The 115,343-nt window shown below is 61.4% G+C and carries 89 protein-coding genes and 1 pseudogene (2 of these 90 cut by a window edge); 40 read left to right on the forward strand and 50 right to left on the reverse strand.

Going from position 1 to position 115,343, the window contains the following annotated elements; genetic code table 11:
* The 4 genes from waaA to U5768_RS11825 all read right to left on the reverse strand — a co-directional run.
* Nucleotides 1-812, reverse strand: the 5' portion of a protein-coding gene (gene waaA, locus U5768_RS11810; RefSeq protein WP_322030578.1) for a lipid IV(A) 3-deoxy-D-manno-octulosonic acid transferase. The gene continues 496 nt to the left of window position 1, outside the view; only the first 812 of its 1,308 coding nucleotides appear in the window; it begins with the start codon at nt 810-812; its stop codon lies beyond the left edge, outside the window.
* 97 nt (nt 813-909) lie between these two features.
* The gene (locus U5768_RS11815) at nt 910-1,794 is read right to left on the reverse strand and encodes a Kdo hydroxylase family protein (RefSeq protein WP_322030579.1); all 885 of its coding nucleotides are present in this window, start codon (nt 1,792-1,794) and stop codon (nt 910-912) included.
* 180 nt (nt 1,795-1,974) lie between these two features.
* A complete protein-coding gene (gene waaC / locus U5768_RS11820) occupies nt 1,975-2,970 on the reverse strand; it encodes a lipopolysaccharide heptosyltransferase I (protein ID WP_322030580.1) in 996 nt (331 codons plus the stop codon).
* A gap of 187 nt (nt 2,971-3,157) precedes the next feature.
* Entirely contained in the window at nt 3,158-4,552 is a 1,395-nt protein-coding gene (locus tag U5768_RS11825) for a phosphomannomutase/phosphoglucomutase (RefSeq protein ID WP_322030838.1), read from the reverse strand.
* A gap of 249 nt (nt 4,553-4,801) precedes the next feature.
* Here U5768_RS11825 and U5768_RS11830 point away from each other — a divergent pair, with 249 nt between their 5' ends.
* The 3 genes from U5768_RS11830 to U5768_RS11840 all read left to right on the forward strand — a co-directional run bounded on the left by U5768_RS11830 (nt 4,802) and on the right by U5768_RS11840 (nt 8,297).
* Entirely contained in the window at nt 4,802-6,064 is a 1,263-nt protein-coding gene (locus U5768_RS11830; protein ID WP_322030581.1) for an oligosaccharide flippase family protein, read from the forward strand.
* A complete protein-coding gene (locus U5768_RS11835; RefSeq protein WP_322030582.1) occupies nt 6,061-6,906 on the forward strand; it encodes a glycosyltransferase in 846 nt (281 codons plus the stop codon). The genes U5768_RS11830 and U5768_RS11835 overlap by 4 nt, the downstream gene beginning before the upstream one ends.
* Nucleotides 6,907-6,989: 83 nt before the next feature.
* Nucleotides 6,990-8,297: a chloride channel protein gene (locus U5768_RS11840; protein WP_322030583.1), complete on the forward strand. Its 1,308-nt coding sequence runs from the start codon at nt 6,990-6,992 to the stop codon at nt 8,295-8,297.
* A gap of 33 nt (nt 8,298-8,330) precedes the next feature.
* Here the strand turns inward: U5768_RS11840 and U5768_RS11845 are convergent, their stop codons facing one another.
* The gene (locus tag U5768_RS11845; protein WP_322030584.1) at nt 8,331-8,972 is read right to left on the reverse strand and encodes a DUF1109 domain-containing protein; all 642 of its coding nucleotides are present in this window, start codon (nt 8,970-8,972) and stop codon (nt 8,331-8,333) included.
* Entirely contained in the window at nt 8,969-9,541 is a 573-nt protein-coding gene (locus U5768_RS11850) for a sigma-70 family RNA polymerase sigma factor (RefSeq protein WP_322030585.1), read from the reverse strand. The genes U5768_RS11845 and U5768_RS11850 overlap by 4 nt, the downstream gene beginning before the upstream one ends.
* A 236-nt stretch (nt 9,542-9,777) precedes the next feature.
* Here U5768_RS11850 and U5768_RS11855 point away from each other — a divergent pair, with 236 nt between their 5' ends.
* The 3 genes from U5768_RS11855 (at nt 9,778) to U5768_RS11865 (ending at nt 11,543) form a co-directional block, all read left to right on the forward strand.
* Nucleotides 9,778-10,017: a pentapeptide MXKDX repeat protein gene (locus U5768_RS11855; protein ID WP_322030586.1), complete on the forward strand. Its 240-nt coding sequence runs from the start codon at nt 9,778-9,780 to the stop codon at nt 10,015-10,017.
* 107 nt (nt 10,018-10,124) lie between these two features.
* Complete coding sequence (locus U5768_RS11860; RefSeq protein WP_322030587.1) at nt 10,125-10,751, forward strand: cytochrome b/b6 domain-containing protein; 627 nt, start codon at nt 10,125-10,127, stop codon at nt 10,749-10,751.
* Between the two features lie 15 nt (nt 10,752-10,766).
* The gene (locus U5768_RS11865; protein ID WP_322030588.1) at nt 10,767-11,543 is read left to right on the forward strand and encodes a molybdopterin-dependent oxidoreductase; all 777 of its coding nucleotides are present in this window, start codon (nt 10,767-10,769) and stop codon (nt 11,541-11,543) included.
* Nucleotides 11,544-11,632: 89 nt separating this feature from the next.
* Here U5768_RS11865 and bla read toward each other — a convergent pair whose 3' ends face one another.
* Together bla and U5768_RS11875 are read right to left on the reverse strand one after the other, a co-directional pair.
* A complete protein-coding gene (gene bla, locus U5768_RS11870) occupies nt 11,633-12,505 on the reverse strand; it encodes a class A beta-lactamase (RefSeq protein ID WP_322030589.1) in 873 nt (290 codons plus the stop codon).
* A 148-nt stretch (nt 12,506-12,653) separates the two neighbouring features.
* Entirely contained in the window at nt 12,654-13,817 is a 1,164-nt protein-coding gene (locus U5768_RS11875) for an endo-1,4-beta-xylanase (protein WP_322030590.1), read from the reverse strand.
* A gap of 399 nt (nt 13,818-14,216) precedes the next feature.
* Between U5768_RS11875 and U5768_RS11880 the strand changes: the two genes are divergently transcribed.
* Nucleotides 14,217-14,639 (forward strand): SRPBCC family protein, encoded by a 423-nt coding sequence (locus U5768_RS11880; RefSeq protein ID WP_322030591.1) that lies wholly within the window; start codon nt 14,217-14,219, stop codon nt 14,637-14,639.
* 372 nt (nt 14,640-15,011) lie between these two features.
* Nucleotides 15,012-16,322, forward strand: a complete 1,311-nt coding sequence (locus U5768_RS11885) for an O-antigen ligase (protein WP_322030592.1) — start codon at nt 15,012-15,014, stop codon at nt 16,320-16,322.
* Here the strand turns inward: U5768_RS11885 and U5768_RS11890 are convergent.
* On the reverse strand, nt 16,270-17,013 hold the full coding sequence (locus U5768_RS11890) for an LrgB family protein (protein ID WP_322030593.1): 744 nt from the start codon (nt 17,011-17,013) through the stop codon (nt 16,270-16,272). The genes U5768_RS11885 and U5768_RS11890 overlap by 53 nt on opposite strands.
* Nucleotides 17,010-17,381, reverse strand: coding sequence for a CidA/LrgA family protein (locus U5768_RS11895; RefSeq protein WP_322030594.1), 372 nt, complete (start codon nt 17,379-17,381; stop codon nt 17,010-17,012). Before U5768_RS11895 ends, U5768_RS11890 begins: the two co-directional genes overlap by 4 nt.
* A gap of 203 nt (nt 17,382-17,584) precedes the next feature.
* Between U5768_RS11895 and U5768_RS11900 the strand changes: the two genes are divergently transcribed.
* The 9 genes from U5768_RS11900 (at nt 17,585) to U5768_RS11940 (ending at nt 29,443) form a co-directional block, all read left to right on the forward strand.
* Nucleotides 17,585-18,745 (forward strand): glycosyltransferase family 4 protein, encoded by a 1,161-nt coding sequence (locus tag U5768_RS11900; protein ID WP_415913886.1) that lies wholly within the window; start codon nt 17,585-17,587, stop codon nt 18,743-18,745.
* Nucleotides 18,746-18,776: 31 nt separating this feature from the next.
* Nucleotides 18,777-19,808, forward strand: a complete 1,032-nt coding sequence (galE, locus tag U5768_RS11905; RefSeq protein WP_322030596.1) for a UDP-glucose 4-epimerase GalE — start codon at nt 18,777-18,779, stop codon at nt 19,806-19,808.
* Nucleotides 19,809-19,938: 130 nt separating this feature from the next.
* A complete protein-coding gene (cysC, locus tag U5768_RS11910) occupies nt 19,939-20,544 on the forward strand; it encodes an adenylyl-sulfate kinase (protein WP_322030597.1) in 606 nt (201 codons plus the stop codon).
* Between the two features lie 472 nt (nt 20,545-21,016).
* Nucleotides 21,017-24,223 (forward strand): rhamnan synthesis F family protein, encoded by a 3,207-nt coding sequence (locus tag U5768_RS11915; RefSeq protein WP_322030598.1) that lies wholly within the window; start codon nt 21,017-21,019, stop codon nt 24,221-24,223.
* Between the two features lie 15 nt (nt 24,224-24,238).
* Nucleotides 24,239-25,180: an NAD-dependent epimerase/dehydratase family protein gene (locus U5768_RS11920; RefSeq protein ID WP_322030599.1), complete on the forward strand. Its 942-nt coding sequence runs from the start codon at nt 24,239-24,241 to the stop codon at nt 25,178-25,180.
* Nucleotides 25,181-25,375: 195 nt separating this feature from the next.
* Nucleotides 25,376-26,914, forward strand: a complete 1,539-nt coding sequence (locus U5768_RS11925; RefSeq protein WP_322030600.1) for a hypothetical protein — start codon at nt 25,376-25,378, stop codon at nt 26,912-26,914.
* 68 nt (nt 26,915-26,982) lie between these two features.
* Nucleotides 26,983-27,738, forward strand: a complete 756-nt coding sequence (locus U5768_RS11930) for a class I SAM-dependent methyltransferase (RefSeq protein ID WP_322030601.1) — start codon at nt 26,983-26,985, stop codon at nt 27,736-27,738.
* Between the two features lie 7 nt (nt 27,739-27,745).
* Nucleotides 27,746-28,420, forward strand: coding sequence for an acetyltransferase (locus U5768_RS11935; RefSeq protein ID WP_322030602.1), 675 nt, complete (start codon nt 27,746-27,748; stop codon nt 28,418-28,420).
* Between the two features lie 84 nt (nt 28,421-28,504).
* Complete coding sequence (locus U5768_RS11940; RefSeq protein ID WP_322030603.1) at nt 28,505-29,443, forward strand: GNAT family N-acetyltransferase; 939 nt, start codon at nt 28,505-28,507, stop codon at nt 29,441-29,443.
* A 37-nt stretch (nt 29,444-29,480) separates the two neighbouring features.
* On the opposite strand, the gene U5768_RS11945 is transcribed toward U5768_RS11940, so the two are convergent.
* The 9 genes and pseudogenes from U5768_RS11945 to U5768_RS11985 form a co-directional block, all read right to left on the reverse strand.
* Nucleotides 29,481-30,593 carry a DegT/DnrJ/EryC1/StrS family aminotransferase gene (locus U5768_RS11945; RefSeq protein WP_322030604.1) on the reverse strand — a complete coding sequence of 371 codons (1,113 nt, stop codon included), beginning with the start codon at nt 30,591-30,593 and terminating at the stop codon, nt 29,481-29,483.
* 2 nt (nt 30,594-30,595) lie between these two features.
* The gene (locus U5768_RS11950) at nt 30,596-31,006 is read right to left on the reverse strand and encodes an FdtA/QdtA family cupin domain-containing protein (protein WP_322030605.1); all 411 of its coding nucleotides are present in this window, start codon (nt 31,004-31,006) and stop codon (nt 30,596-30,598) included.
* Between the two features lie 134 nt (nt 31,007-31,140).
* Nucleotides 31,141-31,563 (reverse strand): FdtA/QdtA family cupin domain-containing protein, encoded by a 423-nt coding sequence (locus tag U5768_RS11955; protein WP_322030606.1) that lies wholly within the window; start codon nt 31,561-31,563, stop codon nt 31,141-31,143.
* A gap of 8 nt (nt 31,564-31,571) precedes the next feature.
* Nucleotides 31,572-32,510, reverse strand: coding sequence for a hypothetical protein (locus U5768_RS11960; RefSeq protein WP_322030607.1), 939 nt, complete (start codon nt 32,508-32,510; stop codon nt 31,572-31,574).
* A 93-nt stretch (nt 32,511-32,603) separates the two neighbouring features.
* A complete protein-coding gene (locus tag U5768_RS11965; protein WP_322030608.1) occupies nt 32,604-33,497 on the reverse strand; it encodes a sulfotransferase in 894 nt (297 codons plus the stop codon).
* Nucleotides 33,498-35,396, reverse strand: coding sequence for a nucleoside-diphosphate sugar epimerase/dehydratase (locus U5768_RS11970; RefSeq protein WP_322030609.1), 1,899 nt, complete (start codon nt 35,394-35,396; stop codon nt 33,498-33,500).
* Entirely contained in the window at nt 35,383-36,420 is a 1,038-nt protein-coding gene (locus tag U5768_RS11975) for a glycosyltransferase family 4 protein (protein WP_322030610.1), read from the reverse strand. Before U5768_RS11975 ends, U5768_RS11970 begins: the two co-directional genes overlap by 14 nt.
* A gap of 2 nt (nt 36,421-36,422) precedes the next feature.
* A pseudogene (locus U5768_RS11980) lies at nt 36,423-37,403 on the reverse strand (NAD-dependent epimerase/dehydratase family protein).
* On the reverse strand, nt 37,400-38,221 hold the full coding sequence (locus U5768_RS11985) for a glycosyltransferase family 2 protein (protein WP_322030611.1): 822 nt from the start codon (nt 38,219-38,221) through the stop codon (nt 37,400-37,402). The pseudogene U5768_RS11980 and the gene U5768_RS11985 overlap by 4 nt, the downstream one beginning before the upstream one ends.
* Nucleotides 38,222-38,563: 342 nt before the next feature.
* Here U5768_RS11985 and U5768_RS11990 point away from each other — a divergent pair, with 342 nt between their 5' ends.
* From U5768_RS11990 to U5768_RS12025, 8 genes are all read left to right on the forward strand, one after another.
* Complete coding sequence (locus tag U5768_RS11990) at nt 38,564-40,273, forward strand: hypothetical protein (RefSeq protein ID WP_322030612.1); 1,710 nt, start codon at nt 38,564-38,566, stop codon at nt 40,271-40,273.
* A 128-nt stretch (nt 40,274-40,401) separates the two neighbouring features.
* Nucleotides 40,402-41,826 (forward strand): UbiA family prenyltransferase, encoded by a 1,425-nt coding sequence (locus U5768_RS11995; RefSeq protein ID WP_322030613.1) that lies wholly within the window; start codon nt 40,402-40,404, stop codon nt 41,824-41,826.
* A gap of 3 nt (nt 41,827-41,829) precedes the next feature.
* Nucleotides 41,830-43,146 (forward strand): FAD-binding oxidoreductase, encoded by a 1,317-nt coding sequence (locus tag U5768_RS12000; protein WP_322030614.1) that lies wholly within the window; start codon nt 41,830-41,832, stop codon nt 43,144-43,146.
* The gene (locus tag U5768_RS12005) at nt 43,143-43,883 is read left to right on the forward strand and encodes an SDR family oxidoreductase (RefSeq protein WP_322030615.1); all 741 of its coding nucleotides are present in this window, start codon (nt 43,143-43,145) and stop codon (nt 43,881-43,883) included. Before U5768_RS12000 ends, U5768_RS12005 begins: the two co-directional genes overlap by 4 nt.
* A 51-nt stretch (nt 43,884-43,934) precedes the next feature.
* Complete coding sequence (locus U5768_RS12010; RefSeq protein ID WP_322030616.1) at nt 43,935-44,873, forward strand: NAD(P)-dependent oxidoreductase; 939 nt, start codon at nt 43,935-43,937, stop codon at nt 44,871-44,873.
* Nucleotides 44,874-44,879: 6 nt separating this feature from the next.
* Nucleotides 44,880-46,163, forward strand: coding sequence for an NAD(P)/FAD-dependent oxidoreductase (locus U5768_RS12015; protein WP_322030617.1), 1,284 nt, complete (start codon nt 44,880-44,882; stop codon nt 46,161-46,163).
* On the forward strand, nt 46,160-46,585 hold the full coding sequence (locus tag U5768_RS12020; protein ID WP_322030618.1) for a GtrA family protein: 426 nt from the start codon (nt 46,160-46,162) through the stop codon (nt 46,583-46,585). Before U5768_RS12015 ends, U5768_RS12020 begins: the two co-directional genes overlap by 4 nt.
* Before the next feature lie 486 nt (nt 46,586-47,071).
* Nucleotides 47,072-48,382 carry an acyltransferase gene (locus tag U5768_RS12025; RefSeq protein WP_322030619.1) on the forward strand — a complete coding sequence of 437 codons (1,311 nt, stop codon included), beginning with the start codon at nt 47,072-47,074 and terminating at the stop codon, nt 48,380-48,382.
* Nucleotides 48,383-48,623: 241 nt separating this feature from the next.
* Here U5768_RS12025 and U5768_RS12030 read toward each other — a convergent pair whose 3' ends face one another.
* Nucleotides 48,624-50,996, reverse strand: a complete 2,373-nt coding sequence (locus U5768_RS12030; RefSeq protein ID WP_322030620.1) for a hypothetical protein — start codon at nt 50,994-50,996, stop codon at nt 48,624-48,626.
* Between the two features lie 703 nt (nt 50,997-51,699).
* Between U5768_RS12030 and U5768_RS12035 the strand changes: the two genes are divergently transcribed.
* Complete coding sequence (locus U5768_RS12035) at nt 51,700-53,307, forward strand: hypothetical protein (RefSeq protein WP_322030621.1); 1,608 nt, start codon at nt 51,700-51,702, stop codon at nt 53,305-53,307.
* Between the two features lie 26 nt (nt 53,308-53,333).
* Here the strand turns inward: U5768_RS12035 and U5768_RS12040 are convergent, their stop codons facing one another.
* The 11 genes from U5768_RS12040 to rfbB form a co-directional block, all read right to left on the reverse strand.
* Nucleotides 53,334-55,616, reverse strand: a complete 2,283-nt coding sequence (locus tag U5768_RS12040; RefSeq protein ID WP_322030622.1) for a glycosyltransferase family 2 protein — start codon at nt 55,614-55,616, stop codon at nt 53,334-53,336.
* 25 nt (nt 55,617-55,641) lie between these two features.
* Nucleotides 55,642-58,947 carry a class I SAM-dependent methyltransferase gene (locus U5768_RS12045; protein WP_322030623.1) on the reverse strand — a complete coding sequence of 1,102 codons (3,306 nt, stop codon included), beginning with the start codon at nt 58,945-58,947 and terminating at the stop codon, nt 55,642-55,644.
* A gap of 161 nt (nt 58,948-59,108) precedes the next feature.
* Nucleotides 59,109-60,542, reverse strand: a complete 1,434-nt coding sequence (locus tag U5768_RS12050; RefSeq protein WP_322030624.1) for a mannose-1-phosphate guanylyltransferase/mannose-6-phosphate isomerase — start codon at nt 60,540-60,542, stop codon at nt 59,109-59,111.
* 91 nt (nt 60,543-60,633) lie between these two features.
* On the reverse strand, nt 60,634-62,511 hold the full coding sequence (locus U5768_RS12055) for a glycosyltransferase family 2 protein (protein WP_322030625.1): 1,878 nt from the start codon (nt 62,509-62,511) through the stop codon (nt 60,634-60,636).
* A 17-nt stretch (nt 62,512-62,528) separates the two neighbouring features.
* The gene (locus tag U5768_RS12060; RefSeq protein ID WP_322030626.1) at nt 62,529-63,278 is read right to left on the reverse strand and encodes an ABC transporter ATP-binding protein; all 750 of its coding nucleotides are present in this window, start codon (nt 63,276-63,278) and stop codon (nt 62,529-62,531) included.
* Between the two features lie 9 nt (nt 63,279-63,287).
* A complete protein-coding gene (locus U5768_RS12065; RefSeq protein ID WP_322030627.1) occupies nt 63,288-64,070 on the reverse strand; it encodes an ABC transporter permease in 783 nt (260 codons plus the stop codon).
* A 47-nt stretch (nt 64,071-64,117) separates the two neighbouring features.
* Nucleotides 64,118-65,017, reverse strand: a complete 900-nt coding sequence (locus tag U5768_RS12070; protein WP_322030628.1) for a glycosyltransferase family 2 protein — start codon at nt 65,015-65,017, stop codon at nt 64,118-64,120.
* Nucleotides 65,017-65,898, reverse strand: a complete 882-nt coding sequence (rfbD, locus tag U5768_RS12075) for a dTDP-4-dehydrorhamnose reductase (protein ID WP_322030839.1) — start codon at nt 65,896-65,898, stop codon at nt 65,017-65,019. The genes U5768_RS12070 and rfbD overlap by 1 nt, the downstream gene beginning before the upstream one ends.
* 7 nt (nt 65,899-65,905) lie before the next feature.
* Nucleotides 65,906-66,457 (reverse strand): dTDP-4-dehydrorhamnose 3,5-epimerase, encoded by a 552-nt coding sequence (gene rfbC, locus U5768_RS12080; protein ID WP_322030629.1) that lies wholly within the window; start codon nt 66,455-66,457, stop codon nt 65,906-65,908.
* Nucleotides 66,442-67,335, reverse strand: coding sequence for a glucose-1-phosphate thymidylyltransferase RfbA (rfbA, locus tag U5768_RS12085; protein WP_322030630.1), 894 nt, complete (start codon nt 67,333-67,335; stop codon nt 66,442-66,444). The genes rfbC and rfbA overlap by 16 nt, the downstream gene beginning before the upstream one ends.
* An 11-nt stretch (nt 67,336-67,346) precedes the next feature.
* Nucleotides 67,347-68,408 carry a dTDP-glucose 4,6-dehydratase gene (rfbB, locus tag U5768_RS12090; RefSeq protein ID WP_322030631.1) on the reverse strand — a complete coding sequence of 354 codons (1,062 nt, stop codon included), beginning with the start codon at nt 68,406-68,408 and terminating at the stop codon, nt 67,347-67,349.
* Nucleotides 68,409-68,794: 386 nt separating this feature from the next.
* On the opposite strand from rfbB, the gene U5768_RS12095 reads away from it, so the two are divergent.
* Entirely contained in the window at nt 68,795-69,646 is an 852-nt protein-coding gene (locus tag U5768_RS12095; protein WP_322030632.1) for a symmetrical bis(5'-nucleosyl)-tetraphosphatase, read from the forward strand.
* 21 nt (nt 69,647-69,667) lie between these two features.
* Here the strand turns inward: U5768_RS12095 and U5768_RS12100 are convergent, their stop codons facing one another.
* The 9 genes from U5768_RS12100 to U5768_RS12140 all read right to left on the reverse strand — a co-directional run bounded on the left by U5768_RS12100 (nt 69,668) and on the right by U5768_RS12140 (nt 77,456).
* Nucleotides 69,668-70,483, reverse strand: coding sequence for a 2OG-Fe(II) oxygenase (locus U5768_RS12100; protein ID WP_322030633.1), 816 nt, complete (start codon nt 70,481-70,483; stop codon nt 69,668-69,670).
* 49 nt (nt 70,484-70,532) lie between these two features.
* Complete coding sequence (locus tag U5768_RS12105) at nt 70,533-71,312, reverse strand: lysophospholipid acyltransferase family protein (protein ID WP_322030634.1); 780 nt, start codon at nt 71,310-71,312, stop codon at nt 70,533-70,535.
* A 72-nt stretch (nt 71,313-71,384) separates the two neighbouring features.
* Nucleotides 71,385-72,668 (reverse strand): dihydroorotase, encoded by a 1,284-nt coding sequence (locus tag U5768_RS12110; protein ID WP_322030635.1) that lies wholly within the window; start codon nt 72,666-72,668, stop codon nt 71,385-71,387.
* 11 nt (nt 72,669-72,679) lie between these two features.
* A complete protein-coding gene (locus U5768_RS12115; RefSeq protein ID WP_322030636.1) occupies nt 72,680-73,699 on the reverse strand; it encodes an aspartate carbamoyltransferase catalytic subunit in 1,020 nt (339 codons plus the stop codon).
* Nucleotides 73,700-73,791: 92 nt separating this feature from the next.
* A complete protein-coding gene (gene pyrR, locus U5768_RS12120; RefSeq protein WP_322030637.1) occupies nt 73,792-74,313 on the reverse strand; it encodes a bifunctional pyr operon transcriptional regulator/uracil phosphoribosyltransferase PyrR in 522 nt (173 codons plus the stop codon).
* 33 nt (nt 74,314-74,346) lie between these two features.
* Nucleotides 74,347-74,781 carry a Holliday junction resolvase RuvX gene (gene ruvX / locus U5768_RS12125; RefSeq protein ID WP_322030638.1) on the reverse strand — a complete coding sequence of 145 codons (435 nt, stop codon included), beginning with the start codon at nt 74,779-74,781 and terminating at the stop codon, nt 74,347-74,349.
* Nucleotides 74,778-75,356: a YqgE/AlgH family protein gene (locus U5768_RS12130; protein WP_322030639.1), complete on the reverse strand. Its 579-nt coding sequence runs from the start codon at nt 75,354-75,356 to the stop codon at nt 74,778-74,780. Before U5768_RS12130 ends, ruvX begins: the two co-directional genes overlap by 4 nt.
* A 234-nt stretch (nt 75,357-75,590) precedes the next feature.
* Nucleotides 75,591-77,096 carry a hypothetical protein gene (locus tag U5768_RS12135; protein WP_322030640.1) on the reverse strand — a complete coding sequence of 502 codons (1,506 nt, stop codon included), beginning with the start codon at nt 77,094-77,096 and terminating at the stop codon, nt 75,591-75,593.
* A gap of 189 nt (nt 77,097-77,285) precedes the next feature.
* Entirely contained in the window at nt 77,286-77,456 is a 171-nt protein-coding gene (locus tag U5768_RS12140; RefSeq protein ID WP_008342674.1) for a rubredoxin, read from the reverse strand.
* A gap of 281 nt (nt 77,457-77,737) precedes the next feature.
* Here U5768_RS12140 and U5768_RS12145 point away from each other — a divergent pair, with 281 nt between their 5' ends.
* Nucleotides 77,738-78,577 (forward strand): hydroxymethylpyrimidine/phosphomethylpyrimidine kinase, encoded by an 840-nt coding sequence (locus U5768_RS12145; RefSeq protein WP_322030641.1) that lies wholly within the window; start codon nt 77,738-77,740, stop codon nt 78,575-78,577.
* A 146-nt stretch (nt 78,578-78,723) separates the two neighbouring features.
* Here the strand turns inward: U5768_RS12145 and groL are convergent, their stop codons facing one another.
* Both groL and groES read right to left on the reverse strand, forming a co-directional pair.
* Nucleotides 78,724-80,364, reverse strand: coding sequence for a chaperonin GroEL (gene groL / locus U5768_RS12150; protein ID WP_322030642.1), 1,641 nt, complete (start codon nt 80,362-80,364; stop codon nt 78,724-78,726).
* A gap of 44 nt (nt 80,365-80,408) precedes the next feature.
* The gene (groES, locus tag U5768_RS12155; protein WP_110857043.1) at nt 80,409-80,699 is read right to left on the reverse strand and encodes a co-chaperone GroES; all 291 of its coding nucleotides are present in this window, start codon (nt 80,697-80,699) and stop codon (nt 80,409-80,411) included.
* Nucleotides 80,700-81,346: 647 nt separating this feature from the next.
* On the opposite strand from groES, the gene U5768_RS12160 reads away from it, so the two are divergent.
* The 4 genes from U5768_RS12160 to U5768_RS12175 all read left to right on the forward strand — a co-directional run bounded on the left by U5768_RS12160 (nt 81,347) and on the right by U5768_RS12175 (nt 85,914).
* Entirely contained in the window at nt 81,347-82,486 is a 1,140-nt protein-coding gene (locus U5768_RS12160; protein ID WP_322030643.1) for a hypothetical protein, read from the forward strand.
* 60 nt (nt 82,487-82,546) lie between these two features.
* Nucleotides 82,547-83,632 carry a TAXI family TRAP transporter solute-binding subunit gene (locus U5768_RS12165; RefSeq protein WP_322030644.1) on the forward strand — a complete coding sequence of 362 codons (1,086 nt, stop codon included), beginning with the start codon at nt 82,547-82,549 and terminating at the stop codon, nt 83,630-83,632.
* A 581-nt stretch (nt 83,633-84,213) separates the two neighbouring features.
* Nucleotides 84,214-84,639 (forward strand): GtrA family protein, encoded by a 426-nt coding sequence (locus U5768_RS12170; RefSeq protein ID WP_322030645.1) that lies wholly within the window; start codon nt 84,214-84,216, stop codon nt 84,637-84,639.
* Between the two features lie 99 nt (nt 84,640-84,738).
* A complete protein-coding gene (locus tag U5768_RS12175; protein ID WP_322030646.1) occupies nt 84,739-85,914 on the forward strand; it encodes a hypothetical protein in 1,176 nt (391 codons plus the stop codon).
* Nucleotides 85,915-86,007: 93 nt separating this feature from the next.
* Here the strand turns inward: U5768_RS12175 and U5768_RS12180 are convergent, their stop codons facing one another.
* From U5768_RS12180 to U5768_RS12190, 3 genes are all read right to left on the reverse strand, one after another.
* Nucleotides 86,008-87,204 (reverse strand): acyltransferase, encoded by a 1,197-nt coding sequence (locus U5768_RS12180; protein WP_322030647.1) that lies wholly within the window; start codon nt 87,202-87,204, stop codon nt 86,008-86,010.
* Between the two features lie 155 nt (nt 87,205-87,359).
* The gene (locus U5768_RS12185; protein WP_322030648.1) at nt 87,360-89,231 is read right to left on the reverse strand and encodes an HAD-IIIC family phosphatase; all 1,872 of its coding nucleotides are present in this window, start codon (nt 89,229-89,231) and stop codon (nt 87,360-87,362) included.
* A gap of 263 nt (nt 89,232-89,494) precedes the next feature.
* Nucleotides 89,495-90,433, reverse strand: coding sequence for a glycosyltransferase family 2 protein (locus tag U5768_RS12190; RefSeq protein ID WP_322030649.1), 939 nt, complete (start codon nt 90,431-90,433; stop codon nt 89,495-89,497).
* 549 nt (nt 90,434-90,982) lie between these two features.
* On the opposite strand from U5768_RS12190, the gene U5768_RS12195 reads away from it, so the two are divergent.
* The 8 genes from U5768_RS12195 (at nt 90,983) to U5768_RS12230 (ending at nt 110,671) form a co-directional block, all read left to right on the forward strand.
* Nucleotides 90,983-91,693, forward strand: a complete 711-nt coding sequence (locus U5768_RS12195; protein ID WP_322030650.1) for a 4'-phosphopantetheinyl transferase family protein — start codon at nt 90,983-90,985, stop codon at nt 91,691-91,693.
* Between the two features lie 347 nt (nt 91,694-92,040).
* Nucleotides 92,041-101,961 carry a non-ribosomal peptide synthetase/type I polyketide synthase gene (locus tag U5768_RS12200; RefSeq protein ID WP_322030651.1) on the forward strand — a complete coding sequence of 3,307 codons (9,921 nt, stop codon included), beginning with the start codon at nt 92,041-92,043 and terminating at the stop codon, nt 101,959-101,961.
* A gap of 3 nt (nt 101,962-101,964) precedes the next feature.
* Nucleotides 101,965-104,274, forward strand: coding sequence for a condensation domain-containing protein (locus U5768_RS12205; protein ID WP_322030652.1), 2,310 nt, complete (start codon nt 101,965-101,967; stop codon nt 104,272-104,274).
* 51 nt (nt 104,275-104,325) lie between these two features.
* Nucleotides 104,326-105,537 (forward strand): SGNH/GDSL hydrolase family protein, encoded by a 1,212-nt coding sequence (locus U5768_RS12210; RefSeq protein ID WP_322030653.1) that lies wholly within the window; start codon nt 104,326-104,328, stop codon nt 105,535-105,537.
* A 48-nt stretch (nt 105,538-105,585) separates the two neighbouring features.
* Complete coding sequence (locus U5768_RS12215; protein WP_322030654.1) at nt 105,586-106,572, forward strand: cupin-like domain-containing protein; 987 nt, start codon at nt 105,586-105,588, stop codon at nt 106,570-106,572.
* 143 nt (nt 106,573-106,715) lie between these two features.
* Nucleotides 106,716-107,714 (forward strand): glycosyltransferase family 2 protein, encoded by a 999-nt coding sequence (locus U5768_RS12220; RefSeq protein WP_415913887.1) that lies wholly within the window; start codon nt 106,716-106,718, stop codon nt 107,712-107,714.
* A complete protein-coding gene (locus U5768_RS12225; RefSeq protein ID WP_322030655.1) occupies nt 107,707-108,165 on the forward strand; it encodes a GtrA family protein in 459 nt (152 codons plus the stop codon). Before U5768_RS12220 ends, U5768_RS12225 begins: the two co-directional genes overlap by 8 nt.
* Nucleotides 108,166-108,916: 751 nt before the next feature.
* Nucleotides 108,917-110,671 carry a hypothetical protein gene (locus U5768_RS12230; protein WP_322030656.1) on the forward strand — a complete coding sequence of 585 codons (1,755 nt, stop codon included), beginning with the start codon at nt 108,917-108,919 and terminating at the stop codon, nt 110,669-110,671.
* 90 nt (nt 110,672-110,761) lie between these two features.
* Here the strand turns inward: U5768_RS12230 and U5768_RS12235 are convergent, their stop codons facing one another.
* The 5 genes from U5768_RS12235 to U5768_RS12255 form a co-directional block, all read right to left on the reverse strand.
* Nucleotides 110,762-111,838 (reverse strand): glycosyltransferase, encoded by a 1,077-nt coding sequence (locus tag U5768_RS12235; protein WP_322030657.1) that lies wholly within the window; start codon nt 111,836-111,838, stop codon nt 110,762-110,764.
* A 33-nt stretch (nt 111,839-111,871) separates the two neighbouring features.
* Nucleotides 111,872-112,978 carry a glycosyltransferase family 1 protein gene (locus U5768_RS12240; RefSeq protein WP_322030658.1) on the reverse strand — a complete coding sequence of 369 codons (1,107 nt, stop codon included), beginning with the start codon at nt 112,976-112,978 and terminating at the stop codon, nt 111,872-111,874.
* Between the two features lie 130 nt (nt 112,979-113,108).
* Nucleotides 113,109-114,179: an acyltransferase gene (locus tag U5768_RS12245; RefSeq protein ID WP_322030841.1), complete on the reverse strand. Its 1,071-nt coding sequence runs from the start codon at nt 114,177-114,179 to the stop codon at nt 113,109-113,111.
* Between the two features lie 43 nt (nt 114,180-114,222).
* Nucleotides 114,223-115,119, reverse strand: a complete 897-nt coding sequence (locus tag U5768_RS12250) for a glycosyltransferase family 2 protein (protein WP_322030659.1) — start codon at nt 115,117-115,119, stop codon at nt 114,223-114,225.
* A 136-nt stretch (nt 115,120-115,255) separates the two neighbouring features.
* On the reverse strand, nt 115,256-115,343 hold the end of the coding sequence (locus U5768_RS12255; RefSeq protein ID WP_322030660.1) for an oligosaccharide flippase family protein. The gene runs 1,211 nt beyond the window's last position; only the last 88 of its 1,299 coding nucleotides appear in the window; its start codon lies off the right edge, out of view; it ends in the stop codon at nt 115,256-115,258.

Genomic DNA, 115,343 nt, shown 5'->3' on the forward strand with positions numbered 1-115,343 from the left:
CGCTGCGGATGGCGCGGCACGAGGATCAGAAGCGCATCGGGAACATCGAGCGCGGCGAAGGCCTGCAGCACGAGTTCCTCCTCGCCTTCGCGCGTGCTGGCCGCCACCCACACCGGCCGCTCGCCTATCGCGCGCCGCCAGTCGCGGCCACGCGCGATCAGCGCCGGTGGGCTCGCCATGTCGAACTTGAGGTTGCCGAGCACCGCCACGTTGCGCGCGCCGAGCGCGGTCAGGCGCTCCGCGTCCGAGGGGCTTTGCGCGAGCACGCGCGTGAAACCGCCGAACACCTCGCGCGCGCCCGCGCCGAACTTCGCCGCGCGCTTGTACGAGCGCGCCGACATGCGCGCGTTGGTGAGCACGAGCGGCACGTCGGCGTGCTTGCATTCGTCGATGAGCGTGGGCCAGACCTCGGTTTCCATCACGAGGCCGAGCGAAGGGCGCCATGCGCGCAGAAAGCGCCGTACCGCGTGGGGCATGTCGTACGGCACGTAACAGCGCAGCACGCGGTCGCCGAAGAGTTGCTCGCCGGTGGCGCGGCCGCCCGGCGTCATGTGCGTGAGCAGAATACGCGCGTCGGGACGCGCCGCCAGCAGCGCTTCGACGAGCGGCTGCGCCGCGCGGGTCTCGCCCACCGAAACGGCATGCACCCAGATGAGCGGCGCGTCGTCCTCGGGCAAGCGCCCTGCGCTATAGCCGAAACGCTCGCCGATATGCTCGCGATAGCCACGTTCGCGACGCGAGCGGATGAAAAGCCGCAGCACCGCGAGCGGCGCGATGAGCCACCAGGCCGCGCGATAGATCGCTCTCAGCATCGCGCCTCCGCAACGGCCGGGGTCATGCGAAGCGCCGCGGCCGCGCGGCAGGTGGCGTCGGTTGACACGTCAGTCGGCAGGCTCATCGCGCGTGGATTCAAACCAGTTCCTTGCCCTTGAGGCGTTCGAGGATGCCGAGCGGCGCCCATTCGGGATGCACCATGTCCTTCGCCGGCAGGAAGAAGGTCTGCTCCATCATGAACTGGCCGGACATCACCGCATGCGACGTGTGATCGGAGAAGCACACCCACACGCTGCCCGGCGGAAAGCCGATGGTCTCCTGCGGGCTCGTCTTCTGATAGCCGAGATCGGCCTTCATGCCGTCGTGGAGGTTGAGCATCAGGTGGTCGTACTCGCTGCGCGGCGACTTCGTGATGTGCAGCAGGTTCTGCAGCCACGCCGAGCCCGGCAACTGCGGCTTGATGTTCGGCAGGAAGCGCTTCGCCATGTCCTCGAACGGCTCGCCCACGCGCCACACGCGCGGCACGCCGTTCGGGTTGACATTGGTGAACACGCGCAGGATGCGCTCGCCGTAGTTCGGGCGCGACGGAAACGCATCCACGTGCAGGCGCGAATCGTCCTTGCGCCACGAAGTCTGGCGCGTTTCCACCTGGTGCAGGCGCAGGCTCGTGGGCGCCACGCGCAGCTTGCCGGTGTACTCGGGAAAGAGGCCGTCCACCAGCGTGCGGGCGCAGGTCTGGTAACGCGCGATCAACGCACGCACGGCCGACTGCGTGACGGCGTCGCCGAGCACGCCGTGCAGCGCGCCGCCGTTCGGGTCGAGACTGATGTTCTTGCGCTTGGGATCCGCGATTGCGGGGTCGAGCAGCGCGCGCTCGCCGCCTTCGATCGCAAAGGCCAGGTGGGGAAAATACAGCACCTTGCCCTGCTCGACGGCGTCGAGCAGCGTCTCGCGCGGTTGCGAAAGCTGCTGGCCGTGCCAGTCGGCGGAAGTGATTTCGATGATCTGGGATTCGTTCATGGTCGCCCCTGGAAGCGATGGATCTGATTGCCTGCCGGCGTCGGCCCCTGCCGGCCAGGCCCTGGCGCGCCCGTGCACGTTCGTGCACCCTCGCGCGCGCCGATTCTTATACCCGCGGCCTCAGTGGTACGCCTTGACGCGCCGCAGTCAGTCCAGCGCGCGCGCTGCGGCGGCGCGCCGCTACAGCAACCCGAAGCCTGCCAGCGCGCCCTTCACCTGCGCGAGCGTTGGCGGCTGGCCTGCCGTGCCCAGATTGACGACGTTCGGCGACCAGTAGCCGCCCGTGCGCCAGGCGGTCGCGAAATTGTACAACTCGACGCTCGGGCGCTTCAGCGCCGCCGCGATGTGCACGAGCCCCGTGTCCACACCCACCGTGGCCGCCGCGCCGTCGATCAGACCCACCACGGCGGGCAGCGAGAGTTTGGGCGGCACGATCGCCGCTTCGCCGAATTCGCGCGCGAGGCGCTCGCTCGTGGCGCGCTCGGCTTCGCTGCCCCAGGGCAGCACGAGCGACGCGCCGCGCCGCACGAGCGCCTGGCCCAGCTCGATCCAGTGCTGGTCCGGCCACTGCTTATCGGCGCGCGACGTCGCGTGCACGAACACCACATAGGGCACCGGCAGATTCAGCCCCACGCCCGCGAGCGCCTGCGCGGCGCGGTAGGTGTCGAGGCCGAAGTCGATATCGTCGGTGGGCGACGGCGGCGCGAGATCGAGCGCGCCCGCAACCAGTTGGCGCGTGCGCTCGACCACGTGGGTGCGCGGCTCGATGCGAATCGACCGGTCGTAGAAGAAGCGCACGGGCCATTCGTAGCCCGCGCCATCGGTGCGATTTCCCAGACCGACGAGCGGCCCGCGCGCCCAGCTCGCGACCCAGGCCGTCTTGATGAGCCCCTGGCAGTCGATCACGAGGTCGTACTTCTCGGCCACGAGCGCGCGCCGGAACGCGCCGATTTCGCGCCAGTTGGCGGCGGAGAAGAGGCCCTTGCGCCAGCGGCGCAGCGAAAACGGAATCGCGCGGCGCACGCCATTCACAAGCTCGACGAGCGACTGGAAGCTCTCTTCGACGAGCCAGTCGATCTGCGCGTCGGGATACCGTCGCCGGATATCGGCAATGACGGGCATGTTATGGACGACGTCGCCAAGCGACGACACGCGCACGATGAGGATCTTTTGCACGCTCAAGGCTCTTGGGCCGGACAGATTAAAAAGGTGCGCAATTTTAGCGCGCCGCACGCAAATGCGAAGAAAAACCGGGGAAATGCGCGGAAAGGAACGCAAACGGCGCCGCGCCGTGACTGGCGCGGCGCCGTTGGGCGCGTCATGAAGCCGCAAGCAGCCGCACGGGACGCGGCGGCCGCGAGGCTTAGAACGGCAGCGCCGCGTCCGGCTTCTCGGCGAGAATCACGCGCTTGAAGTCGGCCTGGATGCGCGCGAGCGCGGCGTCGTTGTCGGCCTCGAAACGCATCACCACCACAGGCGTGGTGTTCGACGAGCGGGCAAGACCGAAGCCGTCCGGGTATTCCACGCGCAGGCCGTCGATGGTGATGACCTCGTCGGCGCCCGTGAACTTTGCGTTCTTCTGCAGTTTCGCGATCAGCTCGAAGTTTTCGCCTTCCTCGAGCTTCAGTTGCAGTTCGGGCGTGGCATGCGAGTTCGGCAGGTCGTTGAGCAGCTTGCTCGGATCGGCCACGCGCGAGAGGATTTCGAGCAGACGCGCGCCCGTGTACAGGCCGTCGTCAAAACCGTACCAACGGTCCTTGAAGAACACGTGGCCGCTCATTTCGCCCGCGAGCGGCGCGCCGGTTTCACGCAGCTTCGCCTTCACGAGCGAGTGGCCCGTCTTCCACATGAGCGGCTCGCCGCCCTTCGATTTCACCCACTTCGCGAGATTGCGCGTGCACTTCACGTCGTAAATGATCTGCTTGCCCGGATTGCGCGAGAGCACTTCCTCGGCGAACAGCATGAGCTGGCGATCGGGGTAGATGATCTGGCCGTCCTTCGTCACGACGCCTAGACGGTCGCCGTCGCCGTCGAACGCGAAGCCGATTTCGGCGTCCGTCTCCTTGAGCGCGCGGATCACGTCCTGCAGATTCTCGGGGTGCGCCGGGTCCGGATGGTGGTTCGGGAAATTGCCGTCCACCTCGGTGAAGAGTTCGACCAGTTCGCAGCCCATCGCCTTGAACAGACGCGGTGCGAGACCGCCCGCCACGCCGTTGCCGGTGTCGACCACGATCTTGATCGGGCGCGCGAGCTTCACGTCGCTCAGGATGCGGTCGACATAGGCGTCGGCGATGTCGTACTTCGTGTAGCTGCCCTCGCCCGCGTCGAAACGGTCCGCAACGATGCGGTCGTAAAGCGCGAGGATCTGGTCGCCGTAAATCGCCTTGCCGCGCAGGACCATCTTGAAGCCGTTGTAGTCCGGCGGGTTGTGGCTGCCCGTTACGACGATGCACGAGTCCACGTTGCGCTCGCCGCCCACCAGCTTGAGCGGCACGCTCGCGGCGAAGTAGCCCACGGGCGTGGGCACCATGCCGACGTCCACCACGTCCACGCCGGCTTCGCACAGGCCGTCGGCCAGCGCGCGGGAGAGATCGGGACCCGAGAGCCGGCCGTCGCGCGCGATCACCACGGCGTCACCGCCCTGCGCGCGCACTTCGCTGCCGAAGGCGCGGCCGATGGCGCGCGCGGTATCGGTGTCGAGCGTCTTGCCGATCACGCCGCGAATGTCATATGCCTTGAAAATCGATTTGGAAATCATGTTGAGGCTCACGTCCAGATGGGAATTCGGGTCCATTCGTAACACAGACAAGTTCGCCGACAAGCTCTGCGGTTACGAAAAGTGGGATCCGTTACAAACTATAATTGCCGTTTTTCGGCAGTGGTATGCACCCATTTTAATGCTTCGCCGTTTCCTTTTATCGCCAAAATATTCGTCAAAAATGGCGGAGAGATTGCGCATGCCGCGTGCCTGCCCTTTTTTTAGCGCTTCCCGCCGTGGCGAAGCGCGATGCTGAGCCTCAAGCGCTTCGGCAACCCCGACGTCGCCCGCGCGTTTGCGAACATCGTGTGGCTCGGCTTGGAGCGCGTCACGCAGATCGCGGTGGCCATCGTCATCAGCGGCGTGCTCGCGCGCTATTTCGGCCCTGACGTATTCGGCAAGTGGCAGTACGCCAACACGCTGTTGCTCGTGCTCGCGCCGATAACCTGGGTGTGCGGGGCCGAGATTCTCGTGCCCACCATCGTGAACAAACCTCCCGGGCAGCTCGGCACCGTGCTCGGGAGCGCGTTCGCGCTGCGCATCGGCGTGTCGGCGGCGGCGCTGCTCGTGACCTGGGCGGCCATCGCGCTTGGCGCGACCGATCCCCTCGTGGGCGCGATGCTCGCCGGGCTCGCCGTGACGATGCTGTTTCGCGAGCCGTTCGTGGGCGTGATCAACGCCTGGCTGCAGAGCATGACGTACAGCAAGCCGCAATTGCTCGCGAGCATGACGACGGCCGTGATCAAGGCGCTGCTCGTGTATCTGCTCGCGCGCGCGGCGTTCGCGCCCGCGACCTTCGGCTGGCTGTGGGCGCTCGAATCGGCGGCGATCGGCGCGGCGCTCGTGCTCTACTTCCGGCGCCGCCACGGCGGCAAGCTCGGCTGGCACGTGGACCGCACGCTCTTCAAGCATTTCGCAAGCGCGGGGACGGTGTTCTGGCTTGGCCTCATCTGCATGTACCTGTTCCTGAAGCTCGACCGCCTGATGCTCGAGCGCACGATCTCGTTCGCCGATCTCGGCCGCTACTCGGCTGCGCAGCAGCTCAACGAGAACTGGATCACGCTCGCGCTCATGCTCTCGCAGACGATTGCGCCCGCGTTCGTCTACCGCGTGCAGCAGACCGCGCAACTGCGCCGCAACCTCGTGCGCCTTTTCGCAATGACGGCCGTGCTGATGGTGGCTGGCGCGCTCGTGCTCGACGCGCTCGCGGGATTCATCATCGGCCGCGTGTTCGGGCCGGACTATGAAGGCGCAACCGGCATCTTCCGCTGGGCCGTCTGGCTTTCGGTGCCGGCGGGGCTCGAAGCCATCGGCAACCTCGTCGTGCTCAAATATCAGGCGAAATTCGTGCTGCTCGCCAAATGGCTGCTCGCGCTCGGCGTGGCGTTCGCGGTCAATCTCGTCGCGATCCCGCGGCTTGGCCCGTATGGCGCGCTTTGTGGCCTCGCGGCGGGCTATCTCGCGGCCGCCTGCGTGAATCTCTACTACATCCGCTTCAAACTCGTTTCATGACGAATTCCGCCGCGCTCCCCACGAGCGATACACGCGAAGGCGCGCTCGCCGACGTCGCCGTGCTCATGCCCGCGTACAACGGCCAGGGCGACGTTGCGCGCACGCTCGCTTCGTTCGATGAGGACGCAACCATTTACGCGCTCGTGGTCGATGATGGCAGCACGCCGCCCATCGTCGCGCCCGAGGTGCCGGGCATGTGCGTGGAAGTCCTTCGCATGGCGAAGAACGGCGGCATTGAGCGCGCGTTGCAGGTGGGTGTCGAGGCGCTCGCCGCGCGGGGGTTTCGTTATGCGGCGCGTATCGACGCGGGAGACCTCGCCGCGCCTGAGCGCCTCGCGAAGCAGCGCGCGCGCATGGAAGCGGAACCCGCGCTCGCGGCGCTTGGCACGTGGACTCAGGTGGTCAGCCGCGCGGGCGAGCCGCTTTTCATGCTGCGCCCGAGCGCGGATGCGCGTGCGCTGCGCCGCACGCGCCTGTTGCGCTCGCCGCTCGTGCATCCCTCGGTGATGCTGCGCGTCGACGCCGTGCTGGCTGTGGGCAACTATCGTGTGATGTATCCGGCGGCCGAAGATCTCGATCTGTTTCTGCGACTGATGGAGCGCTACGAGTGCGCGAACCTGCCGGAACTCGGGCTCTACTACGAACTGAACGAAGGCGGCATCAGCGCGACGAAGCGGCGGCGGCAGATCGTTTCGACGGTGCGGCTGCAATTGCGCTATCTCGACCCGACTAACTGGCGCGACTGGTTGGGACTCGCGAAGAACGTCCTCCATTTCGTCACGCCTTATCGGATGCTGCGCCGGTTGAAGACCGCCCTCGCGGGAAAGTCGCGGGGATATTGACGGATAGCACCCGCCATATCCGGCTGGCCGCCTGGGCGACTTATGTCACAATGTGCGTTAAACCGCATTTTCCCGGCGCTCCCATGCGATTTTCCACTCTTATCGACCGTCGAAAGATTCTGCGCGGTCAGCGGCGCTGGCTGTACTTCGGCGTGTTCTGGCTCGGCGCTGTCGCAACGGGGCTCGTCGCAGTCGTGTACGCGCGGCTCATCGACTTCGGCTACGAGGTCTTTTTACGGATGACCGCCCAAAGCTGGTGGTTGCCGCTTCTCATTACGCCGGCGATCGCCGCGTTCAGTGTCTGGGCCACGCGCCGCTGGTTTCCCGGTTCGGAAGGCAGCGGCATCCCGCAGGTCATCGCGACGCTGCACGACGTACGCAAATTCGGCCCGCGTCTGCTGACGTGGCGCATTCTGGTCGGCAAGATCGCGCTGTCGTTCCTTGCCATCCTCGGCGGATTCACGATCGGCCGCGAAGGGCCGACGATTCACGTGGGCGCCGCGCTGATGTTCAGCCTGCGGCGCTTCTATCCGGAACGGCTGCGCAGTATGTACGGCGTCGGTCTCGAGCACCGGCTCGCCCTCGCGGGCGCGGCCGCCGGTCTTTCGGCGGCATTCAATGCGCCGCTCGCGGGCGTCGTCTTCGCCATCGAGGAACTCACGCGCAGTTTCGAAGCGCGAACCAGCGGGGTCATCATCACGGCGATCATTTTTGCCGGTGTCGTTTCTCTCGCGCTTCAGGGCAACTATGTGTATTTCGGCACGATTGCGATTGACGGCAATCTACCCGATCTGCTGGTCGTCGCGGTCGTTCTGGTTGGCGTGATCACAGGCCTCGCGGGCGGCGTGTTCTGCTGGCTGCTGCTGAACACCGCGCGATGGATGCCCGCCCGGCTATTCGCACTGCGCAACGAACGTCCCGTGGTGTTCGGCGCGGCGTGCGGGCTGTTCATCGCCGTGATCGGCGTGGCGAGCGCGGGGCATCTGTTCGGCAGCGGCTATGTCGAAGCGCGCAGCATGCTCGAAGGCCATTCGCAACTCGGCGCCGCGTATCCGCTGCTGAAAATGGCGTCGATGGTGGGCTCGTATCTCCCTGGAACGCCGGGCGGCCTGTTCGCGCCGTCACTGGCAATCGGTGCCGGCATCGGCAATGCGCTGCACATGATGTTCGGGCAGATGCAGTTGCCGATGCTGATCGCGCTCGGCATGGTCGGCTATCTGGCCGCCGTCACGCAGAGCCCGATCACGGCGTTTGTCATCGTGATCGAGATGATCAATGGGCACGCGCTCGTGATTTCCTTGATGGCCACCGCGCTGATTTCGAGCCAGGTGTCGAAGCTGTTTGCGCCGCCGCTATATGAGGCGCTGGCTCGTCGATATCTGCATCACTGAGCACCCGATGCCGCACAAGGCGGTCGCTGCCTGCTACCACCGCAGCAGCCGCGGACCGAGCAACGCACCGATCGCCGTGGGCACGAGCATCCCCAGCACGTACCATGCGCCCCAGAACGGGATGGCCATTTCCGGGCAATGCAGGCAATAAGCGAGCGTAGCGGTCGAGCCCGCGAGCAAGCCGCCCGCCGCGCCCGATACCGCGAGCCGCGTCGGCGCCAATCCTCTGAGCGCCCAAAACACGGCGACAAAGCCCGGCGCGGACAACATCGCGATCAGCAACGGACACACGCGCCACGTCGAGCCGAGCACGAGTGCGAGCCGTGCGCCGCTCGGCGCGGCGATCAACACCCAGGCCGCGGCCAGCCACACCGCCGCGACCGGCGCGGCGATCAGCCAGCCGCTGCCACCCGCGCGCAAGCCTGGCCGCGCGAGCCTCGTCGACATCCACAGCGAACCGATCAGCAAACATAAGGGCAGCGCGATCTTGGCCCAGAAGATCGGAGTCAGCGCGACTTCGCCGAGGTCGCGGCGGATGCCGAGCAGCGCCGCCATGATCAGCGTCGCGCTCGTGGCGCCGATCAGCACGGCGGCGGAAAAACGTTTCGCCGGCGCGTGCCGGTCCACCGGCGCGACGCCGGTCGCAAGCAGGGAAATAAAGTCGTCCGTTTTCATCGTGTTCCTCGAATCCTCGCAGCCAGCGCCTTGAGCCCACGATGCACGCCAACCTTGACCGCCGACTCCGACATGCCCGTCAACTTCGCGGTCTCCGTCACGGATAACCCTTCGAGTTTGACGTGCACGATCGGCAGGCGCTGGCGATCGGGTAGCTGCTCCAGCAGCCGGGCAACATCGCGCTTCGCCTGCGCCGGTTCGAGATCGGGGGCGGCGAGCAGTTCGAACGCGTCGTCGAGCGGATCGTTCAGTGCGTCGTGGCGGGAGCGCGCGCGGAAATAATCGGCCAGCTTGTAGCGTGCGATCGCGTGGACCCACGCGGTCAGCGGCTCATCCGCACGATACGTGTGTCTTGCGTTGTGAACGGCCAGCAATATTTCCTGCACGAGGTCCTCGACATCCGCCGCACGATCGTAAAGCCGTCGCCGCAGGAAGCCTCGCAGGTGCGCGCCCAGGTCCGCGAGAAATTGCCGGTATCCGGCGCTATCGCCATCCAGGCCGCGCAGGAACAGGGCGCGCAGATGCGACTCCTTCGCCTGCGCTGCGGAGATATCGGTAGTTCGGTTCATCGGGGCTGCCGGTTACAGGTAACAGGAGTTTATTCCATCGCCGCCTGCGCCGGCGTTCCAGGCCGGCTCGCGCCCCTCCCTTTTTCCGTGGAAGCAAAAAAACTTCGCCGGCCTGTAACCGCGCCGGAACAGAGGGCGAACTACCTCACAGATGCGGATTAACGACGCATCGGTAGTTGCTGGACAGCGGATCTCCGATCCACACGGGTCCGATTAACAACATTCAAGGAGTTGCCATGAAACGCATTGCAGTCGCAGCAGTTGCCGCGGTTATGCTCGTCGGCGCGGGTTCGGCGTTCGCACAAGCGAGCGGGGCCATGTCAAACGATTCGATGTCGAAAGACTCGATGAGCAAGGACTCGATGTCCAACGACTCGATGGGCAAAGGTGACGCGATGTCCAAACACTCGATGAAAAAGGACAGCGGCAAGATGAAATCCGACGCGATGAAAAAAGACGACTCGATGAGCCAGTAAGCCCCCCGGGTGCGTCCACGGCAAATCACCGCGAACGCACCCGGCGGACGCGACCCGGCGCATCACCTCGGGCGCACGTCAGTCCGACGACTCCCACGGAGACTCGTATGAACGCGATTTCCCGGCCCGCCGCGCCGCCCCGCGCGACGCGCCCCATCCAGCCTGTGTGGGTCCGCATCGCGCACTGGCTCAACGCGCTGGCAGCGGTGCTGATGATGCTCTCGGGATGGCGCATCTACGATGCGTCGCCCGTCTTCCGGAGTTTCGAGATTCCCACCGGCATCACGCTGGGCGGCTGGCTCGGCGGGGCGCTGCAATGGCACTTCGCAGCAATGTGGCTGCTGTTGTTCAACGCGCTCTTTTATCTGGCGATGAATATCGTCACCGGCCGTATCCGGTCGAAATTCTTCCCGCTATCGCCGCGCGCGATTTTTCATGATCTGGGCGAGGCGCTGAAAGGCCGCCTCTCTCACGCGGACCCGAGCCGCTACAACGCGGTGCAAAAGTTCGCATACCTGTTCGTGATGGCCGACATTGCGGTGCTGATCTTGTCGGGTCTCGTCATCTGGAAGTCGGTGCAGTTTCCGTTGCTGCGCGAGCTGATGGGCGGATACGACCGCGCGCGCGTCGTTCACTTCTGCGCGATGGCGCTGCTTGCGGGGTTCATCGTCGTTCATCTGGCGATGGTCGCGCTCGTGCCGCGTTCGCTGCTGACGATGATTCGTGGCCGGTAACGAAGGAGATCCGTTGTGAAACCAGTCAAACCTTTGCCGCCGGCTATCGATCGCGCATCGTTGAGCATCGACGTGCGTCGCCAGCTCGATATGCCCTCACGGCGTTTGTTCGGCAAACGCATCCTGACGCTCGGCGGCCTCGCGATGCTGACCGGCTGCAGCCTGTCGGACGATAAATCGGTCGAGACGTTTCTGGCGCGCGTGTCGAGAATGAACGACCGCGTGCAGGCGTGGCTATTCGATCCGAACCGTCTTGCTCCGACCTACACGGAAGCCGAGATTACGCGCCCGTTTCCGTTCAACGCGTACTACGGCATCGAGGATGTGCCGCACGTGGACGGCAGCGATTTTCGCCTGAAAGTAAGCGGTCTGGTTCAGAACAGGAAGGACTGGACGCTCACCGACCTCTACGCACTACCGAAGGCCGAACAGATCACACGGCATATCTGCGTAGAAGGCTGGAGCGCGATTGGCAGATGGGGCGGCACGCCGTTCTCTGAATTCCTGAAGCGCGTGGGCGCGGACCTCTCGGCGAAATACGTGGGTTTCAAATGCGCGGACGACTACTATGAAAGCATCGATATGCCCACCGCGCTACATCCCCAGACGCTGCTGACCTTTACTTACGACGGTAAGCAATTGCCTGAAAAATATGGTTATCCGATGAAGCTCAGGATGCCTACGAAACTCGGCTACAAGAATCCCAAGCATATTATGGAGATTTTCGTGACCAACACGTTCCCCGGCGGGTATTGGGTCGATCAGGGTTACAACTGGTTTGGCGGGTCGTAATGCACAGGGTGGGCATGATGCCTGGCAGGCCAAGTCAGCGTGTTCGACGCCGGCTTGCTTTCGCTCGCGGTTTCGCGTACCGGCGACAGTCATGTCGCGCTCGTGGCCCACTGCACGAACGCCGTGCCCGCTTCGCGCAAGACGGCCTCGCGTACTTCCATGCCCACGCCCGGCGCATCGTAGTAGACGGCGACTAGCAACGGCGCGCGCCCGGGCGGACGCACAATTGCGTAGTCGTTGGTCTCGCTCTCGACGCTGGTTCCGGGCCGGTCGGCGGCCTGCCAACCGGCGGGCAACACGGCGCGAATCCGGTTGAGGCCTGGCTTGCAGTCGGTCATGCCGCGCTCCAGCTGCGCGCGCGAACCGGCGCTCAGGACATCGCCGAGCAGAAGGTGCCGCGCCGTGGTGGCGATGGCCTTCGGCGTTGTGGTATCGAGCACGCCGGCATAGCGGTTCGAATCCGGCTCGTAGCGGTCCGAGCGCGTGACCGTATCGCCGAGGCCGCGAACGAACCGGGTCAGCGCTGCGGGACCGCCTGCGCTGCGCATCAGCAGGATCGCGGCCGTGTTGTCGCTCTCCACCAGAACCGCCCGGCAGAGCACGTCGATCGACATCGCGCCGCGCGCGACGTTGGCCCTGGTAACGGGCGACGTGAAAATGAGGTCCTTTTCTGTGTAGTGCACGAGGCGGTCGAGCCGCTCCGCGCCACTGTCGATGCGTGCCAGTATCTGCGCCGCGAGCAGGCCCTTGAACGTGCTGCACATCAGGAAGCGCTCCTCGGCGCGATAGCTGAGCGTGCGTCCCGAACCGGTGTCGATGGCGAACACGCCGAGGCGGCCGCCATGCCGGCGCTCGATATCGGCAAGCGGCGATTCGGCAGCGCGCAGCGCAGGAACGACGCCCAGGCCGGCGATGAGCGGCAGTCCAATCAACAGCTTTCGACGCGTGATCGAGTGAGTCACGATTGAGTCCAAGTTAGCGCAAGCATGAAACGGCGGACGGTCAGCCCGACGACTTCGAGGCCGATCTGAACGCGCTCGAGGCGCCTACAACGAGCCTATGGCCCGCATACTACCAGCGGTCATCTGCTTTCCGGTTTGAAGTGCGACGTTACGGCTGATAAGACGAATCGACGATAGCCCACAGCGCGGCTTTCGGCTTCAGGTTCGCATCGAAGGGCAACGGCAGGTTGTTGCGCGGCACCGGCGTCGACGTCAGCCACGTATGCTTGTCCGAATAGCCCCAGAACGTCACCGCCCTGATGCTCGGCTCCTGCTCGAACAGGGCGAACACCGCACGATATCGCTCGGCTTGCGCGCGCATGATGTCGTTCGGCACAGGATGGCCGAGGTCCGGCAGACATGCATGCGGATTGCTCCAGCATTCGCCCGGGTCGGTATAAAGACTCACGTCGAGTTCGGTTACCTGGTTTTCGAGGCCGAGCGCGGCGACGTCGTCGAACGCCTGCTTGATGTTGGGCAGCGGCGGCCAGTTCACGCTGATATGCATCTGATGCCCTACCCCGTCGATCGGCACGCCCTGAGCGCGCAGATCGCGGATCACGGCGAGCAGCTTCGCGCGCTTGCCCGGATCGTCAGTGTTGTACTCGTTGATATAGAGCTTCACGTTCGGATCCGCCGCGCGCGCCGCGCGCAAAGCGATCGCAATGTAGTCCTTGCCGAGCGCGCGATACCACGGACTGTCTTCGCGATACACCTGATGCGGGTCGTCGCTGATCACTTCGTTGACCACGTCCCACGCATAGACCTTGCCGCGGAAGTGTGTGACGACGTCTGTTACATATCGATCGAGCCGCTTCGCCACGATATCGTGATAGTGAGGGTCTGCTGGATCGCCGGCAAAAAACCAGGCCGGCGCCTCGGTCCAGTCGCCCGCCTTGAAGTGCCAAACGAGCGTATGGCCGCGCACCGCGATGCCGTGCGCCTGAGCAAACGCGACGATCTGGTCGGCCGGCGCGAAGTTGTACTGGCCTTCCGCGACGCCGATCGTGCCCGGCTTCATCTTGTTCTCGGCGGTGAGGCTCGAGAACTGTGCGGCGATGAGCGCCGCGTCGGCGGGACTGGCGATCGAATCGGGTTCGATGGCCGCGCCGACCTTGAAGTGCGCGGCCATCACACTGCGCAGCGGCGGCAGCGCTTCGGCGGGCGCCGCGGCGAGCGGCGGCCCGTCGTGGGTAGCCATCGTCTGGTTGTTCGCGCAGCCCACGGTCCACGCGAGCGTACAAACGGCCACGGCTGCGCAGAGCCTACGCATCGAAGTCCTCAAAGGACGCATTGCTGGTCTCCTTGTGATGTGACGCTCGTCCGGGTACATTCCAACGCCCGTAACGTTATCGGTAACAACGCGGATGGTAGGCAGCGCCCCACGGAGCGGCTATGAGGGATTTACCTGAGATGAATGAGCGTCGAGTCGATCGATTTGACTCAGCGCGATTTGACAGCGCTTTCAAATGGCGTTGCACCGACCTGGTCGCAGGCGCCGCAACGGAAATGAATGCGGCGATTGACGTTGTTGTTAGTGAATCGGTATTGCCGCCACATGCATTCACGCACGGCGACTTTATATTTAATTCGCAATCCTGATCATTGATGTTGACGGCGTTGCTTTCCAAAGAATAGTATGCGCGAATACTATTCTTTGGACGGAGCTGACATGTGGTCAGTTGAGGTCACGGGTGAATGTACTGCGACACCCGCACGGGTTTTTGGCGTCCTCGCGGAACCGGAGAAGTGGTCGGAATGGAACAAAGGTGTCCTTAGAATCGAAATGCATGGACCGTTCCAGCCTGGCACGACTGCGGTGATGGTTCTGCCAGACCTCACGAGGTTGCCGTTCCGCTTTGGGTGGGTCGAGGCTGACAAGGGTTTCGAGGACATAACTGAAGTACCCGACGCTGGCGTGGTCGTTCGCGTTCTTCACGAGCTTTCGCCCACGGAACGCGGCACCCGGATCACGTATCGCTGCGAGGTCGATGGCCCCGAGCCAGTAGCCCGCGAGGTGGGCGCGCTTGTTACCTCTGATTTCGCCGATGTCATCGCCGCCCTTGGTTTGCGGGCAGAGCAACTGGGGGAGTGACTCGCTTCAGCCTGGCGAGAGTACTGGGCTTCTAATATGGCGGGCGATGCCTGCCGGGGCCGGCGCATTACTGCTGTCAAGAGGACGGACGAACCTCCTTTCCAAAAATCAAATCCAGGTAGCCGGCTAGAACGCAATGGCGTCGCGCTATCAGATCGGCGAATGCTCCCCAATTTGGTGCACGGATTTTTGGGACGCAGTCTCGAACCCGATGGATGTATGCGTACAATGGTGGGTTTTCTCGTCATGCTCCGCACCCACAAAGCTGTGTAGCGAGGACCTAACACGGGGACGTAGTGCAAACAACCCGCCCTTACAGACAACAGCAGTGTAGCGATGCCGACAGCAGTTACGATTGATTCCCGACGCACCGTGCCCGGCGACTGGCTGACCGCGGCTTTTCTGCTCGCTTTTCCCTCCATCGCCATGCTCGTGCAAGGCGCCTCGAGCGCCGTATCGATCGGCGCGGGCGTGATCTCACTGGCGGCACTGTGCTCAAGGCCGGCGGGCGCGCCCTACGGTTATGCGCCGCTCCAGCGTCACGGAGTCGCGCTGTGCATCGCGCTGTGCGGCCCTCTGGCTGCCGTTGCGCTCAGTACGATCTCGCACGGACATCCTTTGTTCCGGACATGGGATTCGCCGTCCCGGTTCCTGCTCGCGATTCCGATTTTTCTCGCGCTGCGGCGCGCCCCGCCGCGCATTTTCGTCTGGGCAGACCTCTCTTTCACGCTGGGGGCCCTGTCCGCGTTGGCGCTCGCCCTTTTTATGCCGCGCGATTGGGGCGACGGGCGCATCGGCAGTACGTTCCTGAATCCGATCCATTTTGGCGATCTGGCACTTGCGCTGGGCGTGCTCTCGGCGATCGCGCTCAACTGGTGGCGCAAAGATTCGGCGCTCTGGCGCGCCCTCAAGGTCGCTGGCCTGTTTGCAGGCCTCGCCGCTTCGCTGTTGTCAGGTGCACGCGGGGGCTGGGCTGCGATTCCGCTCGTTGCCCTGCTGATCGTCTGGGAGCTGGGCCGCAACAAACCGCTCCACTGGAAAGTGCTCATGCCGGTGGCTGTCGCGCTGCTGCTTGGGCTCGTCTACGGGCTTTCGGGAACGGTGCGCGACCGCGTGAACGACGTATCGTCCGATCTGACGCAGTACGCGCAAGGTCATCGCGATACGTCGGTGGGCATCCGTCTGCAGCTTTATGAGGCAGCTTCGACGCTGATCGCCGAACATCCGGTGCTGGGCCTCGGCGGCGACGGGTTCCGGGACAAGATGACCTCGATGGCGAAGCAAGGCGCGCTTACCCCGACGGCGGCGGCGTTCGGCGAGGGCGAAGTGCACAACCAGTTGCTCGCCTACATGGCCAACTACGGCATGGTGGGCGGCCTCGCGCTGCTTGCGATCTACATCGTGCCGGCGGTTTTTTTCGCAGCAAAACTCAAGTCGGCATCGAGGACGACGCGGCGCACAGCGCTGATGGGGCTGTCCTTCGCGCTGATGTTTTTCATCTTCGGGCTGACGGTCGAGACCTTCGACCTGAAAAGCACCGTTTCTTTCTACGCGACCATGCTGGCCGTTCTCGCGGCGATCACGGAACGCGCGGAGGTCGAATCCGACCTGCCGCACGCCTCCAACCGCTCTACAGCCACCGCAAAAGCACTGGCAGCAAAACCGGCACGACGAACGCCGTGAACACGCCGTTCAGACCCATGCCGAGCCCCGAAAACGCGCCCATCTCCTCGCTCACCTGAAACGCCCGCGCGGTGCCGATGCCGTGCGAGGCCACGCCAATCGCGAAGCCGCGCACCTCGGTTTCGCGCACGCGAATGACGTTGAGAATCCAGCGCGCGGTCACCGCGCCGAACACCCCCGTCGATATCACGAGCACGGCGGTGAGCGACGGGATGCCGCCGATCTTCTCGGCAACGGCCATGGCGATTGGCGTGGTGACCGACTTCGGCGCGAGCGAGGCGATGGTTTGATGCGAGGCGCCGAAGAGCTTCGCGATGCCGACCGCCGAAACAATCGCTGTGAGCGAGCCCGCGACGAGCCCACCGAGCAATGGCAGCGCGCCTCGCTTTAGCTTGTCCCACTGACGATAGAGCGGCAGCGCGAGCGCGACCGTGGCGGGGCCGAGCAGAAAGTGCACGAACTGGGCGCCTTCGAAATACGTGCGATACGGGGTATCCGTGATCTTGAGCGCCGCCACGACGAGAGCCACGGCGATCAGCACGGGGTTCGCGAGCGGATTGTGCTTCGCGCGCGCGTAAATGTTGATGGCGATGAGATAGGCGACGAGCGTCACCGTCAGGCCGAGCAGCGGCGTGGCGGCGAGATAGACCCAGATGGCGTCGAGCTTCGTGATCGGCAAGTGGCTGTTCACGATGCGCCCTCCCCGGCCGGCGTGTTGCGCCGCTGACGACGCAGCAACGCGCGCGTGACGAGCGCCGTCACCGCGATGCCAAGCGTCGTGCTCACGACGAGACTCGCGATCACGGCGAGAGCTTCTCCGCGCACGGCTTGCGCGGACACCATGATGCCCACGCCGGCCGGAATGAATAGCAGCGAGAGATGGCGGAGCAATTCGAGTGCGGTCGGCTCGATGGCCTCGGCGGCGGCGGGCCGCATCAGCGCGAAAGCGAACAGGAGCAGCATGCCGATCACAGGACCGGGCACGGGCAGCGAGAACACGTAGGACACGCTCTCGCCGAGGCACTGGAAGATCAGGAGGGCGGCTAGGGAACGAAGCATGATTCAGGGTGGCGTGAGGCCGGACGGCGGGGATGGGTGCGCGCGACTCACGCGCGTCATGGCGCGGAAGTTTACCGGAACCTGACGTGGACGGCAGCGCGAACACGGACAGACGTCGTCTTAGTTCGCGCGTGCTTTCCCGGTAAACTATCGCCTTCTTCGGGACTCCCGCCGGCCTCGTCAGATCCGGCATGCAAGCTTTCGTGAAATCCAACGACAACAAGGCCGCCTCGCGCGCCCGCACGCTGCACGTCGCCCTCGTCTGCAACACGGCCTGGGCGATTTATACGTACCGGCGCGGCTTGTTGCGCGCGCTCACAGAGGCGGGCGCGCAAGTCACGGTGATCGCGCCGCGAGACCGCACATTCGAACCTCTCGCCGCCATGGGCTGCCGCTGCGTCGAACTGCCGGTCGCCTCGAAGGGCACGAATCCGCTCGACGATCTGCGCACGCTCCTCGCGCTCTATCGCCACTATCGCGCGCTGAAGCCAGACGTCGTGTTCCACTACACGATCAAGCCGAACATCTACGGATCGATTGCCGCGTGGCTCGCGCGCACGCCCTCGGTGGCCGTGACGACGGGCCTCGGCTACGTGTTCATCCAGAAGAGCCGAGCGGCGCAGGTCGCCAGGCGTTTGTATCGCTTCGCCTTCCGCTTCCCGCGCGAGGTGTGGTTCCTGAATCGCGACGACCAGGCCGCGTTCAAGGACGGCAATCTCCTCGCGCATCCCGAACGCGCAAGACTGCTGCACGGCGAAGGCGTCGATCTCGAAGATTTCCCTTTCACACCGCTGCCCGAACGCGCAGAGTTTGCCTTCGTTCTGATTGGCCGGTTGCTTTGGGACAAGGGCGTGGGCGAGTACGTCGAAGCCGCGCGCACGCTGCGCGCACGCTATCCGCACGCGCGTTTCCGTTTGCTTGGCCCGGTAGGCGTGGACAACCCGAGCGCGATCTCGCGCGAGGAAGTGGCAGCCTGGGAGCGCGAAGGCGTGATCGAATATCTGGGCGAAACGGCCGATGTGCGCCCCTTTATCGCCGATGCGGACTGCGTCGTGCTGCCCTCGTACCGCGAGGGCGTACCACGCACGCTGATGGAAGCGAGCGCGATGGGCCGCCCGATCGTGGCCACCGACGTGCCCGGCTGTCGCGAAGTCGTTGCCGACGGCGTGAACGGGCTGCTGTGCGAAGCGCGCGACGCCGCCTCGCTTGCCGCCGGCCTCGCGCGCATACTCGATCTCGACGTGCCAGCACGCGCCGCCATGGCCGCGCGGGGCCGGAAAAAAATCGAGAAAGAATTCGATGAGCGCGTTGTGGTACAACGCTACCGGGAACTGATCCGGGAAATCACCGGGTCGACATTTTGATCGAGTCTGGATTTCACGGAACGAATACGGCATGACTGCGACGAACTCAAAGGGCACCATCCTCGTCACCGGCGGCGCGGGCTACATTGGCTCGCATACCTGCGTCGAACTGCTCAATGGCGGCTATGAGGTGGTCGCCATCGACAATCTCGTGAACAGCAGCAGCGAATCGCTCAAGCGCGTCGAGCGGATCACGGGCAAGCAGGTGGCGTTCTACGAAGCCGACGTGCGCGACGCCGCGGCGGTTGCGCGCGTTTTCGATGCGCATCGCATCACGGGTGTGATCCATTTTGCGGCCCTCAAGGCCGTGGGCGAGTCGGTGGCGAAGCCTATCGAGTATTACCGCAACAATGTCGACGGGCTGCTCGTGGTGCTCGATGTGATGCGCCAGCACGGCGTGAAGCAGTTCGTGTTCAGTTCTTCGGCCACGGTGTACGGCATGCCCGAAAGTTCGCCGATCGACGAATCGTTTCCGCTTTCGGCAACGAATCCGTACGGCCAGTCGAAGCTCATCGCCGAGCAGATTCTGCACGACGTCACGATCTCCGACCCGGAATGGCGCATTGCCGTGCTGCGCTATTTCAATCCGGTGGGCGCGCATGAAAGCGGGCTGATCGGGGAGGATCCGGCTGGAATTCCGAATAACCTCATGCCTTATGTCGCGCAGGTGGCGGTGGGCAAGCTTGAAAAACTGCGCGTGTTTGGGGGCGATTATCCGACCTCGGACGGCACCGGCGTGCGCGACTATATTCACGTGGTCGATCTTGCGAAGGGCCACCTCAAGGCGCTCGACGCGCTCGCCTCGCGCGGCGAAGGCTTTGTCGTGAATCTCGGCACGGGGCGCGGTTATAGCGTGCTGGAGGTCGTGAAGGCGTTCGAGCAGGCATCGGCGCGCGCCGTGCCCTACGAGATTGTGGCGCGCCGGCCGGGTGATATCGCTGAATGCTATGCGAATCCGGTCGCGGCGGAAAAACTCATCGGCTGGAAGGCGGAGTTTGGGATCGAGCGCATGTGTGTCGATCACTGGCGGTGGCAGGAGAGGAATCCGCGGGGGTTTGCGTAGAAGAAAAACGGCTGTGTCACATTAAATTATTTCCCTCCAAAATTTGTTGCGGTTTATTACACTGACGTTACAACATCCGGTCCGACGTTACAATTGCTCATGATTCGCATTGGACTCGGAGTAACGCGAAGTGGATACAACGTCGACGGGAGTCGTCATCTGGCTGACCGGCATGTCTGGCGCGGGTAAGTCAACCATTGCATCTGCTTTGGTCAGTCGGCTGCAAACGTGTGGACTTCGAGCGACGATGCTCGACGGTGATGTATTGCGCACAGGGCTTAATGCGGATCTAGGGTTCAGCAAAGCGGAGCGCACGGAAAACCTTCGCCGCGTCGCCCACGTGGCAGCGCTTTTTTGCAAGGAAGGTTTTGTTGCCGTCACGGCAACGATTTCCCCTGAGCCCGAGCATCGTGAAAATGCACGGCGTATCGTAGGCGATGCTGATTTTGTCGAGGTGTTTGTCGACACGCCACTCGATGTCTGTGAACAACGCGATCCCAAGGGGCTTTATCGTCGCGCGCGGCGCGGTGAAATTCCGCAATTCACCGGCATCGATTCCCCCTATCATCCGCCTCTCCATCCCCATCTCACTTTGCGTACGCAGGGCAACAGCGTCGAAAAATCCGTCGACGAAATTGTTGGTTACCTGGTGCGTCTGCGCGGCCGAGATGTCACTCATGCCCCCCAGTGCGCGCCCGAATTGGCCGGTCTTCGCCCGGCCATTAACTCCAAATAGACAAATGGATAGCGGACGGTTTGGTCCGACACCGCCGTCTCGAGGGACGTGCATCCGCCGGCCTCGCGTGATCACCGTCGGCGTCGCTTTGCACCCTACGACTCGTCTCGTCAAGGCCACGGCGCAAACTTGGCCGCCGCACACGGCGAGCGCGAAGCGGCAACCGCCGACCTGAGCTTACAAGTGTCGCAGCAGGATTCGCACTATCGACTTTGCGGCTCCTGCATCTCTATTACCGGTCTGCGCCCCTTCAGCTATTACAATAACAATAGGTGCCATCTCCGGCCGGCGTCCGCGCGCGCTCTCACTATTGAGAAGCATTTGATGCGCCGCTCCTACATGGACATGTGCAAATTGCAATATGTGCCGCTGCCGAAGCATTTGGACGTAAATATTACTGATAGCGCTAGTGTGAAAATCCTCTCGGAAGGACCCCGAGAGCGCAAACTGTATGCCGATAAACAGGGTAAAAATGATCCATACCGAGGAAGTGGTGGGCACCAAAGGGGAACAAGTGCAAAGCAGCGTCGATAGCCTTCGGCACGCGCTTCAAACCGAGACTAACAGAGCGGCACAAGCCGATCTTGAAGTCGCGAGCCTACGGCAGGAGATGTCGCAATGGCGACAGCACGCGGCAAACCTGGAGTCTCGCATAGAGGGTCAGGACAATGCCATACGTGACCTCGCTGTCCGGAATGCGCATTTGGCAAAAGAAAAACACGACAGTCAAACCGCTCTCGAAGCCAACATACAGGCGAATCCGGACGATAACCCGCAGCAAGATGACAGCGCCCTGCTAGAGCAAATCGCTGCATTGACAGCGCAGAATAACGAGCGCTTTGAAACCTTGACGGGCCTGCTCGACGATCGCGGAGCACGCATCACGGCTTTGCAGCGCGACCTGTCCGAAGTGGAGCGTGAGAGCGAATCCCTGCAAACCAAACTGGAATCGAGCGAAGGCCACGTCGACAAACTCCTCCGGCAAGTCACCGAAATTCGTGCGAAGAGCACCGAGCACGATTCACACAACGCAATAGAGGTAAGACGCCGGGATGCACAAATTGAGATGCTCGAGGGCGAAATCGCGCACCGCGACCGCTTGATTGCGGCGCTCCTCGATTCGACCTCCTGGCGCGTGACTGCACCGCTACGCGCCGCCAAACGGATGATCTCAGGAGTCGAAGCTCCGGTTTCACTGTCTGGTCCTCTCCACGCTGCGTCGATGCCGGAGTCCGTGCCGTCGGTGATGGCCGAGGTTGCCACACCATCCTCCGGTGCGCCTGAAACGATTGTGCCGCCAGTGGAATTGAGCACGCACGATGCAAGCATCGAGCAAGGCAGCGACGACGACTTTGACGCGGAGTATTACGTCAATCTCTATCCGGATGTGAAGAAGGCTCAACTTGATCCATACCGTCACTTCATCGACTACGGTCGTGCAGAAGGGAGATCGGGACGACCAGCCCGGCTGAAGCTGCGCACCAATGCTCAAGGCCTGCATCCCGGGCGTGATTGCGTGCTTGTCGTGAGCCACGAAGCAACGCGGACCGGTGCACCCGTCCTCGCATGGAACATTTGCCGCGAGTTACGCAGCCAATTCAACGTGATTGCGCTTTTGCTCGGGGATGGCGAACTGGAAGATCATTTTGTGGCGGATAGCGATGTGGTCGTTGGCCCCTACAATCCCGGCGAGCGCGATCCACGAGCCCTCACCCCGGTCATCGAAGAATTGCGTCGGCGTTACCCGATCCGCACTGCGATTGTGAATAGTCTCGCGTCGCGCGCGGTGCTGGAGCCACTGGCAAAGTGCCGCATCCCTTCGGTACTTCTGATCCACGAATTTTTCAAGTTTCACTGTTCGCCCGACGAGCTGGTAGACGCGATGGCGTGGGCCGGCACCACTGTGTTTTCCGCCGAGGTTGTACGCGCGAACGCCGCGATCGAGCGCACGCGCCCGGCTGCGGATGCCGCTTACATCATTGCGCAAGGCAAGTCGGTGATTCCGCGCAATCCCAAGCTCGGCGGCACTGTGCAACGGAAGAACGAAATTGCCGACGTGATTGCCCGGCGCGGCCGCAAGCCCTTCATCGTGCTTGGCGCGGGCACTGTCGAATATCGCAAGGGAGTCGACCTGTTCATGGCAACTGCCGCGGAGATTCAGCGCCTGGATCCCGACGCCGACATCCTGATGGTCTGGGTCGGGCGGATCGTGGATGCCTATCGGCAATATGCGAACTACATCGAGGAGCAGATCCAGCAGTCCGATTTGATGGATCGCGTCTTGCTGGCCGAAGCCACGCCTGACCTCGAAGAGATTTACCAGCTTGCCGACGCCTGCTTCATCTCCTCGCGACTCGATCCTCTGCCAAATATCGCAATCGACGCGATGGCCGCTGGATTGCCGGTACTCTGTTTCGACAAAGCTTCAGGCGTTGCGGAGAATCTCGTCGGCGACGAATTGACGCGCCAGTGCGTACTCCCCTTCCTGAACACTGAAGAAGCAGCTCGCCGTATCGTCGAACTCTATCGGGAGCCGGATTTGCGGACCGGGCTTTCGGATAGCATGCGCAAGCTGGCAAAAGACCGATTCGACATGTCCCGTTATGTTGAGCAACTAGTCGATCTCGGGCGCACCACGCGTGAGCGATACACGCAACAGGAAATCGATATCCAGACGCTTAACGACGGTCGCGACTTCATTGCCGGGTTCTATCTGCCTCCGGAGTCACACACCAGTCGAGCAGATGCGATCGCCGCGTACGTCAAGTCGAACCAGTCGGGGATTTATGCGAGAAAGGCAACGCCCGGATTCTATCCGCACGTGTATGCGGAACATCATGGACTGACCGAGATCGGCGCCAACCCGCTCGCCCACTTCGTGCGTGCAGGCAAGCCGTCCGGCCCATGGCAACTCAAGGTTATCGACGTGTCGGCTGTACGTGCAGACACGCGGTCAAAACAACGTGTGGCCGTCCATATTCACGCCTTCTACCCCGACATGCTCGCGGATATCGTGAAGCGGCTCGAATTCAACGATCTGCGTTGCGATCTGTTCGTCAGTGCGCCGAATGAGGAAGCCGCCCGCGCCGCGCGGCACGTGCTCCAGGATTACGCGCGTGGCACATTCGACGTTCGCGTCGTCACAAACCGCGGGCGCGACATCGGTCCGATGGTGACCGAATTTGCGAAAGACTTGCAGGCTTACGACGTTATTGGGCACTTCCACACGAAGAAGAGCCTGCACGTGGCGGGTTCTCCCCTCGTACGGTATTGGATCGATTTCCTCATGGAAAGCCTGCTCGGCACGAAGTATGCGGCGGCCCGAAACATACTCGCCGCGTTCGCTACCGATCCGAAGGTCGGCTTGATTTTTGCCGACGATCCGAACATGATCGGGTGGGACAAGAATTTTCAGTACGCGGAAAAGCTGGCAGCAGAAATGGATATCCACGATTTGCCGAGCCAGTTTTTCCCCTTTCCGGTCGGGACGATGTTCTGGGCTCGCCCCGCAGCGCTGAAACCGCTCTTCGATGTGGGGCTCGACTGGGACGACTACCCGGCAGAGCCGCTACCCATAGACGGAACGATGCTACACGCACTCGAGCGCATGCTGCCTACGATTGCTCGGCGCGCGGGTTTCGAGAGTCAGGTCAGCTACGCCCCTGGCATTTCCCGGTAAGCGACGGAGCAACAGATGATTCAAGCAGTATCCGGAGCGAAAGTTCTCGTTCTTGGCGGCTTCGGCTTTCTCGGCAGGCATCTTGTCGATGGTCTTCTGCGCGCGGGCGCCAAAGTACGCGTGTTTGAACGGAACATGCATGGCGACGCGCAATACGTCCGTGACGTCCAGGTCGTTCTCGGCAATTTCGTGACGGGAGAAGGCTTCGACGAGGCACTGCGCGATATCGATGTCGTCTATCACCTGATCAGCACGACAGTGCCCAGCACGTCGAACGACGACCCCGTCGCCGACGTGCAAAGCAATCTCGTGGGAACGCTGCAGTTGCTGCGGCGCATGCAGGCTGCAAACGTCAAGCGGATCGTGTATGTCTCGTCGGGCGGTACGGTCTACGGCAATCCTGTGACATTGCCCGTGCCGGAAGCACATCCCCTCAAGCCGTTGTGCTCCTATGGGATCGTCAAGGTCGCCGTCGAGAACTACCTTGCAATGTATTCCCAGTTGTATGGTTTGAGCGCAACCGTGCTGCGCGTCGCCAATCCCTATGGTATGCATCAGCATCGTATCGGCGTACAAGGTGTCATTCCCACGTTCATCGGCAAGATGATGCGTGGCGAACCGATCGAAATCTGGGGCAACGGCTCTGTCGTTCGTGACTACATCTATGTTGATGATGTCGTCTCCGCCCTGCTCGCCGCTCTGGGCGACCGGTCATCGGGCACGTTCAATATCGGTAGCGGCGTCGGGCACCGCATCATCGACGTGCTGGAAGTCGTGGGCCGGATCACCGGACTCGAAGGGGAGATCCGTCATTTGCCGGGGCGAGATTTCGATGTGGAGCAAATCTACCTCGACATCCGGCACGCTCGTGATCAATTGAACTGGACGCCTAAGTATTCGCTCGAGACCGGCTGTGCGCATTACTGGCGCCTCATCCAGGCAAAAGGCGAAATCTGAAGCGTCTCACCGTGGTCGAAACGGCATCCATGCACCGATCCGGATTCGCCGCCAGCACATTTACGAGGGAAGCCGTTCCTTCGATACGCTTCTAGAAACGCTTCGAGGAAATTTTGAGACCGGAATGATTGAAACCAGCGTAACGTGTGAAGCCCCGCACGGAGAGTTTGAAGCGGAGGCGTTATTATGAGTAGCATGAACCCAGCCGCGAGACGGTTTTATCCGAGCATCGAAGCACTGATCAGCGAACTCAATGACGCGTGGCAATCCGACGGTCCAAACGCCGCGCTCTCGGGCATCAATCAATTCGTGCAGGCATGTATTCTTGATCGGCGCAGCCTCGCGAAGGTCTTCGCAGAGCCTGCGCTCGACACGTTTTGTCAGCAGATCGGGGAAGCCGTTGCGCGCGAACTCAATATCGCACGGGAACGTGATTCCACACACGAGAAAGCCGACTGCGTCATCCTCGCTACCCAGTTGTATCGTGCGGGTGGCCATACTGCCGTTATCGAAGATCTATTGAAGACAGGCAAGTTCGGTGCTCGTCCGCGGCTGATCCTGACCGATGCGCTCAGTCTGGCTGATCCTTCGATCATCGATGAGAGGTTTGGCGAATTAGTGACAGGCGAGATTGCGCCGGACGGTAGCATGGCTTCGAAGCTGCAGTGGCTACTCCAGCGACTCGATGCGCTCCGCCCGCACACGCTGATCTTGATGAATCATCATCAGGACCCCGTTGCCATCGCTGCAGCACTACCATACCTCGCCGACAGAACCGTGTTTTATCACCACGGCGATCATCAATTGTGCCTTGGCGTCACGCTCCGACATGCCATGCACATCGATCCACACCCAATGGGGTTTTGCAACTGTCGGGACGCCGTGGGCATCGCTCGCCCGATCTATTGGCCGCTGATCGCAACCGACCAGGGCCCGCGCGGCGACCTGCCATTCATGACGCGTGGCACCCTGCGTACGGCCTCGTCGGGTTCGCAGAACAAGTTCGACGTGCCTTACAAGTATTCGTACTTCGCCGTCCTCCCCCGTGTCATGAAGGCGACTGGCGGCTCGCATGTACATATCGGACCACTCGCCGCTGAGGCTTTGGATCGGATATACGCTGGACTTGACTCTTACGGTGTCTCGCGCGACCAGTTCATTCACGTGCCATGGGTGCGTAGCGTATGGAAAGCGCTGCATTCGCACAATGTCGATCTGTACCTCGCGTCCTTTCCGCTAGGCGGCGGCAAGGTGGCAATCGAGGCAATGGGAGCCGGTATCCCGATCGCTGGCCACGACAGCTACATCTCGCGCTTCCTCGGCGGTTGCGACATGTTTTACCGAGAGGCGTTTCTATGGTCGCGACCGGAGGATCTGATCGAGCATCTCGGGACAATCACGCCCGACTTGCTGACTACCGAATCGCGCCGCGCGCGCGCGCATTACGAGCGGCACCACACGCAGCGTGCTCTGGAGTGCGCGATCGACGCGGGTCTCGAAGCCGAACCGCCTCCGCCGTTAAGACGCCACGTGATCAACCAGATGCAGTCGTTTCTCGACGATGTTCACTACGCACCGGACGACTATTTGACCGCTGCCGAGATCGCGCCTACCCTGAATCGGATCCAGACGTTGATCGCGGAACACACCGCCGAACTCGAAGCCCTACGCCGCGGACACGATCTCGAAGTGGAGGAACTGCTGCGTTTGACCACCGGACAGGCTACGCCATAGGCCACGCAATGACACGTCTTGAAGATTTCGCTGCAGGCGAATGTTCGGAAGACTTGGGAGTAGTTGATATGAGTGAACATCAATACGCACGGTTCGCGAACCTCGGGTTCGACGATTTCCGCGCGCTCGCGCAGGACGATTCACTCTCGGCAAACGAAAAGATCGGCTTCCCCGAAAGCTACCGGGCAGGCAAGGAATCCGCCATCCTGGTCGATCTCATCGCCAAGCTGCCGGCGCTTGCGCAGCACAAGCGCATAGTGCTGGACATTGGTCCGGGGTGCGGTGATCTGGCGCGCGCCTTCATTGCGCATTGCGAGCGGCAGGACCACGAACTCGTGCTCATCGATTCGGGGGAGATGCTCTCGCACCTGCCAGACAGCCCCGGTGCGCGCAAGGTGTCTGCCTACTATCCCCAGTGCCCTGAGATCCTTGCCGAATACGCCGGCAGGGTCGACGCCATCGTCGTGTACTCCGTTTTCCAGTACGTATTTGCAGAAGGCAACGTCTGGGATTTCGTGGATCGTTCCCTCGCCCTGCTAGCGCCCGGAGGTGGACTGCTCATCGGCGATGTACCCAATATCTCCAAACGAAAGCGTTTTTTTGCCAGCGAAACGGGCGTGCGCTTTCATCAGGCTTATACCGGAACGAATGAGATCCCGGCAGCTGCTTTCAATACCCCTGAGACCGGGCAAATCGACGACGCCGTGGTCATGTCGATCCTCAATCGCGCGCGCGCGGCCGGATTCGACGCCTATGTCATGCCCCAGGCGCCCGACTTGCCGATGGCCAATCGAAGGGAAGATATCCTGATTATTCGTCCGTGAGCGCGCGATGCAAAAGACAAAAAAAGTTGTGATTCTTGGAGACTCGGCATTCGCCGAGATTGCGTACGAGTACTTCACTCACGACTCTCCTTACGAAGTTGCGGGATTTGCCGTCGAACAGACCTTCCTGAAGCGGACCGATTTGTTCGGCCTGCCCGTCGTACCATTCGAGTCTATCGAAGTGCACTTCGAACCACAAACCCATGACTTCTTCGCGGCCGTCACCTACGGGCAACTCAACCGGCTTCGGACACGTCTCTACGCCGAGGCGAAATCAAGAGGGTATCGCCCGGCCTCGTACATCAGCAGCCAGGCGTTCGTGTGGCGCAACGTCGAAATGGGAGAGCACTGCTTCATCTTCGAGAACAATGTTGTGCAGCCGTTTTCCAAACTCGGCAATAACGTCGTGCTATGGAGCGGAAATCACATTGGCCATCATTCGGTCATCGGCGACAACTGCTTCGTAGCCTCTCACGCAGTGGTTTCCGGATTTGTGGAGATTGGTGCAAACTGTTTTATTGGAGTCAACGCGACGTTCGCGAACAACATTCGGGTAGGGGCCGACTGCGTGATTGGCGCTGGCGCTTTGGTCGCCAGTGATGTCGAAGAGGACAAAGTGATGCGCGGCACGGCCGGCGAACCGGTCGGCAGCGCGCGCCGGCTCAATCGCATCCGGACCTGAGCCTCGCCACGACGAACACCACGACGCGAGCCACAACGCTCACCGGCCATCGCGATGTCGTATGAAAACACCAGGGATCAGGCAGTGATCAAGATTACCCGCTACATGAGGGAGGACAAAGCGCGCTGGGACCAGTTTGTTAGCGAGTCCCGAAACGCAACATTTCTGCTGTCGCGGGACTACATGGACTATCACAGCGAGCGCTTCGTCGATCACTCCCTCCTTATACGTGACGCCAAAGGGGCGTTGCTGGCGCTCTTGCCGGCAAATCAGCACGACGGCACGCTGCAGAGCCACGGTGGGCTAACCTATGGCGGGGTCATATCCTCGATATCCATGACCACCCCCACCATGCTCGAAGTATTTGACGCCGTAGTGGGGTATCTGCGTGAACAAGGTTTCAAGCGGCTCGCGTACAAGACGATACCGTCGATCTACCACCGCTACCCCGCGGAAGAAGACCGCTATGCGTTGTTCAGGCTTGATGCACGGCTGACACGACGCGATGTGCTGTCGGTCATTGCGCAAGAACCACGCATACCGTTTCAGAAGCGCCGCCAGCGCAAGATCACGCAGGCCGGCAAGCTCGCGCTCGAAATCAGGACATCAAACGAATATGGGCCGTTCTGGGCCATCCTTGAAGAGAACCTCGCCGCCGCGCACGGTGTGAAGCCAGTTCATACACTCGACGAAATCCAGATGCTGGCGCAACGCTTTCCGCAGAATATCCGCCTCCATGTCTGCCTCGAAGAGGGCAAGGTGGTCGCGGGCGTTGTAGTGTTCGATACGGGCCGCGTTGCGCACATGCAGTACATCTCCACCAGCCTGCGCGGTCGCGAAACCGGTGCACTCGATCTACTGTTTGCAACCCTGATCGAACGCGACTATGCGCAACGCGCCTTTTTCGATTTCGGCATTTCAAACGAAGACAACGGCAGATATCTGAATGTCGGCCTGATTGAGCAGAAAGAAGGATTCGGCGCCAGGGCGGTCGTCCACGACTTCTACGAACTGGCGCTCTGAAGACGGCGCTCTCAATGGTGCACGGGGCGACGGGTCGTTATTCAGGGGACCCTATCGCTTCCCGCAGCAACTCGCACACGCTATCGACCTGCGCCGCGGAAAGATGCGGGCCAATGGGAAGACTCAACACATCCTCGCTCAGTGCGTCGGCAATGGCGCATGGCTCCATGGTCCGAGCGTGCCCCTGATACGCACCGCTGCGCATCGGAGGAATCGGGTAATGAATCTGTACCCCAACGCCGGCTTCATGCAGATGGCGCATCGCGCGCGCGCGCTCCCGCACGCGAACAACGAAGAGATGCCAAACCGGCAACGCCTTGTTGATGACGACCGGCAAGCCAATGGCTTCATCGCGAAGCCGGGCAACGTAGCGATCCGCTAATATCCGGCGGTGCGCGTTCCATTCGTCGAGGTAAGGCAACTTGACGCGCAGGAATGCCGCCTGCAATTCGTCGAGTCGCGAGTTATAACCGCTGACGTCGTGAACATATTTCACTTTCGAGCCATAGTTAGCCAGCGTCCTGACTCGCTCCGCAAGCGCCTCGTCACGCGTGACTACCGCACCGCCATCACCAAGCGCGCCGAGGTTCTTCCCCGGATAGAAGCTGAACGCAGAGGCGTCGCCAAGCGAACCGGCGCGCTGTCCATCGTAGAGTGCGCCGTGCGCCTGAGCCGCATCCTCAACGACCTTCAGGCCCCGGCGACGCGCGATTTCGCAAATCGGCGCCATGTCCGCCGGTTGGCCGTACAGATGCACAGGAATGATCGCGCGGGTACGAGACGTTATCGCTCGCTCGATCGCCTCGGGGTCAATATTGTGGGTGCTGGCTAGCGGCTCGACCGGTATCGGCGTGGCGCCGGTCTGAGACACGGCTAGCCATGTCGCGATGTAGGTGTTCGACGGCACGAGCACTTCGTCGCCCGGCCCGATACCGAGCGCGCGAAGCACGAGATGGATCGCATCAAGCCCGTTGCCGACACCGATGCATTGGCTAACGCCACAGTACTTCGCGAACTCTTGCTCGAAGGCGGCCACTTCGTCGCCGAGAATAAATCGTGACGAGTGCATGACCCGGTGATACGCCGCGTCGAGTTCCTCGCGAATCGAATCATGCGTGACGGAGAGATCGAGAAAAGGGATAGTGTTCATGCTCACTCCGGTACCGCAAGCAGAAAGTCGTCATAGTTGCGGTAGTAGTCCGCTTCGTCATAAAGGAGCGAAGCGAGTGACACACACACGGCGCCCGACGAAAAGTCGTGGATTTCCCGCCATATCATGCGTGGGATATACAAGCCCTCCTGCGGCTGACTCATACGCACGATGCGCTTTTCGCGGCCGTCGTCGAGATGAACCTCGAAGGAACCCGACATGGCTATGAGTACCTGCTGGAGGTTTTTGTGGCTATGCCCCGCGCGAGATGCGCCCTGTGAGATGTCGTAAAGGTAGTAGACGCGCTGGATTTCGAACGGAACGTGGCGCAAGTTCTCGATCGGCGTAAGCGTGCCCGAAGAAGAGTGGATCTGCGGGAATCGCAGAATTCGGCAATCATGTACGCTGGCCATAAAGGTTCGTTCGGGGACAGGCGCCCTTAGACAATCGTCGCGCACGCGTGTCCCAGAGGCATCATCAGGGAAGGCCAATTATATGACGCTCCGCTACGGCTACCGAAGTAGGAGGGGCGAGCGTCTTGCCCGCGTCACCCTGAGCTTTGAACACTTGCTGCACGCTGAAAGGCAGCGTACTCGCGATAATAGTCGCCCTCATCGTAAAAGTCGGATGCTAGCGTCAGGCACATAGAACCGGACGCGAAACTGTCGATCCGGCGCCAGATCATCGGGGGAATATAGAGCCCGGTATGCGAATACTGCAGCGTGACTTCACGCCGGTTTACGCCATCGTCCAGATGGACCACGCAGCGGCCGGAAATCGCGATCAGCACTTGCTGGAGCGTTTTGTATGCGTGCCCCTCTCGCTCGACGCCTGCAGGCACATCGTAGAGATAGAAAACACGACGGATGGCAAACGGGATGTCTTTTCCACTCTCGACTGGCGTAAGCGACCCGCGTTCGTCATGAATTTGCCGAAAGTCGAGCAGAATGCAGTCGGAAACGTTTGCCATGGATTTTTTTAAGCGCTGGTCTGACCGTCGGTCAAACGGGCGACGGCAAAGCCGTCCCGTCCGAAGTCGTTGCCATTGTAGAAACAATATGTCTGCCCATGCGCAGTGATGACGGCAGAGTACATGATCGCGTCGGAGTCGAATGACCCCGGCGTGACGTCGAGCCCCATTTCGTCGTCTTTCCTCAGCCAATGTATGCCGTCGTCCGATTCGGCGTAGCCGAGTCGGTAAGCGCGCAGGGAACGACGGCGGATCGAGTAGTAGAGCTGGTACTTTCCGTCCGCAGTCTTTTTGATCCAAGGGCGACCGAAGCCGTGTTCGTCGCTGCCCGTGAGGTCCATTACAGTACGACCTTCCTTGGGCCAGTGCACACCGTCGCTGGATTCGACGTATTTGAGCACGTAGACCGGCATGGGTTTCCCGTCGATTACTTCCCAGCCGGAGCCAGCCACGTACCAGAGCTTGAACACGCCGTCCTCGCGAAGCACGAAGGGGCCGCCCCGGAATGTCATCTCGTTTTCGCTGCGCTCGAGCACGGGTGTTTGTTGTACGCGCTCAAAAGTCTCCCCATCGTCGCCGCTGACCGCGAGTCCGGTGAAAAGTTTGTACCGCACCTTAACTCCGAGTTCGAAGCCGGCGTAATACATGAAGATCCTGCCGTCGGCGAGCCGGGTGACGCTACACGTGAGCACGCCATTGTCGTCGAAGGCAGAGGGTACCCCAATGTCAATGAGGGGTCGCGATGCCACGCGGAGAATCTTTCTGGGGTCACGCGCATCGACATCCACAAACGCGGGGCGACCGACGAAATTGCTATCGCAAAGCGTGACGAAAACACGAATCGTATCGTCGTTTAGACGAAATGGCGTAGGTACCATTGCATGGGACGCGGCCCAAGGGGTGCGTTCATCCGGTGCGTAGACGATTCCCAGTTTTTCCCAGTGCACATTCTCTCCTTGAGCGTACCTTGCGGTCAGTGTCGTTCGAACAGCGTCCTGTCCACGGCTAGTTTCACGCGGAAACCATTTGGCCACTATCGTTTAGATCGCACCAAGCTCGCGTGCGATCGGGCCGCACATATCCATGATGCGCTGCTCAACGGCGAGACTCAGATGCTGCCGGAACCGCTCGACGGAATCCAGCGACGGTTGTCGGCCGTGGAGGTCCGTTGCCCATACGTCGCCGGCGTATTCGCGCGGATTGCTGATCGGCTCCGCCCAGATTCTCTCGCTGTCCAGCGTGCCGAGGCCGAAGGCGGTCAGTTGATCGAGCGCCCGCCCGCCCGCCACATCACGATAATCGACGAGGCACAGGCGCTCACCAAGCATCGCTCGCGCATTGGCGATCATGCCGTACATGTGGACGTACTCGCGACAGAACGCCTCGACCTGCTGGTCCGTCACGGCTACGCCCGGATGCTCGCGCTCCGTTACCTCGATGCGCGACGAAATCGTCGCGCGAGGATCGCGAACGGACACCACGAATTTGGCGTACGACAACGTTTCACCGAGAAGCGGAAACAACGGCGTGAGCATCGGATCTTTCAGCGCGAGAATTTCCGGTTTGCCGGTGCGCACCCAGATCTTGCCAAGCTCCGATTCGAGAATACCCGCGTGATTGCGAATTAATGCCTCTCGCGAGTCGAAATAATGCCGCGTATGCGCCTCGAACGTATTGAGGCCGATCTGAAGCGGGTGCATGAACGCCGTAAAATAGCTGCACTCGTTAATGAAACCATTCGACTTGTCCGAGGAGCAGATCATCGCGTGCAGGATGGTCGTTCCGGACCGCGGAGGACCGCCTACAAACACGGGAAGGAAAGGCAGTTGCGAGTCTGCGGGAACTGCGGGTTTTTTGAAAAGACTTAATTTCATCAGTGTTCGAGGTTCGAGAAGTTCCGGCTTTGTATCTAACGAGCAGGATGGTTGTCGCACTCAAGCACGATTGCTCATCTCTCTGCTATGGGCCGACAGCGTTCCCACACTCTGCAACGTCGGCGCGACCGCAGGCTGATACTCCGGCACCCAGCGCCGCAAGTCACGACGCACTTCGTCATCGCCCGGCACACGGTGCTGCATGAGCCACGGCAGCAATTCGTCCAGCAGATTATCCGGTACTTCGCGCGCCTTCGCCGTACGCAACTTCGCGTGCGGCGTGCGCGTGGTGGTCTCATCGTCAGCAAGCAGTTCTTCGTAGAGTTTCTCACCGGGTCGCAGACCCGTGAACACCACCCGAATCTGTTCATCCGAGTAGCCATAAAGACGAATCAGGTCTTTCGCCAGATTAACGATCTTGACCGGCTCGCCCATATCGAGAATGAAAATCTCCCCGCCACGTCCCATACTCGAGGCTTGGAGCACAAGTTGCGACGCCTCGGGAATCGTCATAAAAAAGCGCGTGACTTCCGGGTGCGTGACCGTCACCGGACCGCCCTTCGCGATCTGCTGCTGGAACTTGGGAATCACGCTGCCCGCGCTGCCCAGCACGTTGCCAAATCGCACGGTTTCGAACTGGGTTCGTTCGCTCGACTGCTGCAGCGCCTGACAAGCCATCTCCGCGAGGCGCTTGCTCGCGCCCATCACGTTAGTGGGATTGACCGCCTTGTCGGTCGAAATGAGCACGAAGTGCCTCACCTGGTGCTTGATCGCAGCGCGCGCCACGCGGTACGTGCCCAGCACGTTGTTACGGATCGCCTGCCACGCGTTGAGTTCTTCCATCAACGGAACATGCTTGTACGCGGCAGCGTGGAAGACGATATGAGGCGTGTAGCGCGCCATCACCTGGTCGAGCAGTAGCGCATCCTTCGCGTCGCCCACAATAGGCACCACGGATAGCTCGGGAAAGCGTTCACGGATTTCCTCCGTGAGCCGGTACATCGCGTATTCGGACACATCCAGCGCGACAAGTTGCGCGGGCGCGAAACGAAGAATCTGCCGACACAGTTCGGAACCGATCGAGCCACCCGCGCCCGTCACCATCACCACCCGGCGGCTCAACAGCGCCTCGACGTGCGGTGTGTCGATGTTGACCGCGTCGCGGCCGAGCAGATCTTCGAGGTCGATGTTGCGAACCTGGGAAAGAAAGCCCCGACCAGGCAAGAGGTCCGTCAATGAAGGCAGCATCAGCGCTTTCACGCCTGCACGAACGCATTGGGTGGCGACACGCCGCTGTACTTCAGCCGACGCCGACGGAATGGCAATAATGGCGAATTCGCAGCGTGACGCTTGCGCCCAATGTGCTATGTCGTCGATCGGACCCAAAACCTTGTAGCCATAGATTTCGCGCCGTTGCTTCGCAGCATCGTCGTCGAGCAGGCCAACGAGGCGCCACTCCGGGGAACGCGACAATTCGCGCGCGAGACTCGCACCCGCCCCGCCAGCGCCAATGACGATCACGGGCTTGCCCTGCGCGACGAGACCACCATAGAGATAAAACTCCTTGGTCGCACGATAGAGCGCCCGCGAACCGCCCATGACGAAGAATACCAGGAGCGGCGAAACGATCAACACAGAACGCGGAATGATCGGCGTGGGCTGCAGCATGACCGAGCCAATCATGACGATCAACGCGGCCGAAATAATCGCTTTCGAGATACGCATGAGATCCGGCAGGCTAGCGAAGACCCACATGCCCCGATACAGGCCGAATATACGGAACATCACAGCATAGACAGGCAACACCCAGACCAGCGTGTTCACGGCGCCATGCCAAAACTCAGGCGGAACAGTCGCGTTAAAGCGCAGGAGATAGGCCGTCAGCCAGGCAGCGGTCACCGCGCCGATATCGAACAGAAAGGCGCTGAACGAGAGCCAGGAGGCTTTATTGCGAAGCATCAGCGTCGACCTCTGGTTTTCTGCTTAGATTTTGAAAACTGCGCCAGCGCGCATCGATTGCCCCACCCATAGCGACGAGTACGGCGGCCCAGCCTGCGACAATCCCCCACTGCAGAGCCTCGGAGCGATTCAAGGCATACACCGCAAGTATCGTGCCCGAAAACATTACCAGATACCACGTGAGAGCTGTCGCTAAGTGACCCGTCCCCGAGCGCACCATGCGCTGATAGTAATGCTCGCGGTGCGCTTGCCAGAACTTTTCGCCGCGTAAAAGTCGCCGGAGCAGCGTGACGGAAGCGTCCGCGATAAACGGCGAGAACACGAGTGCCGGAAACCAGACAGGCCAAGTGCCTCTACACCATCCCCAGTAGCCTAGCGCGCCAGCGAGAAAGCCGGCGGGTATTGACCCGGCATCACCCAGAAAAATCTTCGCCGGATGGAAATTAAACAGCAGAAATCCCGCCGCAGCGCCGGCGACTGCGGCACAAGCCCAGCCTAGTTCGGGCATCGGAGCGGGTCCAATGAGCGCCGCGACCGCATACGCGCCAAAACCAAACAGCGCCATTCCACCAGCCAGGCCGTCGGCGCCATCCATGAAATTGTACAAATTCACAAGCCACAACAGCAAAAACGCGAGACCCGCCAGGCACCACCAGGGAACCGCAGCCGGATAAACGACGATCAAAACCACCACTGCAAGAAAATGCGCAGCAAAGCGTACGCGCGCGGGGAGGCCGCGACGGTCGTCGATCTGGGAAACGGCGGCAAGAAGTGCCGCACCAAGTGCGATCAACCGTAGCGCAGGCGCCAAAGCCAGAATAGCCAGTACCGAAACCGGCACCAGGCCCCAACCTCCCACTCGCGGCGTGGGGCGGACATGAAGCGACCGCTCGTTGGGAATATCCGTAGCAAGCCGCCATGCAAGACCGCTTTTAAGCAGAAACGCGAGGATGGCAGCGCACAGCACGCCGCTAGCCAGGGCAATCCACACAGCGCTCAACGGTGACGAAATCGGTAAATGCATGATCAACTTGTGCGGTCTCCGCGAATTCCATGCGTCGCACGATACCAGCGTGCCGTCGCTTCCAGCCCCTCCTCTACGGAAAACGGCGGTTGCCAGCCAAGTCGTTCGTGAATCAGTGACGTATCGACTTGCAGGCTGGAGGTCAGACGCTCCAGTTGGGCGGCGCGGCCCGTTAGCGCCCCGGCGGCGCGCAGCAGCCTCGTCGGAACGGGAATCAGGCGCGCCGGCTTCGAGAGATGGCGGCCGAGACCGCACAGCAACTGGGCAACCGAAAGATCGTCGGCATCGGCAACGTGGAAGCAGCCGTTGGCGGCGCGCGGGTCGGTAGCGCAATGCATGAGCGCATCGGCCAGGTTTTCGGTGTACACGAGACTGCGCCGCGCATTCACCGAACCGAGCGGTAGCGGCACGCCACGTCAAAGCGCGTCCATCATCTGCAAAAAGTTGGCGCCGACTCCGGGGCCATAAACGAGCGGCGGCCGCACGACCACGATTTCCAACCCTGTTTCCTCACCCAGGCGCCCGAGCGCTTCCTCCGCCGCTCGCTTCGAAAGTCCGTACGGGTCGAGCGGCGCGGGTGGCACGGATTCCGCCAGCGCAACGCCGCCGTCCCCTTCCGCCACAGCTTTGATACTGCTTACGAAAACCATGCGCCGGGCTCCCCGGGCCAGTGCCGCGCGTGCAACGCGCAGCGTGCCTTCAACATTCGTGGCATAGAACGCCGCCAACGGATCGGGAGCGTCGTCACGCATCACGTGAACCCGCGCAGCCAGATGCACGACGCAATCGGGAGACAAATCGCTCGGCCATGCCTCTTGCAGTCCCAGGAAGTCCGCCGCCTCGTGTTGCCACTCGCGCCCCACGTCAAGCCCGGCGTTGCCGCGCCGCAGTAACGCAGTCACATCATGGCCATGTCGGGAGAGCGCCGCGCACAACGCTCTGCCGACGAACCCATTCGCACCGGTTACAAGAACGCTGCTCAAAGCCACTTCCACCCGAAGCGGTTATAAAACTTGAACGCCGACGCGAGGAACATCCGGATGTGCGCCCATCCCTTGCGCGAGGCGCCCCCACCATGGTGCAGCACCCGCACCGACGGCGCATAGACGACACGCGCAATATCGTGAGCACGAAGACTGAGGTCGTAGTCCTCGAAGTAGAGGAAATAGCGCGCATCGAAGCCCGCCAGTTTTTTGAGCACGTTCGTGCGAAACAGCATGAAGCAACCGCTTACGATCGGTGGATCCCAAATGACGTCACGCTCGTTGATCTGCGCGCGCATCTCGTAGCGGGCGAGCCGGGACTCGAAGGGCCGGCGCGCGGCGCGCGGCAGGAAGCCGCGAACGAACAGATCGACGAGGGTCGGATACTGGCGGCAAAGGTACTGAAGCTGGCCGGCGTCGTCGACGATTGCCGGCGTAAGCAGACCCGCTTCGGGATGCGCCTCCAGGAACGTCACCGCCTCGGCCAACGCACTGGAATCGATGTCCACGTCCGGATTGAGCACGAGGTGATAGCGGCTCGACGCGCGTTCAATCGCCAGATTGTGACCGCGCCCGTATCCGACGTTCCCCTGCCCGGCGATCACTGTGCAGGCGATGCCTGCTTGCGACAGCGCGGCCAGACTGGCACCCATCTCGGGCATGCCGCCGTTGTCGACGAGATACAGGTGAATCGACACTCCCGGAGCAGCCTGGGCCAACGCGACGCCAGCCTGCGCGAGACTGGCAAACGTCCGCGCCAGCAACTGCTGGTCTGGGTGAAAGACGACCACCGATACGGACACCACGCCGTGATCCATGCTGGATACCGCACTCACTATCATCTGGAAACGCGACGATTCGGCACCATTTGGGGCCGTCCGACTAAACGGGGTCGATTGAAAACACCTAGTTTGCTGAAAATGGCCGTTTCAGGCAACCGGCTTTTCTATTTGTTACGCAGGTAAGGCAACGCAAGGAGAATTAATGTCGCCGCCGCCAGGTTGCCTGCGGCTGCCCGCGAATAGTACAGTAGCGGCCGTGCGGGGCCGCCTGACCCGCAAAGGTGCCGATGGGCATTCCGTGTAATTGCCAGAGTTCTTTGTGGATTTGCCCCGTTCACCAGACTTTGGAAACAAAATGAAAACTCTGCCGGATCCTGTTTGAAACCTCTGACAAAAAACCGCATTTTCTGGCCGGCAGTTGTACTCTTGCTCGGCACCACGATCTTCGCGACGACCTTGGTCGGAGTTGTTTTCCACTTTTCCCCGGTTCCCTACGGAGACCAGTGGGACGGCACGCTCGGTTTCTACCTCGACGCACTCGAACATCCTTGGGCGGCGTTTTTTGGTCTGCACAACGAGCATCGCCTGTTCTTTTCAAGGCTTATCTTCTTCGCGGACGTGCGCTACCTCGGCGGGCGTAACCTGCTCGACCTCGCCGCCAACATAGTCCTGGCGAGGTTGATCGCCCTCTCGCTTTATCGGATAACGAGCCGAAATCTGAGACATACGCGCGCGTCACGAATGATTGCGGCCGGCGGCGTGCTTGCCTTTGCATTCGCCTGGATGCAGGCGGAGAACTTTACGTGGGGTTTCCAGAACCAGTGGTTCGCCGTCTACCTGTTCGGGCTTTGCGCATTCGACGCCCTCGATCTCAGTGAAAGCGCCCGCTTGCGCGGCGCCGGCGCGTCTTCGGCCGGATGGTTCGCGCTTGCGATCGGTGGCGCGGTCATGGCGGCGCTGTCGATGGTGAGCGGCGTCCTCGTCGCGCCGGTGCTCGCCGTTCAGGCTGCATACCTCCGCACCACGCGCGTGCGTCTTCTGGTGATGGCACTAGCGACGTTGACCATCTGGCTAACCTACTTCACCGGTTGGCATTCGAATTCGCCCAGCGGGGGACTGCGCGACGCAATGGACCACCATCCTCTCGGCGTTGTGCTCTACGTACTGCTCCAACTTGGCTCGCCGGCGATCTGGGGCTGCCTGGGCATGTCGCTGACTGCCGTTTGGGGCGCAGTCGTACTGGCGAGCCTGATTTATGCGCTATGGATCGCCCGGCGACGCCGTGCAGTCATCGGCTCGGCCCTGCTGGCCATGGGCCTGTTCATCGGCGCAAGCGCATTCGTCACCGCTGTCGGGCGAATTGGCTTTGGCGTCGACACCGCAACGTTGTCGCGCTACACGACCGGGCCATTGCTGATGACCGCATCACTCCTCGCTTTTCTTTGGCTTAATGAGACCCGGCCTGAAAGGCGGCGCTGGATCATCGGCGGCTTCGCGTTCATGCTCGTCATGATTATGGTTGCGCAGCGCATGGTCTTCCACTCGACTCAGCGCGAACTATACGCAAAGCGCGTGGCGGGACTGGCGGTGCGCGCAAACGTCTACGACGCTTCCTATACCGCCGTCATCTACCCCAACCCCGCGGCATTACAGGCGGTTGCCACGCGCGCGCAGGCTGCGGGGCTCTCCATATTCGCCGCGGACCAGCCCGACTATGCGGTGCCGCCAGAGGATGTCTCCGCGAGCGCCCATTGCATCGGTAAGATTGACAGCATTAGAGCGACCGCCAACCCCGACCGGTTCGCCGCCACCGGATGGCTTTACGACCCGGCCGGCAAGCGATACGTCTCGTCAATCGTAATTGCCGATCGGTCCGGGAAGGTACTGGGTACGGGCATCACCGGCGCACGACGCCCGGATCTCGCACCTGTTACCGGGTCCAAAGAAGGCTACGGCGGCTGGACAGGTTTTTTCAGGCGCCCGACGGATAGCGAAATTCGGCTATTTGGCAGGCTCGATACCGGTCGATACTGCGACGTACCCAATGTGGGAGCCTTAGACGCCGTCAAGACCTTACCACCTGCATGAATACTGCCTGTAACGGGGTCGCAAGTTCCGGGTAAAATTCCTGGCTTGAAAACGGCGCGGGATTCGAATGGATCGAGGCGCGCTCAATAAACCAAATTCTACAAACCCATTGCCAACTGGCCGACTGTATGCGCAGCAGACCACTCGTTGTTGACCTGGATGGCACATTGATTCGATCGGATGTGCTGATCGAATCGGGATTCGCGTACCTCAAATCCGCGCCACTACGGTTTTACCGCCCGCTCATGTGGCTCGCGCGCGGCGGCAAACCCGCGCTGAAGGCCGGTCTCGCCGAAAACACCAATGTCGACGTCACGGTCCTGCCCTACGACGCTCAGGTGCTCGACTGGCTGAAGGAGGAGCGCGAAGCCGGGCGCCCGCTCGTGCTCGCGACCGCCAGCCACGAGCGCTACGCCCACGCCATCGCAGACCATCTGGGCCTCTTCGAACAGACCTTCGCAACCGCAGACGGCGTCAATCTCTCCGCCCAGCGCAAACGCGACAAACTCGTGGCCGAATACGGCGAAAAGAACTTCGACTACGCCGGCAATTCGCACGACGACATCGCGGTCTGGCAGTCCGCCGCGCGCGCGTATGTCGTGAATCCGTCAAGCGGTGTCGAGCGCGCCGCCCGCAAGATCGGCAATGTCGAGCGCGTCATCGAGTCGCGGCCGCCGGCGCTGAAGACCTGGACGAAGTCGTTGCGCCTGCATCAATGGTTGAAGAACCTGCTCATCTTCGTGCCGCTGCTTGCCGCGCACAAGCTCGGCTATGTCGACCTCATCGTTGCAGCGCTGATCGCTTTCTTCGCTTTCGGGCTTTGTGCGTCGAGTGTGTACCTGCTCAACGACATGCTCGATCTCGAAGACGACCGGCACCATCCGACCAAGCGCAAGCGCCCGCTGGCATCGGGCGCGCTGCCGCTCACCTGGGGGATAGCACTCTTTCCCGTCCTGCTCGCAGGCGCCTTCGTGCTGACCGCGCTCTTCCTGCCATGGCGCTTTGCCGCCGTCCTGCTCGCCTACTACGCGCTCACGCTCGCCTACTCGATCTACCTTAAGCGCCAGGTGATGGTGGACGTCGTCGTGCTGGCGATGCTCTATACCACTCGCATCGTCGCAGGAACAGCCGCCATCGGCGGGCACCTCACGTTCTGGCTGCTCGCGTTCTCGATGTTCATCTTCCTGAGCCTCGCGCTCGTGAAACGCTACGCCGAGCTTTATTCGATGCAGGCGCGCGGGCTCGCCAAGACGCGCGGCCGCGGCTATCTCGCGAGCGACCTGTCGCTCATCTCGTCGCTCGGTACTGCGTCCGGCTATCTCTCTGTGCTCGTGCTCGCGATGTATATCCAGGACGGCAACACGGCGCATCTTTACCGGCATCCGCAAATCATCTGGCTCGCGTGTCCGCTGCTGCTTTACTGGGTGAGCCGCACCTGGATCATTGCGCACCGTGGGCAGATGCACGACGACCCGATCGTCTTCGCCGCGCGCGACCGCGTAAGCCTTGCGGTACTGGCGCTGTGCTGCCTCGTGTTCTGGGCGGCGACCTGAGCGATGGATACGGTGCAGTCCTGGGGCCGCTATCCGGCCCATCCGCAACAGGCACACGCAATCGGTTGGCGTGACCGCGCGGCCGCGACCTGGCGCGAGGTGATCGAAGCCAACGGCAACGCGCTCGCATTCGGCAACGGACGCAGCTACGGCGACAGTTGCCTCGCCGCCTCCGACCACGTGCTGCAGACCCTGCCGCTAGACCGCCTGATCGCGGCCGACTGGACAACCGGCGTCTTGCGCGCCGAGCCGGGCGTCACGCTCGAGCAGATCCTCGACGTCGCCATCCCGCGTGGCTGGATGTTGCCGGTTACCCCCGGCACCAAATACGCCACGCTGGGCGGCGCGATCGCCAACGACGTCCACGGTAAAAATCATCACGTGCGCGGAACCTTCGGCCGCCATGTGCGCCGCTTTGGACTGGCCCGCAGCGATGGCGCGCTGCTCGAATGCGCACCCGACGCGAATGCGGAGTTGTACGCGGCTACGATCGGCGGACTCGGTCTCACGGGGCTGATCCTTTGGGCGGAAATCCAGCTCATGCCGATCCGTTCCAGCCTGATCGACGTGACGAACATCCGCTTTTCGAACCTCGACGAATTCTTCGCGCTTTCAGAACGCCTCGACCCGCTGCACGAGTACAGCGTGGCATGGGTGGACTGTCAGAGCCGCGGTTCGACGCTTGGGCGCGGCATCTTCATGGTCGGCGACCACGCGAGAGGCGGACCGCTCGAAGTCGACCGCCGCAAGAAGCGAACGGTGCCGATAACATTGCCGGTTCCGATCTTCAACTCGTTGACCTTGCGTGCGTTCAATGGCGCGTACTATCACCGCCAACGCAGCGGCGAGAGGCGCTCGAAAGTGAGCTACGACGCTTATTTTTACCCGCTCGACAGCCTGCTCGAATGGAACCGCATTTACGGGCGCAAGGGCTTCCAGCAGTACCAGTGCGTGGTACCGCCCGAGGCCGCGCGCGACGCCATCCGCGAAATTCTCGAAGCGATCGCGACGAGCGGCACCGGCTCCTTTCTCGCTGTGCTCAAGCGCTGCGGCGATATCGCCTCGCCGGGGCTCCTCTCGTTTCCGCGCGAGGGCACCTCGCTCGCACTCGACTTTCCGCAACGAGATGCGCAGAATGCGCGTCTTTTCGAGCGTCTCGATGCGATCGTGCGCGAGGCGCGGGGCCGGCTCTACCCGGCGAAAGACGCCCACATGTCCGGCGCCGATTTCCGGGCCGCTTATCCGCAATGGCAGCAACTGGAATCCCTTCGAGATCCGGCGATGCTTTCAAGGTTTTGGGAGCGAACGACACGAACATGAAAAATATCCTGATCGTAGGTGCAACCTCGGCCATCGCGACGGCATGCGCCCGTCGCTGGGCTGCGCAAGGCGCGAGCTTTTTTCTCGTCGCACGCAACACAGAACGGCTGCAACAGGTCGCCGACGACCTCCGCGCGCGCGGCGCGAAAGCAGCGACGTGCCATGAACTCGATATCAACGACGTCGACCAGCACGCGGCCATGCTGGCGCGCTGCGAGGCCGAGTTTGGCACGCTCGACATCGTGCTCGTCGCGCCCGGTACGCTGCCCGATCAAGCGCAGTGCCAGGCCGACGCAGCCGTGGCGATGCGCGAATTCAACACCAACGTCACGTCGATCATCGGACTGCTTACGCCGATCGCGAATCTGGTCGAGGCACAGCGCCATGGTACGATCGCCGTCATTTCGTCTGTTGCAGGCGATCGCGGCCGGCCGTCAAACTATCTCTACGGCAGCGCAAAGGCCGCGCTCTCGGCATTCTGCGAGGGTCTGAACGCGCGTCTCTTCAAGGCGGGCGCGCATGTCGTAACTATCAAGCCGGGGTTTGTCGCCACGCCGATGACCGCGGGCCTGCCGCTGCCGGGCCCGCTCGTTGCGACCCCGGACAAGGTGGCCGCAGACATTACGCGCGCCATCGAGAAGAACAAGGACGTTCTTTACACCCCATGGTTCTGGTCGCTGATCATGCTGATCATCCGGTCGGTACCGAAATTCGCGTTCAAACGGGCGTCGCTTTAAGGGCCCGCAAGCGGCAATTCACGTAGGCAACACTTAATAAATCGCTAACGCATGAATCAGACTCGCATCATTCTTCCTGGCGGCGCCGGTTTGGTCGGACAAAATCTGGTCGCCCGGCTCAAGGCACGTGGATACACCAATCTCGTCGTGCTCGACAAGCACAAAGCCAACCTCGAAGTCCTGCGCCAGGTTCATCCGGACATCACGGCGATCTATGCGGATCTTGCCGAACCCGGCGAATGGGCAACGCACTTCGAAGACGCCGACGTCGTCGTCATGCTGCAAGCGCAGATCGGCGCCCCGACCGAGGAGCCCTTCATACGCAACAACATCGTGGCAACGCGCCACGTGCTCGACGTCATCAAGCAATACGGCATACCCCACACGGTGCACATCAGTTCGTCGGTGGTGAACTCCGTCGGCGATGACTGGTACACGCAAACCAAGCGCGAACAGGAAGAGATCGTCGTCGCCTCCGGCATCAGTTGCGTCGTGCTGCGCCCGACGCTCATGTTCGGCTGGTTCGACCGCAAGCACCTGGGCTGGCTCTCGCGCTTCATGCATCGCGTGCCCGTGTTTCCGATTCCGGGCAGCGGCAAATACATGCGTCAGCCGCTCTACGTTGGCGACTTCTGCAACGTCATCATCAGCAGCATCGATTCGCGCATCAAGGGGCGCGCGTTCAATATCAGCGGCCTCGAGCAAGTCGACTACATCGACATCATCCGGCAGATCAAGCGCGCGACGCGCGCACGGTGCGCGATCGTACGCATTCCTTATGGACTCTTTTACGTACTGCTGAAGATCTACGCCGTGTTCGACAAGAACCCGCCTTTTACGGCCGACCAGCTAAAAGCCCTGACTGCGGGCGACGAGTTCGAGGTGATCGATTGGGAAGGCATCTTCGGCATTCGCGCCACGCCGTTTGCCAAAGCCATGGACGAAACGTTCAACGATCCGACCTACAGCCACATCGCCCTGGAATTCTGAAGACACATGAGTACAGAACGTATCGCCGTGCTCGGCGCCGGACCGATGGGTCTAGGCGTTGCCTATCAACTGGTCAAGGACGGACGTAAGCCGATCATCTTCGAGGCCGACGACCGCGTGGGCGGCATGGCGGCCTGCTTCGACTTTGGCGGGCTGTCGATCGAGCGTTACTACCATTTTCATGCGATCTCGGATCACGCGTTCTTCGAGGTGCTGCGCGAGCTTGGCATCGAAGACAAGATGAAGTGGTGCGAAACGAAGATGGGCTACTTCTACCAGGGACGCGTGCAGCCTTGGGGCAATCCCATGGCGCTGCTCAAGTTCAAAGGCTTGAGCCTTAGCGCGAAGTTTCGCTACGGCCTCCACGCGTTTCTCTCCACGAAGCGCAACGACTGGAAGCCGCTCGATCACGTCGAAGCCACGAGCTGGATTCGCCGCTGGATTGGTGAGGAGGCGTGGGAAGTACTGTGGCGGCGCTTGTTTGATTACAAGTTCTACGACTACGCATACAACCTTTCGGCTGCGTGGATCTGGAGCCGCATTCGCCGTATCGGGCGTTCGCGCTACGACCTCTTTCGCGAAAAGCTTGGCTATCTCGAAGGTGGTTCGGACACACTCCTGAACGGCATGCGCAGCTACATCGAGGCGAATGGCGGCGAGTTCCGGCTCGGTGTGCCAGCGCAGAAAGTGGTGATCGAAGGCGGTAAGGTCAAAGGCATTGAAGCCGGCGGCGAATTTCACCCGTTTGACAAGGTAATCAGCACGATCCCGCTGCCTTACGTGCCGCACGTGATGCCCGACCTGCCAACGGATATTCTCGACGCGTTCCGCAACAAGAAGAACGTCGCGGTGGTGTGTGTGATCGCGAAACTCAAAAAGCGCGTGACCGAGAACTTCTGGCTCAACACAAACGATCCGGAAATGGATATTCCCGGCATCGTCGAGTACACGAATCTGCGGCCGCTCAACGAGCATGTCGTATATGTGCCGTTCTACGTGCCTGGCGAGCATCCGAAGTATCAGGAACCGGACTCGGCGTTCATCGACAAGGTCAAGCGCTATCTTATGAAGATCAATCCTGCGCTGACGGCGGATGATTTCATTGACGTGCGCGCGAGTCGCTATCGTTTCGCGCAGCCGATCTGCGAACCGGGCTATCTCGATCGGCTGCCGCCGATTCAGTTGCCGGTGGAAGGCCTGCTCGTTGCTGATACGTCGTACTACTATCCGGAGGACCGCGGCATTTCTGAGAGTATCGGGCTGTCGCGCAAGATGGCGAGGATGGTATGACGAGAGCGCACGCGCTGGTCCGGAGCGGCTTCGTTTCGAAGAATTTTCTGATGTTCCTGCTCACCGGCGGCTTTGCGGCCGCCGTGAACTGGAGCAGCCGCATCCTGTTCAACCTGTGGATGCCTTATTCGGCGGCCATCGTCGTGGCTTACATCGCCGGCATGATTACGGCATTCGTGCTCGCGAAGATGTTTGTCTTCACGGAGAGCAAGCAGTCGACACATCGTTCGGTGTTCTTTTTCACGCTTGTTAATCTTGTTGCGGTGGTGCAGACGTGGGCTGTGAGCGTGGGGCTTGCTTATTACGTGTTTCCGAAGCTGGGTATGACGTGGCATGACCGCGATATTGCGCACCTGGTTGGCGTGATCGTGCCGGTTTTTAGCAGTTATATCGGGCATAAGAAGTTTAGTTTCGGGCATTGAGGTTCGAGCCAACACAAGCCAGCTTCGTTTGGCGCTCACTAGCCGCATGGCTAGTGGGTCAACTGCCTGCCACGCACTCATCGATGCGGATCATGCACGCCACTCACGGAGTACACCCTGTGCTGCCTCTGAAGTTGGCCAGCTAACAGATCTTGACTGGCCTGCGCGACGGACGTCGCCGGGCGCGCGTTCCTCGTGTCCCAACCGGAACACGAATTCCGGCGCCTCTGCCGACAGCACCGGCACGTCGCTATGCGTGGCGAGCACACGCTCGCTTCGTCTGAGTATTCTATCCAACGCCGTAGCAGATTCGCGTTCATCTCGTGGTGCAGCGCGATTGCCAAAAGTGACACTTCGCGCCCCTGGCAGGCTGCCACCACGTGGGCCCGAGGATCTCCGGCGCAATTCAAGATGGGACGTCTATGCCCTTGAACGCATATCCAACCCGCAGCGAGCGGGCCAGTCCATAAGACTAAAGAAGCCGAAATGCCCGACAAAACCTTAACGAGGCTTAAATCGTCGCCGGAAGCTGAATATGCGTTGGGTGCTCACGAAGGTTGCTGGGACAATAAAAAGTACAACTCACAGGTGGCCAAAGGTTACAGACGTGGCCGGCGGCGTCTGGTGATTGCTCTTGATCACGTTCCCTTGTGCGATAGACTTCGGAACCACCAAAAAGCTAGAAAATCTGGGGAGGGTATGAAAGACATGGAAATGACCACCGTTAAGCTTAGCAAATCGCAAATTGAATCTGAACGCATAAATCGGCATAGGGGGCGAGTACTCTTTATCGACGTCCTACGGCTGCTTTCCCTTGTGATGATCATTTGCTACCACTTCAATGCCGAAGTCCATAGAGTGGCGCCAATGGCTAACGCAGTCTTCAGCATGACGATACTCGGGCAAGCGATCGGCGATATCGGCGTGACAGTTTTCATAATGCTTTCAGGGGCATCCTTGATGCTTACGGACAGATCCAGTGAGGGCTATTTCAGTTTCCTGCGCCGTCGCGCGCTCTCGATTTTCCCATCCTACTGGACTGCATACCTGGCGCTTACGGTCGTGTTGTTCGGCCTGCGACAGTCGCTGCAGGGAAATGGTGACTTATGGAAGCTTCTACTCACCATTTTTGGGCTCGATGGTTTTCTAGGTAATCTGATAACCAACTACTACTATCTGTGTGGAGAGTGGTTCCTCGGCTTCATTCTCATCACTTATCTGTTTTTCCCGTTTCTTTCGGGACAAGTCCGAAAGAGTCCGATCTGGACATTTGGGGGCACTTTTGTGGTCGCGATTCTGGCCACATATCTTTGCCGCCACGTCACATGGTTGCCACAACTTCACAATCCGCTCGTCCGATTCCCTGACTTCGTTTTCGGCATGATCTATATGGCGTACCGGCTTGACAGAAAGTGGTGGAGCGCAGTATCTGGAGCTATTGCAATCGCGATCGCGCCGAACCTTCCATCCTCGCTGCCGCAGGAAATTTCGGCAGTGATATTGGGTGGGGGCATCATTGCTATCACTGGATCAGCCTGCAACCTCGTGCGCATTAGCTCAAACGTTCAGGATACGATTGCCCGCTTAGGGGCGTGGTCGTTTCTGGCGTTTCTTGTCCACCACTGGGTGGTCTATCTTTCGGTCGCTCGCTTTAACGTGAGCGGAATGCAGAAGCCTGACATGTATTTTTTCTTCACGCTGAATGTTGCCGTAAGTTTCCTCGCTGCGAAATATCTTGTGAAGCCAGCCGATGCAATGCGAAGAATGATAACCGTTATCATTGGCGCCCGCGCATGATTTACGGGACTGGGTGGTGACATGCCTCTCACCACACGGGATCTTTGTACCGTGTGGTACGTTTGGATTCCACACGATCCGACAATTGCGACCGTGATCTAGCCCACTCATTGGAGTGGTCATTGCAGGCGAGCACGGCGTGAATACATTGCGCGTGCCGTAGAGAGAGAGGCCGACTGCCGACCGTCCAGCCGATAAACGGAAAAGCCGCCCGAGGGCGGCTTTTTCGTTTATGACTTCATCATTGAAGCATCAGAACAGATGGACATCTGAACGCCTCAGTCTTCGACGCAGTAACGAGCTCCAAGGTTTGTGGTCCCTCGAGCGTACTGGTATCAAGCGTGGCCATGTACCCACTATCGACCAGATCCGAACGATTGAAAGCTTTAGCAACATCGGGGCGCGGGAGGCGCTTCGCCGGGAAGTACCGCTTTTTACCCGAGTCAGATGTTGAGACGAACCATGCCCGGAAATCCGATGCCAACTTACCGTCTGGTGTCGCAATCCATCCCATCACGCTTAAGGTCGATGCGCTAGTCGCTCGCACGGTGCTACCTTGATATGAGGCACCGTTGATGAGATCGATTGCACATTGCGTCTCGCGTAGCGGTTGACCCTCTAAGCCAGCCGGTTGTGACGCTTGGGGCATAGCGAGAATAGTCGCTCTGGCGTCTTTCTGCGGAGAGATCTCAATGGGCGTCATCGTTACCTTAATTTCCTGTCGCCAGAACATCGGGGATCGCGTCACAAGCCTAAACGACTTAACCGATTGCGCGTCTGGAATGCCGGCCGCGAGATCCACCAGATTCATCCCAGTTGTCATGTATGGCGAGATGATAAATCCAGCTCTCCCAATTTCAGGGACGTACCGATGCCGCACAACAGTCCCATCAGCAAGCGTTAGATCGATTTCCATAAGCGGCAACTTGAACAGCGCCTCGGCGGCGCGCCCCAATAATGAGCGCCGCATGTCAATACTGATCCACAGAGGCCCTTTTTCTCGGATTGCAACATCTTGCCCCCACTGAATCTCTTCACTGTGCGCCAACTGGTCGGCGAGACGTGTGCCGTTGGCAGAGGCAGATTTTACAAAATGGACATATGAATCTTCATAGCCTGCAACCCGATAGTGAGACAGAAGCGCGATTATGCTGGTCGAATCATCGAGTGTCGGCAACCGATGATCGATCGGGCCGAACGTAAAAAACACGTTTTGTGGCGCGGCGGCACCGAGAAGATGGTCTGCGTTGAGCTTCAGCAGGGCCGGTGTATAGGCAGAGTAGCTCTGGAACACAGGGCGGCCTGACCAGGCGAGCCCGTTGGCGAAAATAGCAGCGAGGTCCACTGGATAGACGTCGACAGTTCCCGAGACATTTGGAAGGGGGCCGGACTTGCGAATCGCCGCAAGCGAATCAACGTATGCCTGCTGCAACTCCGAATCGTTTTTCAGGCGAAGCCGAATTCCATTAGCCGTCGAGGCTGATATGGTCTCAACGCGCTGCACCAGAAAAGGCCAATCCACGGGAAGTACTGCTCTTACAACCGAAACGGCGACAACAATCGAAATGACTGATGCCGCGAGGCTCCATGTCTTGGGAGCGAAACATGTCACTGCGAACGCGATAAACAGCATCGTCCCGGCGGCAATGCAGACATGTCCATCATGGCGCACGAAACCAGACTTGAATGCGACGAAAAATGTCCACGCCGTACCCGCGATCAATGCATAGGCGGGAATTCTTTCTTCCTTTCTAAGAGCCCCCCAACTGATGACGCAAATGAATGCAGACGCTACAACATAGCGTATCGGATCGATCGTCGATGCGTTGTACGACATTGCTTCTGTGTAGCCCGAGATGATCGGCGACTGGGCGATGAAGAACTTCGGAAGAGCGTCGATGGGCTGACCGCATGCTATCCACCAGCCACTGAGTGATACGACCAGCAACACTACGAAGGCGACGGCTGCACGAAAATTTTTCCGGGCCAGAACGACGAAAGAGAGTCCGGCAATTGGAATGACAACGCCGATGAAACTCCCTTTGATGATCGGCGTCATGCCCAGCGCGATAGTCGCCAAGACGAGTACTACCTTTACGGTTGGCGTCGCGCGGAGATGTAATGCGGAATTCTCAAGAGAGCAGATACGCACGATACCGAGGAGAAGCAACAACGGCATCGCAATGAAATATGAGTCCCGGGAAATGCTAACTGTCACAAGAAGCGGCAGAGCAACTCCAATGAGAAGCCTCCGTGGATATGCCGCGAGCCCGAAAATTGACGCGAAGCCAATTGCATAGACGACACTCGCACTCATTGTGAGAGCGTTCGTCTCCGGGCTATAAACCGTCGTATAGACGGATCCAAGCGGCCCGAACGTGAAGATGAGATCCCTGCCGAAGACGAGCCCTTTCGCTATTGCCACATTCAATGCCAGCCGCCACGATGGATCGAGGCCGGGCGTGGGCATTTCCGGCGAAAATGGTATGAGCAGCAACGCCGTGGCGACGATGCTCAGTAACCAAAGTGCATATGAAGCTATGCGCAGTGCATGAGCCCGCTCGCCTGTGGCTGTATTTTTTAAAGTAGGCGTGCCTACCGGTTGTGGTTCCATCTTTGGTCACCTTTTGCTTGAAGCGCGAAAGATACCACGACCAACGGCCGCGCTTTAAACAAGCCCCGCTAAACGGTAAAATATACACAATGAAAGCCAACACAGAATGCGTCGGAGTGGCTATCCAAGCCGATGCCGAGGAATTTGGACTCGATAGCTCACGTTGTCGCCCCAACCACTTCCCGGATATGCATGCGGCCTGGACTTCGCCAACGGCATGCAGGGTTGCTACCACCACCGCTCCGGCAGCAGGCCGGATGTCCATTCAGTGCAACAAATCCTATGGCGTCATGTGATAGTTCACCAATTCCTCAACGGCGATCGGGCTATTATCTCCCGTAAATGCGGGCGTAGACCCGTCGGCGATCGCTGCAGGCGATCTCGCTTGGGCGGAGGATACACGAACGTAGTTCTGGCGCATTCGCTGCACTTATACTGCTAGGGACATACAGTGGCTGGCGAGCACGAATTCGCCGGCGAGCCGACACGTATCTCCCGATGTTAGGGGCGCGATCCGCCTGCGGCATTCGCGCAATCCAGACGCGATATCGCGCTCGACTCAATGCAACGGTCGCTGTGTGCACGCGCGGCTCCCCTATCCGTCTTGAGGAACTGAAATTTGACAGATTTAAGCCCATCTGAAGTTTGCACGGACAGCCGCAAACCTACACACGCCCTATCGCGCCGGGACGCGTGGCTTTTCGTGATGCCTGCCCTCTTTATCCTTTCGACAATTGTAGGCGCCGTACGCTGGTTTTCTCCGGTTCCGTTCTGGGATATGTGGGAACACACCGTCCACTTCTATGCGGACATCCTCGACGGGCGCTGGTCGGCGTTCCTGGATCAGGCGAACGAACACCACATCCTGATCTCGTATGCGCTGTTCTGGCTTGACTACCGCTTCTTTGGTGGTTTGTCGATCTTTCTGATCGCCGTAAACGTGTGCTTGATGGGAGCGCTTTGGCTTTGCCTGTGCATTGCCGCGCGATCACTATTGGTGGAGCAGCGGCGGCTCTTTATATTCTGCTGTGTGTTTGTGGCGATTCCCTGCTTTTCCTGGCTGCAGTCGGAAAACATTAATTGGGGGTTTCAAAGCCAGTTCTACCTTGCTTACTTGCTGCCACTCGCAAGCCTGCTCTGTATGGCATCGTGGCTCGAAACGCCGCACGCGGCCAGTCGCTTCGTATGGGCGGTCGTATTCGCCGCGCTCTCTGCCTTCACGATGGCCAACGGACTGCTCGCTCTGCCGTTGCTCGTTGTCATGCTCGCAGTGAGCGAACGTTGCATCTGGCGTCACATGCTGTGCCTTATCACCGTGGCTATTGGGACATTCGCGGCGTATAGCTACCACTACGGCGCAATACATCACCAAAGCGCACCGCTCAAGCGCATGGCGGAATTCCTTTTGATATTCCTCGGCAGCCCGGTCGGTGTGATCTCCCATTCGCTGCTGCTCGCCATGCTGGCAGGCGCAACTGTGATCGGCGCATGTGCGTTCCTCGCGTTCCAGTGGCTATGCGGTAGTGTCCGCCACCCTTTTTACCTTGCCTTGCTACTCTTCATGGCGCACGTGGGCGCGGCAGGAGCGGCGGCGAGCGTTGGGCGTAGCGGCTATGGCATCGATACCGCACTCTCGTCACGATACGAAACGCCGATTCTCTTGCTGTATTCCGCGATGTTTCTCTTGTTCGTCTATGTCCACCGCGCAAAGGCTGCGACTATTCCTGTGGTCCGTGTCATTTTGGTACTCGCGCCGCTCCTGATGCTCAAATCTCAGTGGGCCGCCATCGGGCAGACCGGACCCGAGGTCGCGCGCCAAAGGATGCAAGCGGCCCTGGCGCTAAACACCGGCATAGACGATCGGGAGGTCATCGGACGCGTTTATCCTCAAAACGACGCGATCCACGTCGAACTCATTCATCAGATCGCCGCCAGTGCAATTCAACACGACATTTCGATCTTTGCGTTACCGAGCATGCAAATGGCGCGCGAATGGATTGGTAAGCCTGTGCCAACACGTGAACTTATCCCGTGCCTCGGCAGCGTTGATACGGTCACGCCGGTTGCAAGCGATCCGCGACACGTCCGGTTCCACGGTTGGGCGTTTGATGCGCAGACGCGACACGTTCCCCCAATCGCGTTCATTGCGGAGGACAACCGGGTGATCGGTGCAGTGCTCACGGGTGTCGAGCGCCCCGACGTCCGTGCCCAGATCGATCACAAAGCGGGGCACGCAGGTTTCGAAGGCTATGGCTCGCGAATCGGCGCAGGTCGTTTCGCAATCTATTGCCCGCGTCGCGATGACGCGTGACCTGAGTCCCTTGTGTCCAAATCACCCTATCGAGTTTCGTGGCTGTCGGTCTCCGACAGCCACGGCTTACACACGCGAGGGGGAAAATTCGGACGGAAATCGCCTCCGCTCACAGTCAAATTCGGATTGTAGAACGGATCGTTCTTGATCACGTCGGCCCAGATTCGACGGAAGTTGTCACACTCCTGCAGAAATTGGCGACGGCGGTTCTCGTTGGTCGGCAGACCGAGGCTCGCCGATTCGTGATGGTAAAGGAGCGCCCCCGGCGTCCATACGTTTGCGTACCCCGCCTCTCCCAGCCTGAGTCCTAAATCGACATCATTGAAAGCCACCGCAAAGTTGACTTCGTCGAAGCCAGAAACTTCGAGAAAAACCTCTCGTCTCATCACCATGCACGCCGCCGTGACGGCGGAGTAGCGCTGAGTGCATGCAGCCCGGCCAAAATACCCGAACGCGCTACCGGGCTCACCGACATGTGGATGGCCGGCAAGGCCGCCAATCCCCACGACCACCCCGCTGTGCTGAATCGTCCCATTTGGATAAAGCAGCTTGGCACCGACCGACCCTACCTCCGGACGCAATGCATGCCCAACCATTTCACCGAGCCAATTCGGCTCGATCACCTCGATATCGTTGTTCACGAAGGCCAGCAGAGGTGCGTCGGTTTGTGTTACCGCCCAATTGTTTAGCGCTGCGAAGCTATACGGTTTGTTGTAATTGATCACCCGTACATTCCGCTCCCTGACGACTTCCTCGAAATACGCCGCCGTGGCCGGCTCAACGCTCTCGTTGTCGACGATCACAATCTGATAGTTACGGTACGCGGTCTTTGCAAGAATGGAGTCGACCGCCACGCGTAGCAAATCGACCTTGTCCTTCGTCGGAATGATGATCGCGACCTTCGGCTCCGGTTGAACGACAGGCCACTTCACCTGGTAATAGCCCAGATGTTTCTGCTGCTCAACCGTCGCGCTGCGACCCATGCGCGCAAGATGCTCGCGAATTGCGCGCTCGGCCGCTTCGTACGGGTAAAGTTTCTCCGTCGTCGCAAGCGCGACCGACCCGCTAATAGCTCGCCAATGATAGAGGATGAACGGAATATGCTTGATGCGCGCGGGTTCCGTGTGCTCACTAAATCGCAGCGTAACGTCGTAGTCCTGGCTACCGTTGAATGCACTTCGGAAGCCACCTATCTCGCGGAGAATGGACGTGCGATACACCGCCAGGTGCACTACGGCGTTCTGCGAGAGCATCAAGTCATAGTTCCAGTCGGACTTGAACCATGGCTCGTAACGCTTGCCCTGTTCGTCGATCTTGTCCTCGTCTGAAAACAGCATGTCGAGTGCGGGTTGCGCGTTCAATTCCGCAGCGACCATATAGAGCGCGTGAGGCGCAAGTTCGTCGTCATGATCCAGCAGCGCTGAAAAGTCGCCAGTCGCCATTTCGAGCGCAGTATTGCTCGCTTCAGCAATATGGCCGTTCGTGCCACGGCGCAGGTAACGTATTCTGGAATCGAGCCGCGCGTATTGTTCGCAGATCTTCTGCACATGAGGCTGTGGCGATGCGTCGTCGGCAAGGCACAGTTCCCATTCGTCGTAGAGTTGCTCTCTCACCGAATCGATGCATCGGCGCAAGAATGGCTCCGGCGTGTTGTAAAGCGGCACGAGCACCGAAATACGCGGGCGTATCGAAAAGCGCGCGATGTGTGACGAGATCTTCGTCTTGTCGTCCGAGGTGAGCGAGTCATAAAGCATGACCCAGTCATCATATTCACTCGCCTTCGCCCCCCCGTGCCCTTCGTTCGATCGATCGCGCAACGCATGGCGCAACGCGCCTTTCACGCCGCGCCCCTTCATCAGTTTCGCCGCATGCATCGCATAGGGCCAAAGCAGCTTTGGCTGCGTCCCGATTGTGCGCAACAATGGCTTGCCACGTTGCCATGCCAGAGAAAGGCGTGACACCGGATCAAAGGAAATCCCGTTGATTTTGAAACGTCCCTGGCCAGTCATGGGATCGAGTCGGATCGCGCGCACATTTTGTGGCAATGCGAGCAGCACTCCCGTGGTGCCAAGCGAACGTACGGGCAATTCCTGCGTCAGCGACTGCGAAAAGCCCGTGCCGACGTCGAAATAGAGTGTCGGCGAAAAACTGCCGCTTTCCACTTCGACATCGAGGCGAACGACATTGCGACCGGATGGGATTCTGCCTGTACCGAAATCAAGCAAAAAGAACGGGTCCGCTCCGGTCGAAATCCACCAGCCGCCCTCGCGAGTCAAGTCGTTTGCCGGTGTAAGAGTCGGCTCGAGCATAAGAGTCAATCCTGAGAGTACTGGTTTATGGCTGGCTAGCGGTGCGGGGAATCTGCGCGAGCAGTTCATCCACTGTTCGGCCAAAGCGCTCGGGCGAACAATCCGACGCGACTCGCGCGAGCGCATTGCTTCGCAAAGACTCCCAAAGTACCTGATCCGTATAAAGGCGGCAGCAGGCGTCGGCGAATCCGGTTGCGTCGTCCTCGGCAAGAAGATGCACGCCCGACTCCCAGCCCAATTGCTCGGCGATCAGCCGGGTTGTGACCATCGGCACACCATGAGCAGCCGCCACATGTGCCTTTGAAGGAATGCCAGCCGCAATCCGCGTGGGTGCAATCACTACACGTGCGCGGTCGTACCAAGGGGCGAGATCGTCAACCTTGCCAACGAGTCGCACGGTGTCACTCTTCAAGGCCAGGATGCTCGAAGCACGATTGTGTCCCACAATGTGCAGTTTGGTTTCAGCGCCGAGCTTTTCCAGCACGAGCGGCCAGATCATCGCCACGAACCAGCGAAGCGATTCCGCATTGGGCGATTTATCCTCGTGAATGCCACCGACAAACAAGAAGTCAGCGCGTTGATCAAACTGCCGCGGCGTAGGCATCGGATCGACCGAATGGCCTAGAACGTAGACTGAACTCACGCCGTGCATTTCAAATTGATGCTTCTCCGCATCCGACACCGAAATAACCGCTTTTGCCGGTCTGGTCAGTGCAATCTCGTCGTGAACGAGCTTTTGTGCCTCGGCCGCAGAGACAACGTCTCCTTTTAGCTTTCGCTCGAGCAGAGTGCGCGACGCGAATAGTGACTCGGCGTCGTAGACGATCGTGGCGTCACCTGTCCATTTAGCATGCCCGCCGTTGGTCGCGTTGAGGAGCGCCTCCATATTATGTGGGCGGCAAACGACGATCGCATCGTAGTAGCCAACTCGATCGCGCATGAACAGCGCCAGATCCTTTGCCGAATGACCACGCATCACCTCGATTGACGCGGGAATCGATTGACGGATCGCCGGCCAGGTCTCGTCGTGCTCGAACATTGGGAAAAGCGTAATCTGTGCGCCCGCCCGTTCCAATGCGCACAGCAACTCGCGAGATCGTGGATATCCCGAGCCGAGGTACTCATGCGGCACGCGATCTTCAATATAGAGCAAACGGCGTTTGTCGCTGCGCGCCTGACGTGCCCAGAGTATCTTTTCGAGGGCAACGGCGTTCTGCTTCGCAAGCCAGGCGCTGTGACGTTCGCGAAATATCGCGTGATTTCGTTGCTGCAACTGCAGCGCCTGCTGAGAACTCGAAGAACTGCCAAACTCATAGTGCAAAATTACGACCTCGGGATCGTAAACCACACGGCGCCCCGACTCCCAAAGCCGCAGACAGTAATCGGTCTCTTCGTAGTAGGCCGGCGCGTATCGTTCATCGAATGCTTTTAGTTCTTCAAAAACGGCACGCGGCGTCATGAGAAAAGCACCGGAGCAATAGTCGACATCGCGCCGAAACATGAATTCAGGCGCGTCAGGCTTGGCATCACGGCCATAGCCCGTGCACGCACCGTTGTCCCATACAACTGAGCCGGCCTCCTGCAGCTTTCCGCTCGGGAGGATGATACGGCCACCGACGGCGCCGATATCGCTACTCGATTCGCAAAGCGAAAACGCCGCTTCGAGCGAGCCAGGCAGCAGCAACGCGTCGTTGTTGAGGAAAAGCAGGTATTTACCGCGAGCCTCTTTCGCAGCGCGGTTTGCGCCCTTAAGGAAATGCAGGTTCTCGCGACTACGAATGATCGTGGCCCCCTCGATTCGATCGAGTAGCCTGGACGTCGCGTCGGTTGACCCGTTATCCAGAATGATTACCTCTGCCCGGATGGAGCTCTCGTGCAGCACCTCCGCGATCGAGGCGAGACAGGCGTAGCTCAGCTCTGCGCTGTTATAAAAAACCAGCAGAATACTCACATCGGGAGACGGATCGCGCTTGAAACGAAGCGCTCCACTGGCGGTGAGAAACGATTCCAGACGTACCTTGAAACCCTCACGCATCGCCGACTTGGCATCCGCGCCTACGAGCGGTTCGGGCGCGGCAGCAGTGCTGACCGACGGTGCGCCGCCGATCTTTTCAGCGGATGAACGAGCGAGCGCCGTCGCGCCTCTCGCCCCACCTCGCATGCGCGAGATCATCGCGCGCATAGGTGCTGTCACGCGCCACGAGGTCGAGTTCTGAAACGACCGGATGATCTGATCGCGCTCTCGCAGTTCACTTTCGAGCATGCCGTGAATTTGAACTTCATGAGCGCTGCGCTGCGAAACAAGCTCGGCCTCCAGATCCCTTACCCGCTGTTCCGATTGCCTTACCCGCTGCTCCGACACCTCGAGCCTGGCGGCTTGTGCCAATTGCTTGTCCTTCGCACGAGCAAGGTCCGACGACAAGGTATCCACGCGTTGATGGAGTTCACGTTGGACCGCTTGAACGGACTGCGAATCGTGTACGCGTTGGTCCAGTTCGGACCGGGCAGTCTCCGTCTCCCGCACCAGGCGCGCAATCTCCCCGCCGAGGTTGCCGGCATGCCTCTCGAGATCAATTGACTTGACATGGCGACTGAACGCTTCGCCCCGCGCGGCAAATAGCGCGCGAATCGTTGCAGCTGCTTCGGGAACGCTACCCAATTCCACCAGCTTTTCGATAAGTTGCGATTGATCTTTACCCACGCAAAGCACGCCCAAGCCTTCCGAATTATCGAATTCAAACGACGGATATTGAGCAGAAAGCTCCTGCCAAAGCTTCCACACCCCAAAGCCACGCTCGCGCACGTTGATATCGTGGAAGATGACAACAGCTCGCTCGGAAAGCGCACCGATCCACGTATCGAAGTCGTGCTTGACTGCCTCGTAAGTGTGTAGCCCGTCGATATGAAGCAGGTCGATCTCCCCGTGAGGTTGACTGGGAAAATACGCGCGCGCCTCGTCAAATGTCATGCGGAGAAGTTTCGAAAATTCCGCGTAGTGAAGCTCGTTGAACTTCGAAAGATCGCTAAATACATCATCTCCATATGCGCCGGCGTGCTCGTCTCCGTGCCATGTATCGACTGCAAAGCAGCGTGTGGAAAAACCCAGCTGCGCCACGGCCTGACAAATTGCCGAGTAGGAGTTACCGCTATGCGTACCAAGTTCGACCACGACACGCGGACGTATTGCCTTCACGAGCCAGAATGCAGTCGCAATATGGCCGGTCCAGGCGCCGGGCGAAACGAGCCTGCGAGGATCCCAGAACAACTCACTTTCGATTCCTAGCGCCGCAATGATCTCAGGAAGCGAATATTGATCAGCTAAGGTTTTCACGTGGTTCCTTTATTACCGAACCGCGGTTCCTGCGCAGCGACTGAAAATCGCTCTCGGACCCACGGATGCAAGCTTGCGTTTCTAACAATTGGACGAACGGCAAACGAAGCGTGTTGGCCAACGTGCGTCCACGGCGCTTCTCGACTCCAGTCGAGGCACAGCTACGACAATGTGCTGCCTCGGCCATAGTTGTCCTCGAAGCGAACGATATCGTCCTCGCTCAAATAGGCTCCCGACTGCACCTCGATCAACTCGAGCGGAATCATCCCGGGGTTCTGCAAGCGATGCTTCGCACCGAGCGGAATATAGGTCGACTGGTTTTCCGTGAGCAGCAACTCCTCGCCGTCGTTATAGACACGCGCCGTTCCGCGCACAACAATCCAGTGCTCAGCACGATGATGATGCATCTGCAGGCTCAGCGACGATCCGGGATTCACGATAATGCGCTTGACCTGGAAACGCTCCCCCTGATCGATGCTCTCGTACGTTCCCCATGGGCGAATGACTCGCCGGTGCGTCACGGATTCATGCCGCCCTGATGCATCGAGCTTTTCGACGATTTTCTTGACGCGTTCGCTTTCATTGCGATGCGCTACGAGAACTGCGTCGGCCGTTTCGACAATGACGAGATCACGCACGCCAATCGCCGCGACGATCCGATGCTCGGAGCGAATATAGCTTTGCTCGACGTTCTCCGTCATCACATCGCCCGTAAGCGTGTTACCACTCTCGTCCTTCTCCGAAATGTCGGCAAGCGACGCCCAGGAACCGATATCGCTCCATTCAAGTCCCGACGCCGCGATCACAGCAGCGCGATCGGTCTTTTCCATTACGGCGTAATCGATCGAAATATCGGGGCTCGCCTCGAAAGCCTGCTGGTCGAGCCGCACGAAATCTTCGTCGCGCCTCGCGGCAGCTAACGACAATTCAATCTGTTTGCGCACGGCGGGTTCAAAGCGCGCCAGCTCCTCCAGATATGACGATGCCTTCAACATGAACATGCCGCTGTTCCAAAAGTAGCCGCCTTCAGACAGAAAACGCTTCGCGGTGGCAAGATCAGGTTTTTCGGCAAATGCATCGACGACATAGGCGCGTTCATGCGATGCCAACGCGGCGCCGGCGCGAATATAACCGTAACCCGTATGCGGCATGGTTGGCTCGATGCCAAAAGTGACGAGACTTCCATTTTTTGCAATCTGCGCCGCCTCGACTGCATATTTCACGAACATGGAATTGTGGGCGATCACATGATCGGACGGCAAAACCAGCAGTAGCGCATCTGGGTCTTTTTCGGCCGCCAGCAACGCAGCAGCAGCCACGGCCGGTGCCGTATTTCGCCGGGCAGGTTCGAGTACGATCGCCTCGGGCTTGACCCCGATGCTGTGCAGTTGGTCCGCGACGAGAAAGCGCTGGTCCTGATTCGTGATCACAATCGGCGGACGTGCGCCGGGAACGTCGGCAAGCCGAAGTACCGTTTGCTGCACAAGCGTATGTTCGCCCGCAAGCTTGAGATACTGCTTCGGATAGCCACCGCGCGACATTGGCCAAAGGCGAGTGCCACTCCCCCCGCACAGAACTACAGGATAAACGTTCACATCGGCTCCGTGATTCACTATGTACCTTCAATGACGCTTCAGCGGCTCGGGCAATCCAACACCAACTTCGCAGAAGCATTCCGGGGGAAATCTATGCGATTGCGCGTACGCGCGGCGGCCACGCAAGGCTGAAGTCGTCGCGCTCGATAGTCAGGTTGGGGCTGTAGAAAGGATCGTGCATCAGTGCTTCGCCCCAGCGCTGTTTCATCCACGCCGTCTCGCGCTCGAAGCGCTCGCGCTTCACGGGGTCATCTTCGTGCCCGCGCGTAGCCGATTCGTGATGATAGAGTTCGGCGAATGGCGTCCATACGTTGCGATACCCCGCCTCTCGCACGCGTAAGCAGAAATCGACATCATTGTAGGCGACCGTAAGATTGACCTCGTCCAGCCCGCCGACTTCTTCGTACACCGCCTTGCGCGTCACGAGACAAGCGGCCGTCACGGCAGAAAAACTGCTCACGAGCGCGGCCCTGCCGAAATACCCGCGCGTCCCCCGCGGAACGTGTTTGTGCGCGTTGCCCGCGACGCCTGCAATACCCAGCACCAGGCCGGCATGCTGAATCGTATCGTCGGGAAAGAGGAGCTTCGCACCGACTGCACCCACGCGTGGCTGCAGTGCGAGGCCGACCATCTCCGAGAGCCAGTCCGGCGAGATCACTTCGATGTCGTTGTTCAACAGACAAAGGAACTCGCCATTCGCCGCTTGCACGGCACGGTTGTTCAGCGCCGAATAGTTGAACGGGCGCGCGTCGCGCAACACCCGGATTTGCGGTCTCTCAGCAATCGATATCAGGAAACGTAACGTCTCGGCATCGTCCGACCCGTTATCGACGACGAGGATCTCATAATTGGGGTAGCGCGTTTTTTCCAGCACGCTATCAATGCATTGTCGAAGCAAGTGCAGCGCATTGCGCGTCGGGACGATAATGCTGACGAGCGGCGGCTGCGCAGGCAACGCGTAGCGAACCCGATAGCCGTAGTCGATGTACTCCGCAGCGCCGAGGACCGCTTGTCTTCGCAGATGTTCGTTGATGGCGTTCTCGCCGACGACCGCCGCATAAGGCTTTGCCTCTACTCCGCTTGCGGTGCTCGCCGCGTGCAGACGCCAGTGGTACAGCACACGGGGAATGTGAAGAATCTGCGCGGAGTCGACGCGCTCGACACAACGTAACGCGAGATCGTAATCTTGCGACCCCTCGAACCCCACCCGAAACCCGCCGACCTCGTCGACCAATGCCTTCCGATAAACACCCAGATGGCTGAACATATTGTGCGAGAGAAACAGGTCGGGATTCCAGTCGCATTTGAAGTACGGCTCGAAACGATTGCCATTCGCGTCGATCTTGTCTTCATCGGAATAGATGAGCTGCACGGACGGGTTCCGAACAATCACATCTGCCACGCAGAATAACGCATGCTCCGGCAGCAGATCGTCGTGATCGAGCAGCGCTACCCACGCGCCGGTCGCGAGACTCAGCGCACTATTAGAAGCGGCCGAAATGTGCCCGTTTTTCTCGCGGAAGACAACCTTGATCCGCGGCTCATCGGCCGCATACCGTTCGAGCAACTCACGAATGACTGGGTTGGGCGAGCAGTCATCGGCAATGCACAGTTCCCAATGGGGATAAAGCTGGCGCCGAACCGACTCGATTGCCTCCGCAAGCCACTCAGGCTTCGGGTTGTACACCGGCATCACCACCGAAATCAATGGCGCGGACGCAAAAGCCCCAATACGTGCGCGAATCGATTCGTGTCCAATTTCGTCAATGCGATCGTGGCAATCGATCCAGCGCGCATACTCGCCGGTATCGATGACACCCGGCGCACCAGCACGCAGCCATGTGAGCTTTCGCCTCACTCCGGTCAACCCTTCGCGACGATACACGCCATACGCCTTGCGCACGGCGTTGGCAACGCCTCGCCCTCCCGTTAGCCGGCCTATGACGGCGCGCATCTTCAAAGCCTTCATCGAACGATTCGACCTGCTCAAGCCATCGCGATCTCGTACTGCTCCACCACTTCTTCCACGGGACCGAAGGCACGCACACGCCCGCGCTCCATCCACAAAACCTTGTTGCAGACTTTGCGGATCTGATTATTGGAGTGCATGGCCAGCACGACGATCTCGGCGCGGCTGTGGAGGTCTGCGAGTCGGGCTTCCGCCTTGTGCATGAACGACACGTCGCCCACACCCATCACTTCGTCAAGGAGAAGAATTTCCGCGTCCACGGCCGTCGAAACCGCAAAAGCGAGTCGAACACGCATCCCGCTGGAATAGGTGCGAATCGGCAGGTCGAGGTAGTCGCCCAGTTCGCAGAACTCAGCAATCTCGTTTTGCTTCTCGCGGATCTCGGCGTCGGTCATACCGAGCAACAGGCCACGCAGCCTGATGTTCTGCATGCCCGTAGAGTTTTCGTCCATTCCAAGGCTGATGTCGAGCAGGGGAACGGCCTTGCCTTCGCAGGACACCGTTCCGCCGGTTGGCGGATAAATTCCGGCCATGACTCGCAACAACGTGGACTTGCCCGCGCCATTGTGACCGATGAGGCCAATGCGGTCGCCGCGCTCGAAACGCAGCGTCACGTCGTCGAGCGCGCGCACGACGATGATGCCGTGGTTGTCCTCTGCTATCCGGTTGCGGCGACCCATGCGCAACACCTGCTTCTTCAGCGAGCGCCCCTGGACGTCGTAGATCGGCAGGTCGAGGGTCACGTTTTTCAGTTCTATATAAGCCATGACGTGTCCTCAGATCCAGTACGGAATACGCTTTGCATAGCGGCCGGTGAGCCATAGCGCGAGGGTCCACCCCACCACGGCCATGCCCCCCGTCACGCCCCACGTCAAGGCGCTTGGCGCGTGCCCGATCAAGGGACCGCGCACGAGATCGAGCAAGTACGCGAGCGGATTCCATTCGACGATGAACTGAAAGCGGTTCAGCGCGTTGGGTCGGAAAATGATCGGCGTGACGTAGAACGCCACCTGGAGCAGCGCGCCGATGATCTGCGGCAGATCGCGAAAACGTGCGGACAGCAGGCCTGCCAGCATCGCGATCCACAAGATGTTGAGGAGATACAGAAGCAAGCCTGGAATGAACAGAGGCAGCGTTGCCCAGTCTTTCACACCGAAAATCACCAGCAACGCGATAATGATCACCGCGTTGTGCGACATCACAATCAGGTTGCGCCACAAGACCTGCAACATGTAGATGAGCTTCGGCGTGGCCATCTGCCGAATGTAGGAACCGCTGTTGATGTAGGCGACGCTGCCGTCCAGAACGGTTTGCGAGAAGAGGCCCCACATCACGAGGCTGGCTGCGAGGAACGGCAGATACTCGTGCATGTTCTGGCCGAACAGCGTTCCGTACACAACGCCAAGCGAAGCGATCATCACGCCCATGCTAATGGTCAGCCAGAATGGACCGACGCGCGAGCGAGCGTAGCGTTGTCGAATCTCAAGCCAGCCCAGCAGCGTCCACAACCGCCAGGAGACGATGCTTTGTTTGAGGTCAGCGAGTGCAAGAGTCAGCATGCAAGCCTTCAAAAATCCAGATGACAAAATAAAAAACGGCAGCTACTTCACAGCGCGCCGCTGCGGCCGATCAATCCATGCCAGATGCCGAGCACCGAAAGGCGTAAATGCCTCAGGCGCGGCCGCATGAACAACAGGTAGATCACAAGACGAAACGGCATCTTGACCAGTTCGCTCGACTTCCAGCTCCACGGCACGTACCTGCGGCCGATCAGGGCCACAGCGTTGCGAAAGAGATAATAGTGCCGCACCGGACTGTGCCCGGGGTAGCGACGGCCAAACACGCGCACGGGTTCATCGCCAAGTGAATGCGCGAGCCTCAGTGCAGGCGCGCCCATCACGGCATAGCCTTTTGCCTTTGCACGAATGCACCACTCCAGATCGACGAAATCGATAAAGAGCGCGTCGTCCATCGGACCGATCGACGACCATGCACCCAGATTGAGACAAGAGCCGGAGGTGATCAGAAAATCGACGTCTACCGGCGTCGAACCCACCGGCTTGACACGTTGCAACCGCAGCCTGCCGAAACGCACGAAGGGTGCAATACCTCCTAACCGGGCGTCTTCGTATGCCGGGCCGAGGAGAGCAACTTTCGTTCCGCGCGCGAGTACTTCTTCCATGGTGCGAGGCAGTGCGCGCAATAGCTCTGCGGATGGCTCACTGTCCTGATCGAAGAGAATCGCCATCGTGCAGCCGCGCGCAATCAACGCGTCAACGCCCTGGTTGATTGCTGTGGCGATCCCGAGGTTCGCCCCGTTCGCGATGTGGTGGATGCGCGGGTCGAGCCCGAGCGATGCGGCGTCCCGTGCCTGCTCGCTATTGTCCACGACCACGCACGGCCCGACGCTCGCCAGCCGGTTTGCACGCGCCACACAGCCTTCATCCGGCTGGTAGAACACCACGACCATGCCGGCCTCATCGCCGCGCGCACGACCCGCGCTCATCAGTCTTCCAGACAAAGGAACAGCGCTTCTTCCCAGTCTGGGAGCTGAAGACCGAACACATCCGCGAGCTTGCGCCCGGATAGCCGGGAATTCGCAGGACGCTTTGCCGGCACCGGATAGTCCGAGGCCGGAATCGGCGTCACCTTCGGCGCCTTGTCACCCATCCCGCGAGTAAGAATCGCTTGCGCAAAACCATGCCACGACGTCGCCCCACCCGCAGTGAAGTTGTATACACCACCCCGCTCGCGCCACCACGCCTCACCACCGGCTAGTCCTTGCGCGGCAATATGCGCGGTACCTGTCGCGATGGTCTTCGACCACGTCGGCGCACCAATCTGATCCGCGACAACACGCAACTCGGGCCGCTCCGCGCCAAGCTTCAGCATCGTCAACAGGAAGTTCTTGCCGCGGCGGCCGTACACCCAGCTCGTGCGCAGGATCAGATGCGCGCAGCCGCTCGCCGCGATGGCCTGCTCACCTTCGAGCTTCGTCGCACCATACACGTTCTGCGGGTTTGTGGCGTCGTCTTCCGTATACGGCGTGTCCTTCGTACCGTCGAACACATAGTCGGTCGAATAGTGGATCAACGTTGCACCACACCGCGCGGCCTCTTCGGCCAGCACGCGCGGGGCTTCGGCATTGAGCCGCCGCGCCATCGCTTCGTCCGACTCAGCTTTGTCCACTGCGGTATATGCCGCGGGATTCACGATGAGCGCGGGCTTTGCCGCACGCACGACTTCACGCACGCGATCGAGATCAGCGAGATCGAGCGCCGCACGGTCGAGACCAATCACCCGCCCGAGCCCCTGCAAACTGCGCAGCAGTTCAAAACCCACCTGGCCGCTCACGCCCGTGACAAGAATCGTCGGCTGCTTCTCCATCACACCCTCACGCAAAAACGTCGGCTTCATCCAGCCGCTTGCCCGCCGCATCCTTCGCCGCCAGCATCGGCTCGAAGTCGACCGGCCATTCGATGCCGATTTCGGGATCGTTCCAAAGAATGCTGCGCTCGTGCTCGGGGAACCAGTAATCAGTCGTCTTGTAAAGAAACTGAGCCGACTCCGACAACACGACAAAGCCGTGCGCGAAGCCTGGCGGCACCCACAACTGACGATGATTCTCAGCCGAGAGATGCACACCCACCCACTTGCCGAAATTCGGCGAGCTGCGGCGGATATCGACGGCAACGTCGAACACTTCGCCTTCCACCACGCGCACGAGCTTGCCCTGCGCATGCTGGATCTGGTAATGCAAGCCGCGCAAAACACCCTTCGCCGAACGCGAATGGTTGTCCTGTACGAACACGACGCCCGGCTCGACCAGTTCTTCGAACTCGCGCCCGTTGAAGCTCTCATAGAAGTAGCCACGCGCATCGCCGAACACTTTCGGCTCGATGATCTTGACTTCGGGGAGCGCCGTAGCAGTTACCGTGATGGCCATGCGACCTGATCCATGAGAATGTTCAACAAATACTTGCCGTAGCCGTTCTTGGAGAGCGGCTTGGCCAGCGCCTGGAGTTGCTCCGCGCCGATCCAGGACTGGCGGTACGCAATTTCTTCGGGACACGCGACCACGAGCCCTTGACGCTTCTGCAGCGTCGCGATGAAAGTTGCCGCCTCGATCAGCGAATCGTGCGTGCCGGTGTCGAGCCACGCGTAGCCGCGGCCCATGATCTCGACATCAAGCGCGCCCTCGCTCAGGTAGCGCGAATTGACGTCGGTAATCTCCAGCTCGCCACGCGGGGACGGCTTGATGTCCGCCGCGATGTCGCACACGCGGTTGTCGTAGAAGTACAGGCCGGTGACTGCGTAGTTCGAACGCGGCTGCGCGGGCTTTTCCTCGATCGACAGCGCTCGAAAGCCCTTGTCGAACTCGACCACGCCATAGCGCTCAGGATCCTGCACGTGGTACGCGAACACCGTCGCGCCCGACTCCTGCGCATTCGCGCGTTCGAGCTGCTTCGCGAGATCGTGGCCGTAGAAAATGTTGTCGCCAAGGATGAGCGCCGACGGATCGTTGCCCACGAACTCCTTGCCGATGATGAACGCCTGCGCGAGCCCATCCGGCGACGGTTGCACCGCGTACTGGATGTTCATGCCCCACTGGCTGCCGTCGCCGAGCATCGACTCGAAACGCGGTGTGTCCTGCGGGGTCGAAATGATGAGCACGTCGCGAATGCCCGCGATCATCAGCGTCGACAACGGGTAGTAAATCATCGGCTTGTCGTACACCGGCAGCAGTTGCTTCGACACCGCATGAGTGATCGGATAGAGCCGCGTGCCGGAACCGCCAGCGAGAATAATGCCTTTGCGCGCCATGTCTGCTGCCCTTACGCGCGCTGCGCGTAGTTCGTTTCGACCCACTTGCGATAGTCGCCCGAAGCGACTTCGTCAGCCCACGCCTGATTGTCGAGATACCAGCGCACCGTCTTAGCAAGACCGGTTTCGAAGGTTTCGGCAGGCTTCCAGCCGAGTTCGCGCTCGAGCTTGCGGGCGTCGATCGCGTAGCGGCGGTCATGGCCGGGCCGATCGGTTACGTAGGTGATCTGGTCGCGATAGGAGCCCGCGGCCTTCGGACGCATTTCGTCGAGCAGGTCGCAAAGCGTATGCACGACTTCGAGATTCTTCTTCTCGTTCCAGCCGCCGACGTTATACGTTTCGCCGCTCTGCCCGCGCGCGAGCACTTCGCGGATCGCGCTGCAGTGGTCCCCTACATACAGCCAGTCGCGCACGTTCTGGCCGTCGCCGTACACGGGCAGCGGCTTGCCGGCGAGCGCATTGGCAATCATCAGCGGAATGAGCTTCTCGGGGAACTGGTACGGGCCGTAGTTGTTCGAGCAATTCGTGGTGAGCGTGGGCAGACCATACGTATGGTGGTACGCACGCACCAGATGGTCCGAACCGGCCTTGGTCGCCGAGTACGGGCTATTGGGCGCGTACGGCGTGGTTTCCGAGAACTGCGGGTCGGTTGCCGAGAGCGAACCAAACACTTCGTCGGTGGAGACGTGCAGGAAGCGGAATGCAGCCTTTTCGGCCTCCGGCAAACCGTTCCAGTACTGGCGCGTGGCTTCGAGCAGCGTGAAGGTGCCGACCACATTGGTCTGAACAAAATCGGCCGGACCATGAATCGAACGGTCGACGTGGCTTTCCGCCGCGAAATGCAGCACTGCACGCGGCTTGTGCTCCGCGAAGAGCGCGTCGAGCGCCGCACGGTCGCAGATGTCCACGCGCGCGAACACGTGCTTTGGATTGCCTTGCAGCGACTGCAATGTTCCAAGATTGCCGGCGTAGGTCAGTTTGTCTACGTTCAGCACCGCTTCGTCAGACTGGCGCAGCCAGTCAAGCACAAAGTTGGCGCCGATAAAGCCGGCGCCGCCCGTTACGAGAATCATGGAACTCCTTTGTAGCGCGAGTTTGATAAGCAAATCTGCCCTGCAGACCCCGACAGCAGAATGCTCGAAAGAATGCTGTAAAAATGGTTCCTTGACGAGCGAACACTCGCTCTGAACCACTTGGCATACTTCTGGCTCTGATTTTATGACCCACAATTATAAGGCCACGCTGAGCGAATGCCATACCGCTAACATCTTGAAACAGCTTGACAAATTTCGATTTGACACTCTCGAAACCGGTGCACCAGGCGAACGACCGTGCCTGGCAGCGGGCAATCCGGCGAATGACATCGAATCGTGCCTTTTCTTCCCACATCACGCTGCAAACTTTCGTGTGATACCGTCACTGTCTCGGCTTGTGCCGTATTGCAACTGATTCCAATTTAATGACCAAGCAAGCGCCCTCCATAGCGCCCCTCGCCTTCGGCGATCTTCAGGGCTGCCTCACACCGTTTCGCGAGCTGCTCGCCAAGGCGGCGCCCTCTGCCCAAACGCCGCTGTGGTTTGCGGGCGATCTGATCAACCGCGGCCCCGAGTCGCTCCAGACACTGCGCGAAGTGATCGCGCTGGGCGAGCGCGGCGTCGCGGTGCTCGGCAATCACGATCTGCATCTGCTTTCCGTCTCGGCGGGCATCCGCAAGTCGAAAAAGGGCGACACCATCGACGACATCCTGAACGCGCCGGACGCAAAGGACCTCCTGCACTGGGTCCGCCATCGACCGATCGCGCACTACGAGAACGGCATGCTGCTGGTGCATGCGGGCGTGCTGCCGCAATGGGACGTCGATCTCACGATGGAACTCGCACGCGAACTGGAGAAAGCCTTGCGGCGCGACAACTGGAAGGAGACGCTCGCGGGCCTCTACGGCAACGAGCCGAACCGCTGGTCGAAGGACCTGAAGGGTATCGACCGGCTGCGCCTGACCTGCAGCGCGCTCACGCGCATGCGCTTTTGCAGTCGGGACGGCGTGATGGACTTCACCACGAGCGGCGGACTCGATTCGGCGCCGCCCGGTTATATGCCGTGGTTCGACGTACCCGGACGCAAAACAGCCGACATCACGGTCGTCTTCGGCCATTGGGCGGCGCTTGGCCTCACCTTGCGCAAGAACGTGGTCGGGCTCGATTCGGGTTGCGTTTGGGGAGAGCGGCTCTCGGCAATTCACCTCGATGCCGATCCGTCCCAGCGCATCCTCACCCAGGTGCCGTGCGAAAGCTGCCGCGCAACGAGCGGCTGAACTTCACGCCACGGCGTCCTTTCAACGCTTCTTGTTGTACACGTGCGTGGTGCTCTTCACACCTTTGGGAAATACGCGGCGCACGAGTCCGCGCGCCGCGGCGTCGGCCTGCAACACGACGTCGCGCACAGGCTCGTCGGGGCGCCCGCGAAACGAGGTCGGGTGAAAGTATTCGGCGTCGCCAACGGGGTGATCCGAAAAGTAGTAATTCGACACGCAGCAGCGCTGTTCCGTGCTCGCGTTTTTCGACACCGAGTGCCACGAGTGCTGGTTGGTCACCATCACGGCGAGGCGGTTGAAGCGACTCACGATCGTCGTGGGCTCGGCTTTCGTGCCGTGCGGCCAGACTTCGAGGTTGCCGCCCTTCTCCAGCGACCAGTCCGGCGAAACGTAATAGAGCAGATTCAGCACGCGATACCGTTCGCGGTCCTTGTCGTGCGAATTGTCGAGATGCGGATTGAGGAAGTGGCCGGGCCCCATCATCGAGATTCCGCCGGCGTAAAGATGCTCGTCGGGATAGAGCGAGCGCAGTCCCGTGATCTCCTTGACGAGTTCCACCACACGCGGCATCTGGAACGCGAAGATGACTTCTTCGAGCAGCGGCGCGTGCGCATCCATTTGGGCCGAGACGTATTTCAGCTCTCGCAGGCTCTTGCGCAGCATCATCTTCGACGTGTCGGGAAAGGCCGTGCGAATGGCGCGCGCAACGTCTTCCGGGAGTACGTCGTCGATATGGAAGTGGTTGACGGGCGCCGTCTGCGTCCAGTGGTCGCGCAATCGCGCGCGTTCTGCTTCCAGGCGCTCCGCGATGCGCGCGCCGAGTTCGGTGCGATTCATGATGACTATCCTGCCCTCGATGTTTTGCTTTCGATGACGCGTCGAGGCGTCACGATACCTGAACGGCCCCGGGTCCTTGCACATGCGCCGCCGGCCCACCGCGCATCGCCTCCAGCGCCTGCCCCACCGCTTCTTGCGCACGCGCCGCCAGCTTGCGCCGATCTTCGCCCGCCTCGATCGCCTCGCCCACATAAACATGCGCGGTCAGGGGCCCAGCCTTGAGCATCGCGTCGAGTGAATCCTTAAGCGAAAGGTCGTCGATATACGCCGGCGCCGCCGACTGCCGCCCCTGTGCATCCTCATACATGATGCAAAGCGGCTGCACCGGCCGCCCAGCGGACACCGCCGCCTGGAACATATTCGAGTGAAACGGCTTGAGCGCAAGGCCATCCGACGTCGTGCCTTCGGGAAACACGCACATCAGCTCGCCGCGCGTGAGCCGCCCGGCCAGCTCGTGCATGATGCGCTTCGCGTCGCTGCGCTTCTCGCGCTCGATGAACACCGTATCGAGGTTCTGCGCAAACCAGCCGATCAGCGGCCAGTGGCGGATCTCGGCCTTCGAGACGAACGGCGTCGGACGCCACGCGTTGATCACGTAGATGTCGATCCACGAAACGTGGTTGCTCACGACGAGCGCACCCGCGTCGAGCCGCGCCGCGTCGTTGTGCACGACGAGCTTCATGCCGCACAGTTCAAGCATCTTGAGGGACCAGGCCCGGTTCATGGCGTGACGCCGGTCGGCGCTTGCGCGCGGAAACCGCATCGCGACGGTCACGGCGCCGCGCAGCAGATGCGCGAGCAGGCGGGTCTTGCGAAGGAAGAGGCTCATGGTCTACGAATGGCTGAATCGCGTGATCCTAGCAGACACGGATGACATAAATCCGTCATGACGCGCCCAGGCTCATTCGAACCCACGCTCAAAGCCCACACGCCCCGCCACGAGCGTCGCGCGCACCACGGCTGGCAGTTCGTACCCAAGGAACGGCGTGTTGTGCCCCTGGCTTCTGAGCGCGCGCGGCTCGACGCGCCAATGCGCATGAGGATCAAACACGCAGAGGTCCGCACCCGCGCCCACGGCAAGCCGCCCCGCATCGCGTTGCATCACCGCTGCCGGAGCCGACGTCACATGGGAGAGCGCCTTCGCGAGCGGCACGCGCGCTTCCTGCGCCCATTTGACGGTGAGCGAGAGGAGCAGCTCGAGTCCCGTTGCGCCCGGCGTCGCTTCGGCGAAGGGCAAGAGCTTTTCGTCGTCGTCCACGGGCGTGTGCTGCGAGCAGATCGCGTCGATCGTGCCATCGGCGAGACCGGCCCGAAGCGCCTCGCGATCGCGCTGCTGGCGCAACGGCGGATCGAGCCGGAACTGCGCGTCGAAATAGCCGATGTCCATGTCGATTAGATGCAGATGGTTGGCCGTCACGTCGCACGTCACCGGCAGGCCCTCTGCCTTCGCGGCGCGCACTAGCGCCACGCCCGCCGCCGACGAAAGATGCTGCACGTGCACGCGCGCGCCCGTCACGCGCATCAGTTCGAAGAGCGTATGCAGCGCGATCGTCTCCGCGCTCACCGGCACGCCGGCAAGGCCCAGGCGCGATGCCAGCGCGCCGCTCGCGGCCACGCCGCCCTTAGATAGATACGCGTCCTGCGGCCGCAGCCACACGGCGTAGCCATACGTGCTCGCGTACTGCAACGCGCGTAGCAGAACCTGCGTATCGGCGATCGGCGTGTCGGCCTGCGTGAAGCCGATGCAGCCCGCCTCGGTCAGCGACACCATCTCGGTGATCACCTGCCCTTTCAGACCCACGGTCAGCGCGCCAAGCGGATGCACATGCGCACGCGCGAGCTTGCCCGCACGATGCCTGAGCATTTCGACCAGGCCCGCTTCGTCAAGCACGGGATCGGTATCGGGCGGGCACACGAGGCTCGTCACGCCGCCCGCGAGCGCCGCGTTCATCTCTGAATCGAGCGTCGCTTTGTGCTCGTAGCCGGGCTCGCGCAGCCGCGCGCTCAGGTCGACCAAACCTGGCGCGACGATCAGTCCGCGCGCATCGAGCGTTCTGTCCGCCTGGAAGCCCGCAGGCGCCGCGCCGAGCGCCGTGATCCTGCCCGCTTCGATGTACACGTCCTGCTGCTGTTGCGTGCCGGCCGCCGGATCGATCAGCGTGCCGCCTTGAATATGGATCTTCATGCTATCCCGCGTTAGTCGTTATTCCCGGCGACGATGCCCATCACCGCCATGCGCACCGCAATTCCGAAGCTCACCTGGTCGAGGATCACCGACTGCGGGCCGTCTGCGACCTGCGAGTCGATCTCCACGCCCCGGTTCATCGGCCCCGGATGCATGACGATCGCGTCGGGCGCGGCGAGCGCGAGACGCTCGGGCGTCAAACCCCAGCTCTTGAAATACTCCTGCGCGGAGGGCAGCAGCGCGCCGCTCATGCGCTCGTTCTGCAGGCGCAGCATGATGATGACGTCGACGTCCTTCAGCCCTTCGTCGAGGTTATGAAACACGCGCACGCCCATTTGTTCGAGGCCGCCCGGCAGCAGTGTGCGCGGGCCGATGGCGCGCACCTCGGGCACCCCGAGCGTGGTGAGCGCATGAATATCCGAGCGCGCCACGCGCGAATGCAGGATGTCGCCGACGATCGCCACGCGCAGGTTCGTGAAGTCGCGCTTGTAGTGGCGGATCGTGTACATGTCGAGCAGGCCTTGCGTCGGGTGCGCGTGGCGGCCGTCGCCGGCGTTGATCACGTGCACGTGCGGCGCGCAGTGCTCGGCGATCAGGTACGGCGCGCCGCTCGACGCATGGCGCACGACGAACATGTCGGCGTGCATCGCCGAAAGGTTGCCGATGGTGTCGAGCAGCGACTCGCCCTTGCTCGTCGACGAGGCGTTGATGTTCAGGTTGAGCACGTCCGCCGACAGACGCTTGGCCGCGATCTCGAACGTGGTGCGCGTGCGCGTGGAGTTCTCGAAGAACAGGTTGAACACCGACTTGCCGCGCAGCAGCGGCACTTTCTTCACGTCGCGATCGGTCACGCTCACGAACTGCGTGGCGGTATCGAGAACATGCGTGAGGATCGCACGCGAGAGGCCCTCGATCGACAGCAGGTGCTTGAGTTCGCCGTTCTTCGTGAGCTGCGGATTGCCCTTGAGAAAGCCGTAGCGAAAACGCGTCTCGTCCGCGGTGGACGCGGCGGGCGTGGACTGTGTGTTCATCGCATGAATCCTGGAGGTTGATGGGCGGCGCCTTGTCACCGGGCGCGCCTGTGCGTGCGGTGCCTGCCGCCGGATGCGTTCGATGCGCCGCGTCAGGCGCCGCTGCCCGGCTCGACGCGAAACGCGAAGCGGCCGTCGGCGCCGTGGGCAAGCACGAGCGTTTCGCGCGCCTCCACACCCACTACGCCGCCGGTAAAACGCGCCGAAACAGGCAGCTCGCGCCCACCGCGTTCGGCCAGCACCGCGAGTTCAACGGAAGCCGGCCGACCGTAGTCGTACAGTTCGTTGAGCGCGGCGCGCACGGTACGGCCCGTGAAAAGCACGTCGTCGACGAGCAGAATGTGGCGGCCTTCCACCGCGAAAGGGAGCGTCGTCGTGCTCGCCTTGCTGTGCAAACCCCTCTTCGCGTAATCGTCGCGATGCAGCGCCACGTTGAGCACGCCCCATTCGAGCGCGCCAACGTCCTGCGCAAGCCGCTCGGCAATCCACGCGCCGCCGCTATGAATACCGACGATCGCCACGCCGCCGGGCGCGCCGAATGCGTCCGCCGGGTACGCCGCGCGAATCTCGTCGAGAAGGGCGCAGTAAAGCGCTTCAGCGTCGGGAGTAATCATTGGACAACTCGCATCGGACAACTCTCGGGCTGGTCAGAGCGGGAGTTCGTCGAGGTACTGCTGGAGAATCACGGAAGCCGCTTCGGCATCGACATGCTCGACGCGTTCGCCACGCTCGCGCAGCCGTGCTTCGGCGTCGACGGACGAATAGCGCTCGTCCACCCACACCACCCGCAGACCGAAACGCCCATTGAGCTGATTGCCGAAGCGCCTGGCATGCTGCGTCATGAAGTGCGGCGCGCCGTCCGGATGACACGGCAAGCCGACCACGAGCAGATCGGGCTGCCATTCGCGCAGCAACTCGCCTATCGCTTCGAAACGGTAGTCGCGACTCTTGTTTGGAATGACGGTAAGCGCCCGGGCGCTGCGCGTGAGCGCATTGCCGAGCGCGACGCCGATGCGCTTTTCGCCATAATCGAACGCAAGCAAGGTGGCCTCGCCGGCCCCTCGCCCAGCGGCCACGCTCATGCGTGACCCGCCTCGCCCGAGAGCATCGTCGACGAAATGCCAAGCAGCGCGAGCGCCGCCTCGAAGCGCTCTTCGGCGGGCACGTCGAATACGATCTTCGGATCGGCCTCGACCGTGAGCCAGCCGTTCTTCGAGATTTCGTCCTCGAGCTGGCCCGCGCCCCAGCCGGCATGGCCGAGCGTGAGGAGGAAGCGCTCGGGGCCGCTGCCGTTGGCGACGGCTTCGAGCACGTCCTTCGACGTGGTCATTTCAAGGCCGCCCGGCACCGCCATCGAAGACGTATAGCTCGTGCCCTCAGCGGGCGCGTGCAGCACGAACCCGCGCTCGGTCTGCACCGGGCCGCCGAAATAGACAGGCACGTGCAGGAGCGGCTCGATTTCGAGCTTGAGGTCGATGCGGGAAAAGAGCGCCTCGAGATCGATGTCGGTGGGCCGATTGATGACGAGACCGAGCGCGCCGCGCTCCGAATGATCGCAAAGGTAGACCACCGTTCCCGAAAACGTGGGGTCCGCCATGCTGGGCATGGCGATCAGGAACTGGTTGGTTAGATTGATGCGATCGGTACTCTTGGACATGGTGTGAATTCTAGCAAAGACGATTCGCAATGGCGCCACGCTGCCAGGCCGGAGGTCGGGCGCCCAATGGCTGCCTCGCACCATGCCAGCGGCTGCGCGTTGCGCACTGCAGGGAATGACTCACTCTAACACGCGCGCGCTGTGCCCTTGCAAGGCGATCGGCATATGCCGCAAGGCCGATGCCTACCTACGGCGACCCACTGCCCGCGCGGCGAAGCCGCAGTTCCGGCCCGGTCAATGCGCAATATTTTGCACTGCGCGTTGCGCCGCGCCGTTGACGATCGCCACACCGAGCGCACGCACCGCCGGCGCGGCGTCGGGCTGCGCGATGCCTGCGGCCACCTTGTGCAGCATGGCGCGCAGCGCCTCGCTCGCGTGCTCGATCGCCTCGGCGCCGGGCGGCCGCACCGACGGCGCGCCATGCGCGTCGAGCGCCGCGAGCGTTGCCGCGTGCGCGGTGCGGCGCCAGGCGAGGCCCAGCGCGTCGGCGAGCTGGCCCACGTGCCCCAGGCCGAGCGCCCAGGCCGCGGCGCCGATCCGGTATGCCGCTTCGGCCGCGACCAGCGCGTCGGCGGGCTCGGGGTTCGCGCCCTCGCCGCGCAACGTCAGCGTGCGCGAGTGCGTGCCGAGCGCGATCATCGCCGCATCGGCGGTCTGCAGAAAATCTTCATACGCATTGCCGTTCACAACCAATGCGCCCAGTTCGCGCGTGGCCGCCACGCGCGCCGCTAGCGCGCCGGCCTGCGCGCTGCCGGCTTCCCACAGCGCCTCCGAGGCCTGCGTGCCGGCGATGTGCCAGACAACGGTCAAGCCATAGTCGTGCAGCAGATCGACGTCGGCGGTATCTTCGGCGGCGGCGCCGAAAAGCGCGTAGTCGCGCCATAGCAACGCCAGCGTAGAGCGCACGAGCGTTTGGGGCGCGAACCGCAGGCCGCGCGCATGCTCGCCGATCAGCAGATTGCAGCGCGCATAGAGACGTCGCACGCCCTCGTCGCCCCACGACGCCGCGCCGCGCCGCAGCGCGCGCCCGCACGCGGCGGCAAGCCGCCAGAAGTCATAGGGATCGCTGCTCGACAGCTCGGCCATGCAGGCGTCCATCTCGTCGAATGCCGCGAGCGCGAGCGCGTCGGCCGCGCGGCTGCCGTTGCCGACCTGCGATTTCAGCGCGTGCAGGAGCGCCTGCTCGAAGCGCGCGCGCACCTGACCGAAGCGCTGCGCCGGCTGCGGATGCAGCGATGCGGGCGGGAGCGGCCGGCCTTGCAGCGCCACATCTTCATAGGCGAGCGCGATGCCGGGCATGTGCTCCGCGAGCGCGACCACGAGAGCGTGCTGCCGTGCGAAAAGCGCGGGCGAGCACGCCAGTTCGCGCAGATTACGGCGATCCAGCGCGGCGACGAGATCTTCGAGCGCCTCGCTGAACAGGCCGCGCATTTCGGCGCCCTGCGCTTCTTCGGGCGCATGGAGCGGCCGCGTGGGCAAGCCCGGCGCAGGCGCTACCGGCACCGGAGCAGCAAGCGCGAGCGGCGAAGCGAGGAGGAGCGTGTCGGCAAAACGCGCGGCGGACACCCAGCCGGCATCGTGCAGCGTGCGGGCGGCCTGGCGCAGCGGCCGCGCGACGTCGCGCTGTTCTTCGAGCGCGGTCAGGGCTTGGGCGAGCGCGCCGTGCGCGAACGGCACCGTGCCGCCGCGCGGATTCGGCAACGCTTCGAACCGCACATCAGAGCTTGAAGGATGACTCATAGGGCAGCGCCGAAAACATTAGCGGGCCGACCAGCGGGCAAGTTCGACAAAGACAGCGACCAGGACGTCGACAACAAGCATCGACAAATGCGACGACGACAAGTGACAAATGCGACGACGACAAGTGCGACGGCGAGCGCAAATACGGTGCCTGCCGTTGCGACACCGCCGGCTATCCGGGCAATACGCTCAGATCTGGACCATCTCGAAGTCTTCCTTGCGTGCGCCGCACTCCGGGCAGGTCCAGTTGATCGGGACATCCTCCCAGCGCGTGCCGGGGGCAATGCCTTCGTCTGGCAAACCGGCTTCTTCGTCATAAATCCAGCCGCAGATCAGGCACATCCAGCTTCTATATTCCATTCTTATGCCGCGTCGAAAAGTCCGAAACCAGTCGGAAAAAAATCGGGGAAACGAGAGCCATGATGGTACCTTGTTGCCGTTTCCATGCCTAGCAAGAGGAAAACTGGCCTGCACGGGATCAAACGAAATGCATTGCCGCGAACGGCTCACGCCGCCACCAAAAATCCTCATGAGCGCGGGGTCATCCGTCCCCCGGATTCATCGATAAGCCGCATAATTAAAGCATTCGCTTATGACGGCCGGTATGCCGCGCCCGAAGTCCAATCCATCTCGCCACGTTCATGCCCAGCGACACCCCTCCCATCGTCCTCACCTTCGGCCTTTCCGACCCAACAGGCGGCGGCGGACTTCAAGCCGATCTGCTCACGCTCGCCAGCATGGGTTGCCACGGCGTCACCGCGCTGACCGGCTATACGGTGCGCGACTCCGCGGGCTGCGACGAAGTGACCGGGCTCGACCCGGAAACCGTCGCCACCCAGGCGCGCATGCTGCTCGAAGACATGCCCATCGCGGCGTTCAAGGTGGGCGCGGGCGCGCGCGCCGAAGTCGTGAGCGCGATCGCCGAAGTGGTCGCCGACTACGACGACGTGCCGCTCATTCTCGCCCCCGACTTCACGCTCGACGACGAACACGTGCTCGCCGCCGACGAACTGCGCGAAGCGATGGCCGATCTGCTCGTGCCGCAGACCACGCTGCTGGTTGCCGATTCCGCCACGCTGATCGCGCTCGCGCAGCCGGACGGCGACGCGGAGGCGCCCAGCGTCGACGCCGCCATCGCGCACCTGCTCGCCACAGGCTGCGAGTACATTCTGGCGATGGAAACGGGAACGCATCGCGTGGTCAACACGCTGTATTGCGAAGACGGCCAGTTGCGCCAGGATCTGTGGGACCGCTCCGCGCAGCCAGTGATGGGCCTGACCGACACGCTCGGCGCCGCCATCGCCGCGCTGCTCGCGAACGGCCAGGAGCCGCCCGAAGCCGTGCGCGAGGCGCAGGAATATCTGTATCAGGCCGTGCAGAACGCTTTCAGGCCTGGCATGGGCGCGTGGCTGCCCGACCGGTTCTTTTGGGCGCGCAGCAACGACGCGGACGAAGCCTCGCCGGGGGAAGCCACGCAATAACGCTCGCGGCGCGGAGGTCCGCGCCAATGCGCAAACCGCACAGACGAAAAAAAACCGCATCGCTGCGGTTTTTTCTTTTCGGGCCAGGGAAACACGCCTCACGGCGTGTCCCCCGCACTTCGATGCAATCCCGGCGTAAGCCGTTCTTACATGTCCATGCCCATGCCGCCCATGCCGCCGGGCATGCCGCCAGGCATCGGAGCATCTTCCTTCGGCACTTCAGCAACGGCTGCGTCCGTCGTCAGGAGCAGGCCTGCGACCGAAGCTGCGTTTTGCAACGCGGTGCGCGTGACCTTCGTCGGGTCGACCACGCCGGCTTCCACCAGGTCGCCGTACTCGCCGGTCGCTGCGTTGTAGCCGTAGTTGCCCGAACCTTGAGCAACCGCTGCCACGACCACCGACGCTTCTTCGCCACCGTTCGTGACGATCTGGCGCAGCGGCTCTTCCATGGCGCGCAGGACGATCTTGATACCTGCGTCCTGGTCGGCGTTAGCACCCTTCACGCTGGCGATTGCCGTACGTGCACGGATCAGCGCAACGCCGCCGCCCGGGACGATGCCTTCTTCAACGGCAGCGCGGGTTGCGTGCAGCGCGTCTTCCACGCGTGCCTTCTTTTCCTTCATTTCGACTTCGGTCGCAGCGCCGACCTTGATCACCGCCACGCCGCCTGCCAGCTTGGCCACGCGCTCTTGCAGCTTTTCACGGTCGTAGTCCGACGTCGCTTCTTCGATCTGCGTGCGGATTTGCTTCACGCGCGCTTCGATGTTCACGGCTTCGCCAGCGCCGTCGATGATCGTCGTGTTTTCCTTGCCCACTTCGATGCGCTTCGCTTGACCGAGTTCGTTCAGCGTTGCCTTTTCGAGCGTGAGGCCGGTTTCTTCAGCGATGACCTGGCCGCCGGTCAGGATCGCGATGTCTTCCAGCATGGCCTTGCGACGGTCGCCGAAGCCCGGAGCCTTGACAGCGACGGTCTTCAGGATGCCGCGGATGTTGTTGACGACCAGCGTTGCGAGCGCTTCGCCTTCGACGTCTTCGGCGATGATCAGCAGCGGACGGCCAGCCTTCGCGACTTGTTCCAGAACCGGCAGCAGATCGCGGATGTTCGAGATCTTCTTGTCGAACAGCAGGACGAACGGGCTTTCCAGCACGGCGACTTGCTTGTCCGGGTTGTTGATGAAGTACGGCGAGAGGTAGCCGCGGTCGAACTGCATACCTTCGACGACTTCCAGCTCGTCTTGCAGCGACTTGCCGTCTTCGACGGTGATGACGCCTTCCTTGCCGACCTTGTCCATCGCTTCAGCGATACGGTCGCCGATCGACGTGTCGCTGTTTGCCGAGATCGAGCCGACTTGCGCGATTTCCTTGTTGGTCGTGCAGGGCTTGCTGATCTTGCGCAGCTCTTCGATTGCTGCTGCAACGGCCTTGTCGATGCCGCGCTTCAGGTCCATCGGGTTCATGCCCGATGCGACGTACTTCATGCCTTCGCGGACGATCGACTGGGCCAGAACCGTAGCCGTCGTCGTGCCGTCGCCGGCGTTGTCGCTGGTCTTGGAAGCGACTTCCTTGACCATTTGCGCGCCCATGTTCTGGAGCTTGTCCTTCAGCTCGATTTCCTTCGCGACCGAGACACCGTCCTTGGTGACCGTCGGGCCGCCGAACGAGCGCTCGAGGACCACGTTGCGGCCCTTCGGACCCAGCGTGACCTTCACTGCGTTGGCGAGAATGTTCACGCCTTCAACCATCTTGGAACGGGCGGAATCGCCGAACACGACGTCTTTAGCTGCCATCTTCTAACTCCTTGGATTCTTGAATAGTGAGCGGTGGAATGAACTTACTTGTTCACCACGGCCATGATGTCTTCTTCGCGCATCACGAGCAGTTCGTTGCCATCGACCTTGACGGTCTGGCCAGCGTACTTGCCGAACAGAACGCGGTCGCCGACCTTGACGTCGAGCGCGATCTGGGCGCCCTTGTCGTCACGCTTGCCCGGGCCAACTGCCAGGACTTCGCCTTGATCCGGCTTTTCTGCCGCTGCGTCCGGGATCACGATGCCCGAAGCGGTCTTGGTTTCTTGATCCAGGCGCTTGACGATCACGCGATCATGCAAAGGACGAAGGTTCATGGATGTTCCTCTGTTGATTGGGACTTGAAGAGACTCAAGAAAACCTGGCTGCCGGAAACCGCCAGCCAGAGATTGGTTGTGCACGGAGCGTTGTTAGCACTCTCATACGGTGAGTGCTAATTATATGGACGGGGAATGACAAATTCAAGAAGGGGGCGGAAGGGGAATTGCTGGCTGCGATACGTATCACCCTGGAGGCGTGCTGACGGGGCCAGACCATGGAGTATCGCCACCGAGTGCCAGATTCCCTATATTTTTCAATGAAATCAATGAAGTAGGAGGCCATGCGGCTGGGCTCGACAACGATCCATCTGGACTTCACAGGCCCCGCAGGCGGGGGTGCCCCGAGTCCCCGGGCCGTACCACCCGCCCGGCCTCTCCGGGAAATCCCCGATTCAGCACCCCTCGCCGCCGGATTGGCTCAAGGGCCAGAGCGTTGGTCGGGCACCGCATATGTGCGGTAGGCAACAATGGCAATCGCCGCACTGTTGGAGAATCACTCATATGATCTTTCCAGCGGCCGCGCCCCGTCAGGCGCCCCGCTCTTCTGCGCATGCAGATCGTGGGTTCCGCGAGGCCTCGCCGATCGCTTCAACGACGATCCTGAACATGCCGAAATGGCATCGCCATGGCGGTGGAACGACAGCATGTCCGCTCAGATGACCTCTAGTCAGAGTTTCCCCACACAGTGCAACCTCTGTGGCGGCGCGCTCTACCAGTCCGTCGATTCCTGCCCTTACTGCGGCACGGATCGTCCGTTCGACACGGTTGTGCATGCGCGCCCGAAACCCGCGTTGAGAGTTCTCGATTCAACGGCGGCGCCCATGCCCGGCGTCCCAAGGGTCTCGCCTGCCGGTACGTCCGCGTCCAGCCGTCCGTCAGTGCAGGCCGACTATCTGCATCACTATCAGTTGGAAGATCAGCGGCCGTTCTGGCAGACCGGTAAAGGGTTCTTCACGAAGTGCGTATTACTCGTCTTGCTCATTCTCGCGATGGCGTATGCCGCGTTCCTGCTGTTCGGCACGCGGCATAAGCAAGAAAGCGCATTCGATGCTCACGGCACGTTCCCGGCAGCGGGCACGGTCTCGTCACCCCCCACGCCGAATCCACGCGTAACTCCCCAGTTCAAGGATGTGCCCGACAGTTTGCGCGCCGCGCGTGCAAGCCTCGCGGAGAACAATTTGTCGGACGCGAGCGCCGCGGTGAATGCCGCCCTCTCGCACGACGCGAACAACGAGGACGCCCGCGCGCTACAACGCGACATCGGGGCGCGCGAGAAAGCGCGGGACAGCGCTTTGCAAAGCGCGGAACAATGCGCGACGCAACTCGCCTGGGACTGCGTGCAGCAACAGGCATCCGCGGCGCTGGCGATCGATTCGAGCAGCCAGCACGCGCAATCGTTGAAGGAGCGCGCCATCCTGGCGGCGGGCTGGCCGCCGCTGCGTTCGCCGCTGCGTTCGCCGGATAGCGCCGCGCAAGAGAGTGCGGCAGTGCCGCTGCCGCGCGGCGCGAGCACCGTACCGCTTCCGTCGTCGCGAGATTGGGGCGCGGTCAAGGCGGCAGCATCGAAAGCACCGCCCGCATCCACGCCGCCGATTCCGCTACCGGGCACGGCCAACATCCCGGCGAATGCGGACACCGCTACGGCCGCCGCGAACCAATCCGCTACCGCCAGCGCGCCCGATGCGGCTGGCAACGACAACGACAACAACGGCGCCGACGCGCAGCAGCGCGCCATTCGCCAACTCGGCTGGAAGCACGCCACATCCACCGAGGACACGCATTAAAAAGGATTCCATAACATATCGAAGTCGGACGCACATCACAAACAGGGCGGGAGAGAGACCATGCTGAAAACGACTCTGGCGGGAGTGGCGGCGCTGACCGCCCTGCTTTTCTCGGCGCTCGCCGTTGCCGCCGCGGCGGATGCGAACTACAAGATCGTGACCGGCCCCGAGCGCGGCACATACATACAGATCGGCCAGGACCTGGCGAAATGGGTGGCGCAGCCGGCGGGCATCGACCTCGAAGTGATTCCGTCGAAAGGCTCGGCCGAAAACGTGCAGCGCATGCGTTTCGAGCCCGGCGTGAAGCTCGCGCTCGTACAGTCCGACGTCTACCAGGCCTATGTCGATATGGCCAATTCCGGCAACGAGGAGGCCGGCACGCTGATCCGGCCGCTTCGTCTCATCATGCCGCTCTACGACGAGGAAATTTATTTCGTCGTGCGTAACGACTCGCCGATGAAGACGATCAACGAGATCAAGGACAAGGTGATGAGCGTGGGCCTGATCGGCAGCGGCACCGCGCAGTCGGCCACGACGCTGTACCGCCTGATGTTCGGCCAGCCGATTCCCGAGAACGCGCAGCACCTGAGCAACGAGGACGCGCTCGCGGCGCTCATCGTCAAGAAGATCGACGTGGCGATCATCGTCGCCGGGCAACCGGCCAAGCTCTTTACCGACATGAACCCCGAGCTGCTGCAGCAGATCCGCTTCCTGCGCGTTGATCCGAACGCGCCGGAAACGGCGCGCGCAAAGCAGACTTACTATCCCGCGACGATCCACGTATCGAGCTATCCGAACTGGCTGAAGGAAGACGTGCCGACCTGGACGGTCAAGGCCTTTCTCGTGACCTACGACTACAACCTGCGCGATACGGTCGGAAACCTGAAGCGCTTTGCCGATTCGCTCTGCGAGAACTTCGACAACCTGCAGGAGCACGGCCATCCGAAGTGGAAGCAGGTGAAGCTCGATCTGCCCGGCCTCGGCAAGGGCTGGCAATACTATCAGCCCGTCGAGCGACGGTTGAAGGCGTGCTTCGCGCATCGCGCCGCGGTGCAGGCGGCTGCGCCGAAACGCGCCGCCACCATGGAACCGGTCAGTGGACAACCGTGCTCGGATCAGGCGCGTCTGCTGCTGCTTTGCAAGTAGTTCTAAATCGTGCTCTTTCCCTCTTTCCCGCACCGCGCGCGATTGACGCGATGTTCGTTGATCATCGCGTCAAGGACGCTTTCTGCAACGCATTCGGCTTGAGCGAATCGCGGTCCCGACAAATGGCAGGCTTGTTCCGCCACGCGGTGCAGCTCCGCCCACGGATACGATAGAAATACACCGCTGTGCACGAGGTCGCCATGCAGTTCACTCGACTCGCGTGCTGCGGCGTTCCGCATCGCTTTCCAGAGGTACGGGTACCGATCGAGCGTGGCGCCTCTCATTCCGGATGCTGCCGGAAAAAGGCGCGCGCACGCAGGAAGACGAGCTTTGTGCTCCGGCGAACGGTAGTTGCGGCGCCCCTTGATTAACATGCGTCAACGGTCAATCGTTTGCCCGGCGACCACACGTCGTGAGCGTCTCCGGGTCCGCTTTCTGGGGCCATTACCCGAGCGCACCGCCGCCGGCCGCGATGGGCTGGAAAGTCGGCGCGGTGCGTGGTTAAGCGAACGTTTTCAGGGCCGGCCACACGCTTGTCATCCGCTCGCTGCACAGCGCGGCGCGTTCAAGAGGAGTACGCAATGAGCAGCCCCACCGTCAGCATGTCGCTCAGCCGCACACGACTCGTGTTCTGGTATGCGACGTTCGCCGCCATTTCAATCGGTGCCAATCTCGGCAGTCAAAGCGTCGCCTTTCACCTGTACCAGGGCCCATTTGCGGTGCCGCTTTCGGTGTGCGTCGGCACCGGTGTTGGACTAGTCGTCAAATATCTGCTCGATAAGGCCTGGATATTCCGCTATGAACACCAAAGCGTCGCACATGGCGTGCGCACATTCTCGATGTACGTTGCCATGGGGCTCGGCACGACGCTCGTTTTCTGGTCCGTGGAATTCGCCGCGAACGCACTATTTCATGGTGAAGCCGGTCGGCTCGCCGGCGGCGCACTCGGTCTGGTAATCGGCTATTTCACGAAATACCAGTTGGATAAGCGCTTCGTGTTTGCGTGAGCTGCGCGGCGAACGGCTGGGGAATTCGAAATTGGGGTTCCTGTTCAATCGTTAGCCCGCCATAGAACACTGACGGTCAATAACCTCGACGGGGCACACTTGAAACCAGATATCGCAAGCCTTACCCACGACAAGGCGTGGCCTCTCTGGAGCTTATCCGCTGCCGCGTGTTTCTTACTGGTCCTCGCATTCAGCGCGCCGAGCGGCTCGTTTTTCTGGGACTATCATGTCTACGAGAAAGGCTTGAGTTGCTACCTGCAGGGACCCAACCCCTACGCGTGCGCCTCAGGCGACTTTCCATTTGTTTACCCGCCCATTTTTCTCAAGGTATTTTCCGTTATCGATTTCCCGACGGCGTTTGTTTTCCTGGTGCTAGCCTCCGCAGCGGGCATCGCCGGCGTTAGCGTAAGCCTCAAGTCTTCTATTCCCTTCCATCGCCTGGCTCCTGGCCTGATTCTCGGCTTCCTGATTAGCGGATCGGGCTTTGCTTCGATCCAGACGGGAAATATAAGCGTCTTCGCCCATCTGCTTCTCGTATCGCTTGCCTGGTTTCTATACACGAAACGCTCGATCTACTCGATAGCACTGTATGCGATCGCGATCGTATTATTTTCCGCCATAAAGCCCTACTTCCTGGCCTACGCGTTGCTTTATCTCTTTCTGCCTCGGCGCAGTTGGCTCGCATTCGTCGCGGTGCTGCTATCGGTCGCTGGCATCTACATGGCGCAACCCGCCCTCTACCCTCAACTGTGGGCGGGATTCCAGGGCGCCATCTACAACCAGATCATCCAGCACGGGGATGCAGGACTGACGATTTTCGGCGTGTTTTCCAAGTTTGGGATGGGAAAGGTCGGCTTTGTCTTCCATCTTCTGCTGATGCTGGCCGTGGTACTGATATCGGCAATTCGTCGGTACAGGCACGGACAACGCTCTTTGCACATCAGCTCCGCGAGCGAGTTGTTTTACTTCCTCGCCATCCTCATTCTGCTCAACCCCAGATTGATGTCTTATGACTTCAGCGTCTTTGCAGTCTGCCTCTATCTGTCGATGCTCCTCTCGTCACGAGGCGATGGCTGGGTGGGCGTATTCTTGAAGATCTTCCCTTTCCTGACCATTCTGCCGCTGTGCCTTGAAGGACTGTTTGATATTCGAGTGCACTCCTTGACCTACTACTTCCTGGCAACCTATGCCCTGCTGATTGCGGCGGTTGCCTGCCATTGGCCAGTACGCGTCTCATGGCCAAAAGCGACGGTCAGCATTGCACCCGGGAAGTAATGTCACGCAAGCGGGAATGGCTCCGCCCTGTTCGAGCAGCAGGCCAATAACAATAAAACCACGGCCTGCTGCCAATCCCCCGTGAAGAGTCACTCAAACCGACTCTTCCAAAGCGCCGCGCCTCGCAACTATGACTTGGCGCACCCGCTTGCTAACACTCTCGGTGTGTCTCATAGCAGGCTTCTCGATCAGTCGAAAAGTCGTATAGCTAACAAGAATCAAAACGGGGGTGGTCAGCAGAATCGTGAACCAGTGCTCGACAGGAGTAAATGTTCGCGCGCTATGCTTTCCAATGACGAAATTGAAAAGCATGAACAGAATGAACCCGTGCAGGAGATAGATGCTGTAAGCGAGTTCTCCCAGCATGCGGGATAACTGGCTGGTTAGTGCGCCGAACAAGCTGGCGCCGCCTGCAATCAAGGCAAAACTCAGGGAAAGAAGCGCCAACGGGATCCGCGCATAGGTCGTCGGAAACAGGATGACCGCCGAGGCAATCGCGGCGATTGCAATGAGCGAGGCGAATCGCTTTTGTGAAAGGTTACGGAACCAGGCGTGACGGCAAAGAAGCGCCGCAATGATCCCTCCAAGAAACGGCGCGAGGAATCTCGATTCCGCATGAAAATGAAGGAGGTCCAGTACGCCGACGAATCCGATGATCAGCACGGCAAGCGATGGAACAGCTCCGATCGCGACCGCCAGCAGCGGGAGGCACAGATAGAAGCCCCATTCATAGGCAAGGGTCCACGGCACGCCCGATAAAATGAGGTTTGTGCCCTCCACCCCGTTTAGATCCGGCTCGCCAAAACTGGAAAAACCTATCCATCTCAATGCGTTGACCGCCAGCGTCACAGGGGGCTGCGATAGCGTGAAACCTGACATGACAGCGACGCAGACGAAGAGAAGCAGCATCGCGAACAAATACAACGGCGTCAGCCGCAAGATCCGCGAGACGTAAAGCTTGATCCAGTCAACCCCTTTCTCTTTGTCGTTGATTATTTTTGTCGAAAACAGGAAACCGGTAATCATGAAAAACAGGGACACGCTTGCGCGCCCGATATTTGCCATGAAATTCGACGGTGGTGCATCAAAGTGGGAGGTTTTGAGGTAGAAATACCAAATGCAGGAATGGTGCAGAAAAACAAAAAATGCGAGGTATCCCCTCAAGCCGTCAATCGTTGCGAAGCGCCCGACCGCGCTGGGGCTTCCGAATCGCCAGATCAATACTTTGGCAGTAGCAAGCGCGAGTAGCACCGCGGCAAAAAACGGGAAAGGACTAGTCGGGCTTATCATTCTTTTTCACCTCTTCGTGCGACCCGCGCTACGTGAGCGCCAAATCGGCGTACCCAGCCTTCCCAGCCAGAAAGTCAGCGAGGTGTCTTCCGGTGTCGCCGAACACTCATTGAATCTCGATCTTCTTCATGTAGCTTGCCATTGTTGCTTTTGCATTAAATCCGCACCGGGGGAAACTCGGCCGCGCCCAGATTCTCGATCTCTATGTAGGACGGGAGTTCATTCGCGGTACGCGAGTACAAACCCGCGGCCGTTTGGGAGAACCCGAGCCGTTCGAAATAATCGTGGCAGGTCGCATTCCTTCCGGTGTCGACCATCTCCGCGCGAACTTCGGAACCCGACTTCAACGCCAGCCGCGTCGCAATCGCCCCCACGACCAATTCCGCGCCAAGCCCAAATACGCGGCACGATAGCACCACCTGAACGATCTTCTCGCCCTGGATCAGGCAAACGGAGATGATGCCGTTGTCGATCAATTTGTCACGCAGCGAAGAAACCACGCAATAGCCGCCGCGGCCTATGAACGCCTCGAACTCCGATCGCTCCCAACGTTTGCCGGTCGTATTGAATTGATTGGTCTTGTTGATCAGCTCGAACGCGCGATCGAAGTACCGGGATTTCGGCGTCTTGATCAAGAAGAATGACTGGCGAAGCTGTAGTGAAGCCAGCCACTCTTCCCGCGAGACGCCATTGCCGGTATCGGCGCTGGCTTCGCGCTGCGAGATTGCGCGCACGAGTTCGGTGCGGCGCGACGATTCTTCGGTGACGACCGGGACCTGCGTTTCCGCCGATCGCAGGATGATTCGCCGCCAATCGTAATGATTCCCGCCCAGGCAGCGAATGGTTGGGATCGCCGCCTTTACCTCCGACAATTCACGGTCGTTGTCGTCGATAAAAACGCAGTTGCCCGGAAGCAGATTGACCTCCTTGAGGATTTCAAGGATGTTCTGCGACTTGGGCTGCCAGTTGATGCGCACGCACGCGAAGTCGTCCATGGTGATGGCGCCGCGCCAGATGGCGTTGAACCGCTCGATGGTGGGCGCTTCTTCATTCTTGCTGCAGATCGCCAGCAAGCCGCCGCGCTTCTTGAAGTACAACAGCGCCTCGGCGAGGCCGATAGGCCAGCCTTCGATACGTTGCTCCTGACTCACGCTCTCGCCTTCCGCCGCAACGCCCCGCCACATGGTGTCGTCGAGGTCGACGATAATCAGCTTCACAGGGTCTCGCTGCTCGATGACCTTGACGATCGCTTCGATCCGAGAAAGAAACACAAGGGTAAATTCGCGGGACGCAACCTCATAGGTCACGATATTCCCGATTGCTTTTGGCGCAATCAGTCGATTCGCGTCCAGCTTGAAGTCCCAATCGTTGATGAACGACGCGTGCGAGCTGCTCAACAGGACATCGTCCTGCAAGTGCCGGCGGCCGATAAAATTCAGTATTTCATTGGCATCGAGAAAATAGCAATTATTGGTCTTGCGCACCGCTTCGAACAACAGACGGTTGATCTCGCGCACGAGGTTTCCGGCCGATGTCATACCGAACGGATCGATGAGGTCGCCATCGTAATTAAAGCTCGGCTCGAAAAACGACATGAAGACTATCGGAGCCTTAGAGATCTGCGCGGCGATCTGCGCCACCTTCTGGGAGAGATATTCACCGGTTCTTTCCAGAAGGGCGCGAGCCTCGTCGTCTGAACGCAGGCGCGAAAAGACCATGTCCACCACAGGCTCAGGCGTTTGCGTCACTTCGCCCAGAATGTGCCGGAGCGTGAGATTCACGACGACGACGTCATCGGTTGGCGCCGCATCCGGAATCGGGGCGTGGCGCTTCGAGCCCATCAGGATGTGCCGGATGTTGTGCCCGGTGTTTGCGCTTCGCTTGACGAGCATTTCCACCGAGCACGTGCCCAGCAGCAATATATTGAGCTTGCGCGGATGGATCGCGAGCGACGTCGGCGGCAACGGTAAATTGACCTGTTTATCGGCGACGGACGAGTAAAACAAATCGCGGACAAATTGACGCATTTAGGACCTCGAAGTCGAACATTCTCCACTCGGGATTGGAGCAGACCGCAGATAAGCGATCTGTGCGCCGACATACACACCCCAACCAGATGAACGTTTGTAAACGACGTAGACATACCCCAGCCGATCGGACAGACATGAAGGGGAAGAACAGCCCGGGACGAAAACTTCGAACTTGAGGGGGGTCAAACTGGAGGGAGGAACCGGATGCGCAAGCTCGCCGGGAGCGCCGGCTATATTTTCTTTTTCACGGCCAATGCAGTTCAAGTCAAATAATCCCCGATCTGGATTATCCGCCTCAAATTCTTGATTAAATTCACCCCTCCCCACCCGATCACCAGCCTCACAAACAGCAATACCCAATCCTGGCCCGGAATCTCGATCTCCCTCAACAACACTCGCTCGACAAGGGCAAGCCGCAAGGCAATATTCATTTTCTTGTAAATCAGGACATTGAATATAAATGACGAAACATGCCCCTTCGACATCAGCTTGTTATATTTTTCGAAAAAGACGAGACTGGGTTCGCAACTGACCGCCTTCGATATTCTGCCGGGACTCTCGCTCAAGGAGTACTCCACCAGTGCGTCGTGCAAATAAACGAACACGCAGCCAGCCATTTCAGCTCGAATGGCGAAATCCCAATCCTGATGACGGCGCAACGATCCATCGAAGCTGATCAGCGGGTACTGATGACGCCACATCATGATCGATGAAGTCTGGATATAGCCGCCCTCCAGCAGGATGAAGTCGAGCATCCGCTGACCGTCATAGGGCGAGCGGTTGCCGGGAATGCTCCGGCCCGTATCCGCGAGCACGACGTTACTGAACAGCACCCTTGCTTCGTTCCCGGCAGGCTTGGGGCCGAACGCGGCGATGCAGCGCTCCAGTTTGTTCGGAAGCCATCGGTCATCGGCGTCGAGGAAAGCAATCAGATCGCCTGTTGCCTCTTCAATGCCCCGGTTTCGACACCACGCCGCACCATGGTTCTCGCTTACGCGAATCAGGCGCACTGCAATGTTGTCTCCGCAACGATCCGGCAATTCGAAGTGCAACCGCGATGCGTCGTCGACGACAATGATTTCCTGCGGAGCAATGGTTTGACGGGATATCGACTCTATTGCCACCCGAAGCAAATCAGGGCTGTTGTAGTGTGGAATTATCACACTCACGTTGTAGACATCGTCAAAGTCACGCCGCATCCCACACCTCGAATCTGAATGTCCACCACTCCCTCGCAGAGAGTAAAGCCGTGCGGTTTGTTCGGGAAGCGCCTCAATTACATTTAGCCTTACCTTTCCTTACCAATCACATAAAGAAACATCACAAATTTCTGGAATAAAATTACAAAATCATTAATATCACTTTCCAGATGCATACGAAGAGGATGACAAAACGGCTCCCCCCAGGCGACGGCCCGGTTTTCTTTTAAAGCAATAGATGATTCGCGCGGCACCGCATCGAGTCGCGAAGGACCATGCGGTCCCGCTACTTCAGGAGAGCCTCACAGGTATCAAGTCGACGCTTTTCCCCGCAATTGCCGCGTCGATCCATGCGCGCAGTGCGCGCACGCAGTACAGCGTAATTGCATCACGCTTTGACTAATCGTAGGCCCGGCCGCAATCGCCGTTCCGTGGGTTGCCCAACAAATCCGCGAGAGTTGTATCTGTATATTCTCCTGTGAGCCGGCCCCTCTTTGCCGCAACGCCGGGAACCGGCACTTCCCCAGCGCAAGTCGAACCAGGCTATTTATGTCCGCGTCGCCGCTCACACCGCCTTCCGCGCAAGAAGTCCATGTTTGGCAATGGGACATCGACGCATGCGGGAGTGATTTCGATCGTTACTGGGTGTTGCTTTGCGCGCAGGAGCGCGAACGCGCCGGCAACTTTCGCTTCGAGCTGCATTGCCGCCGCTATGTAGCGGCGCGCGGACAACTCAGACAAATCCTTGGCCGCTATCTCGCACGCGCTCCACAGACGATCGCACTGGAATATGGTCCGGAAGGCAAACCGTTTTGCACGAGCCAACCTGCTGAATGGACGATCTGTTTCAATCTGAGCCATAGCGAAAGCACGGCGGCGCTCGCCGTTTCCAACGGTTTCGAAGTGGGGATCGACGTAGAGCATGTTCGCCCGATCGAGGAGAGCATGCCGCTCCAGGTCCTCTCCGCTCGCGAGCGCGAACAATTCGACGCGCTACCGGCAACAGAGCGGCAAGCGGTTTTCTTCGAAACCTGGGCGCGCAAGGAGGCCAGCCTGAAGGCGCTCGGCACCGGCTTCGTCCTGCCGGCGGAGCACTTCGAGTTCGATCTTTCCATCCACGGCGATACGACACCCTGCCTCGTCGGCGGCGAGGCGACGGAAGCCTCGCGTTGGCGCATTCGCGCCCTGCCGCCCGGTGCACCCTGCGCGGGCGCGGTAGCGGCTCGCCGCACCGGCTGGTCGATCGTCCATATGAATTGACCTGGGAAGGTCGCCGCCCACCCTCCTCTCCTTAGCGGTTCGACCCGTTGTGCCATGCACAACGCCGCACCCGAATCTCGCGTCTTGACCCCGAAAAAGCGCCCACCCGCCGCGCCACTGCGATGTGTTGCTGCAGCACATCGTGTGTGCGAAGGCGAACGGATAGGCGTCTCGCGGGAGTTTAACTTTCACTTACAGCAAATTTCAGACGTGGGAGTCAGCCCGCCGCGCAATGGCGCAGTGGTTTGTCTATCCGTGACCGGCAGCCGTTATACGCAAGCGCTGCGTGTACAACGCCAGGCCTGGCTCAACCCAGGACCTTCGTCAAAATTGTGGGGGAGTTGCAAATGTCGCACAGAGATGGGATTTCAGGCGTTTTGCCGGGCGGGACCGATCATGCGTCTGGCGTGGCCGCACGCTTTGACGCCGTATGCGCCAACTTCGGCAATCATCTTGCTGTGATTGACGCCACAGGCGAAGAGCATTACGCCGCCCTCGGCGAGCGTTCGGCGCGGCTCGCGACCGTCCTCCACGAAATGGGACTGGAGCCGGGCGAGCGCTGCGCGATCATGGTTTCGCGCAGCCGCGACACGCTGGCCTTGATGCTCGCGATCCTGCGCCTCGGCGCCGTCTACGTGCCGCTCGACCGCGCCTATCCGAAGGCGCAGCTCGATTTCATCGTTTCCGATTGTTCGCCCAAGCTCATCATCGCCGAGGCGGCAGCGCTCGCCAGCGTGGGCGAACTCGACGGCATTTCGGTCGATCTCGAGCATGTCGTGGCGGCAGCCGAAGCGGCGGGCCCGGCACCACTCCACGCTTGCACTCGTGACGACGCTGCCTACGTGATGTATACCTCCGGCTCGACCGGCAAGCCCAAGGGCGTGGTCGTGCCGCAGCGCGCGATTCTGCGTCTCGTGCAGAACCAGACGTTCACCGAACTTGCTCCCCACACGCGGTTCCTCAATCTCGCGCCGCTCGCCTTCGATGCGAGCACGCTGGAGATCTGGGGACCGCTGCTGAACGGCGGCTGCGCCGCCATCATCAACGAGGTCCAGCCCTCTCTCGACACGATCGCGTCCGAGATAGCGCGACTCGGCGTTACCAGCGCCTGGTTCACGGCTGGCCTCTTCAATGCGCTCGCCGACTATCGGCTGGAAGCCTTTCTGCCGCTCAAGGAGGCGCTCACGGGCGGAGACGTCCTCTCTCCCGTCCATGTTCGCAAGGTCATGGAGGCTCATCCGGGTCTGCAGATCATCAACGGTTACGGCCCGACCGAGAACACGACCTTCACCTGCTGCTACCGCATTCCGCGCGACGGCGAAGCGCTCGCAAACGGCGACGCCATTCCCATCGGCTTCGCCATCGCCGGCACGAGCGCCTATATCGTGGACGACAAGCTCGCGCCCGTTGCCGACGGAGAAGTCGGCGAGCTGGTCGCGGGCGGTGACGGCGTTGCGCTCGGCTATCTCAACCGCCCTGAACTGACGGCCGAAAAATTCGTCGACGACGTATTCGCTCCCGGCGCCAGGCTCTACCGCACGGGCGACCTCGTGCGCCGCCGCGCCGATGGAGCCATCGAATTTCTCGGCCGCAACGATCGGCAGATCAAGATTGCGGGCAAACGCATCGAACTCGACGAAATCGAACATGCGTTGCGCGTGGCGCCCGGCGTGGCGGACGCAGCCGTAGCGGCGTTCGACGGCCGCACAGGCAAGGCCATCGCGGGTTTCGTCAAAGCCGATACCGCGGATGCCGCCGTCCTCCTGAAAGACATTCGCGCGTATCTCAAGTCTGCGCTGCCCGACTACATGATGCCGTCGGAACTGCGCGTACTGCCGGACTTTCCGCTGACACCCAATGGCAAGATCAACCGCAAAGCGCTGCTTGCGGAAATCGATACGCAATCCGAAGCATCGGCGGCGGCATCGCCCGTGAACGACGACGTGGCCGACAAGCTCGCGAGTGTATTCGAAGGACTCCTCGGCAAACCCGTGGATCGCCGCGCGAACTTCTTCGACCTGGGCCTGCGCTCGCTCGATCTGATGCGCGCGCACGCCATCATCGCGCGCGACGTCGCGGCCAGGGTCGCGCTGGTCGATCTGTTCCGCCATCCCAATGTCGAGGCGCTGGCCGCGCAGTTGCGCACGACGCTTCCGGCAGCGAGCAAAGAGGCGATGCGCCCGCGGCCTGGCGCGCAAAGCGGAGCGATCGCAGTCATCGGTATGTCCGGACGGTTTCCCGGCGCGCGCAATGTCCCGGAACTCTGGGCCAACATTCTCGCGGGACGCGACTGCATCACGCATTTCGACGTAACGGAACTCGAAGACAGCTTCGATGACGGCTTGCGCCGCGATAAGAGCTACGTCAAGGCGCGGCCGATACTGGCGGACGTCGACCGCTTCGATGCCGGCTTTTTCGGCATGCTCGCGCGCGAGTCGGCGCTGACCGACCCGCAACAACGCCTCTTCCTCGAGATTGCCTGGGAAGCGTTCGAAGACGCCGGCTACGACCCCGCGACGATCGCCGGCGCGGTGGGCGTGTTCGCCGGCACCTCGATGAACACCTACTTCCTCAAGCACATCCTGTCCGATCGCGGGGTCATCGACGAATTTACGAGCCAGTTTCAGATCGGCGAATATCAAAAGCTCGTGGGAGCCGGCGATTTCGTCGCCACCCGCACCGCTTACAAGCTCGGACTCCGGGGACCGGCCATCTCGGTCCAGACGGCCTGCTCCACGTCGCTCACCGCGATCAGCCTCGCAGTCGAGAATCTTCGCGCGGGACGCTGCGACATGGCGCTGGCCGGCGGCGTGTCGATCACCTTCCCGCAAAAACGCGGCTACTTCTACGAAGAAGGCGGCATGGGCGCGCCCGACGGCGTGTGCCGTCCGTTCGATGCCGACGCGAAGGGCACGGTGTTCGGCAGCGGCGCGGGCGTGGTCCTGCTCAAACGTCTCGAAGACGCCATCGCCGACGACGATCCCATCTATGCCGTGGTCCGCGGCGTGGGCATCAACAACGACGGCTCCGACAAGGTCGGCTTCACCGCGCCGAGCGTCGACGCCCAGGCCCGCGCCATCGCCATCGCGCATGCCGAGGCTGGCATCGATCCGGCTTCGATCGGCTATGTCGAGGCCCACGGCACGGCAACGCCGCTCGGCGACCCGATAGAATTCGCGGGCCTCGTGCAGGCGTTTCGCCTGGGCGGCGCCGAAGGTGGCCAGTTCTGCGCACTCGGCTCGGCAAAGGCCAACGTCGGGCACCTCGACGCGGCCGCGGGCGTGACGGGTTTCATCGCCGCGTCGCTCGCCCTGCGCAACCGCACGTTGCCGCCGCTCACGCATTTCCGCTCGCCCAACCCGGGCATCGACCTCGCCAATAGCCCGTTCTTCTTCAACGCGGCCGCGCGCCCCTGGGCGGACGGCCGCGCGCCGCGCCGCGCCGGTGTGAGTTCGCTCGGCGTAGGCGGAACGAACGTGCATGTCGTGCTGGAGGAGGCGCCCGGCCGTAACGCCTCGGGCGAACAAAGCGAAGGACTCCAGATTTTGCCGCTGTCGGCGCGCAGCACGGCGGCGCTCGAACGCGCGAAAGCGAATCTCGCCGCGCATCTCGCCAGTCATCCGGACATCGCACTCGCGGACGTGGCCGCGACGCTGCAAACCGGACGCCGCGATTTCGCGCACCGCGCCGTGGTGGTTGCCGAGAGCGTGGAGCAGGCGCAAGCGAAGCTCGAGAAAGGCGCAATCGAAGCTCAGGCCCCGCAGGCCACGCCCGCAGTCGTCTTCATGTTTCCGGGCCAGGGGGCCCAGTATCCGGGCATGGGCGCCGCGCTCTATCGCAGCGAGCCGGTCTATCGCGAGTGGATCGACAAGGGCGCCGAGGCGCTGGCTCCGCATCTCGGGCTCGACATCCGCACGATGCTGCTGAGCGAGGCCCCCGAAGGCGACGACACTCCACACCCGATCCGCTCGACGATCTACGCGCAGCCGGCGCTCTTTCTCGTCGAATACGCGCTCGCGCAGTTGTGGATTTCGCGCGGCGTCAAGCCGGCGGCCATGATCGGCCATAGCGTCGGCGAGCTGGTCGCGGCCTGCGTGGCCGAGGCGATCGACTTTGACGACGCGCTGCGCCTGATCGCGCAACGGGGCGCGCTCATGCAATCGGCGGAACCGGGCGCGATGCTGGTCGTGCGCCTCCCGGAAGCCGAACTCAGCCCCATGCTGCCCGCCGATGTCGATCTCGCCGCGATCAACGCGCCGACGCTCAGCGTCGTGGCCGGCCCCTTCGCGGCCATCGAGGCGTTCGAGGCCACGCTCAAGGCGCGCGATATCGAGCATCGACGTCTGCATACTTCGCATGCCTTCCACTCGCGCATGATGGCGGGTGTCGTCGACGAGCTTGCCAAGGTCGCGGAGGGACTTTCCTTCAGGAGGCCGAAGATTCCGTACGTGTCCTCCGTGACGGGACAGTGGGCGGCGATGGATCAGCCGGTCAGCGGCCAATACTGGGCCAGCCATTGCCGTAATGTCGTGCGCTTCAGCGACGCGCTGGCTACGGTCACGGCGCAAGGCAAACCTTTGCTACTCGAAATCGGCCCCGGCCGCACGCTTTCGACCTTTGTCCTGCAGGGCATGCCGCGCGACCGGCATCAGGGCGCGATTGCCTCGCTGCCCGATTTCGCGACGCGCGAGCGCGAGCTTGCCGTTCTCGCCGAGGCGACCGCTCGCCTGTGGCTGAACGGCGTCACGCCGGACTGGCAAACGCTGCGTGCCGGAACGGGCCGCCGCGTGTCGCTGCCGACCTATCCCTTCGAGCCGGAACGGCACTGGATCGACGCCCCGGCAACCGCCTCTTCATGCCCGCCGACGACCATTGCCCCCGCGATTGCCGCGCCAACTTCGTCCGCAGCCCTAACCGATATTCCCGAGACCGCCATGGCCCAAACCGTCCAAATCGACCGCAAACCGCGTCTCATTGCCGAACTGGCGTCACTGCTCGCCGAAATGTCCGGCGAAGCGCCGGATACGTCCAATCCGGACGTGACCTTCTGGGATCTCGGCTACGACTCGCTGTTCATGGGGCAAGTGTCTCGTCAGTTGCGCCGCCGCTACGACGTTACGATCAGCTTCCGGCAGATCATGAGCGACTATCCGACGCTGCCCGCGCTCGCGCAGTTCCTCGACGGCGCGATGCCGCCCGATCCTGAAGTGCCTGCCGAAGCCGCCCCTGTCGCCGCGCCTGTCGCTGCACCGGTTGCGGTTCAGGCGGCAGTCGCGCCCGTCGCCGTTGCGGCCGCGCAAACGATTGTTGCGCCTGCCACGGGCGACCTCCAGTCGGTGATCCGCGACCAGCTCGCCGCGATGCAGTCCGTCATGGCGCGTCAGCTCGAAGTCCTGCAAGGCGCGCCGCTGGCCGCGCAGCAACCCGCGGCCCAAATAATCGCGGCGCCTGCAGCCGCGCCCGTCGTGACAGCCGCGGCGCCCGCGCCCACCCCCGCCGCCGCGCCCGCGCGCGCCGCCGGCCCGGAAATCAAGTTCGAGGAAAACCGCCCGTCGCGCTTCACCGCATACAAGCCGGGCGCCACTCACTCGGCCCAGATGACCGACGCCCAGAAGGCGTTCATCACCGATCTCGCAACGCGTTACTCGGCCAAAACCGCCATCTCCAAGGCTCGTACGCAGTCCTACCGGTCGGTGCTCGCCGATCCGCGCACCGCCAGCGGCTTCCGCGAGGAATGGAAGGAACTCGTCTATCCGATCGTCGCCCAGCGCTCGAAGGGCTCGAAGATCTGGGACGTGGACGGCAACGAGTACATCGACGTGGTCAACGGCTACGGCCAGACCGCGTTCGGCCACACGCCCGATTTCGTGGTGGCGGCCGTCAACGCCCAACTGGCGGAAGGCTTTGCCATCGGGCCGCAGTCCCCGCTTGCGGGCGAAGTCGCCCAGATGTTCTCCGAAATGACGGGCCATCAGCGCGTCACGTTCTGCAATACGGGCTCGGAAGCCGTGATGGCGGCGATGCGTCTCGCGCGCACGGTCACGGGCAAGGACAAGGTCGTCTGCTTCGACGGCGACTATCACGGCCAGTTCGACGAAGTGCTCGTAAAGCCGGGCAGCGAAGCAGGCGTCCCGCGCGCGTTCCCGCTCGCCCCGGGAATTCCGCAGACCTCCGTGGGCAACATGGTCGTGCTGCCCTACGCGCGTCCCGAAAGCCTGGAATGGATCAAGGCCAACATCGACGATATCGCAGCAGTCCTGATCGAACCGGTGCAGTCGCGCCATCCCAATCTGCGTCCGAAGGAATTCGTGCAGCAGTTGCGCGACGTCACCGCGGCCAACGACTCGGCCCTCATCTTCGACGAGGTCGTAACGGGCTTTCGCGTCCATCCGGCCGGCATGCAGGGCCTGTGGGGCATCCAGGGCGACATGGCGACGTACGGCAAGGTAGTGGGCGGCGGCCTGCCCATCGGCGTGCTCGCGGGCACCACCCAGTACATGGACGCGCTCGACGGCGGCCAATGGCAATTCGGCGATGCTTCGGTGCCCGAAGTTCCGCCTACGTTCTTCGCGGGCACGTTCGTGCGCCACCCCGTGGTGCTGGCCGCGATGAAGGCCGTCCTGCTGCATCTCAAGGAAGCCGGCCCCGCGCTTCAGGAAGGGCTCGGCGCGCGCATGGCGGGCCTCGTGCAGCGCGTCAACGCGCATCTGGAGAAGGTCGGCATCGCCACGCGGGCGGAATCCTTCTCAAGCTGGTTCTACGTAAATCTCGCGGGCGAGGATCGCCTCGGCAGCCTCTTCTACCCGTATATGCGCTACCTCGGCGTGCATATCATGGAAGGCTTCCCCTGCTTCCTGACGACGAGCCATTCGGACGAGGACATTCGCAAGATCGGCGACGCCTTCATCGCGAGCATCGACGCGCTCCAGCGCGTGGGCATTCTCGGCGGCGCACAGGACGCCGCGGCGCTTACGCAGGCCGAACCGGCGCTCACGCAGTCGGCGCTCACCGAGCCGCAGAAGGAAATCTGGATGTCGGCGCAGCAAGGTCACGAAGCCTCGCTCGCGTTCAACGAGTCGTTCACGCTCGAGCTCAACGGCAAGCTGAACGAAGCCGCTTTCGAGCGCGCCTTCGCCGCGACCGTTGCGCGCCACGACGCGTTACGCGTGCACTTCTCGCGCGTCGGCGACACGATGTTCGCCGAGGCGACGACGACCGTTCCGCTCGTGCCGATCGACCTTTCCGCTCACGTCGATCCGGCGGCCGAACTCAAGGCCATCGTCGATGCGGAAGCCCGCGAGGTCTTCGACCTCACCCGCGCCCCGCTTGCGCGCGCCGCGCTGGTGCGCCTCGAAGCGCAGAAGTGGGCGTTCGTGTTCACGGCGCATCACATCGTTTGCGACGGCTGGTCGATCAACATCATCCTGCGCGATCTGGCCGCGCTCTACGCAGCGGAAGTCTGGGGCACGCAACCCGAACTCGACGAAGTGCAGAGCTTCCTCGCCTTCGCCAAGGAACAGGACGAGATCGGCGTGGACAAGGAAACGCGCGAGTTCTGGATGAATGTGCATCGCGAGCCGGCGCCGCAACCCGATTTGCCCGGCGACCGTCCGCGCCCGGAGCGCAAGAGCTTCAACGGCGCATCGACGACGCGCCATCTGGGCGCCGATCTGCTCAAGCAGGTGAAGACGGCCTCCTCGAAACAGGGCTGCTCGCTGTTCGCCACGCTGTTCGGCGCGGCCCAGGTGCTGTTCGGCCGCCTGTCCGGCAACGACGACGTGGTGATCGCCGCGCCGATGGCGGGCCAGTCGCAAGCCGGCGAAGCGCTGCTGGTCGGGCACTGCGTCAACTTCCTGCCGCTGCGCGTGAAGTTCGACCGCGAAAAGCCGTTCGCCACGCACATGAAGGCGGTGCGCGACCACCTCTACGACGCGGGCGACCGGCAGAACTACACCTACGGCGCGCTCGTGCGCGACCTCGGCATCAAGCGCGATCTGAACCGCCTGCCGCTGACCGATCTTCAGTTCAACCTGGAAAAGGTCGACGGCGAACTCGACATGGCCGGCGTCACCACGCACTTCGCGCCGAACGCGAAGGCCTACAGCAACTTCGATCTGTTCCTGAACGTGATCGAATCGGCGCAAGGACTGCGGCTCGATTGCGACTTCAACACCGACGTCTACGACGAAACGACGATCCAGCGCTGGCTCGGTCACTACGAAACCTTGCTGAGCGCAATCGCGCGCGATGCCGAAACGCCGGTCGCGGCGCTCCCGCTGCTCAGCGACGCCGAAATCCACCATCTTCGTGACGAGCTGAACGCTTCCCGGCGCGACTACGACTTTTCGCAGACGACCCCGGCGCTGATCGCCGCGCAGGCCTGGCAGGCCCCTGATACGACGGCCGTGTCGGACGAGTCGACGAGCCTGACCTATGGCGAACTCGATGCGCGCGCGAACCAGATCGCCCGCCGGCTCATGGCCGCGGGTATCGCGTCGGGCTCGCGCGTCGCCATCGCGATGGAGCGCAGCGCCACGATCGTGGCCGCCATGATCGGCGTGTGGCGAGCGGGCTGCGCCTACGTGCCGCTCGACATGACGATGCCGCCCGCGCGCCTGCGCCAGATTCTCGACGGCGCGGATATTGCCGCCATCCTCAGCGACGAGGAAAGCCTCGCGGTGCTGGAACCGGGCGCGCATCGCGTGCTGGACGTGGAGGCGCTCCTCGCGCAGGACGACGACGAAACCATGATTCTGCCCACCGTCACCGACGCGGACTCGGCCTATGTGATCTTCACGTCGGGCTCGACGGGCCAGCCCAAGGGTGTCGAGATCGGCCATCGCGCGCTGAGCAACTTCCTGCTCTCGATGGCGCATGCACCGGGCTTTACCGTGAGGGACAGCATCGTCGCGGTGACGACCTTCTCCTTCGATATTTCGGGACTCGAGCTGTTCCTGCCGCTCATCGCGGGCGGGCGCACCTTCATCGCAGGCCACGCGGAAGTGCGTACCGGTTTCGAACTGGTGACGCGCCTGAAGGAAGAAGCCGCCACCGTTCTTCAGGCGACGCCGTCGCTGTGGCGCATGCTGCTCGAAGCGGGCTTCAAGGCGCCGAAGGGCTTCAAGATCCTGTGCGGCGGCGAGCCGCTGCCGCGCGACCTCGCCGACGACCTGCTCGCGACCGGCGCGGAAGTCTGGAACCTGTATGGTCCGACCGAGACGACGATCTGGTCGTCCGCCTCGCGTGTCGTTGCGAACGCACCCGTGGTGATCGGCGCGCCGCTCGCCAATACCGACCTGCACGTGCTGACCGACGACCTGCGCCTCGCGCCGCAAGGCGTGAGCGGCGAACTGTGGATCGGCGGCGAAGGCCTGGCAAAGGGTTATTTCAACCGCCCCGACCTGACCGAAGCCGCATTCAGGTCCGTCGCCATCGAAGGCGCCGCGCCGCGCCGGCTCTACCGCACCGGCGACCTCGCGAAGCGGCTCGCCGACGGTTCGCTCCAGCACCTGGGCCGCCGCGACCAGCAGATCAAGCTGCGCGGATTCCGCATCGAGATCGAGGATATCGAGGCCACCTTGCGCAAAGCGCCCGGTGTTGCCGCCGCCGCCGTGGCCTTGCATACGGTGGGCGACAGTGCGCGCCTCGTGGGCTACCTCGTGGGCGCCGGCAAGCCCGACCAGAGCGCGGTCGCGGCGCATGCCGCCGGGCAACTGCCGTCCTACATGGTGCCCACGCTGTGGATGACGCTCGACGCGCTGCCTCAAACCGCGAACGGCAAGCTCGACCGCAAGGCGCTGCCCGTGCCGACGGCGGATATGGTGGCCGCGCCGGTGCGCCAGCCGCATGCCGCGCTCAAGGTCGTGCCGCAAGCGCCGGTGCCGGTGCCCGTGGTCGAATCGTCCGCGCCCGCCGAACCGGCGGCGAGCAAGGCGGAGGAGATCATCGTCGCGGCCGAACCCGTGGCCTTGACGCCGACGCAATCCACCATCGCCGCGATCTGGGGCGAGGTGCTCGGCCTCCAGCAGGTCGGCGTCGACCAGAAGTTCTTCAGCCTCGGCGCGGACAGCCTGCAGTTGTTCCGCATCGTCGCGCGAATGAACGAGCGCGGGCTGGGCGTGGATGCGCGTCAACTCATGAAGAACGTCACGATCGAGCAACTGGCCGCGACCCTCGACGGCACACAGACGGACGAGCCCGTCGAGGCGCCCGCCGTGGCGAGGCCGTCGATCCTCAACTTCAAGCGCAGGATTGCCGAAGGAGCCTGAGCGATGAACGGGACAGCCTTGAATATCGCGCCGGTGCAGGAGGTCGAGGCAGGCCACGCCCTGTTCCCGGCGACCGCCTGCCAGGTACGCTACTGGCACGAGCAGAAGGCTTCGCCCAAGGCCTCCGCGCTCAACATCGCGTTCCGGCTGCAATTGTCCGGGCCGCTCACGGCCGCGAGCATCGAGCAGGTGCTCGGCGAACTGGTCGCGCGGCACGAGGTTTTGCGCACCGGTTTCCTCATGACGGGCGCGGGGTTGCGCCAGCAGGTCTGGAGCCGCGCCCCGTTCCGGCTCCAGGTGGTGGACCTCGGCGGCCTGGACGAACAAGCCGCGTTGGCCGAGGCCCAGCGCGTGGGTCTGGAGCAGGCGCGCACGCCTTTCGAGTTGTCGTGCGCTTCGTTCTTCCGGGCCGTGTGGTTGCCCCGGTCGAGCACGCAAGGCGAGCTGCAACTCACTTTCCATTCGCTCGTGATGGACGGCTGGTCTTTCGCGATTCTCGTGCGCGAACTCGTGGAAGGTCTCGCGGCGCTGCACGCGGGCCGCGATCCCGATTACCCCGACGTCGACCTTCACCATGGCGACTACGCGCTATGGAAGGGCGAATTCCTGGCCAGCGCCGCGATCGACCGCGCTCGCGTCCATTGGCGCCAGGAGCTTCAGGGCTTCAGCCGCTTCGACGTGCCCGGCGATCGCGCCCGGCCGGCGGCGCGCCGCTTCCAGGGCGTGATTCGCTCCATTCTGTTGCCCCGCGAGATGAGCGAGCGTCTGATCGCGGCCGCCAAGGCGCAGGGCGTGACGCTCTTCAGCGTGGCGGCCGCGGGCCTCGCGATGTCGCTGCAAAAGACGACCGGGCAGGCCCGGGTCGCCATGGGCACGCAGATGTCGGTGCGCGACCAGCAGGAACTCGAAGGCGTGGTCGGGCCGCTCATCAACACGGTGATCCTGCGCCTCGACGTGACCCAGGGCAGCACGCTCTCCGATGTGACCGCGCAATGCGGCGCCAAGCTCAGCGACGCCATCGAGCATCTTCATCTGCCGTTCGAAGAGATGATGGAAATGGCGGGCGAAGTGTCCGACTCGAACCGGCCGCCGCTATGCTCCGTCAACTTCGCGCTGCAGCAAAGCTTTGTCGGCATGGGCGACGAGGTGCGCCGTCAGGACTTCGCCGCGACGACTTCGCCTTCCTTCAACGCGGGCGCGCTCTACGACCTCAACTTCTTCATGGTGCGGCGCCCCGAAGGCTGGCGCATCTCGTGCGAGGGCGACACGGACCTCTACGACATCGAGACGATCGACCGGCATCTGGCCAACTGGCGCGAGGTGCTGGAAACGGCCGAAGTCGTGCCGCAACGCGCGCCTGCACCCGCGCACGGCAACGGTCACGACACCGCGCAGGTGGCGGGCGGCGTGGGCGTCAGCGGCTTCATGAGCCGCGCGGAGCTGGAGGCGAAAGCGCACAACGTCGTGCGCTTTAACGAGGATGGTTCGCAAACGCCCGTCATCGTGCTCAACAACATCGCAGTCCTCTACGAGCTGGCCAGACAGGTCGGCGACGAACGGCCTGTCGTCGATGTGCCGATGGTGCCGAAGACGCCCCAGCCCGACTTCCCGCTGCGCGCGTTCGAGGATCTCGCCGCGGACGCCGTGCGGCTCATCAGACTGATTCAGCCGCATGGGCCCTATATCCTCATGGGCTACTGCGTGCTGGGCGCGATGGCGCTGGAAGCCGCCCACCAGTTGCGCCGCGAGGGCGAAACGGTGGAACTCGTCGTGCTCACCGATTCCTGGTGCCCGGGGTATCGCGAAACGATGCCCTGGTACGATCGCCTGCTGCGCAAGATTCAGGTGCGCATGGACGACATACCGCGCGACTACCGGCTCGCACGACGCGGCGAAATGTCGATGATCGCGTTCCTCCAGCAGTTCCGGACCGTTCGCTGGCTTCGTCTCACCCAGCTTGCGGTGAAGTTCGGCCTCCTGAAGAACGACAGCGCGAACAACATGATCGACGATAACCTCTGGTACGGCCGCAATATCGGCTATCTGCGCGAGCAGCAGGTGCGATATCGTCCGAAGGACTACGACGGCAACGTCCAGATCTTTCGCAGCGGCCAGGTGCTCAAGGGGCGCCTGTTCGCGCACGACATGGGCTGGGGCGAAGTGGTCAGCGGCAACCTCGTTGTAACCGAGGTTCCGGGCATGCACAACCAGATGTTCCGCGCGGCTGGCGCTGCGGTCATGGGCAAGCAACTGCTCGACCGGTTCGCCAACGCCGTGCGTGCGAAGCAGGAAAACGCCCCTGAAGGGCCATGATACCGAGGCGTCCCAATGCATTTCGACGCATCCCCATAGGGTAGATGGCCTATGTCCCGTTCGCGCACGATAGTGCTGGTCGCGCTTTTCGGCGCGTTGTCCGTCACCGGCCTTTTTGTCAGGCTGGCTGTTCCTGGCCTCTTTCGTCGTGCGCCCGTCGCCGTCGCCAACGCGTCGGAGCCGCCCTCTGGAAAGGTGCGCCTCGCCGTGCTTGGCGACTCGGACAGCCAGTCCTACCACGACCCGATCACGCTGGGCGACCCGCGCGCGCGAGGCGGCAAATGGCGTGCGACCACCTGGCAGTGGACCGAGGTGCTCGCCCAGTTGCGGGGCGACGAAATCGACCAGGGCAAATGGGGCGTGTGGGGCACCGGGAAGGTTCGCGCCATTGCCGGGGAAGCCTTCGGCGCACTCGCCCGCACACCGCCCAAGGAAGACTACCGCTACAACTTCGCGATTAGCGGCGCGACCTGCGACGAACTCATGGGGCACTCGCAGCGCCAGGCGATTCGTCTCGTCGACCTGATGAATACGGAACGCGAGGCATGGCGCGGCGGCATCGTGTTCATCCGGATCAGCGCGAACGATCTCGGCAGCCACGAGTTTCTGGATCAGTTGGCCCGCCACCCGGCCGCGCCGCACCCCATGGCCGCAATCAATTCCTGCATCAAAGCCGTTGACCAGACCGTCGCATTGATCCGCAAATTCCACCCGGCGACCTATATCGTGCTCTCGGCGGTAGGCAGCAACGCGGATTGGTCGGGCGAATTCGACAGTTGGCATTCCGCGAAAGAGATCGCCAATATCGACGCCGGCATCGATCGCTTCAACATAGGCTTGCGCGCGCTCGCCGCGACGGACCGCCATATCTACGTGATGGAAGATGGCGAGTGGTTCAAAAGCCTGTGGGGCCATCGTGACGATCATGGCCTTCCGAACTACAAAACGGTGCATCTGGGGCCGGGCTGGGCCATTACCAATACCTCCGGCGACGATCCGCACAACGCAGTCCTTGCCGACACGCACGCGGGCGTGGTCTGGAATACGCTTTGGGCCCAGCACTTCGTCGCTTCGCTGAACGCCGCTTTCGGACTGCACATCACACCGATCACGGACGCCGAGGTCATCGACTTTTTGAGGCCAAGCTTCCGCGCCGCCGGCACCCCTTCGGCAGCCATCCGCGAACCGGTCAAAGATGCCGACCCCTATCGGGTAAACGCCCAAACTGACCTGGATGTTCGTCAGCGCACATCTGGCCCATAGTCGCGATAGTAGCCTGCAAGCACTACCCTCTAACCCGCGAGGTGTGCCATGTCTGCGACTAGCAATGGTGCGGTGTTGGCCGATGCAATGCCCCAATTCACCTCAGACGAAAAAATCCTGCACGCTTGCAATCAGGAATTCAAAAGCAACTTCAATCTGCATCCATTCAAATTCAACCATCTCTTGCATGAAAACGGCCTGTTCGAGATTCCGAGGATCGCCGAAGTCGCTCAGCGGATGCTTGAAAAGAACGGCAACGTCCGCGCGATCAACTTCAAGAATAGTTCGCTGGAATCCAGGTTCAGCGCCATGCCGCATAGCACGCAGTTGAAAGAGGCGTTTGCGAGCGTTCACGAAAACGGCTCATGGATCAAGCTCACTCAGGCGCAACTTTACGACGCGGACTATGCCCGTGTCCTCGACTCGATTACCACCGAGCTGGAGGCGTTGTCCGGTTATCCGCTGCGCAGCGACATCACCCTCGTGACGATGACATTACTGGTCTCCTCGCCGAATATCTCGACGCCCTTCCATATCGATCACGAAACCAATTTCCTTTTCCAGTTGCGGGGTTCAAAAGACGTTTGCCTTTTCCCCGCCACCGACCGCGAGCTGGTGCCGGACCAGGAAGTGGAGCGTTATTACGCCGGCAACTTCGAGGCCGCGCGTTATCGCCGTCAATTGCAGAGTCGCGGCACGATCTTCCGGCTCAACCCGGGCGAGGTGGTGCATCACCCGCCATTGGCGCCGCATTGGGTCAAGAACGGCGACAACATTTCGGTGAGTATCAGCATCAACTACTGCATGAAGTCGCTCGAGCAACGCGCGAGGGTTTATCAGGCCAACTACGTTTTGCGCATGATGGGGCTCAAGCCGTTGCCGCCCGGTGTTTCACCGTTGCGCGACAGCTTGAAAAGAAAGGTCATCTCGACGCTGGAACACCGCCATCCCAAAACGTTCGCGGAAGTCGTTCACTCGCCGGTGACCCGGTTGAAGTCCCCGCTCAACGCGGTTCGGCGGCTCGTCAAACGCTGAACGCTCGCGGTCGAATCGTTACGTCAGTTTGACAACCGCGGCATCTGCGCGAGGTAATCATGGACTATATCGGCCGCCCTCACTTTCTGGCTCCGGAGCCGCTCCTGAGGGAAACGTCAATCTCGCCGGCAGGCGTGCGCGAAATGACTGTGCGATCCAGTCCTTCGGTTGCGGAGATTCCGTTGGTTGAAGAACCCAGCCTGCTCTCGCTCGTCGTGCCGTTCTATAACGAAGAAGAGATGATCGGCGCCTTCTTCAGCACGGTCATTCCCATACTCGAATCGATCGATGGAACCGAATTCGAAATCGTCTGCGTGAACGACGGCAGCCGCGACGAAACGCTGCGCATGCTGATCGGCATGTCGAAGGAGGACAGCCGCATTCGCGTTATCGACCTGACACGCAATTTCGGCAAAGAGGCCGCGCTTTCGGCCGGGCTCGACGAAGCGCGCGGCGCCATTGTGATTCCTTTCGACGCGGATTTGCAGGACCCGCCGAAAATCATTCCGGTCCTGGTTGAGAAATGGCGCGAGGGCCACGACGTCGTCGTCGCCAAACGCGTGAACCGGCTCACGGACTCCTTCCTCAAGCGTCAGACGGCGGCGATTTTCTATCGCATCCACAACGCAATGTGCGACACGAAAATCCCCGAAAACGTGGGGGATTTTCGATTGATCACGCGGGAGGTCGTCGATGCGCTCAAGCAGCTTCCCGAGACGCGCCGCTTCATGAAGGGCCTCTTTGCGTGGGTGGGCTACCGGACAGCGGTCGTCGAGTATGTGCGCGAGCCTCGCCTTGCGGGCAGGTCGAAGTTTTCCGGCTGGAAACTGTGGAACTTCGCGCTGGAAGGCTTCACGAGTTTCAGCACGCTGCCGCTGCGCGTATGGACTTATGTCGGCAGCTTCGTGGCGTTTGGCGCAATACTGTATGCGTCGTTCCTTATTGTGCGGACCCTGATTCAAGGCATCGCCGTACCGGGTTACGCGTCGTTGATCTCGGCCGTTCTCCTGCTCGGCGGGGTTCAGTTGATCGGAATCGGCGTACTCGGCGAATATATCGGCCGCATTTACTACGAATCGAAAAAGCGCCCCGTGTACCTGATCCGCACCCGCTATCAGTCCGCAGGCTCGAACGATGTCTGAACTGCGCGCCGCACGAAGGTTCGTAATCTATGCTGGCGTCGGTGCAATCGGGACCGGCGCGCAGTATGCAATCCTCATTGCGATGGTTCACTCGGGCTTTGCCTCTGCGGCAGTCAGTTCCATGGCCGGGGCGACGGTCGGTGCAATCGTCAACTACTGCCTTAACCGCCAGATCACGTTCCGAAGCAACAGCAACCCTCTTTCGACCGCACCGAAGTTCGCCATCATCGCGTTGCTCGGCGTACTGGCGAACGGCGTATGCATGAAGTTCCTCACGGCAATTCCTGGGTTGAACTATCTGATTGCCCAACTGATTACGACCGCGCTCGTTCTGGGCTTGACCTATCTGCTCAATTCGAAGTGGACGTTCAACGAGCACGCGCGTCGACTGCATGCATCCGAAACTCCCGTCTTCAATGTCGCTTCCCCGGACGACTCAGCGTCCTCCTGAGCACCGCGACGCAATTGCACCGGGCGAACGCGGCGCGAGTGTGACAGGTGGCAAAGCGGCCCAACGCGGCGACGCTTCGTGGCGCTGCATTGTCCTGCGCTGGCCGCACGGCCGATGCTCGACCCGGGCCGCTGCTTAATCCGGTACGGCCACATCCCGGCGGCAGCGCGCGCCGGGGCGAGCGGAAAGCCAGCCGCGTGCTCGTGCGCCCCGCCCCGGCAAGCCGCCCAGACGATTACCGGGAGAACGACGAGCGCGACCAGCAGATCGACCACGGGTTGACGAAGCGTCGACCATGGCATGAAGAACAGGCCGAAAACCAACGCAACGATAAGGACTGCCGAAAGCGATCCGCGCCTGCGCACAGGTCGATGAAACCGGTATTGCAACAGACCGGCGGGAAACGCGTAGCCGAGCCGGGCAAAACCTACATAAAAAGCCGAAATCCCCGGTCGCAGGGTTCCGACAACCGGCGCCATGCGTGAAAGCGCAGGTGAATCAGCGTTGCTCGATCGAAGCCGCGTTGTCCAACGCACAGAGGGGCCGGCACTCGCCCGCTACATTCGTCGCGTGAGTTGTCTGCACGGACGCGCGATGCGTGCGGACCTCAAGTGACAGCCGGAACGACGTCGAACGAGGAGTCATACCTCGGCTGAGATTTGGCGTTAATGGCTCATTTTGCTGACCGGACCACAGGGCGGTTAACTCCCTTATCTATTGATCTTCTGGCTGCGAGCGCGGAGGTGCTTTCATGACAATAAAATGGCCGCCCGGGAATACACATCTCGTCCTTTCCTGGTTCGTCATCGGCGTACTCGGAATCGTCGAAGGCATTTACGGTCGCACGCAATATTACGGCGACTGGATTTCCTATCTCAATGTGAGCTGGGCCGTCACGCATGTCGACTGGCGAGAAATCTTCAACCCCTTCTGGAATCCGGGATATCCCGCCGTCGTTGCGGCGGCGCGCGCGCTGGCGCCGCCGACTCCAGAGGGAGAATGGTATGCGATCACAATCGCGAACTGGCTCGTCTATCTGGTCGCGTACGCATCCTGGCGCGGTCTGATCAAAAATGCGCTCGCGCTGTATTCGCCCGGCTCGCTTGCACTGATCCAGCATCCCTTTACGATCTGGATCGGCGTTTGCGTTTTTCTCGGCGCCTGCCTCGGGCTCGACACGGTTTCGGCCGTGTGTCCGGACATGCTCGTGACCATAGGCTTCCTCCTTGGTTCGAGTCTGCTCCTGGCCCTGCTCCGTCGTCGGGACGTGTTATCCGCGATCTTGCTCGGTCTGGTGCTCGGTGTCGGTGTCTGGGTGAAGGGGGTATTCACGCCGTTTGCCTGCCTGTTCCTTCTCACGCTTTTCATCTATTGCTGTGCGCGCGGCCGCCTGTGGCGACCCTTTGGTGTGACGGCGGGCGTTTTCGGTATTTTCTTTGCCGCCTATATCGCCGGAATCTCCTGGTCCTATGGGGAATTCACGCTTGGTGCCTCAGGCGCCCTGAATGTCCCCTGGCATGTGAACGAGCTGCCGCATCTGACCAACTGGCAAGGCGGCCCGGCACAGTTCGGCCGGCCGATCCATCCGACCAGTCAGCTTGTAGCGGGCTTGCCGGCATTCGGCTTCGGGAAACCTTTCCACACGACTTACCCTCCTTATAACGATGTCGCCTATTGGTACAAAGGCTTTCGGTCGTTCTTCAGTCCGAGGCTCGAAGTTATTGCAATGGGCCGGTCACTGTGGAGCCTCCAGCAGATACTCCGGCAACACCCGAGCGTGCTCGCGGTCGTGGCAGCTTTCCTGGCGTGCCTCGCCAGGCGGCCATGGCGAATGGCGCTGGTCAAAACGATGACCCGGATGTGGCCGTTGCTGTTGCCGACTGCTGCGGGCTTTGGCACGTATTTCGTGGTTCACGTCGAAGATCGCTATCTCAGCGCATTTGTCATGGTCATGGCGCTGCTGTCCTGTGCGCCATTGCTGGACGCGAAGCTACCTGCGCGCCGCGCGCTCACCATCGCTTTCGCCATAATCTATGGTGCAGGTGCCCTCGGCGAACTTGTGCTTACCGATGCGTCTTCGTTCCATGCGGCGCTTCGTCGTGCGGACTTTCACGACGACCCGCGATGGCAGCTCGCGAATGCGCTGACTGCCTCAGGGCTGCAACCGGGCGACGCGGTGGCTGTTATCCGGGACAGTGCGCCTGCCGTCAGGGTTAGCTGGGCCTATGTGTCGCGCCTGCGCATCGTCGCCGAGTTTGGCGGTCTCCCATATCGTATCGAGCCCGAAGACCGTAATCGCTTCGATCGCAAAGACGAAGCGCTTTGGCCGGACTACAGCGAAATATTCTGGACCCAGCTTTCGCCGCAACAGCGCGAACAGGTGATGGAGGCGTTCTCTCGAAGCGGCGCACGCGCTGTCGTGTCGCTTTCGATGCCGGGCGTTGCGCCCGGCCCCGGCTGGATACGCCTGAACGGGACGCCTGCGTGGCTTTACAAGTTTGATTGATTCAACCCCGGTCTGGCGGGACCGGGGGCGGTGCGCGATTCGCGCCGCCAATCTCGCGCATCCGGCGCGATGCACATACGATCCAGCGACTCAGCCGAACTTCTCGACCAGCTCTCGCCACCTCGCGAGGATCGGTTCGCGCGCAAAGGTCTGAAGGTGGGCGCGCGCCTCGGAAATTCGCCGGATACGCTCGTCGCCCGGCATCTCGGCCAGCGAACGCATACCGTATGCGATGGATTCCCGGGAAAGCGGATCGGCGCGCAGCATGGCGTCCCCTCCCACTTCCGTCAAAATGCTCGCGCGGGAAACGAGGCACGGCAAATCATGCTCTATCGCCTCGATCACCGGCATTCCGAATCCTTCCAGCAAACTCATCAACACGAAACCGGATGCATTGCGGTAGAGCCAGCGAAGCTCATCGTCTTTCGTGTACCCCGGCATCACGATACCCGCCGATTGCCTGGCGAGTTCGATGGCAACGTCCGCACCAGGCTCGCGCCCTCCGACAACGACGTACTGCCACCCTTTCTCGGCCAGCCCGCTTGCCGAGAACGCCTCGATACAACGCGCCTGGTTCTTGCGGTCGCCGATACTTCCCACCGTCAATAGAAAACGAGGCGAAACGCCATTCACCGGACGCCCTTCCCCTTCCTTGACGCCCAGACGCGTCGGAATATAGATGACGTTCGACGACGCAAAGTCGTTCCCGTACAGCTCGTGAAATTCGCGCTGGGAAGTCTTGCTGACGAATACCATGTGAGGCTTCACTTTCCGGATCTCTTCATACGCCCGAACGTATAAATCTTCCACGCCCTGCGCGAAATACTGGGGATGCGTGATCGGACCTACATCGTGGCAAAGCACGATGTCCCGCGGTTCCAGGCGATGGCGCACGACGCTCAGCGGGTCGAGATGCAGCGTAGGATGCGGATCGCGGATGACCGGCAAAAGCGAAACCAGCCGCGAGCTATTGACTCTCGCAATGGTTTCCTTGTGGGTCAGCCGGCCCGCGATACGGCGCATCAAATCATTGCGCGGAAACTCGTGGAATCGCCCATAGTGGACCCTCTCGACCCTCCCACCGAGCGTCGCGAGAATATCCTTGCCCAGAAATAGCTTGCCGGTTCGATCATTGAGCGCCAATGAGAAGTCGACATCTATAGACATTGCTTGCCCCTAATATCGCTTTCTTTAATGAAGTCAGCCGTTCACGGCTTTCACGGTCTCGCACAGGTCGCGCGCCGCGCGCTTCCATGTAAAGCTGCTGGCCTGCCGGTGTCCGGCGCATATCAGGGATTGGCGCACTGCTTCGTCGTCGAGCACAGCAAGAATATTCAATCGCCATGCATCCGGGCTAAGCGGGTCCGCATAAAGCGCCGCTTTTCCGCACACTTCGGGCAGCGCGCCCAGGGGCGCGGCCACCACCGGACAGCCCAGCGCCATCGCCTCCAGCGGCGGCAAACCAAACCCTTCGGTAAGCGAAGGAAAAGCAAGCGCGCCAGCGTTGGCCAGCAATCCAACGAGTTCCGCGTCGGTAATACGGCCCGTAAATCGCACGTTGGGCGGCACGGCATGCCCGAGACGCTCGAAATCCTCCCGCGTCGCGCCGCCGAACAGCACGAGTTGCACGTTTCTCAACTGTTCGCCCGAAAAGGCCTTGAGCAGCATGCCGATGTTCTTGTGCTTCTGCGTATTCGCAAGTGCAACGACATAGCGCCTCGGCTCGAGGTCCAATACCGCAATTTGCCTGTCGTCGGGACGAATCTGCAGGACGTGATCGCAGCCGTTGTGCACGACGACGATCTTGTCGGCGCGCGCCACGCCATAGCGCACGAGTTCGCTTTTCGAATACTCGGAAACGGTGAAGATGATCCTGTGCCGCTTCCCAATGAAAAAGAAAAGGAATTTGTACCAGAGCCGAAAAGACAGCGAATACGATTCGGGCGCGGAATACACTTGAGCGTCGTGTATCAACGTTGCCGAATTGCGGTGCAGCAGCGGCCCGAGATTGCAGAGATTGAGAATGAAGTCCTTTCTGCCCGCCACGGGCAGATAAAACTGTTCCCACACGATCTTGTGCATCCTGCGAGCCCACCGGCTCTCGCGAACGCAGGAAATATGGCGATAGGACGGCACCTGCACACCCTCTCTCGCGACGACGGCGTAATCCATGCCGTTCGCGGCTTGCCCTGCGATCAAGGCGTCGGTCGCCGCGATGAGCTGCTCGGCAACCTTGTGCACGCCCGTCGGCCCTGCTCCGAAGAACTTGCCGTTGAACGCTATCGTTTTCGACGCGATCCTTTCCATACCCTTCCCGTGCATGCAAGCATCGACCCTTCTCAAATGAAGTCCCGCAACGCCGTTTCTCCAGACGTTATGCTATCGGCATGTCAAGCGCCGCACTGCTGGTTACCGCACGCAAACACAGTGCGTCGGCTCAAACAGGCGTATCGGCCGCCGCACCGTCGAGAATCGGTTTGGCGGTCGTCCGGCCAAATCGGGAGACGAGAAAATGGCGCAGCGGCGTATCGACGAAACGCATGATGAGATAGCTCGCCAGCAGGATCAGAGGGACGAACAACGCGGCCTCGATAAGCGGATCCTTCCGTTGCATCAGCTCTTGATAAGTTCCGTTGAGCCAGACGAACAGCGGGTAATGCAACGCATACACCGGATAGGACAGCTCGCCCAAAACAAGCGCGACGGTCCGTACAGGCCCGGCGAGCACAACCGAGGAGCCGCCGAGAATCAACAACGGCATGACAGCGGCCGCCCACAGCCACTGGACGATGAAGGGAATCTGACCATTCCATGCCATGATCGTCACCGTCGCGAGGCATGCCGGCAGGAACAGCGATTTCCAGATCTTCAGCGAGAGCAGCCCGTATTTCACATCGCCGTGATAAAGCAGGACGCCCAGATAATAAGCGCCGAATACGCGCGGAAAGCCCGAGAGGAAAGTCTGTGGCGTATCGCCTCCCATGCCTGACACCGCGGTCAGCGCATAGCCCGCGAGCGCCACGACGAGTGCGAACTTCATGCCGTCGAACCGGCGCGTGAGCATCCAGAAGAGGTTGACAACCAGTTCGAGAAATAGCGTGTATTCGGGGCCGTTGAGCGGAAACACCTGCGGACCGCCAATGGCGTGCGGAGCGCCAAAGCTCGGGATGCACGACAGACCGAGCAGCGTTGCAGCCGCAAGCCATCCCGGATGAATATCGGCGTCGTGCAGCAGTACCACCCTCGCCGCCAGATACGATGCACTCAGCAAGGTGCCGATGGCGATCATCGGCATCAGCCGTATAAGCCGGATGCGCGCGAAGAGCGCACCGCTCATCCCTCTTTCGAACCGGCCGCGATAGGCCACGCACAGCACGTAACCCGAGAGACCGAAAAAGAAGTCGACGGCAATGCCCGCGTTGGGCGCCAGCCACGGAATTCCAAGCCAGTGATTGAGATGAAAAAGCAGGACCGATATGGCTGCGATGCCACGCAGGCAATCGGGCACGGCCAAATGGGAATGTTTATTCATCACAATTGCCTGGCAGCTTCTAGAATGTCTCAGGTCGCTCTGGCGTCAACCTTCCTCGCACGAAATCCCATAGCCCCATCAGATTGCCTACCAGACGCCCGCGCCGGTCGATCCATGGCTCCGGCGCCACGCTGCGCACAATATTGCTCACCACGTTGCGCATGACATGATCGAGCGCGGGGCGCAGAGGCATCGTCCGCTTCTTCACCAGATAGAGCGGATTGATCACCTGTGAATAGCCGAGTTTGCATCCGGACACTCTGCCGCGCTTGACTCCCAGGTGTACGCCAATTGCCGTATTGATCCGGACAACCAGGCTACCGCGATTCCATATCTGCCCGCCGAAATCGCGATCTTCCTGCCAGCCATACAGGACGAGGCGCTCATCGAAGCGAAGGCCCGCGATACTGCTGGCGCGAAATGCCATATTGCATCCGTAGGGGCCGCCCGTCTGCGCCACGATCATCGTTTCCGGGAGATCGCCTGCCTGGGCCACGATGGCGCGCCCTTCTTCGAAGGAATAGCCGGGCCCATGAATGCCGTCGGCAATGACTGTTCCGGTAACGCATGCTATGGCGGGATCGCTCCCGAATGCCTTGAGCACTTCCGAAATCCACGCACCATGCATCAGAAAGTCGTCGTCGAGAAAAATCACGATGTCGATGTCGCCGGGCACATGGTTCAGCGCGTGGTTGCGTTGCGCCGTAAGTCCTGGCTTTCCTTTAAGCACCATCAGTCCGGGCCCGCCCGGCAGATCGCCGACGTCCTCATCGGATACGCACGACACGATAATCAGGTCGGGCCTGACCGTTTGCAGATCGACAAAGCCAACGACATGCTCAAGAATCTCCGCGCGGCCACGCGTGGCGAAGATCAGGCAGATTTTTGGTGCTTTACTCAAGGAAGGCTGGCTCATTTGCGTCACCTTGGTTATCCGCGAACTGACGCGCGAATCCATCGCGCGCCACGTCGACCGCTGCAGGATGCTTCGGCACACGGTACGCGCAAGCCGGCCATTGCACCGCCGCCTGTCGCACGCACCGTGGCGACGGTTATTCGAGCCATCTACTGAATCTCGTCTGCCACGAAAACCCTTCACCGGTACCGAGAATGTCCCGGATCAATCCCGCGCGCCAGCTA

The sequence above is a fragment of the Paraburkholderia sp. J76 genome (assembly GCF_905220295.1).
Lineage (GTDB): Bacteria > Pseudomonadota > Gammaproteobacteria > Burkholderiales > Burkholderiaceae > Paraburkholderia.

Coding starts and splice junctions, on each gene's coding strand:
- U5768_RS11815 (WP_322030579.1), bottom strand. CDS start 1,794: ATGAACGAATCCCAGATCATCGAAATCACTTCCGCCGACTGGCACGGC.
- U5768_RS11825 (WP_322030838.1), bottom strand. CDS start 4,552: ATGATTTCCAAATCGATTTTCAAGGCATATGACATTCGCGGCGTGATC.
- U5768_RS11830 (WP_322030581.1), top strand. CDS start 4,802: ATGCTGAGCCTCAAGCGCTTCGGCAACCCCGACGTCGCCCGCGCGTTT.
- U5768_RS11835 (WP_322030582.1), top strand. CDS start 6,061: ATGACGAATTCCGCCGCGCTCCCCACGAGCGATACACGCGAAGGCGCG.
- U5768_RS11840 (WP_322030583.1), top strand. CDS start 6,990: ATGCGATTTTCCACTCTTATCGACCGTCGAAAGATTCTGCGCGGTCAG.
- U5768_RS11845 (WP_322030584.1), bottom strand. CDS start 8,972: ATGAAAACGGACGACTTTATTTCCCTGCTTGCGACCGGCGTCGCGCCG.
- U5768_RS11850 (WP_322030585.1), bottom strand. CDS start 9,541: ATGAACCGAACTACCGATATCTCCGCAGCGCAGGCGAAGGAGTCGCAT.
- U5768_RS11855 (WP_322030586.1), top strand. CDS start 9,778: ATGAAACGCATTGCAGTCGCAGCAGTTGCCGCGGTTATGCTCGTCGGC.
- U5768_RS11860 (WP_322030587.1), top strand. CDS start 10,125: ATGAACGCGATTTCCCGGCCCGCCGCGCCGCCCCGCGCGACGCGCCCC.
- U5768_RS11875 (WP_322030590.1), bottom strand. CDS start 13,817: ATGCGTAGGCTCTGCGCAGCCGTGGCCGTTTGTACGCTCGCGTGGACC.
- U5768_RS11880 (WP_322030591.1), top strand. CDS start 14,217: ATGTGGTCAGTTGAGGTCACGGGTGAATGTACTGCGACACCCGCACGG.
- U5768_RS11895 (WP_322030594.1), bottom strand. CDS start 17,381: ATGCTTCGTTCCCTAGCCGCCCTCCTGATCTTCCAGTGCCTCGGCGAG.
- galE (WP_322030596.1), top strand. CDS start 18,777: ATGACTGCGACGAACTCAAAGGGCACCATCCTCGTCACCGGCGGCGCG.
- U5768_RS11915 (WP_322030598.1), top strand. CDS start 21,017: ATGATCCATACCGAGGAAGTGGTGGGCACCAAAGGGGAACAAGTGCAA.
- U5768_RS11920 (WP_322030599.1), top strand. CDS start 24,239: ATGATTCAAGCAGTATCCGGAGCGAAAGTTCTCGTTCTTGGCGGCTTC.
- U5768_RS11925 (WP_322030600.1), top strand. CDS start 25,376: ATGAACCCAGCCGCGAGACGGTTTTATCCGAGCATCGAAGCACTGATC.
- U5768_RS11930 (WP_322030601.1), top strand. CDS start 26,983: ATGAGTGAACATCAATACGCACGGTTCGCGAACCTCGGGTTCGACGAT.
- U5768_RS11935 (WP_322030602.1), top strand. CDS start 27,746: ATGCAAAAGACAAAAAAAGTTGTGATTCTTGGAGACTCGGCATTCGCC.
- U5768_RS11945 (WP_322030604.1), bottom strand. CDS start 30,593: ATGAACACTATCCCTTTTCTCGATCTCTCCGTCACGCATGATTCGATT.
- U5768_RS11950 (WP_322030605.1), bottom strand. CDS start 31,006: ATGGCCAGCGTACATGATTGCCGAATTCTGCGATTCCCGCAGATCCAC.
- U5768_RS11955 (WP_322030606.1), bottom strand. CDS start 31,563: ATGGCAAACGTTTCCGACTGCATTCTGCTCGACTTTCGGCAAATTCAT.
- U5768_RS11970 (WP_322030609.1), bottom strand. CDS start 35,396: ATGCTTCGCAATAAAGCCTCCTGGCTCTCGTTCAGCGCCTTTCTGTTC.
- U5768_RS11975 (WP_322030610.1), bottom strand. CDS start 36,420: ATGCATTTACCGATTTCGTCACCGTTGAGCGCTGTGTGGATTGCCCTG.
- U5768_RS11985 (WP_322030611.1), bottom strand. CDS start 38,221: ATGGATCACGGCGTGGTGTCCGTATCGGTGGTCGTCTTTCACCCAGAC.
- U5768_RS11995 (WP_322030613.1), top strand. CDS start 40,402: ATGCGCAGCAGACCACTCGTTGTTGACCTGGATGGCACATTGATTCGA.
- U5768_RS12000 (WP_322030614.1), top strand. CDS start 41,830: ATGGATACGGTGCAGTCCTGGGGCCGCTATCCGGCCCATCCGCAACAG.
- U5768_RS12005 (WP_322030615.1), top strand. CDS start 43,143: ATGAAAAATATCCTGATCGTAGGTGCAACCTCGGCCATCGCGACGGCA.
- U5768_RS12010 (WP_322030616.1), top strand. CDS start 43,935: ATGAATCAGACTCGCATCATTCTTCCTGGCGGCGCCGGTTTGGTCGGA.
- U5768_RS12015 (WP_322030617.1), top strand. CDS start 44,880: ATGAGTACAGAACGTATCGCCGTGCTCGGCGCCGGACCGATGGGTCTA.
- U5768_RS12020 (WP_322030618.1), top strand. CDS start 46,160: ATGACGAGAGCGCACGCGCTGGTCCGGAGCGGCTTCGTTTCGAAGAAT.
- U5768_RS12025 (WP_322030619.1), top strand. CDS start 47,072: ATGCCCGACAAAACCTTAACGAGGCTTAAATCGTCGCCGGAAGCTGAA.
- U5768_RS12030 (WP_322030620.1), bottom strand. CDS start 50,996: ATGGAACCACAACCGGTAGGCACGCCTACTTTAAAAAATACAGCCACA.
- U5768_RS12040 (WP_322030622.1), bottom strand. CDS start 55,616: ATGCTCGAGCCGACTCTTACACCGGCAAACGACTTGACTCGCGAGGGC.
- U5768_RS12055 (WP_322030625.1), bottom strand. CDS start 62,511: ATGAAGGCTTTGAAGATGCGCGCCGTCATAGGCCGGCTAACGGGAGGG.
- U5768_RS12060 (WP_322030626.1), bottom strand. CDS start 63,278: ATGGCTTATATAGAACTGAAAAACGTGACCCTCGACCTGCCGATCTAC.
- U5768_RS12065 (WP_322030627.1), bottom strand. CDS start 64,070: ATGCTGACTCTTGCACTCGCTGACCTCAAACAAAGCATCGTCTCCTGG.
- U5768_RS12070 (WP_322030628.1), bottom strand. CDS start 65,017: ATGAGCGCGGGTCGTGCGCGCGGCGATGAGGCCGGCATGGTCGTGGTG.
- rfbD (WP_322030839.1), bottom strand. CDS start 65,898: ATGGAGAAGCAGCCGACGATTCTTGTCACGGGCGTGAGCGGCCAGGTG.
- rfbC (WP_322030629.1), bottom strand. CDS start 66,457: ATGGCCATCACGGTAACTGCTACGGCGCTCCCCGAAGTCAAGATCATC.
- rfbA (WP_322030630.1), bottom strand. CDS start 67,335: ATGGCGCGCAAAGGCATTATTCTCGCTGGCGGTTCCGGCACGCGGCTC.
- rfbB (WP_322030631.1), bottom strand. CDS start 68,408: ATGATTCTCGTAACGGGCGGCGCCGGCTTTATCGGCGCCAACTTTGTG.
- U5768_RS12095 (WP_322030632.1), top strand. CDS start 68,795: ATGACCAAGCAAGCGCCCTCCATAGCGCCCCTCGCCTTCGGCGATCTT.
- U5768_RS12100 (WP_322030633.1), bottom strand. CDS start 70,483: ATGAATCGCACCGAACTCGGCGCGCGCATCGCGGAGCGCCTGGAAGCA.
- U5768_RS12105 (WP_322030634.1), bottom strand. CDS start 71,312: ATGAGCCTCTTCCTTCGCAAGACCCGCCTGCTCGCGCATCTGCTGCGC.
- U5768_RS12110 (WP_322030635.1), bottom strand. CDS start 72,668: ATGAAGATCCATATTCAAGGCGGCACGCTGATCGATCCGGCGGCCGGC.
- U5768_RS12115 (WP_322030636.1), bottom strand. CDS start 73,699: ATGAACACACAGTCCACGCCCGCCGCGTCCACCGCGGACGAGACGCGT.
- pyrR (WP_322030637.1), bottom strand. CDS start 74,313: ATGATTACTCCCGACGCTGAAGCGCTTTACTGCGCCCTTCTCGACGAG.
- ruvX (WP_322030638.1), bottom strand. CDS start 74,781: ATGAGCGTGGCCGCTGGGCGAGGGGCCGGCGAGGCCACCTTGCTTGCG.
- U5768_RS12130 (WP_322030639.1), bottom strand. CDS start 75,356: ATGTCCAAGAGTACCGATCGCATCAATCTAACCAACCAGTTCCTGATC.
- U5768_RS12135 (WP_322030640.1), bottom strand. CDS start 77,096: ATGAGTCATCCTTCAAGCTCTGATGTGCGGTTCGAAGCGTTGCCGAAT.
- U5768_RS12140 (WP_008342674.1), bottom strand. CDS start 77,456: ATGGAATATAGAAGCTGGATGTGCCTGATCTGCGGCTGGATTTATGAC.
- U5768_RS12145 (WP_322030641.1), top strand. CDS start 77,738: ATGCCCAGCGACACCCCTCCCATCGTCCTCACCTTCGGCCTTTCCGAC.
- groL (WP_322030642.1), bottom strand. CDS start 80,364: ATGGCAGCTAAAGACGTCGTGTTCGGCGATTCCGCCCGTTCCAAGATG.
- groES (WP_110857043.1), bottom strand. CDS start 80,699: ATGAACCTTCGTCCTTTGCATGATCGCGTGATCGTCAAGCGCCTGGAT.
- U5768_RS12160 (WP_322030643.1), top strand. CDS start 81,347: ATGTCCGCTCAGATGACCTCTAGTCAGAGTTTCCCCACACAGTGCAAC.
- U5768_RS12165 (WP_322030644.1), top strand. CDS start 82,547: ATGCTGAAAACGACTCTGGCGGGAGTGGCGGCGCTGACCGCCCTGCTT.
- U5768_RS12170 (WP_322030645.1), top strand. CDS start 84,214: ATGAGCAGCCCCACCGTCAGCATGTCGCTCAGCCGCACACGACTCGTG.
- U5768_RS12180 (WP_322030647.1), bottom strand. CDS start 87,204: ATGATAAGCCCGACTAGTCCTTTCCCGTTTTTTGCCGCGGTGCTACTC.
- U5768_RS12185 (WP_322030648.1), bottom strand. CDS start 89,231: ATGCGTCAATTTGTCCGCGATTTGTTTTACTCGTCCGTCGCCGATAAA.
- U5768_RS12190 (WP_322030649.1), bottom strand. CDS start 90,433: ATGCGGCGTGACTTTGACGATGTCTACAACGTGAGTGTGATAATTCCA.
- U5768_RS12195 (WP_322030650.1), top strand. CDS start 90,983: ATGTCCGCGTCGCCGCTCACACCGCCTTCCGCGCAAGAAGTCCATGTT.
- U5768_RS12200 (WP_322030651.1), top strand. CDS start 92,041: ATGTCGCACAGAGATGGGATTTCAGGCGTTTTGCCGGGCGGGACCGAT.
- U5768_RS12205 (WP_322030652.1), top strand. CDS start 101,965: ATGAACGGGACAGCCTTGAATATCGCGCCGGTGCAGGAGGTCGAGGCA.
- U5768_RS12210 (WP_322030653.1), top strand. CDS start 104,326: ATGTCCCGTTCGCGCACGATAGTGCTGGTCGCGCTTTTCGGCGCGTTG.
- U5768_RS12215 (WP_322030654.1), top strand. CDS start 105,586: ATGTCTGCGACTAGCAATGGTGCGGTGTTGGCCGATGCAATGCCCCAA.
- U5768_RS12220 (WP_415913887.1), top strand. CDS start 106,716: ATGACTGTGCGATCCAGTCCTTCGGTTGCGGAGATTCCGTTGGTTGAA.
- U5768_RS12225 (WP_322030655.1), top strand. CDS start 107,707: ATGTCTGAACTGCGCGCCGCACGAAGGTTCGTAATCTATGCTGGCGTC.
- U5768_RS12230 (WP_322030656.1), top strand. CDS start 108,917: ATGACAATAAAATGGCCGCCCGGGAATACACATCTCGTCCTTTCCTGG.
- U5768_RS12235 (WP_322030657.1), bottom strand. CDS start 111,838: ATGTCTATAGATGTCGACTTCTCATTGGCGCTCAATGATCGAACCGGC.
- U5768_RS12240 (WP_322030658.1), bottom strand. CDS start 112,978: ATGGAAAGGATCGCGTCGAAAACGATAGCGTTCAACGGCAAGTTCTTC.
- U5768_RS12250 (WP_322030659.1), bottom strand. CDS start 115,119: ATGAGCCAGCCTTCCTTGAGTAAAGCACCAAAAATCTGCCTGATCTTC.